The organism is Sphingomonas telluris, from assembly GCF_022568775.1.
In the GTDB taxonomy this organism is placed as follows: Bacteria; Pseudomonadota; Alphaproteobacteria; order Sphingomonadales; family Sphingomonadaceae; genus Sphingomicrobium; species Sphingomicrobium telluris.
In genome coordinates this window covers 1,570,348-1,685,690 of sequence record NZ_JAKZHW010000001.1, presented here as the reverse complement: position 1 = coordinate 1,685,690, position 115,343 = coordinate 1,570,348, and the positions used below count along the sequence as shown (strand labels likewise).

The 115,343-nt window shown below is 65.5% G+C and carries 93 protein-coding genes and 1 riboswitch (2 of these 94 only partly in view); of the genes, 47 read left to right on the top strand and 46 right to left on the bottom strand.

The window, feature by feature from the left end; all coding sequences use genetic code 11:
• The 3 genes in view from LZ016_RS08485 to LZ016_RS08475 are tightly spaced (at most 32 nt apart) and all read right to left on the bottom strand, a layout consistent with a single transcriptional unit that may run on beyond the window.
• On the bottom strand, window positions 1-618 hold the 5' portion of the coding sequence (locus LZ016_RS08485; RefSeq protein WP_241446952.1) for a L,D-transpeptidase family protein. 900 nt of this gene lie to the left of the window's left edge; only the first 618 of its 1,518 coding nucleotides appear in the window; the start codon lies at window positions 616-618; its stop codon lies off the left edge, out of view.
• Between the two features lie 31 nt (window positions 619-649).
• Window positions 650-2,077, bottom strand: coding sequence for a succinylglutamate-semialdehyde dehydrogenase (astD, locus tag LZ016_RS08480; RefSeq protein WP_241446951.1), 1,428 nt, complete (start codon window positions 2,075-2,077; stop codon window positions 650-652).
• A 32-nt stretch (window positions 2,078-2,109) separates the two neighbouring features.
• The gene (locus LZ016_RS08475; protein ID WP_366512894.1) at window positions 2,110-3,495 is read right to left on the bottom strand and encodes a protein adenylyltransferase SelO family protein; all 1,386 of its coding nucleotides are present in this window, start codon (window positions 3,493-3,495) and stop codon (window positions 2,110-2,112) included.
• Between the two features lie 47 nt (window positions 3,496-3,542).
• Here LZ016_RS08475 and LZ016_RS08470 point away from each other — a divergent pair, with 47 nt between their 5' ends.
• Together LZ016_RS08470 and LZ016_RS08465 are read left to right on the top strand one after the other, a co-directional pair.
• Entirely contained in the window at window positions 3,543-3,911 is a 369-nt protein-coding gene (locus tag LZ016_RS08470; protein WP_241446950.1) for an MmcQ/YjbR family DNA-binding protein, read from the top strand.
• Window positions 3,898-4,776, top strand: a complete 879-nt coding sequence (locus LZ016_RS08465; RefSeq protein ID WP_241446949.1) for an alpha/beta fold hydrolase — start codon at window positions 3,898-3,900, stop codon at window positions 4,774-4,776. Before LZ016_RS08470 ends, LZ016_RS08465 begins: the two co-directional genes overlap by 14 nt.
• On the opposite strand, the gene LZ016_RS08460 is transcribed toward LZ016_RS08465, so the two are convergent.
• Genes LZ016_RS08460 through LZ016_RS08450 form a run of 3 tightly spaced genes read right to left on the bottom strand, consistent with a single transcriptional unit; the run spans window position 4,766 to window position 6,271 of the window.
• Window positions 4,766-5,353, bottom strand: a complete 588-nt coding sequence (locus LZ016_RS08460) for an SCO family protein (protein WP_241446948.1) — start codon at window positions 5,351-5,353, stop codon at window positions 4,766-4,768. The genes LZ016_RS08465 and LZ016_RS08460 overlap by 11 nt on opposite strands.
• Window positions 5,354-5,364: 11 nt before the next feature.
• Window positions 5,365-5,844, bottom strand: coding sequence for a copper chaperone PCu(A)C (locus LZ016_RS08455; RefSeq protein ID WP_241446947.1), 480 nt, complete (start codon window positions 5,842-5,844; stop codon window positions 5,365-5,367).
• 49 nt (window positions 5,845-5,893) lie between these two features.
• Complete coding sequence (locus LZ016_RS08450) at window positions 5,894-6,271, bottom strand: hypothetical protein (protein ID WP_241446946.1); 378 nt, start codon at window positions 6,269-6,271, stop codon at window positions 5,894-5,896.
• A gap of 78 nt (window positions 6,272-6,349) precedes the next feature.
• Between LZ016_RS08450 and LZ016_RS08445 the strand changes: the two genes are divergently transcribed.
• The 4 genes from LZ016_RS08445 to LZ016_RS08430 all read left to right on the top strand — a co-directional run bounded on the left by LZ016_RS08445 (window position 6,350) and on the right by LZ016_RS08430 (window position 13,855).
• The gene (locus tag LZ016_RS08445; protein ID WP_241446945.1) at window positions 6,350-7,927 is read left to right on the top strand and encodes a tryptophan halogenase family protein; all 1,578 of its coding nucleotides are present in this window, start codon (window positions 6,350-6,352) and stop codon (window positions 7,925-7,927) included.
• A gap of 238 nt (window positions 7,928-8,165) precedes the next feature.
• Window positions 8,166-11,258 carry a TonB-dependent receptor gene (locus LZ016_RS08440; protein ID WP_241446944.1) on the top strand — a complete coding sequence of 1,031 codons (3,093 nt, stop codon included), beginning with the start codon at window positions 8,166-8,168 and terminating at the stop codon, window positions 11,256-11,258.
• Window positions 11,259-11,324: 66 nt separating this feature from the next.
• On the top strand, window positions 11,325-12,011 hold the full coding sequence (locus LZ016_RS08435) for a DUF6445 family protein (protein WP_241446943.1): 687 nt from the start codon (window positions 11,325-11,327) through the stop codon (window positions 12,009-12,011).
• An 11-nt stretch (window positions 12,012-12,022) separates the two neighbouring features.
• The gene (locus LZ016_RS08430) at window positions 12,023-13,855 is read left to right on the top strand and encodes a family 43 glycosylhydrolase (RefSeq protein ID WP_241446942.1); all 1,833 of its coding nucleotides are present in this window, start codon (window positions 12,023-12,025) and stop codon (window positions 13,853-13,855) included.
• On the opposite strand, the gene LZ016_RS08425 is transcribed toward LZ016_RS08430, so the two are convergent.
• Window positions 13,856-15,289: a glucoamylase family protein gene (locus LZ016_RS08425; protein ID WP_241446941.1), complete on the bottom strand. Its 1,434-nt coding sequence runs from the start codon at window positions 15,287-15,289 to the stop codon at window positions 13,856-13,858.
• Between the two features lie 8 nt (window positions 15,290-15,297).
• Entirely contained in the window at window positions 15,298-16,278 is a 981-nt protein-coding gene (locus LZ016_RS08420; RefSeq protein WP_241446940.1) for a LacI family DNA-binding transcriptional regulator, read from the bottom strand.
• A 155-nt stretch (window positions 16,279-16,433) separates the two neighbouring features.
• Between LZ016_RS08420 and LZ016_RS08415 the strand changes: the two genes are divergently transcribed.
• Window positions 16,434-18,719: a glycoside hydrolase family 3 N-terminal domain-containing protein gene (locus tag LZ016_RS08415; RefSeq protein WP_241446939.1), complete on the top strand. Its 2,286-nt coding sequence runs from the start codon at window positions 16,434-16,436 to the stop codon at window positions 18,717-18,719.
• Here the strand turns inward: LZ016_RS08415 and LZ016_RS08410 are convergent.
• Window positions 18,716-20,041: an MFS transporter gene (locus LZ016_RS08410; protein WP_241446938.1), complete on the bottom strand. Its 1,326-nt coding sequence runs from the start codon at window positions 20,039-20,041 to the stop codon at window positions 18,716-18,718. The genes LZ016_RS08415 and LZ016_RS08410 overlap by 4 nt on opposite strands.
• Complete coding sequence (locus tag LZ016_RS08405) at window positions 20,041-22,476, bottom strand: glycoside hydrolase family 31 protein (protein WP_241446937.1); 2,436 nt, start codon at window positions 22,474-22,476, stop codon at window positions 20,041-20,043. The genes LZ016_RS08410 and LZ016_RS08405 overlap by 1 nt, the downstream gene beginning before the upstream one ends.
• A gap of 199 nt (window positions 22,477-22,675) precedes the next feature.
• On the opposite strand from LZ016_RS08405, the gene cyoA reads away from it, so the two are divergent.
• From cyoA to cyoD, 4 genes are read left to right on the top strand one after another with little or no spacing between them, the layout of a single operon-like run.
• Window positions 22,676-23,569, top strand: a complete 894-nt coding sequence (gene cyoA / locus LZ016_RS08400) for a ubiquinol oxidase subunit II (RefSeq protein WP_241446936.1) — start codon at window positions 22,676-22,678, stop codon at window positions 23,567-23,569.
• On the top strand, window positions 23,566-25,581 hold the full coding sequence (locus LZ016_RS08395) for a cbb3-type cytochrome c oxidase subunit I (RefSeq protein ID WP_241446935.1): 2,016 nt from the start codon (window positions 23,566-23,568) through the stop codon (window positions 25,579-25,581). Before cyoA ends, LZ016_RS08395 begins: the two co-directional genes overlap by 4 nt.
• The gene (gene cyoC / locus LZ016_RS08390) at window positions 25,578-26,216 is read left to right on the top strand and encodes a cytochrome o ubiquinol oxidase subunit III (protein ID WP_241446934.1); all 639 of its coding nucleotides are present in this window, start codon (window positions 25,578-25,580) and stop codon (window positions 26,214-26,216) included. The genes LZ016_RS08395 and cyoC overlap by 4 nt, the downstream gene beginning before the upstream one ends.
• Window positions 26,213-26,602, top strand: a complete 390-nt coding sequence (gene cyoD, locus LZ016_RS08385; RefSeq protein ID WP_241446933.1) for a cytochrome o ubiquinol oxidase subunit IV — start codon at window positions 26,213-26,215, stop codon at window positions 26,600-26,602. The genes cyoC and cyoD overlap by 4 nt, the downstream gene beginning before the upstream one ends.
• Window positions 26,603-26,604: 2 nt before the next feature.
• Here the strand turns inward: cyoD and LZ016_RS08380 are convergent, their stop codons facing one another.
• From LZ016_RS08380 to lysA, 4 genes are all read right to left on the bottom strand, one after another.
• A complete protein-coding gene (locus LZ016_RS08380; protein ID WP_241446932.1) occupies window positions 26,605-28,035 on the bottom strand; it encodes an efflux transporter outer membrane subunit in 1,431 nt (476 codons plus the stop codon).
• A complete protein-coding gene (locus LZ016_RS08375; protein ID WP_241446931.1) occupies window positions 28,032-31,220 on the bottom strand; it encodes a multidrug efflux RND transporter permease subunit in 3,189 nt (1,062 codons plus the stop codon). The genes LZ016_RS08380 and LZ016_RS08375 overlap by 4 nt, the downstream gene beginning before the upstream one ends.
• A 6-nt stretch (window positions 31,221-31,226) precedes the next feature.
• Complete coding sequence (locus LZ016_RS08370) at window positions 31,227-32,381, bottom strand: efflux RND transporter periplasmic adaptor subunit (RefSeq protein WP_241447493.1); 1,155 nt, start codon at window positions 32,379-32,381, stop codon at window positions 31,227-31,229.
• Between the two features lie 275 nt (window positions 32,382-32,656).
• The gene (gene lysA, locus LZ016_RS08365; protein ID WP_241446930.1) at window positions 32,657-33,928 is read right to left on the bottom strand and encodes a diaminopimelate decarboxylase; all 1,272 of its coding nucleotides are present in this window, start codon (window positions 33,926-33,928) and stop codon (window positions 32,657-32,659) included.
• Window positions 33,929-34,053: 125 nt separating this feature from the next.
• Between lysA and LZ016_RS08360 the strand changes: the two genes are divergently transcribed.
• The 9 genes from LZ016_RS08360 to hisIE all read left to right on the top strand — a co-directional run bounded on the left by LZ016_RS08360 (window position 34,054) and on the right by hisIE (window position 41,427).
• The gene (locus LZ016_RS08360) at window positions 34,054-34,503 is read left to right on the top strand and encodes a type II 3-dehydroquinate dehydratase (protein WP_241446929.1); all 450 of its coding nucleotides are present in this window, start codon (window positions 34,054-34,056) and stop codon (window positions 34,501-34,503) included.
• Between the two features lie 93 nt (window positions 34,504-34,596).
• Entirely contained in the window at window positions 34,597-34,926 is a 330-nt protein-coding gene (locus tag LZ016_RS08355) for a YerC/YecD family TrpR-related protein (protein WP_241446928.1), read from the top strand.
• Window positions 34,916-35,806, top strand: a complete 891-nt coding sequence (hisG, locus tag LZ016_RS08350; RefSeq protein WP_241446927.1) for an ATP phosphoribosyltransferase — start codon at window positions 34,916-34,918, stop codon at window positions 35,804-35,806. The genes LZ016_RS08355 and hisG overlap by 11 nt, the downstream gene beginning before the upstream one ends.
• Window positions 35,803-37,098 carry a histidinol dehydrogenase gene (gene hisD / locus LZ016_RS08345; protein WP_241446926.1) on the top strand — a complete coding sequence of 432 codons (1,296 nt, stop codon included), beginning with the start codon at window positions 35,803-35,805 and terminating at the stop codon, window positions 37,096-37,098. Before hisG ends, hisD begins: the two co-directional genes overlap by 4 nt.
• Entirely contained in the window at window positions 37,095-38,750 is a 1,656-nt protein-coding gene (gene hisC / locus LZ016_RS08340; RefSeq protein WP_241446925.1) for a histidinol-phosphate transaminase, read from the top strand. The genes hisD and hisC overlap by 4 nt, the downstream gene beginning before the upstream one ends.
• The gene (gene hisH, locus LZ016_RS08335) at window positions 38,747-39,325 is read left to right on the top strand and encodes an imidazole glycerol phosphate synthase subunit HisH (protein ID WP_241446924.1); all 579 of its coding nucleotides are present in this window, start codon (window positions 38,747-38,749) and stop codon (window positions 39,323-39,325) included. The genes hisC and hisH overlap by 4 nt, the downstream gene beginning before the upstream one ends.
• Window positions 39,322-40,041 (top strand): 1-(5-phosphoribosyl)-5-[(5-phosphoribosylamino)methylideneamino]imidazole-4-carboxamide isomerase, encoded by a 720-nt coding sequence (locus LZ016_RS08330; RefSeq protein WP_241446923.1) that lies wholly within the window; start codon window positions 39,322-39,324, stop codon window positions 40,039-40,041. The genes hisH and LZ016_RS08330 overlap by 4 nt, the downstream gene beginning before the upstream one ends.
• Entirely contained in the window at window positions 40,028-40,792 is a 765-nt protein-coding gene (gene hisF / locus LZ016_RS08325; protein WP_241446922.1) for an imidazole glycerol phosphate synthase subunit HisF, read from the top strand. The genes LZ016_RS08330 and hisF overlap by 14 nt, the downstream gene beginning before the upstream one ends.
• Window positions 40,768-41,427, top strand: coding sequence for a bifunctional phosphoribosyl-AMP cyclohydrolase/phosphoribosyl-ATP diphosphatase HisIE (gene hisIE / locus LZ016_RS08320; RefSeq protein ID WP_241446921.1), 660 nt, complete (start codon window positions 40,768-40,770; stop codon window positions 41,425-41,427). Before hisF ends, hisIE begins: the two co-directional genes overlap by 25 nt.
• Here hisIE and LZ016_RS08315 read toward each other — a convergent pair.
• Window positions 41,388-42,236 (bottom strand): inositol monophosphatase family protein, encoded by an 849-nt coding sequence (locus tag LZ016_RS08315; protein WP_241446920.1) that lies wholly within the window; start codon window positions 42,234-42,236, stop codon window positions 41,388-41,390. The two genes, hisIE and LZ016_RS08315, sit on opposite strands and share 40 nt — an antisense overlap.
• Before the next feature lie 205 nt (window positions 42,237-42,441).
• On the opposite strand from LZ016_RS08315, the gene trpD reads away from it, so the two are divergent.
• From trpD to trpA, 4 genes are read left to right on the top strand one after another with little or no spacing between them, the layout of a single operon-like run.
• Window positions 42,442-43,506, top strand: a complete 1,065-nt coding sequence (gene trpD / locus LZ016_RS08310) for an anthranilate phosphoribosyltransferase (RefSeq protein ID WP_241446919.1) — start codon at window positions 42,442-42,444, stop codon at window positions 43,504-43,506.
• The gene (gene trpCF, locus LZ016_RS08305) at window positions 43,499-44,863 is read left to right on the top strand and encodes a bifunctional indole-3-glycerol-phosphate synthase TrpC/phosphoribosylanthranilate isomerase TrpF (RefSeq protein ID WP_241446918.1); all 1,365 of its coding nucleotides are present in this window, start codon (window positions 43,499-43,501) and stop codon (window positions 44,861-44,863) included. The genes trpD and trpCF overlap by 8 nt, the downstream gene beginning before the upstream one ends.
• The gene (gene trpB / locus LZ016_RS08300) at window positions 44,863-46,032 is read left to right on the top strand and encodes a tryptophan synthase subunit beta (protein ID WP_241446917.1); all 1,170 of its coding nucleotides are present in this window, start codon (window positions 44,863-44,865) and stop codon (window positions 46,030-46,032) included. The genes trpCF and trpB overlap by 1 nt, the downstream gene beginning before the upstream one ends.
• Window positions 46,029-46,829, top strand: coding sequence for a tryptophan synthase subunit alpha (trpA, locus tag LZ016_RS08295; protein WP_241446916.1), 801 nt, complete (start codon window positions 46,029-46,031; stop codon window positions 46,827-46,829). The genes trpB and trpA overlap by 4 nt, the downstream gene beginning before the upstream one ends.
• Here the strand turns inward: trpA and LZ016_RS08290 are convergent.
• The 9 genes from LZ016_RS08290 to LZ016_RS08250 all read right to left on the bottom strand — a co-directional run bounded on the left by LZ016_RS08290 (window position 46,826) and on the right by LZ016_RS08250 (window position 58,365).
• A complete protein-coding gene (locus tag LZ016_RS08290) occupies window positions 46,826-47,401 on the bottom strand; it encodes an anthranilate synthase component II (protein WP_241446915.1) in 576 nt (191 codons plus the stop codon). The genes trpA and LZ016_RS08290 overlap by 4 nt on opposite strands.
• Window positions 47,398-48,930 carry an anthranilate synthase component 1 gene (locus LZ016_RS08285; protein ID WP_241446914.1) on the bottom strand — a complete coding sequence of 511 codons (1,533 nt, stop codon included), beginning with the start codon at window positions 48,928-48,930 and terminating at the stop codon, window positions 47,398-47,400. The genes LZ016_RS08290 and LZ016_RS08285 overlap by 4 nt, the downstream gene beginning before the upstream one ends.
• On the bottom strand, window positions 48,927-49,943 hold the full coding sequence (gene aroF, locus LZ016_RS08280; protein WP_241446913.1) for a 3-deoxy-7-phosphoheptulonate synthase: 1,017 nt from the start codon (window positions 49,941-49,943) through the stop codon (window positions 48,927-48,929). Before aroF ends, LZ016_RS08285 begins: the two co-directional genes overlap by 4 nt.
• A 181-nt stretch (window positions 49,944-50,124) precedes the next feature.
• A complete protein-coding gene (gene cysI / locus LZ016_RS08275; protein WP_241446912.1) occupies window positions 50,125-51,831 on the bottom strand; it encodes an assimilatory sulfite reductase (NADPH) hemoprotein subunit in 1,707 nt (568 codons plus the stop codon).
• Window positions 51,832-51,839: 8 nt separating this feature from the next.
• Window positions 51,840-53,711, bottom strand: coding sequence for an assimilatory sulfite reductase (NADPH) flavoprotein subunit (locus tag LZ016_RS08270; protein ID WP_241446911.1), 1,872 nt, complete (start codon window positions 53,709-53,711; stop codon window positions 51,840-51,842).
• A complete protein-coding gene (gene cysN / locus LZ016_RS08265; protein ID WP_241446910.1) occupies window positions 53,677-55,323 on the bottom strand; it encodes a sulfate adenylyltransferase subunit CysN in 1,647 nt (548 codons plus the stop codon). The genes LZ016_RS08270 and cysN overlap by 35 nt, the downstream gene beginning before the upstream one ends.
• Window positions 55,323-56,249 (bottom strand): sulfate adenylyltransferase subunit CysD, encoded by a 927-nt coding sequence (gene cysD / locus LZ016_RS08260; protein ID WP_241446909.1) that lies wholly within the window; start codon window positions 56,247-56,249, stop codon window positions 55,323-55,325. The genes cysN and cysD overlap by 1 nt, the downstream gene beginning before the upstream one ends.
• Window positions 56,246-57,604, bottom strand: a complete 1,359-nt coding sequence (gene cysG / locus LZ016_RS08255) for a siroheme synthase CysG (RefSeq protein WP_241446908.1) — start codon at window positions 57,602-57,604, stop codon at window positions 56,246-56,248. Before cysG ends, cysD begins: the two co-directional genes overlap by 4 nt.
• Window positions 57,601-58,365: a phosphoadenylyl-sulfate reductase gene (locus tag LZ016_RS08250; RefSeq protein WP_241446907.1), complete on the bottom strand. Its 765-nt coding sequence runs from the start codon at window positions 58,363-58,365 to the stop codon at window positions 57,601-57,603. The genes cysG and LZ016_RS08250 overlap by 4 nt, the downstream gene beginning before the upstream one ends.
• A gap of 190 nt (window positions 58,366-58,555) precedes the next feature.
• Here LZ016_RS08250 and LZ016_RS08245 point away from each other — a divergent pair, with 190 nt between their 5' ends.
• Window positions 58,556-59,014, top strand: coding sequence for an Lrp/AsnC family transcriptional regulator (locus LZ016_RS08245; RefSeq protein ID WP_241446906.1), 459 nt, complete (start codon window positions 58,556-58,558; stop codon window positions 59,012-59,014).
• Here the strand turns inward: LZ016_RS08245 and LZ016_RS08240 are convergent.
• The 9 genes from LZ016_RS08240 to ilvC are packed head-to-tail and all read right to left on the bottom strand — an operon-like array spanning window position 59,011 to window position 72,757.
• A complete protein-coding gene (locus tag LZ016_RS08240) occupies window positions 59,011-60,480 on the bottom strand; it encodes a glutamate synthase subunit beta (protein WP_241446905.1) in 1,470 nt (489 codons plus the stop codon). The genes LZ016_RS08245 and LZ016_RS08240 overlap by 4 nt on opposite strands.
• Window positions 60,481-60,486: 6 nt before the next feature.
• Window positions 60,487-65,085 carry a glutamate synthase large subunit gene (gene gltB / locus LZ016_RS08235; RefSeq protein ID WP_241447492.1) on the bottom strand — a complete coding sequence of 1,533 codons (4,599 nt, stop codon included), beginning with the start codon at window positions 65,083-65,085 and terminating at the stop codon, window positions 60,487-60,489.
• A 4-nt stretch (window positions 65,086-65,089) separates the two neighbouring features.
• Window positions 65,090-65,653 (bottom strand): 3-isopropylmalate dehydratase small subunit, encoded by a 564-nt coding sequence (gene leuD, locus LZ016_RS08230; RefSeq protein ID WP_241446904.1) that lies wholly within the window; start codon window positions 65,651-65,653, stop codon window positions 65,090-65,092.
• Entirely contained in the window at window positions 65,650-67,104 is a 1,455-nt protein-coding gene (gene leuC, locus LZ016_RS08225; protein ID WP_241446903.1) for a 3-isopropylmalate dehydratase large subunit, read from the bottom strand. Before leuC ends, leuD begins: the two co-directional genes overlap by 4 nt.
• Complete coding sequence (leuB, locus tag LZ016_RS08220; protein ID WP_241446902.1) at window positions 67,101-68,198, bottom strand: 3-isopropylmalate dehydrogenase; 1,098 nt, start codon at window positions 68,196-68,198, stop codon at window positions 67,101-67,103. The genes leuC and leuB overlap by 4 nt, the downstream gene beginning before the upstream one ends.
• Window positions 68,195-69,775, bottom strand: a complete 1,581-nt coding sequence (locus LZ016_RS08215; protein ID WP_241446901.1) for a 2-isopropylmalate synthase — start codon at window positions 69,773-69,775, stop codon at window positions 68,195-68,197. The genes leuB and LZ016_RS08215 overlap by 4 nt, the downstream gene beginning before the upstream one ends.
• On the bottom strand, window positions 69,772-70,026 hold the full coding sequence (locus tag LZ016_RS08210; RefSeq protein ID WP_241446900.1) for an ACT domain-containing protein: 255 nt from the start codon (window positions 70,024-70,026) through the stop codon (window positions 69,772-69,774). Before LZ016_RS08210 ends, LZ016_RS08215 begins: the two co-directional genes overlap by 4 nt.
• A complete protein-coding gene (gene ilvG, locus LZ016_RS08205) occupies window positions 70,023-71,714 on the bottom strand; it encodes an acetolactate synthase 2 catalytic subunit (RefSeq protein ID WP_241446899.1) in 1,692 nt (563 codons plus the stop codon). The genes LZ016_RS08210 and ilvG overlap by 4 nt, the downstream gene beginning before the upstream one ends.
• Before the next feature lie 2 nt (window positions 71,715-71,716).
• A complete protein-coding gene (gene ilvC, locus LZ016_RS08200) occupies window positions 71,717-72,757 on the bottom strand; it encodes a ketol-acid reductoisomerase (protein ID WP_241446898.1) in 1,041 nt (346 codons plus the stop codon).
• Between the two features lie 379 nt (window positions 72,758-73,136).
• Here ilvC and ilvD point away from each other — a divergent pair, with 379 nt between their 5' ends.
• Complete coding sequence (gene ilvD / locus LZ016_RS08195; RefSeq protein ID WP_241446897.1) at window positions 73,137-74,807, top strand: dihydroxy-acid dehydratase; 1,671 nt, start codon at window positions 73,137-73,139, stop codon at window positions 74,805-74,807.
• Here the strand turns inward: ilvD and thrC are convergent.
• The 5 genes from thrC to proB all read right to left on the bottom strand — a co-directional run bounded on the left by thrC (window position 74,804) and on the right by proB (window position 81,571).
• Entirely contained in the window at window positions 74,804-76,102 is a 1,299-nt protein-coding gene (gene thrC, locus LZ016_RS08190; RefSeq protein ID WP_241446896.1) for a threonine synthase, read from the bottom strand. The two genes, ilvD and thrC, sit on opposite strands and share 4 nt — an antisense overlap.
• Window positions 76,099-77,055, bottom strand: coding sequence for a homoserine kinase (locus LZ016_RS08185; RefSeq protein ID WP_241446895.1), 957 nt, complete (start codon window positions 77,053-77,055; stop codon window positions 76,099-76,101). Before LZ016_RS08185 ends, thrC begins: the two co-directional genes overlap by 4 nt.
• Before the next feature lie 5 nt (window positions 77,056-77,060).
• Window positions 77,061-78,827, bottom strand: a complete 1,767-nt coding sequence (locus LZ016_RS08180; protein WP_241446894.1) for a homoserine dehydrogenase — start codon at window positions 78,825-78,827, stop codon at window positions 77,061-77,063.
• Between the two features lie 369 nt (window positions 78,828-79,196).
• Window positions 79,197-80,411, bottom strand: coding sequence for a glutamate-5-semialdehyde dehydrogenase (locus tag LZ016_RS08175; protein WP_277622718.1), 1,215 nt, complete (start codon window positions 80,409-80,411; stop codon window positions 79,197-79,199).
• 14 nt (window positions 80,412-80,425) lie between these two features.
• Window positions 80,426-81,571, bottom strand: a complete 1,146-nt coding sequence (gene proB / locus LZ016_RS08170; protein WP_241446893.1) for a glutamate 5-kinase — start codon at window positions 81,569-81,571, stop codon at window positions 80,426-80,428.
• A 259-nt stretch (window positions 81,572-81,830) separates the two neighbouring features.
• Here proB and LZ016_RS08160 point away from each other — a divergent pair, with 259 nt between their 5' ends.
• The 14 genes from LZ016_RS08160 to ppc all read left to right on the top strand — a co-directional run bounded on the left by LZ016_RS08160 (window position 81,831) and on the right by ppc (window position 98,285).
• Entirely contained in the window at window positions 81,831-83,672 is a 1,842-nt protein-coding gene (locus LZ016_RS08160; protein WP_436286352.1) for a 3-deoxy-7-phosphoheptulonate synthase, read from the top strand.
• The gene (gene aroA, locus LZ016_RS08155; protein WP_241446892.1) at window positions 83,669-84,979 is read left to right on the top strand and encodes a 3-phosphoshikimate 1-carboxyvinyltransferase; all 1,311 of its coding nucleotides are present in this window, start codon (window positions 83,669-83,671) and stop codon (window positions 84,977-84,979) included. Before LZ016_RS08160 ends, aroA begins: the two co-directional genes overlap by 4 nt.
• Window positions 84,976-85,500 (top strand): prephenate dehydratase domain-containing protein, encoded by a 525-nt coding sequence (locus LZ016_RS08150; RefSeq protein WP_241446891.1) that lies wholly within the window; start codon window positions 84,976-84,978, stop codon window positions 85,498-85,500. The genes aroA and LZ016_RS08150 overlap by 4 nt, the downstream gene beginning before the upstream one ends.
• Entirely contained in the window at window positions 85,497-86,555 is a 1,059-nt protein-coding gene (gene aroC / locus LZ016_RS08145) for a chorismate synthase (RefSeq protein ID WP_241446890.1), read from the top strand. Before LZ016_RS08150 ends, aroC begins: the two co-directional genes overlap by 4 nt.
• Window positions 86,556-86,559: 4 nt before the next feature.
• A complete protein-coding gene (gene aroB / locus LZ016_RS08140) occupies window positions 86,560-87,654 on the top strand; it encodes a 3-dehydroquinate synthase (RefSeq protein ID WP_241446889.1) in 1,095 nt (364 codons plus the stop codon).
• Entirely contained in the window at window positions 87,651-88,487 is an 837-nt protein-coding gene (locus tag LZ016_RS08135; RefSeq protein WP_241446888.1) for a shikimate dehydrogenase family protein, read from the top strand. Before aroB ends, LZ016_RS08135 begins: the two co-directional genes overlap by 4 nt.
• 259 nt (window positions 88,488-88,746) lie before the next feature.
• A complete protein-coding gene (phhA, locus tag LZ016_RS08130) occupies window positions 88,747-89,613 on the top strand; it encodes a phenylalanine 4-monooxygenase (RefSeq protein WP_366512893.1) in 867 nt (288 codons plus the stop codon).
• 77 nt (window positions 89,614-89,690) lie between these two features.
• Window positions 89,691-90,362: a GntR family transcriptional regulator gene (locus tag LZ016_RS08125; protein WP_241446887.1), complete on the top strand. Its 672-nt coding sequence runs from the start codon at window positions 89,691-89,693 to the stop codon at window positions 90,360-90,362.
• Window positions 90,363-90,423: 61 nt separating this feature from the next.
• Window positions 90,424-90,544: riboswitch (SAM-I-IV-variant riboswitch) on the top strand.
• Window positions 90,545-90,591: 47 nt separating this feature from the next.
• Window positions 90,592-91,602, top strand: coding sequence for an alpha/beta fold hydrolase (locus LZ016_RS08120; RefSeq protein ID WP_241446886.1), 1,011 nt, complete (start codon window positions 90,592-90,594; stop codon window positions 91,600-91,602).
• The gene (locus tag LZ016_RS08115) at window positions 91,599-92,759 is read left to right on the top strand and encodes a trans-sulfuration enzyme family protein (protein ID WP_241446885.1); all 1,161 of its coding nucleotides are present in this window, start codon (window positions 91,599-91,601) and stop codon (window positions 92,757-92,759) included. Before LZ016_RS08120 ends, LZ016_RS08115 begins: the two co-directional genes overlap by 4 nt.
• A 179-nt stretch (window positions 92,760-92,938) precedes the next feature.
• On the top strand, window positions 92,939-93,685 hold the full coding sequence (locus LZ016_RS08110; RefSeq protein WP_241446884.1) for a TorF family putative porin: 747 nt from the start codon (window positions 92,939-92,941) through the stop codon (window positions 93,683-93,685).
• A gap of 16 nt (window positions 93,686-93,701) precedes the next feature.
• Window positions 93,702-94,040 carry a P-II family nitrogen regulator gene (locus LZ016_RS08105; protein WP_241446883.1) on the top strand — a complete coding sequence of 113 codons (339 nt, stop codon included), beginning with the start codon at window positions 93,702-93,704 and terminating at the stop codon, window positions 94,038-94,040.
• Window positions 94,041-94,053: 13 nt separating this feature from the next.
• Entirely contained in the window at window positions 94,054-95,478 is a 1,425-nt protein-coding gene (locus tag LZ016_RS08100) for an ammonium transporter (protein WP_241446882.1), read from the top strand.
• A gap of 92 nt (window positions 95,479-95,570) precedes the next feature.
• Complete coding sequence (gene ppc, locus LZ016_RS08095) at window positions 95,571-98,285, top strand: phosphoenolpyruvate carboxylase (RefSeq protein ID WP_241446881.1); 2,715 nt, start codon at window positions 95,571-95,573, stop codon at window positions 98,283-98,285.
• On the opposite strand, the gene LZ016_RS08090 is transcribed toward ppc, so the two are convergent.
• The 6 genes from LZ016_RS08090 to LZ016_RS08065 all read right to left on the bottom strand — a co-directional run bounded on the left by LZ016_RS08090 (window position 98,282) and on the right by LZ016_RS08065 (window position 103,851).
• On the bottom strand, window positions 98,282-98,998 hold the full coding sequence (locus LZ016_RS08090) for a sulfate/molybdate ABC transporter ATP-binding protein (protein ID WP_241446880.1): 717 nt from the start codon (window positions 98,996-98,998) through the stop codon (window positions 98,282-98,284). The two genes, ppc and LZ016_RS08090, sit on opposite strands and share 4 nt — an antisense overlap.
• A gap of 1 nt (window position 98,999) precedes the next feature.
• On the bottom strand, window positions 99,000-99,839 hold the full coding sequence (cysW, locus tag LZ016_RS08085; RefSeq protein WP_241446879.1) for a sulfate ABC transporter permease subunit CysW: 840 nt from the start codon (window positions 99,837-99,839) through the stop codon (window positions 99,000-99,002).
• Entirely contained in the window at window positions 99,836-100,693 is an 858-nt protein-coding gene (gene cysT, locus LZ016_RS08080) for a sulfate ABC transporter permease subunit CysT (RefSeq protein WP_241446878.1), read from the bottom strand. Before cysT ends, cysW begins: the two co-directional genes overlap by 4 nt.
• Entirely contained in the window at window positions 100,693-102,156 is a 1,464-nt protein-coding gene (locus LZ016_RS08075) for an OprO/OprP family phosphate-selective porin (RefSeq protein WP_241446877.1), read from the bottom strand. Before LZ016_RS08075 ends, cysT begins: the two co-directional genes overlap by 1 nt.
• Before the next feature lie 36 nt (window positions 102,157-102,192).
• The gene (locus LZ016_RS08070) at window positions 102,193-103,209 is read right to left on the bottom strand and encodes a sulfate ABC transporter substrate-binding protein (protein ID WP_277622525.1); all 1,017 of its coding nucleotides are present in this window, start codon (window positions 103,207-103,209) and stop codon (window positions 102,193-102,195) included.
• 192 nt (window positions 103,210-103,401) lie between these two features.
• A complete protein-coding gene (locus LZ016_RS08065; RefSeq protein WP_241446876.1) occupies window positions 103,402-103,851 on the bottom strand; it encodes an RrF2 family transcriptional regulator in 450 nt (149 codons plus the stop codon).
• Between the two features lie 283 nt (window positions 103,852-104,134).
• Between LZ016_RS08065 and LZ016_RS08060 the strand changes: the two genes are divergently transcribed.
• Complete coding sequence (locus tag LZ016_RS08060; protein WP_241446875.1) at window positions 104,135-105,016, top strand: LysR substrate-binding domain-containing protein; 882 nt, start codon at window positions 104,135-104,137, stop codon at window positions 105,014-105,016.
• Window positions 105,017-105,302: 286 nt separating this feature from the next.
• Window positions 105,303-105,545, top strand: a complete 243-nt coding sequence (locus LZ016_RS08055) for a hypothetical protein (protein ID WP_241446874.1) — start codon at window positions 105,303-105,305, stop codon at window positions 105,543-105,545.
• Here LZ016_RS08055 and LZ016_RS08050 read toward each other — a convergent pair whose 3' ends face one another.
• A complete protein-coding gene (locus LZ016_RS08050) occupies window positions 105,546-105,839 on the bottom strand; it encodes a chorismate mutase (protein WP_436286351.1) in 294 nt (97 codons plus the stop codon).
• A gap of 157 nt (window positions 105,840-105,996) precedes the next feature.
• Here LZ016_RS08050 and LZ016_RS08045 point away from each other — a divergent pair, with 157 nt between their 5' ends.
• From LZ016_RS08045 to LZ016_RS08025, 5 genes are all read left to right on the top strand, one after another.
• Complete coding sequence (locus tag LZ016_RS08045; protein WP_241446872.1) at window positions 105,997-106,236, top strand: acyl carrier protein; 240 nt, start codon at window positions 105,997-105,999, stop codon at window positions 106,234-106,236.
• 308 nt (window positions 106,237-106,544) lie between these two features.
• A complete protein-coding gene (locus LZ016_RS08040) occupies window positions 106,545-109,961 on the top strand; it encodes a TonB-dependent receptor (RefSeq protein WP_241446871.1) in 3,417 nt (1,138 codons plus the stop codon).
• Window positions 109,962-110,055: 94 nt separating this feature from the next.
• A complete protein-coding gene (locus LZ016_RS08035; protein WP_366512911.1) occupies window positions 110,056-110,763 on the top strand; it encodes a SapC family protein in 708 nt (235 codons plus the stop codon).
• A gap of 10 nt (window positions 110,764-110,773) precedes the next feature.
• Window positions 110,774-111,793 carry a cupin-like domain-containing protein gene (locus LZ016_RS08030; protein ID WP_241446870.1) on the top strand — a complete coding sequence of 340 codons (1,020 nt, stop codon included), beginning with the start codon at window positions 110,774-110,776 and terminating at the stop codon, window positions 111,791-111,793.
• A gap of 17 nt (window positions 111,794-111,810) precedes the next feature.
• Entirely contained in the window at window positions 111,811-113,292 is a 1,482-nt protein-coding gene (locus LZ016_RS08025; RefSeq protein ID WP_241446869.1) for a tryptophan halogenase family protein, read from the top strand.
• Here the strand turns inward: LZ016_RS08025 and hrpB are convergent.
• Window positions 113,289-115,343 carry the 3' portion of an ATP-dependent helicase HrpB gene (hrpB, locus tag LZ016_RS08020; RefSeq protein ID WP_241446868.1) on the bottom strand. Its footprint extends 387 nt past the window's final position, so only the last 2,055 of its 2,442 coding nucleotides appear in the window; the start codon falls outside the window, past its right edge — the gene reads right to left on this strand; the stop codon is at window positions 113,289-113,291. The genes LZ016_RS08025 and hrpB overlap by 4 nt on opposite strands.

The following is a 115,343-nucleotide window of genomic DNA, read 5'->3' as shown; positions in this document are numbered from 1 at the left end:
CGCGATCGAAGGCAAGCGCGCATCGCGCTGCCCCGGCTTGATCGCCTTGCCCGTCGCGACTGCCGCACCGTTACCGGCCTCGTTGGCGAGCTTGAGGTAGCGCACGAACTCGTCGGACAGCGCCCGATATTCCTCGGTCTGCGGCGCCAGCGTGCCGAACCAGTCGGCGAGATTGCCGTCCTTGAGCGCCTTCGAGAGGCCGGCGGCCACGTCCACCTTCGGACCCGGAACAGTGTAGATCCCGTCGATCTTCTTCGGGTTCGAATAGCCTTGGGCCAGCGCGGACGCGTAGCGCAGCGCCATGCGCGTGAGCGCAAGCTCACGCTCCTCGCCGTCCTTGGGAAGGTCGTCCTTCAGCAAGAGGTCGCGCCGCAGGCCGTGGATGGGCGCGCCATCCACGATCTCGATCAGCTGCTTCTCTGCCTTGCGGTCCCATGCCCGCTCGTTGTTTCGAGCTGCGTAAAAGGCGCGAACCTGCGCGTCGGCTTTGCCGCCGAGGGCCTCCGCATCGATTGTCTTGGGATCGGAGCTGAGTGGACCGGCATTACCGCAACCCGCAACCGACAGACTGAACAGGGCAAGTGCGACGGCCTTGCCGATACCATTTTGAACTTTCACAGCCGCTCAACCAACGGCTGTTCGAAAAAGTTCAGTCTTCCTGAAGGTTGGGGTCGCGCAGTCCCTCGCCGATCGTCCCGCGGAGCTTGTCGCTTTCGCTGCTGGTGACCGGATACGCGCAATAATCCGCGGCGTAGAATGCACTCGGCCGATGGTTGCCCGACATGCCGACGCCGCCGAACGGAGCGGTCGACGGCGCGCCGTTGGTCGGCTTGTTCCAGTTGATGACGCCGGCGCGGATGTTTGCCCAGAACTTGTCGTACTGCTCCGGGCTTCCGCCGAGCAGGCTGGCGGCCAGGCCGAAGCGCGTGTTGTTCGCCTCGTCGATGGCCTGGTCGAAGTCTTTCACGCGAATGATCTGCAGGACCGGGCCGAACATCTCCTCGTCTGGAAGGTCCTTGGCGTCGGTGACGTCGATGAGCGCGGGCGTGAGGAAGGGCTTGCCGTCGTCCGGGCGTTCGAGCCGGATGATCGGGCGTCCGCCCTTCATCATCAACGCGACCCACTGCTCCTGCAGGTGATCGGCCGAGGCGTTGTCGATGACGCATCCCATGAACGGCTGCGGGTCGGCGAAAGGCTCGCCGACGATCATGCGGTCCACCAGCTTCACGATCTTCTCGATCAGCGGCTCATGCTTGCCGTCTTCTACGATCAGCCGGCGCACGGCCGTGCAGCGCTGACCTGCCGACAGGAAAGCGGACTGGGCGATGATCGCGGCGGCCGCGTCCAGGTCTTTCACATTCCACGCGACGATCGGATTGTTGCCGCCGAGCTCGAGCGCCAGGATCTTGCCGGGGGTGTCCGCGAATTGCTTGTGAAGCGCCGACCCGGCTCGCGCCGAACCGGTGAACAGCAAGCCGTCGATACCCGGCTGGGAGGCGAGGGCCTTGCCCTGCTCCGGACCGCCGATGAGCAGGCGGACCGCGCCCTTGGGAACGCCGGCATCGTGGTAGCAATCCACGAGGAACGCACCGCTCGCAGGCGTCTTTTCGGACGGTTTGAAGACGACCGCGTTGCCGGCAATCAATGCCGGGACGATGTGGCCGTTCGGCAGATGCGCGGGGAAGTTGAACGGTCCGAGGACTGCCAGGACGCCATGCGGCTTGTGGCGCACGGCTACCTTGTTGCCGAGGTTTGCCTCCAGCTTCTTCTGCGGAGTGCGGTCCGCGTAAGCGTTGACCGAAATCTCGACCTTGTTGATGACCGCTCCGACCTCGGTCTTGGTCTCCCACAGCGGTTTTCCCGTCTCGCGAGATATGAGCGCCGCGAAATCGTCGGTGCGCGCGCGGACGATATTGGCGAAGCGTCGAAGCGTCTCGATGCGATAGGCGACCGAGTGCGCCGCCCATTCCGGCCAGGCCGCACGCGCGGCCGCGACCTCGGCGGCAGCATCGCCTACCGCGCCCGACCACAATTCGGCGCCGGTCGCCGGCTCCGTCGACACCAGTTTTTCGGCCATTAACTGTGCCTCACCAAATTGCGATGAAACGGTCAAGCGCCTGACCTTTGGTCCGAATGCGCTTCACCCATGCGGTGGATGGCCGCGACCTTGGTTTCGAAGGGTTTCCAGTCGTCTCGCTCGGCGATGGCCGACCAGATTTCCTCAACCTCGTCGATATGCATCGAACAGGGCTCCGCGTCGGACCAATAGGGGTGCGATGGCGCGCTTCCCCGGCCCTGAAGCTGCGCGGCCAAGGCGCGGAAGTGCTCTGAAGGATAGCGTTCGGCGCCCGGATCGCGCCCGCCTCGCCAGTCGAAGAAGAGGCGGTCGATCGTCGCCTCGCGCGACTGGAGAGCTCGCAGGAGAGACGCAGCCAGTTCGCGGTCTGCCGCACGTTCGCCCGGTTGGACGCCGAGGCGCTTGAGAAGGGCCGAGACCAGTTCGTCCTCGAACCGATCCGACCAGCGGGCGAGCCCTTCCGACAAGGGCGGCGCATCCGTCACAAGCGAAAGGCTGCCGGCGAATTGAGCGAGGTCCCACTGGATCGCCTCCGGCTGCCGACCGAAGGAATAGAGTCCGTAATGGTCGAAATAGGCCGCCGTGAAGCCCGGGTCCCATTCCGGCGTAAAGCGCCAGGGGCCGTAATCGAAGCTCTCGCCTGTGACGTTGATGTTGTCGCTGTTGAGGACGCCGTGAACGAACCCGGCGGCCAGATAGCTTGCCGCGAGCCTAGCCGTGGCGCCTGAGACGAGGTCGAACAGGCGCAGCGCATTCTCATTTGCGTCCTCGCCCGGCTGCTCGCCGTAGAGGTTCGACAAACAATAGCGGACCAGCGCGTTGATGTTCTCGACCTCGCCGTAAAAGGCGAGCCGTTGGAAGCTGCCGATGCGGATGTGGCCGTGGCTGACGCGGGTCAGGACCGACGAGCGAGTAGGTGAGGGCTCGTCGCCCCGCACCAGTTCCTCGCCGGTCTCGAACAGAGCGAACGTCTTGGACGTGTTCACCCCGAGCGCTTCGAGCATCTCGGTTGCCAGCGCCTCGCGGACTCCGCCCTTCAGCGTCAGTCGTCCGTCCGCCGTCCGGCTGTACGGCGTCAGGCCGGAGCCCTTCGTGCCGAAGTCGAGCAATCGCCCGCGGTCGTCGCGTAGCTGCGCGAAGGTGAAGCCGCGCCCGTCGCCGATGTCCGGGTTGTACACTCGGAACTGGTGGCCGTGATACCGCAGTGCCAACGGCTGTTGCAGGTTGTCGGCCAGCGGCTCGAACCGGCAGAAGTGCGCAGCCCACTGCTCGTCAGAAAGCTCGCCCAATCCGACCCGCTCGGCCGAGCGGCGATTCAGGAAACGCGGCGTGCACTGCGGGAAGTCGGCCGGTTCGACCGCGTCGTAGAAGGCGTCGCCCAGCTCGAGGATGCGGGGATCGGGTGTGTAGGAAGTCACGTCCACCCAATCTGGCGATGGACCGGCGGTTCCGCTAGGCCTTGCCGATGGGAAGCAAAGGCGACGCGATCGTCTCGGAACTGCGTGCTTGGGGCCTGACTGTCCCCGGCGCCCACAGCAAGGCGCCCTGGCCCGAGCACGACGATCTGGCGGTGAAGGACAAGACCTTCGCCTACCTGCCGGCGAAGGGCCGGGAGTTCAGCCTCTCCTGCAAGCTTCCCTACACCGGATACGAAGCTCTTCAGTTGCCCTTTGCGGAGCCGACCGGCTACGGTCTGGGAAAGAGCGGCTGGGTCAGCTTCAACCCCGGGGAGGGTCAAATTCCGGATATCGAGCAATTGAAGGCGTGGGTCGAGGAAAGTTACCGTGCTCAGGCGCCGCGTAAGTTGGTGAAAGAGCTCGATGCGAGGAACTGAGGCGGCTGTCCGCTGGCAGGACCGGTATTTCACGAGCCGCGACGGGCTGAAGCTCTATTATCGCGACTATGAGGGCTCGGCGGATCGCCCGCCGCTGCTGATGCTGCACGGACTCACCCGCAACTCGCGCGATTTCGAGGATGTCGCCGCGCGATACGCCGGCGAGTGGCGCGTGATCGTTCCGGATTTCCGCGGCCGGGGGAACAGCGGATACGATCCCACCTGGGCCAACTATTCGCCGCCGACCTACGCGATGGACGTCATCCAGCTCCTCGATGAGCTGGGCGTCAGCGAAGCGGTGTTCCTGGGGACCTCGCTGGGCGGCCTGGTGACGATGATCATCGCGACCATCGCGCCGCAGCGCATCGCGGGAGTCCTTCTCAACGACGTCGGCCCGCAGCTGGACATGACCGGCATCGAACGCATCAAGTCGTACGTCGGGATACCCGCGCTCTTCCGCGACTGGGATGACGCAGCGGAGCAGCTTCACGGTCGCCTGGGCGATGCGAACCCTGGCTACGACCGCGACGATTGGGTCCGGTTCGCGAAACGTTGCTGCAAGGAAACCGACCGCGGCGTGGAGTTCGACTACGACATGGCAATCGCGGAGCCGTTTCGGGCGGGGAACACGGGTGAGGTTCGCGATCCATGGCCCTTCTACCAGGCGCTGGCCGGACGGCCGGTACTCGTGCTCCGCGGCGCGCTCAGCGACTTGCTGAGCGACACTGCATTCGCGCGGATGGCGACCGAAATTCCGGACGTGGAAACCGTTACCATCCCGAACGTCGGCCATGCGCCGGATCTGTCAGAGCCTGAGGCCGTTGCAGCCATCGACCGGCTGCTAGAGCGCGTGCTTAAGCGCTGATCCGCTTCAGCTTTGCGAGTGCCGGTTCATCGGTTTCGTCGGTGGCGATCGTCCCGGAAAAGTGACCGGTCTTGTCGAACAGAAGCACGGTCGACGTGTGGTTCACACTATATTCGCCGCCGGGCTGAGCGACTTTCTGCGAGAAGATGCCGAACTGCTTCTTCACCTGCTCGACCTGCGCAGGTGAGCCGGTGAGTCCAATGACCGGGCTGTTGAACAGAGCGGTGTAGGCGCCGACGTCCGCGGGCTTGTCGCGCTCAGGGTCCACGCTGACGAAGACGATTTCGAATGGACGGTCGCCTTGGCCGAGTTGCTGCCGAAGCTTGACCAGTCGCGCGAGCGTCGTGGGGCAGACGTCCGGGCAATGCGTAAAGCCGAAGAAGAGCGCGTACGCTTTTCCGTTGAGCTTCGTGCTGGAGAAGAGCTGTCCGTCGGCCCCGACCAAATTGAAGGGCCCGCCGAAGCTGGCGAGCGTGATCTGCTGATCCTTGGGTTGAGGCTCATTCTCCCGGCTGAACATCAGCACCGCGAAAGCCGCGATCGCAATTCCCACTAACGCCCAGAGAAATACACGCACTCGCTTCATTTCTATTTCGGGCCGTCCGCCGCAGCATCGAGGACAGGAACGTCGATCTTGCGGGCTCCCGATCGCTTGAAGTGAAGCGTCAGCGGGAGCGAGCTTCCCTCCTTGAGCGGAGCAGCCAGCCCGCTGATCATGATGTGCGTGCCCTGCGGTTTGAGCTGCACGGCGCCGCCCGCGGGGATTTCAAGCGACGGCACAGCCTTCATGCTCGTCACGCCATTCGCCGTGGCCGTGTCATGCACCGCCGCTGTCGCCGGAGCGTCAACAGTCACGCCTTGAAGCCAGTCCGTATCCCAGCTGGGGTTCCGGATTGTCATGTAGGCGGCGCCCATGGTCTGTCCCGGGGCGGTCTCGCGCGCCCAGGGGTTCATGACCCGGACGTTCACGGGACCCTTCTTCGCCTCTTCCTTGGCCGGCTTTTCCGGCGGCTGTTCTTTGGAGCAGGAGACTGCGAGCAGGGCAGCCAGGAGGACGATCCGTTTCACGCTCTGGTCCCTACGAGCCGTGCAATGCGACTGCAATGCGGCGCCGTCGTCACTTCGGCTTGGTATAGGGTACGAATTCGCCCATCCGGCAGGTCGGTCCCGGGATATGGCTTGTGGGATCGAACGAGCGGACGAGGTCGCCCATGCAATATTGCGTGCCGAGCGGCTCCGTGACGAGCACGTCCCACTGTCCGAACGATCCGCAGTCGCCCTGGACGTGATTGATCCATGTCGTGCTTCCACTGCGGTACAGAAGCGTGCTGCGGTTGGCGGGGCGGAGGCTATTGGACTGTTCGATCGTGACGCAGCGCTGGGGCGTGCCTGCCACCCGGCCTTCGATTTCCGCGATAGGCGGGTTCCACGCGGCGGGCGGGGGAGAAGAGCAGCCGGCCAGGACCGCTGCGAGGCAGATTACGGGAGGCCTCATCGGAAGTTCCTTCTAAGCCAGATTGCGACCTACCAAAACGCCGATTAACGCTGCCTGTCGACTAGCAAGAGAGTGGATATGGCAGGCGGCGACCAACCGGTACGCAAGGTAACGATCGTCGGTGGCGGGACCGCCGGGTGGATGACGGCCGCGGTGCTGTCGCAATGGCTGAGCCAGGTCGAGATCAAGTTGGTCGAATCCGAAGAGATTGGGACCGTCGGCGTGGGCGAGGCGACCATCCCACACATCCGCAATTACCTGCCGCTTGCGGGCGTCGATCCGCTGAAGATGATTCACGCGACCAAGGCGACGTTCAAGCTCGGCATCCAGTTCGTCGACTGGGGCGCCCCCGGTGAGAGCTACTTCCACGGCTTCGGAAACATCGGCCGCGACATGCTCTGGCTGCACGCGCATCAACTCTGGCTCGCCGCCAACGAGCGTGCGCCCGGTTCGGTGAAGCATTTCGACAATTACTCGATCGCGGCCGCAGCTGCGCTTCGAAACCGCTTTGATTACCCCGACAAGCGCAATCCCAACTCGCCGCTCGCCGATTTCGAATATGCTTATAATTTCGACGCCTCGCTGTTCGCGCGCTTCCTCCGGGCCGAAAGCGAAGCGCGCGGGGTCCAGCGCATTGAAGGGCGCGTCGTCGAAGTGCTCAAGGATGGCCAGAGCGGTTTCGTGAGCGGCGTTCGGCTTCAAGATGGCCGCGAGCTGGCGGGGGACCTGTTCGTCGATTGCTCAGGCATGCGGGCGCTGCTGATCGGGGACACGCTCGGCGTGGGGTACGAGCACTGGAACAAGTGGCTCATCTGTGACCGTGCGCTTGCCGTGCCATGCGAAAGTGTATCGCCGGTCACGCCTTACGTCCGCTGCACGACGCGGTCGGCCGGTTGGCAGTGGCGTATTCCGCTGCAGCACCGCATCGGCAACGGTTATGTCTATTCGTCCAACCTTCTCAGCGACGACGAGGCTGCCGAGACGCTCTTGGGCAATCTCGATGGAACTCCCCTGGCGGATGCCCGGCCCGTGCGGTTCGCGCCGGGACGAAGGCTCAAGGCCTGGGACAAGAACGTTGTTTCCATCGGCCTCTCCTCAGGCTTCCTGGAGCCACTGGAATCCACGAGCATCCACCTAATCCAGACGGGGATTCAGAAGTTGCTCGCCCTGTTCCCGGCGACGGGATTCTCGCAGCCCGACATCGACGAATACAACCGTCAGGCCCGTTTCGAGTTCGAGGACGTGCGCGACTTCATCATCGCGCATTACAATGTCACCCGAAGGTCAGGCGAGCCATTCTGGGATTACGTGCGCATGATGGACGTGCCCGACAGCCTCAAGGAACGGTATGAGCTGTTTGCGTCTTCGGGGCGCTTCTTCAAGCGCGCCGCCGCCGAGCTGTTCGCCGAAAACAGCTGGGTCCAGGTCCTGCTCGGACAGGGTTTTCAGGCGCGCCCCGATCCCGTCGCGCAATTCGTGCCAACCGAGGAGATCGTCAGCTTTCTGGAGGATGTCGCAGACACCATCGCCGACGTTGCGGAGGAGCTGCCGGATCATGCCGACTTTGTGTCTCGGCTACCGACTAGCACGCCCGGGGCGCAACAAGGACCGAGTGCGGCCCTCATGCACAACCTCGCTGAGGTGCATCGCGAGTAGAGTTCGCCGGACGTTCGTGTCCAGAAAACCACAGATGCCGCATACAGTTGCGCTTGGGTCGCGCTCGTGATTGACAACGGCCCGACCCATGGTCTTTGCTCTGAAGACGAAGAAGTTGAACAAACGATTTTGTAACCGGTTACAAATCGGCACCTGGGGAGAGGGCCTAGTGATCACGCTCAACAGCAAGCGTAAGCTTGCAAACGGAATTTCCGCATTTGCATTCGCAGCAGGGCTCATGGTCGCCGCCCCGGCCCATGCGCAGGTTGCCTCGTCGACCCTTGAGGGGCATGTCGACGGCGCCAAAGCTGGAACGCAGGTCGTCGCGACCGACAACAACACGGGCCAGCGCCTCACCGGTACGGTCGATGCTGCGGGCAATTATTCCATCCTCGGCGTGAACCCGTCGACCTACACGGTAACCGTCGACGGACGTGAGCCGCAGCAGACGCAAGTTCTCGTCGGTCAATCGGCGATCGTCGACTTTGTCGAAGCTTCTGCTTCGAGTGGTGCGGGCGGAGGCATCGTCGTCACGGGTCGCCGCAGCCGGCAGCCGGTCACCGCCCAGGCGGTTGCCACGAACATCACGCCAGCGCAGATCGAAAACCTGCCGCAGAACCGGCGCAACTTCCTGAGCTTCGCAGCGCTCGCGCCGGGCCTCCAGGTCACTCCGGGCGGCAACGCCCAGATTCAGGCGGGCGCGCTCGCCTCGTCGAACGTCAACGTTCTTTTGGACGGTTTGAGCTTCAAGAACCCGATCAACCATGGCGGCGTGGTCGGCCAGAACTTCGGTTTGGGTAACCCATTCCCGCAGATCGCCGTCCAGGAATATCAGGTTCAGACGCAGAACTTCGGTGCCGAAACGGGGCAGGCCGGTTCCGCCGTCCTCAGTGCGATCACAAAGACCGGCGGTAACGAGTTCCACGGCTCAGCCTTCATCGAGTTTCAGCCGAAAGCCTTCATTACTCGCCCCTACTTTGAGCATCCCGGCCGCCGCCTCAATCCTGGCTTTCCGTGCCCGGATGACGCGACACAGACCTGCTACAATGAAAAGGGCGACTACAACCGCAAGCAGTTCGGCGGCGAGATCGGTGGGCCGATCATCAAGGACAAGCTCACCTTCTACCTTGCGGCGGAGGCGACGAACCAGAGCCTCCCGGGGTCTTCAGGCGTTCTCCGCCAGCCCTTCCCGCAGAACGTGCAGAGCCAGATCCTCGTCCCGCGTTCGTTCGACTTCAAGCAGCGGCTGTATTTCGGCAAGCTGACGTTCTTTGCGACCGACAACGACACGCTCAACGCGTCCTACTATCGCCGTCGTGAAGACAATCTCAGCGACGTGGACGATGTCGCCGCGCCGGAGCACGGCCGCCGGATCCTCACAGAGCAGGATCGCTACCAGCTCAACTGGCGGCACAGCGCCGGAGATTTCCTCAATCAGCTGAACATGGCCTACGACAAGGGGACGCAGGCCACTCCGCGGGTAAGCGAGGGGCCGCAGTTCACCGTCACCTCCACGCAATGTCCTGACCCGAGCTGCGAAACCTGGTCGTACACCGGCCCGGGCTCGCTTTCGCCGCAGTACTCGACGGGGATCGACGGCCAGTTCGCCTATCTCGGCGCGCACTTCTTCGTCCAGGGCGACAAGCAGAAGGGCATCTTCATTCGTGATGACATGACCCTTCGCCGGGGTGAACACACGATCAAGTGGGGTGGCGAGGTCAACTTCCTGAAGCTGGCGCGCCGGGTCGAGAACTTCACGCAGCCGGGCTTCTTCTACTTCAACCCGGGCCCGACGGGCACCTTCGACCAGTTCACGCAGCAGCCTGACGTCGGCGTGATTGCGACCGGACCCAATCCGGAATTGAGCCTCAAGGACACCCAGATCGGTGTCTACATCCAAGACGAATGGAAGCCGGACCAGCACTGGACCATCAACGCCGGCATCAGGTGGGACTTCGAGAGCAACGCCAACAACAACGATTATGTGACGCCGCAGCGCATTGCCGATGCTCTGCGCGCATATCCTGGGTGGGCTGCCCGCGGCATCGATCCGGAAGATTACATCTCCACGGGCAACAACCGCGATCCGTTCTACGGAGCGTTCGCGCCGCGCCTGGGCGTGTCTTACGACGTACACGGCGACCGCGACATCGTGATCTTTGGCGGACTTGGCCGCTACTATGACCGCAACCTGTTCATCCAAGGCGCGATCGAGACGATCACGAACGAGAACTACATTACGCCGGTGGTTTTCTGCCCGCCGGGGACTGCTGCTCCCGCGGGCGGCAACGGTTCGTCGACAGCGAACTGCGCGGCGTTCGACCCGGCGATGCTGAGCAATCCGGAACTGCTTCGCGCGGTTGCGGCGAGTCAGGGAATTGGAAACTCCGTCTTCCTCTTGGACAACAAGATGAAGACTCCGTTCTCGGACCAGTTCGACATCGGCGTCCGGAAGCGCTTCGGCCAGATCCAGACCTCGCTAACATTCTCGCACATCAGTTCGCACAACATCTCGATGTTCGCTCGCGCGAACTTCTTCGAGAACGGTTGGTACACCCGCTTCGTCACTCGTGACGCAAACGGGAACGTGACGGGCTGCACCAATGGCGGCGATGCTTGGATCCAGGACTCGATTCCGGGCGGCCTGACGAACCAGGACGGCTCGCCGGTTCCGACCAGCATTTGCGCTGCTCAGAACGGACAACTCGCCGGCTTCAACGGCAAGCTCAACCGCATGCTGAACAACGGCAAGGCGCGGTACAACGCGATCTACGTCACGGCCGAAAAGCCGTTCACGGACGCGTCGACCTGGGGCTTCACAACGGCGCTTACGCTGCAGCGCGCCCGCAGCAACGTCGCGCAGGAGCTGAACAGCGACGAGTTCTACAACGGCGTGGCGCTGGATGATTACGGGTGGAACAACGTCAACGGCGTTCCGAAATGGAACTGGGTGACCTCGGGTACCTGGCGCGCGCCGTACGACATCATTTTGTCGGGCATCCTGACGCTGAACTCGGGTCCGGCCTTTGGCAACATCATCTTCGGCAACAATCCCGACGGATCGTGCTGCTACGCCAACCTTGGCGGACCGCTGTGGCCGAAGAAAGACATTGCCTACAAGCGTCTCGACCTGCGCGTTGCGAAGACCTTCAAGCTGCCCTGGGGTCACGAGTTCACGGCCGAGTTCGAGGCGTTCAACGTCTTCAACTGGCTAAACCGCAACTATCCGTCGTGGGACGCCGGTGGCGGCGCCAATCCGCCGAGGACTTTCGACGACCAAGTGAGCAACGACGCCCGCGCCTTCCAGGCGGGTCTGCGCTACAAGTTCTGAGCAAGTACGGCGGGGTCTTCGGGCCCCGCCGATTTTCGTCTATCGACGGGGGCTGGAGACGGGTTGGTGAGACCTGAACTGCGCCGCGTCGGAGTGCTGCAGAGCCCCGTCGTCGTCATCGATGACTTTACGGGCGACGCGGAAGCGGTCGCCCGCCTCGCGGACGCGCTCGCGCCTTACCCCTTCATCCGCGACAGTTACTATCCCGGCGTCCGCCAGCTTATTCGCAGGGGAGACCGCGAAGCGGACGCTTACGTCGAGCGGCTTTGCAACGACGCCGCGCAGTTCATCGCCGGCGCGTTCGAGTACGACAGCTTTGATCTGGCCGAGGCGAGCTTCTCGATCGTCACCACCGATCCGCCGCGCCTGTCAGAACCGCAACGAATGCCCCATTTCGATTCCACCGACCCGAAATACCTCGCGCTGCTGCACTATCTGCGCGTTCCGGAAGGCACGGGCACCGCGTTTTACCGTCAGCGATCGACGAACATCGAAATGGTGACGGATGACAACCGGGCCGACTTCATCCGCGCTGCCCAGTCGGAGGTGAAGCAGATGCCGCTCAACTCCGGATACATTCGCAGCTCTAACGACTTCTTCGAGCAGATCGGCGCGGTGGAAGCCGTTCCCGACCGGCTCGTCATCTACCAGGGCAGCCTGCTCCATTCGGGCATCATTCCGCCCGGCATGAATTTCAGCACAGACCCGCGTGTGGGCCGCCTGACGGCCAACATCTTCGTGCGCGGGCATTGAGAGAGGATCGAATGCGCAAGATCGGCTTGTTGTTGGCGTGCGGTGCGGCTCTGCTGGCGGGTACGCCGGCGCATGCCCAGAAGAGGACTTACATCAACCCGATCGACTTGGATTACCGCTACAATTGGGAGCAGACGAACAACGGCGTCAGCTACCGCACCGGCGCCGATCCCGCGATCGTGCGGCACAAGGGCGCATACTACCTCTTCCAGACTCTGGCCGACGGTTACTGGCGCTCGACCAACCTCATCGACTGGAACTTCATCACGCCGTCGCGCTGGCCGTTCGGCGGTATCGTCGCTCCTGCGGTCGCTTCCGATGGCGACCGCCTGATCATCTGGCCGTCGATGTCCTTCACGCGTCCGGGCTCGATCCTCGTCACCACCGCTCCAGAGACCGGCAAGCTCGACTTCCTCGTCCGCACCATGCCGGACCTGCCGCACGCGGTCGACGACCGGTATCTTGAGAAGATGAAGCCCGGCGACATTCCGCCGGGGCCGTGGGACCCGGGTTTGCTGAAGGACGATGACGGCCGCTGGTACCTCTATTGGAACAGCAGCAACGTCTTCCCGATCTACGGCATCGAGATCGAGTTCAAGGACGGGACCGTCGTGTACAAGGGCGAGGCGAAGCCGCTCTTTACCCTGCACCCCGAGCAGCATGGCTGGGAGCGTTTCGGCCAGGATCACAGTGGCCTGCTCGCCAACGGCCAGCCCACGAAGCCCTATGTCGAGGGCGCGTGGGTCACCAAGCACGACGGCAAATACTATCTCCAGTACGGAGCGCCCGGGACCGAGTTCAACGCCTACGCGAACGGCACCTACGTGTCCGACAAGCCGCTGGGGCCGTTCAAATATGCCGAGTACAACCCGATTGCGTACAAGCCCGGCGGCTTCGTGCAGGGCGCCGGCCACGGGTCCACGTTCGAGGACGCCTACGGCAATTACTGGAACACCGGTACGCCGTGGATCGGCTACAACTGGACGTTCGAGCGGCGGATCAACATGTTCCCGGCGAAGTTCGAAGCGGATGGACAATTTCACGCCTCGTCGCGCTTCCAGGATTTCCCCCAATACATGCCGAAGAAGAAGGTCGACGACATCGACAGCCTGTTCACCGGCTGGATGCTGCTGTCCTACCGCAAGGCCGCAAGCGCATCTTCGACGATGGGCGAGTTTGCCGCTGATCGCGTCACGGACGAGAATCCGCGGACCTTTTGGGTCGCGGCCGCGAACAAGCCCGGCGAGACTCTGACCCTGGACCTGGGCGCGGTGAAGGCCGTCCACGCCGTCCAGGTGAACTATGCGGATTACAAGTCCGGCCGCTTCGCCGACGCGCCCGACATCTATACGGAGTTCGAGCTGCAGCACTCGGTGGACGGCAAGACCTGGCAGCCGCTCGCCAAGCCCGACGGGTCACGGCGCGACCGCGCGAACGCCTATCTCGAACTGCCGCAGCCTGTGCGCACGCGCTACGTCCGCTACGTTCACGGCCATGTCGGCGGCGCGAACCTAGCGATCAGCGACCTGCGCGTGTTTGGCAATGCGGAGGGACGGGTGCCGGTGCAGCCGTCGGGCGTGGTCGGCCAGCGCCATCAGGATCAGCGCGACGCGACGATCCGCTGGGCCAAGGTGCCAAGCGCGGTCGGCTACAACATCCGCTTCGGCATCCGGCCGGATCGCCTGACACTCACGCATCAGCTGTTTTCAGACGAACTCGGCAATGGGGCGACGCTCACGAAGGAGCTGCGCTCCCTGAACGTCGGCGTGCCCTATTATGTCGCGATTGAGGCGTTCAACGAGACCGGCGTATCGAAGCTCAGCCGCGTCGTGAAGATGCGCTGATCAGCCAAGCCAGCCGCCGGTGAATCCGGCTCGCTTCAGGCCGAGCCGGATCGCGGGCGAGCGCCGCATGTATTTCCACACGAAGTCGTCGCGATAATTCGCCGCCTGAAGGAGGATCGGCCCCTGATCGATGCCGAGATAGTCGCGCGCTACCCAGCCGTGCGTCGCATCGACGGTACCCGTTTCCAAGCGCTGGTCGGTGAATCTGAAGCTTGGATTGAAGCTGTCCAGGAAGCCGTACTTCATGAAGATGCGTGAGCCGTGTTCGGCAATCATCGCCTCTGCCGCCGGAATGACGATCTCCGGCGCGAAAGGCAGGGAGCCGAGCGCCGCCGTCGGCGCTAGTGTTCCGTCGTCGCGCTCGTCAGGCTCGCCCAGAGGCCCACGCGCGGCATAGCCGTAGAACTGCCTTTCCTCACCTTTGAACGGGAGCCGGAAATTGCCTGGTCCGTCACAGGCGGTCAGGCCCCAGACGCGATCCGAATAGCCGATCCACCCCGTCGGGTTCGCCGAGCAGTAGGCGCGGTTGGCATAGGTCGCGCGGCGGCTGTTCTCGAAATAGTCGAAGCCAGCGACGCGCATCGGCGCGTCGAAGATGCCACGGAAATCGATGAACATGTGGCTGTATTGGTGACCGAACAGCGGCGCGAAGGCGAGGCGCCGCGTCGGACCTTCGCCACGCCAGAACCGATCGTAGTTCGCGGTCCACTGTTCCCACAAGTTGGACGGCGCCGAATGCACGGGCGCACCAAGCGCCAGCACATTGACCATCATTCCTTCGTTGTAGCCGACCCAATTGGCGTCGATCAGGCCTTTCTGGGGATGCTGGCCCATGGAGATCGCCGCGCGTCCGTCGGAGCGAAAGAAATTCCAGTCGGCGCGGGCGTAGAGCTTCTGCGCGAGGTCGCGGATCTCCCGCTCGCTGGCGTCGGAGCCGCTGTAATACTCGCCTGCAAACAACACGCCGAGCAGCAGGATCGTCGTATCGACGCTCGACAGCTCGACGTCCCGGTACCGCTCACCCGTTTCCATATCGAGGAAGTGGTAGAAGAAGCCCTTGTTGCCGGCCGTTCCGCTAGTCTCCGGGCCCTGCGGCGCGTTCCAGAAAAAGCGCAGGGTCGTCAGGGTCAGGTCGCGCGCTTCCGCCCGCGTGCACCAGCCACGCTCCGCTCCGATCGCATAGGCTGGGAGGGCGAATCCCACCGCTGCGATGCTCGAGAATGATGGCGTCGGCCAACGGTCGGGGACGAGACCGTTCTTCCGGTTCACCGTGTCCCAGAACCAGCGGAACGTGCGCTGCTCGATGTCCTCGTAGAATGCGGGAAGTGCGGGCGATCCTGAAGTCAGCGGAGCGGTAACGCAGCCGGGGAGGGCGCTTCCCGCTGCAAGCAAAGTGGATCTCTTGAGAAGCGAACGGCGATCGAGAGAAATCAAGGTCAGTCCTATTCGGAGGCGGTGGTGTCGCGCACGACAAGCTCGGGTGCGTGAAGCTCCCGCCCGGCGGAATCCGTGTTGGAATCGAGCATGTCGAAGAGACGATCGAGCGCTCGTTCGCCGAGCTCCGCAATGCGCACGCGCACCGTCGTCAGGCCTAGATGACTGGCCAGTGGGATGTCGTCGAACCCCGCAACCGCGACTTCCTCCGGAACGCGCAGACCGGCTTTCCGGAGGGCCTGGAGCACCCCGCTGGCCATCATGTCATTTGCGGCGAACACGGCATCGAACGTTGCGCCCTTCGCCAGCAGGGTTTCGATCGCGACCACCCCGGACTCTTCACTGAAGTCGCCCTGCAGGGTTTGCAGCCGGGCAGACGTGCCCTCGATCGCCTTCGAGAAGGCCTCGGCACGTTCCTCCGCATCGATGTTGCCCACGTGGCCGGCGATATGCACGATCCGCTTCCTGCCTGTCGCGAGAAAGTGTTGCGCAACGGCCTTGGCGCCCGCTGCATTGTCCAGGCGGATACCTGCATGAGCGTCGCTATGCGTGTTGACGAGGACGGCAGGCATTCCGGCAGGAAGCGCTTCGGCTACCTCGGCGTCGCTCAGGTGCGGCGCCATCATGATCAGCCCGTCGACACGGCCTCGCATGGCGCGAACGGCGCTTTCCGATTGTGGATGACCGGCGTGCATGTTCGACAGCAGAAGGAGGTATCCGCGGCGGCTCGCCTCACGATCCATGCCGCGCACGATTTCGGAGAAGAACTCGCCGTAAAGGTCCGGAAGGACGACGCCGATGGCATTGGTCCGCGCGAGGCTGAGGCTGCGGGCGCCCGCGTGCGGGACGTAGCCAAGTTCCTTCACGGCGTCGGCGACGCGCGCCCGCGTCTTCTCGCTGACGTTATCGAGATTATTGAGCGCGCGGGAGACGGACGCGACCGAAACTTGTGCCCGGCGGGCCACATCTCGGATCGTTGCGTCTCGCATGCATCTCCTATGAACGGCCATTGTCTCGAATGCATCCGTCAGGCGATTGCATTCGGTTCCCACCTCGTTCATGTAACCGGTTACAGTTTGCGTCAAGCACTCTGATCGGGTGACGAGCTCGGGTCGCCGAAGTGGTGCAGGGAGAGGGAGAGAAAATGCTCGATACGCGCATTTCGCGCAGGGCCGCGCTCATGGGTGCGGGCGCTGTGGCGGCCTGGCTTGCGAGTCCTGCTCGCGCCTTGTTGCAGACGGCAGGCAAGCTGGAAGTCCCGGGCTTCGTGGACACGCTGATTTCGCGCATGACGCTGGAGGAGAAGGCGGGCCAGCTGAGCCTGATGGCGTCGGCCTGGGGAGGCGGAAAGGCCGCGGCTCTCAATCCCCCGAGCAACAGCAACTTCCCGCAGCAGGTCGAGGAGGCGCGCCGCGGTCAGCTGACCGGCGTGTTCAACGGCAACGGCGCTCGCATGGCACGCATCATGCAGAATGCGGCCGTCAAGGAATCACGGCTGAAGATCCCGCTGATCTTCGCGGCGGACATCATCCACGGCCACCGCACCATCTTCCCGGTGCCGCTCGCCGAAGTGGCGAGCTTCGAGCCCGACCTTGCCCGCCGCACGGCCGAAGTCGCGGCGTTCGAAGCCGCCGGTGCCGGCATCGACTGGAACTTCGCACCGATGGTCGACGTCGCGCGCGACCAGCGCTGGGGCCGCGGCGTCGAAGGCGGCGGCGAAGACCCGCTGCTCGGCGGCCTGTTCGCGGCTGCGCGGGTGAAGGGCTTCCAGGGCCCGAACCTCCGATCGAACGAGCATTTCCTCGCCTGCGTGAAGCATTTCGCGGCTTACGGCGCAGCGGAATCCGGCCTCGACTACAACACCGTCGACATGTCGGAACGCACGCTGCGCGAGGTCTACCTCAAGACGTACAAGGACGCGTTCGACGCGGGCGCTCTATCGGCGATGGCCTCGTTCAATGAGATTTCCGGCGTTCCAGCGACCGGCAATCACTGGTTGCTGACCGACGTGCTGCGGGGCGAGTGGGGCTTCGAAGGCTTCGTCGTGTCCGACTACACGGGCGACGAAGAGATGATCAAACATGGCTACGCCAAGGATGGTCGCGACGCCGCAAGGCTCGCCTTCCTCGCCGGCGTCGACATGAGCATGCAGAGCGGCCTCTACCGCCAATACCTCCCGGATCTCGTCCGCAGCGGCGAAGTGCCGGAGGAAACCCTCAACACGTCCGTTCGCCGCGTGTTGGCGATGAAGGCCATGCTCGGCCTGTTCGACAATCCCTTTGGCCGCATTGACGAGAAGCGTGAGCAGGCGCGTTCACTTCTGCCACGCAACCGTGCGATCGCGCGCGAATCCGGTCGCAAGTCGATCGTCCTCCTCAAGAACGACGGCGATCTCCTGCCGCTGCCGAAGTCGGGCAAGAAGATCGCGCTGATCGGTCCGTTCGCGTCCGGACAGCACGACCTCGTCGGTCCCTGGGTCGTCTACGGTTCCGACGACAATTCCGTCGATCTCGCCACTGGCGTTCGCGCCGCTGTGTCCGACAAGAACAGCATCATCATCGCAGAGGGTTCGGGCGTCGAAACGGTGATCCCGGGCGGCATCGAGCAGGCCGTTGCGGCTGCGCAGCAAGCGGACATTGTCGTGCTTGCGATCGGCGAAGCGCAGAACATGTCGGGCGAGGCGCAGTCGCGCGCCGACATCACGGTGCCGAAGCCGCAGCAGGAGCTTGCGGAGGCCATCGCGAAGACCGGCAAGCCGATCGTCGTGGTTCTCAAGAACGGCCGCGGACTCGCGCTCGACGGCGCTGTCGCGAATGCGCCGGCGATCCTCGTCACCTGGTTCCTGGGAACGGAAACGGGCAACTCGATCGCGGACGTCCTGTTCGGAGCGTACAGCCCGTCTGGCCGCCTGCCGCTCAGTTTCCCGCGTCTCGCTGGTCAACAGCCTTACTATTACGCGCACAAGCCGACGGGCCGTCCCAACCCGGACCCCAAGCTCGACGAGTACAAGGCGCACTTCCGCGGCATCACGAACACCGCGCTCTATCCGTTCGGCCACGGCCTCACCTACGGCAAGATCGAGTACAGCGAGTTCGCGCTGAGCGCGCCGACGCTCTCCGGCAGCGGCGAGATCGCCGTCAGTGCGCGCATCACCAATCGCGGTACGCGCGCCGCGGAAGAGGTGGTTCAGCTCTACACGCATGATCGCGTCGCGAGCGTCACGCGCCCCGTTCGCGAGATGAAGGCATTCCGCAAGATCAAGCTCGAGCCGGGCCAGTCGGAAGTCGTCCGCTTCGTGCTTCGTCCCTCGGATCTCAGCTTCTACGGCCTGCAGAACAAGCCGATCGTCGAGCCGGGCAGGTTCGACGTGTGGATCGCGCCGTCGGCGGAAGCTCCCGGCGTGGGCGGATCGTTCGACCTGGCGGCTTAAGCGGGCTCCGGATCGGCTCGGCCGTGCGGTGCGCGGCCGAGCGGATTGGCGAGCATCGCCACGCAGGACAGTGCGAGGAAGATTAGCGGAACGATAACGATCGTCGCGCGCATGCCGCTCAGCGTCCCCGCGCTCTGCTGCACGTTCGCGACATAGCCTGCCCCGGCGAAACCCCAGCCGAGGATTGCGGTCGCAATCCCGATGGCAATCCGCTGCAGCAGCGCTGCGACGCCGAACACCGTGCCTTCAACGTGGAGGCCGGTTTCACGCTCGCCATATTCGACCGTGTTCGGAAGCATCGCCCAGAAAACGAAGTTCAGCCCGACGATCATGACCTGCATCATGATCAGGAAGATCTGCATCAGGCCGGACTCGTGCACGTCGATCGCCGCGAAGACGAGCAGCGTAGCCATGCCCAGTCCGGCGGCGATCAGCCACAGGGCGCGCAGCCCGATGACCCGCCCGAACACCATCCAAAGCGGGATCGCAATGCCGCTGACGATGCCCATGGACGCCAGCGCAAGCTGCCCGGCCTCGGGATCGTTCAGCAGATATTTGAAGTAATAGAGGACCGACTTGTTGAGCACGGTGATGGCCACGATCATCGCCATCATCGCAGCGCTCAGCGTCACAAACGCGCGGTTGCGGGCGAGGCTGACGAGCGCCGCGCGAACGCTCCCCGGCAGCGGACGCTCGATGGTCGTGGCTTCGCGGTAGGTCGCTCCGACGAACATCAGGATGATCGTGCCGACGACGGCAAAGAGTACGGCCGCGCCGAAATAGGCCTCCGACGCGGTAGAGCCTGTCAGCCAACGTCCGACCGGGACGGTCGCCAGCGCCACCGTCACCGCCGCGGCAGTTCCGAAGAGCATGCGCGTTCCCGCAACAAAGGCCCGGTCGTCCGTGTCGGCGCTGATCCGCGCGGTCATGGCCAGATAGGGGACGTTCACGGCGGCGTAGGCGGTGCGGAACAGCAGATGCGCGCCGAGGATGCTCGCGATCGCCCAGCTGCCGGTCGTCAGAGGCGGCATGTAGGTGAGCATGAAGCAGAGGCCGAGCGGGATGGCGCCGGCGATCAGGATCGCGCCATAGCGCAACGTGGCATGCCGCCGGTCGACCAGGATTCCGACGACGAAGCTCGCGATCCCGTCCCAAACGGACGCAATCAGGTAGGTCGTCGACGCGACTCCGATCGGCAGCTCCAGCGCGTCCGTGTAGTAGAACAGCAGGAAGAGCATGATGCTCTGCCAGTAGAGATTGAATGCGAAGTCCCCGAAGGCGAACAGCAACAGGCGCGGCCGGGACGGACGGCGGGCCTCCATCAGAAGCGGCTGAGCACGTAGTCGGCCGGACGCTTCTGGTCGGGGAGAACGAAGCGAACGGTGCGCGCCTGGGCGTCCGTCTGGACGTCACTCAGCCCGCGAACGCGAGCAGGGCCGCTCCAGCCGTGAACCGTGACCGCGATTTGCTTCCACCACGGCTTGTACGTGCCTTCGCGCTTGTCGAAGTGCAGCATGATCCCGTCCTTGCCCAAGGTGCAGCGAACGGTCTGACGAAGGCTCGGCCCGCGAACGCTGACGCCGTCGTCCCAGTAGATCGTGCCCTGGCAATCCTGGCCCGGATAGACGTGCAGATCAAGCGGTCCGTTCGGCGTCTCCGCCGTGCTCTGGACCAGCGGCTGGCGCGGCACGATGGCGCCGGCGCGGACGAAGACGGGCAGGCGATCGAGGCGCGGCGTTTCCGTGACGACTTCGAAGGAGGGGCCTTCCTTCTGCGCCGCATTCACTGGAAGCCCGGACCAGTAATCGAACCAGGCTGCGCCCGGCATGCAGACGTCGTAGGGATGCGTGGATTCCGGCTTGGGCGATGGAGCGACGAGAAGGTCACGGCCAACCGTGAAGGCCATGGCCGGATCGCACGGCGCCTTCGCCAGCGCCGGATAATCGTAGAAGACCGGCCGCATCACGGGATCGCCGGTGCGCGAGGACTGCTCGGCGAGAGCGTAGAAATAGGGGAGCAGCCGGTAGCGCTCCTCGATGAAGCGCTTACGGATCGCGAGATGCTCAGGGCCGTCGACCCATGGCTCACCGCGTGGCGTGTTCTTGGCGGCGTGGCTGCGATAGACCGGCGTGAACGCCGCGATCTCATACCAGCGGGTGGCGAGCTCCGGGCTCGCTCCGCCAGTGAACCCGGGGATGTCCGCACCCGACCAGGCGAAGCCCGACAGGCCGAGGTTCAGCATCTGCTGCACCGCCAGCTTCAAATGGTCCCAGGTCGAGTTGTTGTCGCCAGTCCAGGTCACTGCGAAACGTTGTCCGCCGGCAAAGCTTGCGCGCGTCATAACGAAGGGCCGGACGTTTGGGCGGAGCTTCAGGAGACCCTCGTAAGTCGCCCGGCCGTTCTCCATTCCATACACGTTGTGGATCTCGGCATGGGTCGCGGTGCGTGAGGCGAATCCGTCGCCCTCGATCCGGTGGACGGTGTCGAGCGGCATCGTCTTGGTCGGCGTTTCGAAGATCGCCGGCTCGTTCATGTCGTTCCAGAAGCCTGCGATGCCGTCGTCGACGAATGTTTTGTAGAGCGAGCCCCACCAATCGCGGCTGGTCTTGCGGGTGAAGTCGGGGAAGACCGACGGCCCGGGCCATACCGGCGCGACGTAGGTGCTTCCGTCCGCGTTCTTGAGGAACTGGTCGCTCGCGACGCCGCTGTCGTAGGGCGCGTAGCCCTGGTTGGGGGCATGGGCGATGTGCAGGTCGGTGATCGTGACCAGCTTGAAGCCCTGCTGTCCGACTTCCTTGGCCAGCCCCTTCAGGTCCGGGAAGGTCTGCGGATTGGTCGTGAACGGCCGGTTGCGGTCCTGGAAGTCGATGTCCAGCCAGATGACGTCCGCTGGAATCCGATCGGAGCGGAGGCGACCGGCGATTTCGCGCACCTCCGTCTCGCTCATGTAGCTGTAGCGCGACTGTTGAAAACCCATGGCCCAGCGCGGCGGCAGAGGGGCCTTCCCAGTCAGGTCCGTGTAGCGCCGAACGACGTCCGCCACGCTTGGGCCGGCAATGATGTAATAGTCGATCGGCCCCGCGTCGGCGCCAACCATGAGCGTTCCCTCGACCCGATGGCCGAAGTCGAACCCGCTGCGCCATGTGTTGTCGAGGAAGAGTCCGTACGCTCCCGCGGGACCGCCGGTCGCGATGTAGAAGGGAATCGACTTGTAGATCGGGTCGGTGCCGCGATCGAAGCCGTACGCATCGGTATTCCAGTTGATGTAGCTGGCGCCGCGACGGTCGAACGGGCCGGTCTTGTCGCCGAGGCCGTAATAATGCTCGCTGGCCGGCATCAGCTTCCGGATCGCAAACCTCGTGCCCGCGACGATGACGGGCTCTTCCGTGTCGGCGACAATGACCTGACCCTGGCGGTCCTTGACGGTCACCTGCAGCGTCAGCGGGTTGACGGTCACCGACAAGGCCGCGGTTTCGAAGCCGCCGTCCATGGGCTTGACCGCGGCCTTGCTGCTCGAGCGAAGCGCCTGCGGGACGACCCAGCTCGCGTCTTCCGGAAACTTGCCATCCGGCGCCACGCGGACGCGCAGGATCGAGTCCGTAACGGCCGTGACCCGCAGGCTCATCGGGCAGTTGCGGACTTCGACTCCGGTCCGGAGAAATTCGGTAACCGTGTCACACTCCGCTCGCGCCTGTGCCTGTGCGGGTGAAGCGAGCGCGGCGAGGCCAGCGGCGAGGAGAAGGATGGTCTTTTTCATAGGGCGATTTCGACCCTAGCCGACCTCCGCGCGGCTGCAATGGCTAGGGGGAAATCACGATACACCCGGGACAGCTTTGCCTTATTGCCCGCAGGAATGCCGAGTCCTATGGGAACTCGTCCTTTGTGCGTTCGTCTGGGCTTTGACCCAATCATGTCGGCGGGGGCTCGTGAACTCACCCGAGTGTCATGACGAAGGTATGCGCAGCCGGTTGCGGCCGGTGAATCCGGTTCGTGCGACGCTTCTTGTCGGACTGCTTCCGCTCCTCGCCGGGTGCGATCGCGGCATCCTCGACCCCGTCGGTCCGGTCGGCGCCGCCGAGAAGACCATCCTCATCAATTCCACTGCGATTATGTTGGCGATCATCATCCCCACGATGATCGCGACCGTCGCCTTCGCCTGGTGGTTCCGGCGCGGCAACCCCAAGGCCGAATATCGCCCGGACTGGGAATATTCGGGTGCGGTGGAGCTTGTCGTCTGGTCGATCCCCGCGCTGACGATCATGCTGCTCGGCGGCATCACCTGGATCGGGAGTCACGACCTCGAGCCCAGCAAGCCGCTCGTATCGCAGAAGCCGCCGGTCAACGTCGAGGTGGTCTCGCTCGACTGGAAATGGCTGTTCATTTACCCCGACCAGGGCATTGCGACCGTCAACCAGCTCGTCGTTCCGCAGGGTACGCCGGTCAATTACCGGCTGACGTCCGCGACGGTGTGGAACGTCTTCTTCGTCCCGCAATTCGGAACGATGATCTACACCATGCCGCGGATGACGACCCGCCTGAACCTGCAGGCGGATCGGCCCGGCGCTTATGTTGGCCAGTCCGCGCATTTCAGCGGCGACGGCTTCCCCGGGATGCGGTTCAAGGCGGAGGTGCTGCCGCCTGACCAGTTCGCAATGTGGGCCCAAGGCGCTCGCGGCCAGGGTGCCGCCCTCGACGGCAAGACCTATGCCGAACTCTCAAAGCCAAGCAGCTACGTAAAGCCGACAACCTACGGCGCCGTCGCGCCGGGCCTGTTCGACGCGATCGTGGCCGGGAAGGCGCCGACCCAGCAGCTGCCGCACAACCCACAAGCTGAAAGTCCCGCGGGATGAGTGTCATTTTCGGCAAGCTGACCTGGGACGCGATCCCGTTCCACGAGCCGATTCCGCTCATTACGTCGGCGGTGGTACTCGCAGCGGTTGCGGCAATTGCCGTCTGGGTATGGCGCAACGGCTGGTGGCCGTACCTGCGCGACGAATACATCACCTCCACCGACCACAAGCGCATCGGCATCATGTACATCGTGCTCGCGCTTCTGATGCTGGTTCGCGGTTTCGCCGACGCCATCATGATGCGCCTCCAGCAGTCGATGGCGATCGGAGCGTCGCAGGGCTATCTGACGCCGGAGCACTACAACCAGATCTTCTCCGCCCACGGCACGATCATGATCTTCTTCGTGGCGATGCCGTTCGTGATCGGATTCATGAACTTCGTCGTCCCGCTTCAGCTCGGCGTCCGTGACGTCGCGTTTCCGACGATGAACAACGTCAGTTTTTGGCTGACCGCCTCGGGCGCGCTGCTCATCAATCTCAGCCTTTTCATCGGCGAGTTCGCCCGGACGGGCTGGCTGGCGTTCCCACCCCTCAGCGAGAAGGAATTCTCTCCTGGTGTCGGGGTCGACTACTATCTTGTGGCGCTTCAGATATCCGGCGTCGGGACGGTCTTAACATCCGTGAATTTCGTCACCACGATCCTCAAGATCCGTGCACCCGGAATGAGCTATTTCCGGATGCCCGTATTCTGCTGGACGTCGCTTGCGTCCAATCTGCTGATCCTCGCTGCCTTCCCGGTGCTGACCGTCACCCTCGGCCTGCTGATGCTCGACCGCTACCTCGACTTCCACTTCTTCACGAACGACGGCGGCGGCAACTCGATGCTCTACATGAACCTGATCTGGGTCTGGGGGCATCCGGAGGTCTACATCCTTGCCCTGCCGGCATTCGGGATTTACTCGGAAGTCGCAGCGACCTTCTCGGGCAAGCCGCTCTTCGGCTATCGGTCGATGGTCTTCGCTACGCTCGCGATCTGCATCATCTCGTTCATGGTCTGGCTGCACCACTTCTTCACGATGGGGGCGGGCGCGAACATCAACGCGATCTTCGGCATCGCCAGCATGGTCATCGGCATTCCGACCGGCGTGAAGATCTATAACTGGCTGTTCACGATGTACGGCGGCCGCGTGCGTTTCACCGTGCCGATGCATTACCTGATCGGCTTCATGCTGACCTTTGTCGTCGGCGGATTGACGGGCGTCCTGCTGGCGATCCCGCCCGTCGATTTCGTCGTGCACAACAGCCTGTTCCTGGTTGCCCACTTCCATCAGGTCATCATTGGCGGCGTCGTTTTCGCGTTGATGGCGGGCTACACATACTGGTTCCCGAAGGCCTTTGGTTTCACGCTCGACGAGCGGCTCGGGAAGGCCGTCTTCTGGTGCTGGTTCATCGGCTTCCACCTGGCTTTCATGCCCAGCTACCTGCTCGGCTTCTACGGCGCAACGCGGCGCATGCAGCACATCCCGGACCCCAGCTGGGCGCCCTGGCTCCACCTCGAGCTCTTCGGAGCGGTGATCATCGGCGCGGGCATCGTCCTGACCGTCGTGCAGCTGCTCTATTCGATCAAGACGCGCGAGCAGCGCTTGGATGTCACCGGCGATCCGTGGGACGGACGCACGCTCGAGTGGCTGACCCTATCGCCGCCGCCGCACTACAATTTTGCGGTGCTGCCCGACGTCCATGGCGAGGAGGCCTATTGGACGCGCAAGCAGACGGCCATCAAGATGGACCAGCTCATTAAGGAGCCGGACTATCAGCCGATCGAAATGCCCGTGAGCACGCCCGTCGGAGTGATCTGCGCCTTCTTCGCGTCCGTCTGCGGGTTCGCGGTCATCTGGCACATCTGGTGGCTGGCCATCCTCGGACTCATTGGGGCCTTCGCGGTCTTCGTCTGGTACGCCTGGCAGGACGAGCATGAGCATATCGTCCCGGTCGACGAAGTCCGGACGAACGCTCGCGAGCGCCGCCGCATCCGCATGGAACATCTTCACAGTCTGAGCCAGTCCACATGACAACCGAAGCAGCAACAATCGGACTGACGCACAGCGGATCGGAAGACACGGGTCTCGGCCATCGTGGTCCGGAATCGAAGAGCATCGTCGTCCCGTACGGCTTCTGGCTTTTCGTCCTTTCGGACATGGTCCTCTTCTCGGCCCTGTTCGCCACCTACGCTTCGCTGGTGAATGCGACCGACGGCGGACCGACGACCAACCAGCTGTTCGACCGCACTCTGGTTGCCATCGAGACCCTGGCGCTGCTCCTGTCGAGCTTCACCTGTGGTCTCGCGATGATCGCGGCGAAGCGCAAGAACATGAACTTGACGCAGATCTGGCTGCTCGTGACCGGCCTGCTCGGCGCCGTCTTCCTGTTCATCGAGTTCTACGAGTTCGCTCACATGATTGGCGAAGGGGCGCCGCCGCAGCGCAGCGCGTTCCTGTCGTCCTTCTTCACCCTCGTCGGATGCCACGGCGCGCACGTCACGGCCGGCCTGCTGTGGATCGGCACGATGATGGCTCAGATCTGGGCCAAGGGCTTCAAGGAGCACATCGTCCGCCGGCTGCTCTGCCTCAGCATCTTCTGGCACGCGCTCGACATCATCTGGGTCGCCATTTTCACGATCGTCTACCTGATCGGGACGCTTCCATGACCGAACCGCAAGAAGACCATCTGCTCGACGTCGCCCCGGGGCAGCCGCACAGCAACATTCTCAGCGAGACGCTCGCCTACGTCATCGGCCTTGCGCTGGCGCTGATCCTGACCGGCGTGTCCTTTTGGGTCGCTTCGACGGGCGTGTTGTGGGGTCCGGGCGTCGCGGTCGGGCTCGTCGTGCTGGCCATCGCGCAGATGGGCGTGCACCTCGTCTTCTTCCTTCACATCACCAGCGGCCCGGACAACACGAACAACGTGCTGGCGCTCGCCTTCGGCGTGCTCATCGTCTTCCTGGTGATGGTCGGGACCATCTGGATCATGTCGCATATGAACGCGAACATGATGCCGGGTCCGGAGATGACGAACCTGCAGATGCAGCACTGATCCTAGCGCTGAGGCGTCGGCGCTCCGGTCGTCGGCGTCTCCACGGGGTAAAGTGAATCTCCGCCGAGCGTTTGATACAAATCTACGAGGTTCGACGCGGCTGTCCGCTGGGCGAGTACGTGCAACTGCTGCGCCGCGTAGTAGGACCGCTGGGAATCGAGCACGCTGAGGAAGGTGTCGACGCCGTTTCGATAGCGCGCTTCCGACAGCATGTAGTTGTCGCCTGAGGCCGCCTGCTGCCGCTGCCGTGCGGCGATCTCGTCCATCATGGTGCCGCGGCGGGCGAGCGCGTCGGCGACTTCCCGAAAGGCCGTTTGAACCGTGCGCTGATAAGTGGCGACCGCGGCCTCGCGCTGAGCCTCCGTCTGGCGAACCGTCGCTCGGCGAGCGCCGGCATCAAAGATCGTCTGTGTCGCGTCGGCGCCTGCGCTGAAGCCGAAAGCTCCGCCGCTGAACAGGCTGCCGAGCGCGGTGCTCGCAAGGCCGAGCAATCCCGTTAGCGTGATGCGCGGGAAGAGCGCCGCACGCGCGGCGCCGATCTGCGCATTGGCGGCGCGCAGCTGGTACTCCGCTTCGACCACGTCGGGCCGCCGCAACAGTACGTAGGAATCGATGCCGGCCGGAAGCTCGGCAATGGTCGGCGCGGCCTGGTCGATCGAGGCCGGTAGAAGCTTCGGATCGAACGGCGCGCCGACGAGCAGCTGCAGCAGGTTCACGTCCTGCGCGAGCGCCGTTCGCTGTTGTGCGACGTCGGCTTGGGCGGCGCTGAGAATCTGCTCGGCTTGGCGCAGGTCGGTCCGCGGCGCGACGCCGCCTTCCAGCCGCGCACGCGTCAGCCGCACGCTCTTCTGAGCGCTCGCGACCGTCTGCTGCGAGATAAGCAGCAGGCTGGCGTCCGCAGCATAGTTGAGCCACGCATCCGCGACGTTCGCGACGAGCGTCAGGCGCGTCGCGCGGGCACCGGCTTCGGTCGCGAGATAGCGGCTGAACTCGACGCTGGTCAGCGAACGGAGCCGTCCGAACAAGTCGACTTCCCAGCGCGGGACTGACAGGCCCAGATTATAGTTGGCGTTGATGTTCGAGCCGCCGCCCTCCGACCGCGATCCGGTAACGGTCGCGCCCGCGCCGCCGTCGACCTGCGGGAATTGCTGCGCCCGCTGAATACGGACCTGCTCTTGCGCCGCGGCGATGTTCGCAGCGGCGATGCGCAGGTCGCGATTGTTCGCCAGAGCCTGCTCGATCAGCGATTGCAGCCGGGCGTCGCGGAATATCTGCTGGTAGGTGACGGCGGGGAGCGTCGCTTCGGATTGCCGCAAATACGGGTCGCCCGCCGGCCAGCTTGCCGGGATCGACGGATTCGGACGAACATATGCCGGCTCCATCGACGCACAGGACGTCGCGAGCAGTGCGACGAGAGCAGTCACGTGCTTCATGCCTGGGCCCCCCGCCGCTTCCGCATCCGCTCGCGCACGGTGATCAGGCCGTCTCGAACGCTCCGGCGAACCAGTACGAAGAAGAAGGGAATGTAAAAGACGGCGAGGATAGTCGCGGTCAGCATGCCGCCGACAACTGCGGTGCCGATAGCTGCGCGGCTGTTCGCGCCGGCGCCGGTCGCCAGCGCCAGCGGAAGCACGCCGAAGATGAAGGCGAAGCTGGTCATCAGGATCGGCCGCAGCCGGATACGCGCCGCTTCGATCGCCGCGTCGATGACGCGCTTGCCCTCGCGCTCGGCACGCTCGGCGAACTCGACCATCAGGATGGCGTTCTTCGCGGACAGGCCCATGGTCGTGATGAGTCCCACCTGCAGGTAGACGTCATTCTCCATGCCCCGCAGCGTGACTGCGAAGATGGACCCGACGAGGCCGAGCGGAATGACGAGCAGCACGGCGACCGGAATCGACCAGCTCTCGTACAGAGCGGCGAGGCAGAGGAAGACGACGAGCAGCGCGACGCCGTAGAGGATCGGCGCCTGACCCGACGAGAGCCGCTCCTGGTACGACTGGCCGGCCCAGGCGACGTCGATTCCGGGGATCTTCGCTGCGATTTCCTCGATCCGCTCCATCGCCTGTCCCGAGCTCACGCCCGGAGCGCCCTGGCCCTGGATCTCGTACGACGGGTAGCCAAGGAAGCGCGACGCGCTGGTGGGTGTCGTCATCCACGAGGTCTGCGAGAAGGCCGAGAACGGCACCATTCCGCCCGTGTTGTTCCGCACGAACCATTGGTCGATGTCGCCGGGAGCCGCGCGATAAGCCGCGTCGCCCTGCACATAGACTCGCTTCACGCGCCCGCGATCGATGAAGTCGTTGACGTACCTACCGCCCCACGCCGTCGACAGCGTGCTGTTCACGTCCGCGGAATTGAGGCCGAGCGCGGACAGCCTCTCCTGGTCGAAGTCCACCTTCAGGCTCGCGACGTCCGGCAATTCGCTCTGGCGAACCGAGGTCAGCGTGTTGTCCGTCGCGGCCTGCGCGAGAAGCTGGTCTCGTGCCGCCTGGAACTCTTCCTCGCCCATGCCGCCGGTGTTCAGCAGCTCCATGGTGAAGCCGGTCGACTGGCCGAGGCCGCGGATCGCGCCGGGCACGAGCGCGAAGACCTGCGCGTCGCGGAGGTTGCGGAAGGCTCCCGACGCCCGCTGCACGATGCCGTCGGCCGAATTTTCCTTGCCCGAACGCTCGTCCCAATCGGCGAGATTGATGAAGGCTTGGCCGCTGTTCTGCCCCGCCGCGCCCTGGCCGCCGCCGGCTACAGTGAAGTAGGTCTTCACATTCTTCCTTTCGGGCCCGCGCAGAAAGTAATCCTCGACGGCCAGCTGCACCTCGCGGGTGCGTGTCATGGTCGCGCCTGCCGGAAGACGAAACTGGACGAGCGCCGCGCCTTGGTCTTCTGTCGGCAGGAAGCCCGTCGGAAGCCTCACGAACAGCAAAGCGAGGATGATGCAGACGAGGCCGTAGACGCCGAGGACAATCCACTTGCGGTCGACAAGCCGTTGAACGGTCCCGACGTACCAGTGGACTAGTCGGTCGAACCCCTCGTTGAACTTCACGCGTCCGCGCTCGACCGTATGCGCTACGCGCGGCGCGGACCGTCCAAGCCATGTCTCTTCCACCGTGGCGTGATTGCGCTTCAGAAGGTTCGCCGCGATCGCCGGGCTAAGCGTGAGCGCGATGAAGACGGACAGCGCCATCGCGGACACGATGGTCGCCGAGAACTGGCGGTAGATGACGCCCGTTGATCCGCCGAAGAAGACCATTGGCAGGAACACTGCGGACAGCACCAGCGCGATGGCGACCAGCGCCATCTGAATCTGGTTCATGGACTCGATCGTCGCTTCACGCGGCGACATGTCCGGATTCTCGTGCATGAGCCGCTCGACATTCTCGACGACTACGATGGCGTCGTCGACGAGAAGGCCGGTCGCCAGAACCAGCCCGAACAGTGTCATCGTGTTGATCGAGAATCCGAGCACGTAGAGGATCGCGAACGTGCCGAGCAGGACCACCGGCACCGCGATGAACGGGATCAGGGTTGCCCGCCAGCTCTGCAGGAAGACGAACATCACGATCACCACCAGGATGATCGCCTCGAACAAGGTCTTCACCACTTCCTTCACCGACAGCTTGATGAAGTTGGTCGTGTCGTTCGCGTACGCGTAGTGGAAGCCTTCGGGCATGCGCGGCGCGAGCTGCTCGACCTTGGCCTTCACCAGCTCCGCGGTGCGCAGCGCATTGGCTCCGGGCTCCAGGCTGATGCCGATACCGGCGCCCGGGTGGCCGTTCGCGCGGATCAGCGCGGAATAGTTCTCCGCGCCAAGCTCGACCCGCCCGATATCGGCAAGTCGAACGCGCGCGCCGGAGGGGTCCGACTTCACGATGATTTCGCGGAATTGCTCGGGCGTCTGCAAGCGCGACTGCGCCGTCACCGTCGCATTGATCATCTGGCCCTCGGGCTGCGGCAATCCGCCGATCTCGCCCGCCGCGACTTCCGTGTTCTGGTTCTGAATGGCCGTGATTACGTCGCCGGGCATCAAGTGGAAACTCGCCAGCTTCTGCGGGTCGAGCCAGATGCGCATCGCGTAGGACGATCCGAACACGTTGACGTCGCCGACGCCGGGGACGCGCGACAGCTCGTCCTGCATGTTCGTCGTCAGCCAGTCGGAAACGTCGAAGTTCGTGCTCTTGTCGGTCTCGTCATAGATGCCGACGATCAGCAGCAGGTCGGGCGCACCCTTGGTGACCGTGACGCCCTGCTGCTGCACCTGCTGCGGCAGCCGCGAGATAGCCTGCTGGATCTTATTCTGGACCTGAACCTGCGCGATGTCCGGGTCGATGCCCTTCTGGAACGTCGCGGAGATGTTCACCTGTCCGCGCGCGGTCGATGACGACTGGAAGTAGAGCAGGCCGTCGATGCCCGTCAGCTGCCGCTCGAGCACCTGCGTGACGCTGGATTCGAGGGTCGCGGCCGATGCGCCGGGGTAGGTGGCTCGGACGTTGATCTGGGTCGGTGCGACATCCGGATATTGAGCGACGGGCAGGGCCGTGATCGCCCCAATCCCCATCAGCATGATGATGATCGCGATCACCCAAGCGAAGATTGGGCGCTCGATGAAGATGCGCGACATAAAGGGTTACGGCCGCCGCGCTGCCGGATTGCTGTTCGCGCCGGCCGGCGGAGCCTGCAGCTTCTGTGGTGCGGTGGCGGGCACGGGCTTGATCGGCGCACCGTCCTTGAGGTTCGCGATGCCCTGCGTGATGACCTTTTCGCCCGCCGCCAGCCCCTGGGTGACGACCCAATATTCTCCGGTCGTGCGCTCGGCGACCACGGTGCGCTGCACGGCGCGATTGCCCGGACCAACGACCCATACCGTGGCATTGCCCTTCGGATCGCGGGACACGGCGGACTGCGGTACTAGGAAAGCCGAAACGTCCACCGCCTGCGCGAACTCGGCGGTCACGAACATGCCGGGGAGAAGGATCGACTGCGGGTTGGGAAAGCGCGCGCGAATGGTGACGCTTCCGGTGCCCTGGTCGACGATCACCTGGCTGAATTCGACTGATCCGGTGTAGCCGTAATCGGATCCGCCGGGCAGCTTGAGACGGACCTGTGCGGTGCGCGGCTCGACGCCGGCGCGAGCCAGCGCTTCGCGTAGCGCGATGAGGTCTGCGGCGGACTCCTGGATGTCGACGAAGACCGGATCGAGCCGGGTAATGGTCGTCAGCGGCTCGGCCTGGTTGGCGGTGACGAGCGCGCCTTCCGTGAAGTTCGACAGGCCGATGCGGCCCGAGATCGGCGCCGGAACCCGGGTGTACTTGAGGTTGATCTCAGCGGTGCGCTGCGCCGCGCGATTCTGGGCGACGGTGGCCTCGGCCTGGCGCGCCTGCGCAAGCGCGTCGGTGTAATCCTGCTTCGACACCGCTTCCATCTCGGCGAGGGGCTTGTAGCGGGAAGCGCGGGTTCGGGCTGCTTCGGCGGTAGCGCGCGCGGCCTGGACGTTCGCAGCGGCCTGAGCCGCCGAAGCCTGATAGAGGCTCGGGTCGATCTGATAGAGCGTCTGCCCTTGCTTCACGACCGAACCTTCGCGGAACAGCCTGCGAAGGATGACGCCGGAAACCTGAGGGCGGACTTCCGAGACCTGGAAGGCGGATACGCGCGCGGGGAGCGTCTGCTGAAGCGGAGCGCTGCCCGGCTGAATGACGACATAGCCGACCTTGATCGGTCCCTGGGGACCCCGGCCCCCTGCGCCGCCTGCCTTTTCGTCACTGCTGCCGCAGCTCGCCAGCATGAGTGCGGCGGCGATTGCGACGATGCTTCCGGCCTTCGGCGGCACGAAAGAATTCCCCTGGCGTGCGCGGCTGCGCGCCTGATTGTCTTTTCGAGTCATGCGGACGCGGGGCTCTGGGCAGATTTAACCTGAGTTGCAAGCAGGGTTAGGTCCCTTCGTTCGACGGATGGCCTATCAGTTTCGACAAACAACTAATCGAAACGCGGACCTGGAAAAATCCAACGCAAATCTAACGCCGATTGTTACAAGGCGATGATCTTCGTCTGGGTTCCTCTCTACGCTGTGGCTTTCAACCAGTCGGGAATGCGGTCCGCAGCGATGAGGGATTCAATGCCGACCCGCGGGCGGATGATCGCCCAGCTTGACCCGTCGACGAGCACCTCTGGCGTCAGCGGCCGGGAGTTGTAGGTGCTCGACATGGCCGCGGCGTAGGCGCCTGCCGTCTTGAAGGCGACGAGATCGCCGGCTGATGTGCGGTCCATCTTCCGGGCGGTGGCGAACGTATCGCCGGTCTCGCAGACGGGCCCGACCACGTTCGCGGTCCATTGTTCGCCGGTCGGGCGCACGGCGTCGATCTTGTGCCACGCGTCGTAAAGCGCCGGCCGCATGAGATCGTTCATGGCCGCGTCCACGATGACGAACGGATGCGCGGCGCCGGGCTTCACGCGGACCACCCGCGACAGGAGGACGCCGGCATTGCCCACGATGAGCCGGCCGGGCTCGAACAGCAGCCGTACGTCCCAATCGCGCGTGATGCGGCGGACCATCTCTCCATAGTCTTCCGGCGACGGCGGGTGCGGCAGATCGGGATTATACGGAACGCCCAGACCGCCGCCGAGATCGGCCACGCGGATGTCGCGGCCTTCGGAACGCAGCTTGGCGATCAGCTCGCCGACCTTGGTGAACGCCTGTTCGAGCGGCGCAAGGTTTGTGAGCTGGCTGCCGATGTGCACCGCGACGCCCTGGATCGACAGGCCGGGCAGGGCCGAGGCGTGAGCGTAGGCGGCCGGCGCATCGTCGATGGCGATTCCGAACTTGCTCTCCGCAACGCCGGTCGTGATCTTCGCGTGCGTGTCGGCGGCGACGTCCGGGTTCACGCGGAACGCGACGGGTGCACGGACGCCCGTCGACGTCGCGACGCTCGAGAGCGTGTCTGCCTCGTCGAGCGATTCTAGATTGAACTGGAAGACGCCGACCTCGAGCGCGTACCGCATCTCCGCTTCCGTCTTGCCGACGCCGGAAAACACGATCTTCTCGGCAGGGATACCCGCCGCGAGCGACCGCTGTATCTCTCCTCCGGAGACGACATCCGCGCCCAGCCCGAGCTGCGCGAGAGTCGCCAGCACTGCTGCGTTGGGATTGGCCTTCACCGCATAGGCGATCAGCGGATTCGGTATCCCATGGAGCGCCGATTGGAGCACTTCCACGTGGCGGACGAGCGTGGCCGTGGAATAGATATAGGCCGGCGTTTCGACGGCTTCCGCGATCTCTGCGAGCGGCACGTCTTCGCAGTAGAGCTCGCCGTTTCGCAGCTGGAAATGGTCCATCCGAACGCCAAACGCATGCTTGCGTTTGGGATGCAAGCGAATCGCTGCACCGCAGCATGGATTGCCAAGTGGAATCGGATACCCGACACTGTTCGGGATCCAATTCGACGGAAACGAGGGCGAGAGTGGCGGAGAACAAAGGCGGGCAAGCGATTCACGTTCTGAACGGCCCGAACCTGAACCTGCTCGGCGAGCGGGAGCCGGAGATCTACGGCACGGCGACGCTCGCCGACGTCGAGGCCCTCTGCCGCGAAGCCGCCGAAGGCGCGGGCATCGGGCTGACCTTCAGCCAGACCAACAGCGAGGCGGAACTGATCGGGCAGATCCAGGCTGCCCGCAAATCCGCAGGCATCGTCATCAATCCGGCGGGCTGCTCCTACTCTGTGCCCGTCCTCGATGCTCTGAAAGCCTGCACCGCACCGGTCGTCGAGGTGCACATCAGCAATATTCACGCGCGTGCCGAATCCTGGCGGGCGGAGACGCTGACCACCTCTGCGGCCGTGGGCGTCATCTCCGGGCTCGGGGTCGAAGGATACCGGTACGCGGTCCGTTTCCTCTGCGACCGCAACAGCTAGCCGCGCCACCCATCGCTGACGCAGCGGGGTCGTGGTTGACTCCTCCGTTTCGTGCGCTATCAGCGTTCCACTATATTAACACGTTGGAACAAAATGGCCGTAACGACGACAGCATTGGCGCCCACCAAGGACGTGGAGAAGCTGACGGATCAGCTGTGCGATGCGCTGCTGACGCCGCGGACTCGCGAAGAGATGGGACGGCTGCTGCGGGACCTGTGCACGCCGTCGGAGCTTCGCGCGCTGGCGGAACGCTGGCACGTCGCGCGCCTGCTCGACGGCACCGACCTTTCCTATCGGGATATCCACGATGGGACCGGCGTCAGCACGACGACGATCGTGCGGGTCGGGCGTTTCCTGCGGCAGGAGCCGCATCAGGGCTATCGCAGCGCCATCGATGCTTTGGGCAAGTCCAATGCTCGTTGATCGCAGCCGTCTCCACATCGCGCTCCAGAGATCGGGCCGCCTGTCCGACCTCAGCCGCGACCTGCTCCGGGAGTCGGGCCTGCGCATCGAAGCCGGGAAGAACAGCCTCAGCGCGAGGGCGGCGAACTTCCCCGCGGACCTGATGTTCGTGCGCGACGACGACATCCCGACCTTCGTCAGCGACGGCGCCTGCGAGCTCGGCATCGTCGGCCAGAACGTGCTCGAGGAATTCGCCCTTGGCTCCAACGAGCGGGGGTTCGACGTGCTGGCGGAACTCGGGTTCGGGCAGTGCAGCCTGCGCATCGCCGCGCCGGAGCGCCTTCCGTACGAGGGCGTCCAATCGCTCTCGGGCCAGCGCATCGCGACCTCCTATCCGCGCCTCCTTCGCCGCTTCCTCGACGAGCGGAAGGTCGACGCCGAGGTGGTGCAGATGAAAGGCGCCGTGGAGCTGGCTCCCCGCCTAGAGATCGCGCCTTATATTTGCGACCTCGTGTCGACCGGCGCGACCCTGGAGGCCAATGGCCTCCGCCCGGTCGAGACTGTCCTGAACAGCCAGGCGGTGCTGATCCGCACGCGCAAGCCGCTCGACGAGGAGCGCGAGGCGATTGCCGGTCAGCTCCTGAGCCGCATCGACGGCGTGCTGGCGACCAAGGAATCCAAATACATCATGCTCAACGCGAGCGAGGAGGCGCTGGAGCGCATCACCTCGCTTCTGCCCGGGGCGGAGGCGCCGACGATCCTGCCGCTGCATGGCCGGCCCGGTCACTTTGCGGTGCACGCGGTGTGCCAGGAATCGGTCTTCTGGGAGACGCTCCAGAAGCTGAAGGGCGCAGGGGCCTCAGCCATTCTCGTCGTGCCGATCGAAAAGATGATGCTGTGAAGCGGCTCGTCTGGAAGGACCTGGACGCGGACGGGCGTAGCGAAGCGCTTGCGCGGCCGTTGCAGCGCGTTGACGAGCAGCTGCAGGCGAAGGTCCGCTCAATCGTGGAGGAAGTGCGCACGCGCAGCTGGGCGGGCCTCGCCGAGATTGCCTTCGAGCTGGACGGCGAGGAGCCCCGCGAAGTCGAAGTCGCTCCGCTCGCGGAAGCCGCCCGCCAGCGTCTCTCCCCCGAACAAGTCGAGGCCATGGAATTCGCGGCCGAGCGCATCCGCGGTTTCCACGAGGCAAGCCTCCCGAAAGATTTCTCACTGGAGACGGTTCCCGGATTGACGGTGACGAAGACCTGGCGGGCGATCGATCGCGTCGGTCTCTATATTCCGGGCGGAAGGACTCCGCTCTTCTCATCGCTCCTGATGCTCGCAATTCCTGCGCGCGCCGCCGGCGTTCGCGAGATCGTGGCGGTCACCCCGCCACGACCGGAGGGCGGGCTCGATGACCTAATCGCCCTCGCGGCGGATTTGTCGGGCATTCGGCGGATCTGGACGGTCGGCGGCGCGCAGGCGATTGCTGCGCTGGCCTACGGTGCGGGCGGTATCAAGAAGATCGACAAGATCTGCGGTCCCGGCAACGCCTGGGTCGCCGAGGCCAAGCGCCTCGTCTCGGGTGAGGTCGGCGGCCCGGCAATCGACATGCCTGCCGGACCAAGTGAACTATTGGTGATCGCGGACGACAGCTCGGACGCCCAACTCGTAGCCGCCGATCTGCTGAGTCAGGCCGAGCATGATGCCAGCGCTCAGGTCTTGCTGGTCAGCTGCTCGTCGGCGCTGGCCGACACGGTTTCAACGATCGTCGAGGACCGAGCGCGTTCGTTGCCTCGCCGTGACATCACCGAGGCTTCGCTCAAGCGATCCCGGATCATCGAAGTGGCTGACCTCGACCAAGCCGTGGAAGTCGCCAACGCCTACGCGCCCGAACACCTGTCGCTCGCCGTCGAGCCTAGCGCAGCCCTCATCGCCGGCATTCGCAATGCCGGAGCAGTCTTCGCAGGTCCCTTCGCCGCCGAGACCTTCGGCGACTATCTCGCCGGCTCGAGCCACGTCCTTCCGACAGACGGCGCGGCGCGCGCTTGGGGAGGCGTCTCCGTCTACACGTTCCTCAAGGCGATGAGCGTCCAGACCGTGACTGCGGACGCCGCGAGCAAGATTGCGCGCCCTGCCGCCGTGCTGGCGCGCATGGAAGCGCTGGAAGCCCATGCACGGGCCGCCGACGCGCGGCTGCAGGTGGCGGCATGACTTCGCTCGCCGAACGCCTCGCCCGTCCCGAAGTGCTCGCTCTCGAGCCGTTCGACATCGCGGCCAACAATGCGCTGGCGAATCCGAACGCCATCCGTCTCGACGCGAACGAGAACCCCTTTCCGCCGCTCGTCGAGGGACCGCTCGCGGCCAGCGTCAACCGCTATCCCGAGCCGCAGCCGTCGAAGCTGAAGGCAGCGCTGGCTGCGCTCTACGGCGTCCAACCCGCAAATCTCGTCATCACGCGCGGTGCCGACGACGCGATCGACATACTCATCCGCTCCTACTGCCGGCCGGGCACGGACGCCGTCGCCATCTGCACGCCGAGTTTCTCTGCCTATGCGCACTTCGTCCGGCTTCAGGGCGCGCGCCTGGTCGAGGCGAAGCTGACGAACGGCTTCGACTTCGATGCCGATGCCTTTCTGGCCGCGGTGGGAGAGGAGCAGAACCTCAGGCTCGCCTTCATCTGCACGCCGAACAACCCGACCGGGAACGAGGTCGATCCCGCCGCGATCCTGAAAATCGCCGACGCGCTTCCAAACACGATCATCGTCGCGGACGAGGCCTATCTCGACTTCTCGACCACGCCGAGTCTCGCGACAGAGGCCACTCGTCGGCCCAATCTCGTCGTCCTGAAGACCCTGTCGAAGGCCTTTGGCCTGGCGGGTGCGCGCGTGGGCTGCGCAATCGGCGAGCCCGGCCTCATCGAAATCGCAGCCCGCGCCCTGCCGCCCTATCCGATGCCCAGCCTCTCCGTGGACGCCGCCATGGCGGCGCTCTCACCCTCGCGTCGTTCGGTTCATGAGGAGCGCATCGAGCGGCTGAAAGCCGATCGCGACCGGCTTGCGGAGGCGCTCCAAAGCTCGCCCATCGTGCGCCGGGTGCATGGCAGTGGCGGCAACTTCCTCTTCCTGGAAGTCGACGACGCCCCGGCGCTGGCGGCGAGGCTTCGCGCGCTCGGTATCCGCGTCCGCTTTCGCCCTAATGCTGCGCCAGGCGGCGTTCGCATCACCATCGGTGCGGATGCGGAGAATGATGCGCTCCTCAGCGCATTCGGCGTGAACCTGGAGGCCTCCGCATCGCGCCGTGCGGAAGTCGTTCGCGACACCAAGGAAACGGAAATCGCCGTCGCGGTGGACCTCGACCGCGCCGCTCCGCGCAAGATCGACACGGGCGTTCCGTTCTACGATCACATGCTGGACCAGGTCGCCGCCCATGGCGGATTCAGCCTCGTCCTCGATTGCGACGGCGACACGGAAATCGATGCCCACCACAGCATCGAGGATTGCGCCATCGCCCTCGGAACGGCGCTCTCCCAAGCGCTCGGGGACAAGCGCGGCATCCGTCGCTTCGGCTTCACTTTGCCGATGGACGAAGCGGAGGCCCAGGTCCTCATCGACCTGTCAGGACGCCCTTATTGCCGCTTCGAGGGCGAGTTCGCCCAGCCAAGCATCGGCGATTATCCGACGCAGATGACGCGCCACGTCTTCCGCTCGCTTGCGGACAGCATGGGCGCCGCGATCCACGTCAAGGTCGACGGCGAGAACGACCACCACAAGACCGAAGCCTGCTTCAAGGCGTTCGGCCGTGCGCTGCGCGACGCCATTCGCCGTGAGGGCGATGCGCTGCCCAGCACCAAGGGCGTGTTGTGAAACTGGCCATCGTCGATCTGGCGTACGGAAACATCGGTTCGATCCAGCTGGCCTTCGAGAGGCTCGGCGTGTCGCCGATGGTCACCGCTGACGCCGGGGAGATCGCGGGCGCCGACCGCGTGGTTCTTCCCGGCGTAGGTGCGGCGGGTCATGCGATGGAGCGGCTTGCGGAACGCGGCCTTCGCGATTGCTTGCGCTCGCTGGAACAGCCTGCGCTCGGGATATGCCTCGGCATGCAATTGCTGTTCGACCGCAGCGCGGAAGCCGAGACCGAATGCCTCGGCATCATCCCCGGCAGGGTCCGGCAGCTTCGGCCCGCACCGGGCATGCCCGTGCCGCACATGGGTTGGAGCAAGGTCAAGGTGACCGATCCGGACTTGGGAGTCGACAGCGGGGACTACGTCTATTTCGCTCATGGCTATGCGTGCGAGGACGGTCCGGCGACAGTCGCCACCGCTGATTACGGGACCAGGATTCCGGCCGTGGTCCGGCAGGGCAATTGGCTCGGCGCGCAGTTTCACCCCGAGCGCTCCGGGGTCGTCGGATCGCGGTTTCTTCAGGCGTTCGTCGCATGATCATCTATCCCGCGATGGACCTGATCGGTGGCCGCGCAGTGCGCCTTCAGCAGGGGCGCTTCGACGAGGTCACCGCGTATCCGACCGAGCCGCTAGAGGCGTTGCGGAGCTTTGCCGCCGCCGGTGCCGAGTGGGCGCACGTCGTCGATCTTGATGGAGCGAAGGCCGGGCAGCCGGTGCAACACGACGTCATTGCGGAGCTCGCGCGCTCCGCGCCGCTGAGGCTGCAGGTTGCCGGTGGCTACCGCGAGCGCGACCAGCTTGCGCGCATGTTCGACGCTGGTGTCTCCCGGATCGTGGTCGGGAGCCTTGCGGTGAAGCGTCCGGACGTGGTTCGTGCCTGGATCGACGACTTTAGCGCCAATCGCATCGTGCTTTCGCTTGACGTACGCCTTGTCAAAGGAACGCCGCTTGTGGCCGTCGCAGGCTGGACCGAGGACACCGGTCAGAGCCTCTGGGACGTCGCCGCACTCTACCCGGATGTGCGGCACCTCCTCGTGACCGACATCGGCCGGGACGGCATGCTCCAGGGCCCGAACGTCGACCTGTACGAAGAGATTGGACGGCGTTTGCCGCAGCTGGCGGTGCAAGCGTCAGGCGGGGTTTCGTCGCTGAGCGACCTGGAGCGGCTCAACACCGACGGCGCGATCATCGGCAAGGCGCTGTGGGAAGGCCGCATCGCGCTCGAGGAGGCTCTCGGCCTTGCCCGCGCGTAGGATCATCCCCTGCCTCGACGTGAAGGACGGCCGCGTAGTCAAAGGCGTAAAGTTCCGCGACCACCGCGACGCCGGCGACATTGTCGAGCAGGCGCTGCGCTACCGTGAGGAAGGCGCGGACGAGCTCGTCTTCTACGACATCAGCGCGAGTGCGGAGGGCCGCTCGCTGTCGAGCGAGTGGGTTCACCGCATCGCGGCGGTGATCGACATTCCCTTCGCCGTCGCGGGCGGTTTGCGCAGCCGTGACGAGGCTTCCGCGTGGCTCGCCGCGGGCGCGGACAAGGTGTCAATCAATTCGCCCGCGCTGGAGCGGCCCGAGCTAATCGACGAACTCGCCAGCGCCTTCGGGAGCCAGTGTGTCGTGATCGGCGTCGACACCTACTCGCGCGATGGCGATTACTTCGTCCAGCAATATACTGGCCGCCCGGACCGCAGCCGCGACACCGGGCGTCGCACGCTCGACTGGCTGCGCGAGGCGGTCGACCGCGGCGCTGGCGAGATCGTGCTCAACTGCATGCGCAACGACGGCGTCCGGACTGGCTACGACATCGCGCACACGAAAGAGGTAGTCGACGCCGTCACCGTGCCGGTGATCGCATCGGGCGGCGCGGGTGCGCCCGAACATTTCCGTGAGGCATTCGATGCTGGCGCCAGCGGCGCGCTCGCCGCGACCGTCTTCCACGACCGGCTGATCGCCATCCCCGAGCTGAAGGAGTTCCTCGCGACATGCGGGATCGAAGTGCGCCGCTGACCGAGGCCGACGTCGCCTCCCTCGACTGGGAGAAGATGGACGGGCTGCTGCCTGCACTGGTCCAGGACCGCCGGACCGGCCAAGTGCTGATGCTCGGCTATATGAACTCCGAAGCGCTGGCGGGTACGCTCGGAACGGGCCTTGCGACCTTCTACAGCCGCTCCAAAGAGAGGCTGTGGCAAAAGGGGGAGACGAGCGGCAACCGTCTCAAGGTGCACGGGGTCTTCGCCGATTGCGACGACGATTCTTTGCTGGTGCTGGCCGATCCGGAGGGACCGACTTGCCATCTCGGCACGCAAAGCTGTTTCGGCGCCGAACCGACGGGGCCAGGCTGGCTGTCGGAACTGTCCGACATCATCAGCGAGCGGGCAGCTTTGGGCGACGCAAGCAGCTACACGCGGAAGCTCCTCGACGAGGGGCCGGAGCGCATCGGCAAGAAGATCGGCGAGGAAGGCGTGGAAGTGGCCCTCGCCGGCGTCGGGCGCGACGCTAAGGGCTGCGTCGAGGAGGTCGCCGACCTGCTCTACCACGTCGCCGTCCTGATGGAGGCGCGCGGCTTCAGTTGGGACGACGTTGTCGCCTTATTGAGGGCGCGTCACGCGAAGGCTTCGAAGGACCGGACGGCGACTTCGTAGAGCTCACGGCTTGCCGCCGCGATGACCTTGCCGCGCGCGAAATCGCCGCCGCCGCGCCAGTCACCGATGACCCCGCCGGCGCCGCGAACGACCGGGATCAGCGCGTTGTAATCGTGCGGCTTGAGGTCGCTCTCGACAACGAGATCGATCGAGCCGGCCGCAAGCCGTGCGTAGGCGTAGCCGTCGTGCCCGTATCGCGTGACGCGGACGGCCCGGCGAACCGTGTCGAAGGCTTCCGCCGACCCGCCGTCGAAGAGGAAGGGGTCCGTCGTCGACAGTCGCGCGTCGGTGAGGTCTATGCAGCCGCTCGTGCGGATAGGCGTTCGCCCTCCGCCGGAGATCAGCCATGCCTCTGCGCCGTGACCGACGACGAGTTCGTCCAGGCACGGTGCGTCGATCAGTCCAAGAACAGGCCGCCCGTCGTGCAATAGCCCCGCGAGGGTCACCCAATTTGGAAGGCGGCAGATGAAGGACCGAGTCCCATCCACGGGATCCAGCGACCAGCCGAAGGGACCGTTCGCTGGCTGATCTGGCCATTCCTCCCCGGTCACGCCATGGTCGGGATAGCGGCTCCGGATGAGGTCGCGCATGACCCGCTCCGCCTCGCGGTCGGCGTCGGTCACCGGATCGTAGGCGTCGTTGCCCTTGTCGTCGGCCGCGACCGTCGCGGTCCAGCGATGGAGCGTTTCCCCACGCGCTGCGGCCGCGAGCTCTTCGGCAAAGGCCATCAGGTCGGCGGGGACGTCCATCGGCCCGCGATGGGCAACGCCGCCCAAAGGGTCAAGCTGGGCGGTGGATTGCCTTGACATAAGGGATCCCAAACGCGAGGAATAGCGCGTGACCTTCGTACGCGCCCTCACTGAAAATCAGCAGCAGGCTGGGACCTGGTGGCGCGACACGATTCTTGCGGCGCGATGGCGCGGCTGGTGAGCTGACACCGGGAAACCGACCAACTTCCAACCGACCATCGACCCGCCACCGGCGGGTTTTTTATTGCCATTCGCGAGGATCACCATGCTTCAGCCTCAAGACGTCACACCGGTACGCCACCCCGTTGCCGACACCGGGCCCGTGCCCAATCCGCTTCCGCGCCTGCTCGACGGCGAAGACCTCCTGCTCGAACAGGCGGAGCATCTTTTCGAACGCCTCGTGCTCGGCAAGCTGGAGCCGGCGGAAATCGCCGCGACGCTCGTCGCACTCCGGATGAAGGGCGAGACCGCCGAGGAAATGATCGGCGCCGCGCGCGGCCTGTTCGCGGCGGCGCAGCCGTTCGAGCGGCCCGACTATCTGTTCGCCGACTGTTGCGGGACGGGAGGCGACTCGTCCGGATCGATCAACATTTCGACGGCCGTCGCGTTCGTCGCGGCCGCAGCCGGGCTGCCTGTCGCCAAGCACGGCAATCGAAGCGTCAGCTCGCGCTGCGGATCGGCGGATGTGCTGGAAGCCCTCGGCGCGCGCATCGACGTCGGTCCGGCAAAGGCGCGGGAGCTGCTCGACAAGACCGGCTTCTGCTTCCTGTTCGCGCCCGCCTATCACCCAGGGATGAAGCATGCGGCGCTCGTCCGCCGGCAGCTTTCGGTGCGGACGGTGATGAATTTGCTCGGGCCCTGCATCAATCCCGCGCGGCCGCCGGTTCAGCTGTTGGGCGTGGCCGACCCGCGCATGCTGCGGAGGATTGCGCAGACGCTCGATGCGATGGGCGTGGAGGAGGCGCTCGTGGTTCACGGATCGGGTCTGGACGAAGTGGCGCTTCATGGCGAAACGCGCGCGGTGCGCCTCTCCAACCACGAGCTGACGGAAGAAACCATCACGCCCGAAGATGCGGGTCTGGAGCGTGCGCCGCTGCAGGTCGTGACCGGCGGGGACGTTGCGGAGAACGCTGCCCGCTTTCGAGCGCTCATGGACGGCGCTGGCGCGGAGTCGGAGCAGGACATGGTGATCCTCAACGCCGCCGCCTTGCTGCAAACGGCCCGAAAGGCCGCGAGCCTTCGCGAAGGAGCTGAGCAGGCTCGTCAAGCTCTCGCCTCTGGCAAGGCCGGCAAGCTTCTCGATGCCTACGTCGAGGCGAGCAATGGCTGAAGGCGTTCTTGCCGAAATCGCCGAGCGCAAGCGACGCGATGTTGCCGATCGCCTGGCGGGCACGAGCTTCGACCCGGAGCCGACCCGGCGCAGCCTGCGCGAGGCGCTGGCGAAGCCCGGCGCACGTTTCATCATGGAGGTGAAGAAGGCGTCTCCCTCGGGCCATCGTAGCAGCTTCAGCGTCGAGCAGGCGGTCGCCGCCTACGCGCCGGTCGCCGATGCGATCAGCGTCCTCACCGACACACCCTATTTCAGCGGCTCCCTGGACGACTTGCGGACAGTGCGCGGACGGTTCGACGGACCGATCCTCGCGAAGGACTTCATCGTCGATCCGCGGCAGGTCGCCGAAGCGCGCCTGCACGGCGCAGACGCGGCGCTGGTGATCATGGCCATGCTCGATGACGCGGCAGCAGCGGCGGTCATGGCCGAAGCTCACCGCCTCGCCATGGACGTCATCGTCGAAGTGCACGACGAGCTTGAGTTGCACCGGGCGCTGGCCCTCGGCGCGCAAATCATCGGCATCAACAACCGCGACCTGCGCACGCTGAAGACCGACCTCGCGGTGACGGAGCGGCTAGTGACCGGAGTGCCCGACGACAGGCTGGTGATCAGCGAGTCCGGCGTCCGCGACCGGCGCGACGTCGAGCGGCTCGCCAAGAACGTCGACGCGTTCCTCGTCGGCTCCTCGCTCATGGCCTCGTCGGACGTGGCGCACGCCGCCCGTGCGCTGGTCTACGGCAACATCAAGATTTGCGGCCTGACGAGCGAGGACGATGCGTCGATGGCGGCGGGCAAGGCGACGCATGCCGGCCTCATCTTCGCCGACGCCAGCCCTCGTGAGGTCACCGATCGAGCGGACGTGATCGCAAATGCGGCGCGAAGCGCAGGGGCCAAGCCGATCGGCGTCTTTCAGGATCAGGACTTCGACTTCGTCGCTGGAATGGCCAACGAGATCGGCCTCGCCGCAGTGCAACTTCACGGCGAAGAGTCCGACCTGCACCAATTGCGCGAAAAGCTTCCTGAGGATTGCGAGATTTGGGCTGTGAGCGCGGTGACGAACGAGGTTTCGCCCGAACGGCCGGGCGCGGACCGAATCCTCTACGACACGAAGGCGAATGGGCGCACCGGAGGTACGGGACAGATGTTCGATTGGAGTCTTCTCGCCGGTCGCCCCGAACTGCCGGACGCGTTCATCGCTGGCGGCATTGGCCCAGCTAACGCGCGGGATGCGCAGGCTGTCGGCGCCTATGGGATCGACGTCTGTTCCGGTGTCGAGGCTTCCCCTGGGCGTAAGGATCCAGAGAAAGTCGCGGCGCTCTTCGAGGCCGCGCGCCCGGCCTGCCGGAGGACTGCCTGATGCGCCAGGATGGCCGCTTTGGCCGCTTCGGCGGCTGCTTCGTTCCTGAAATTCTCGTACCCGCGCTCGAACAGCTCGAGGCAGCGTTCCTCGATGCGGAAGGCGACGCGGCGTTTCGCGCCGAGCTCGACGAGCTTCTCGCCAATTATGCCGGGCGGCCAACGCCCCTGACGCTGTGCCGCAACCTCGGCGGCAAGGCGCGCATCTATCTCAAGCGCGAGGATCTGCTCCACGGCGGCGCCCACAAGACCAACCAGGTGCTCGGGCAGGCACTGCTTGCACGCCGCATGGGCAAGCGCCGCCTGATCGCGGAGACCGGTGCCGGCCAGCATGGCGTGGCGACTGCGATCGTCGGTGCGCTCTTCGGCTTCGAGACGGTCGTCTACATGGGCGCCGAGGACGTCGAGCGGCAGAGGCTCAATGTCTTCCGGATGGAGCTGATGGGGGCGAAGGTCGTACCCGTCGAAAGCGGCGGCCGGACGCTCAAGGACGCCATCAACGAAGCGCTGCGCGACTGGAGCGCGAGCTTCGAGAACACGCACTATCTGCTCGGCACCGCCGCCGGGCCGCACCCGTTCCCCACCATGGTTCGCGAGTTTCAGCGCGTGATCGGCAAGGAAGCGCGGGCGCAGTTTCTCGATGCCGAAGGGCGCCTGCCGGATGCCGTGCTCGCCTGCGTGGGGGGCGGATCCAACGCGATCGGGATGTTCGCTGACTTCGTTCCGGACGAGGGCGTGAAGCTCATCGGCGTCGAGGCGGCGGGGAAGGGGCTCAACGGCCAAGAGCATGGCGCCACCATACAGCGCGGGACGCACGGTATCCTGCACGGCGCCGAGACTCTGGTGCTCCAGAACGAGGACGGCCAGGTGAACGACACCTGGTCGGTCTCCGCGGGCCTCGATTACCCCGCGGTGGGACCCGAGCACGCGCACCTCAGCGACATCGGCCGTGCCGATTATGTTGGGAGCACCGACGAGGAAGCGCTCGACGCTTTCGTGAAGTTGGCGCGGGGCGAGGGGATCATCGCCGCGTTCGAATCCTGCCACGCACTCGCGCGGGCGCTGAAGATGGCCGAGGCGGGCGAAGCCGAGGTGCTGGTGGTCAACCTGTCGGGCCGCGGCGACAAGGATGTGGCCCAGGCCCAAGCCCTGCTCGGAGCGGTGGCATGAGCCGCTACGCCACGATGTTCGAACGGTTGGGAGCGCGCGGCGAGGCGGCGTTCGGTGGCTTCCTGATGCTCGGTGATCCCGATCTCGAAACGTGCGCGAAGCTGCTCGACGCGCTGGTCGAGGGCGGAGCGGATATGGTCGAGGTCGGCATTCCCTTCTCCGATCCCGTAGCCGACGGACCCGTCATCCAGGCCGCGGCCGTTCGCGCGCTCGAAGCAGGAACGCGCGTCGACGACTGCTTTCGCCTGCTGACCGAGTTCCGTTCACGCCATGCGGACGTGCCGGTCGGCATCCTAACGTACGCGAACCTTGTCGCTGCGCGCGGACGCGAGCGCTTCTTTGCGGACGCCGCGGCCGCGGGCGTCGACAGCCTGCTCATCGCCGACGTGCCCTCGCTCGAGGCGCAGCCCTATGCCGACACGGCGCGCGAAGTCGGTATCAACCTGGTGATGATCGCGGCGCCGAACACCCCCGGGCAAACGCTGACCCGCATCGCGCGTCTTTGCTCCGGTTACACTTATTGCGTGGCTCGGGCGGGCGTCACCGGCGAGCGGCAGGAGCTGGCGCTGGACCACGATCAGCTGTTTTCCACGCTCCGCAGCATCGGCGCTCCACCGGCCGTGCTCGGCTTCGGCATCTCGACCCCCGAACATGTGCGCAGCGCAGTCGCAAGTGGCGCGGCGGGCGTTATCAGCGGTTCGGCCATCGTCCGCCTCGGCCTTGAGCAAGGGCCGGGGGCGGTGCGCCAATTCGTCGCCGAGATGAAGGCGGCAACGCGCCCGACCGTCTCCGCCTAAACTAGGCTCTTTAGTACGTTCGCTAGGATCCGCTGCCCCGCCGGAGTCAGCACGGACTCCGGATGGAACTGCACGCCGACCTGCTTCGCTTCCGCGTCGCTGATCGCCATCGCCATGTCGCCTATCGACGCGTGCACCTTGAAGCGCGCGGGTGGGTTGGGAGTGCACAGCGAATGGTAGCGACCGATCTTGAGCGGGTTGGGCACGCCTTCGAACGGCCCGCTTCCGTCATGCTCCAGCACGGACGCCTTGCCGTGGACCGCGTTCGGCGCGCGAACGACCTCGCCCCCTGCCTCGAGCACGATCGCCTGCTGCCCCAGGCATACGCCGAACAGCGGCGCCTTGCTCTTCGCGAGCGCGATCAGCTGCATGCAGCAACCGGCATCTTCCGGACGTCCTGGACCGGGTGAAATCAGGATCAGCGCGTTCGATTGAAGCGCCATGTCGAGTGCATCCGCGGCAGCGATCTCGTTGCGCACCGTGCGCACCGTCGCGCCGAGCCGTTCGAGCGCTTCGACGATGTTGAACGTGAAGCTGTCGTGATTGTCGACCATCAGGACGTTGCGGCTCATCGGCCCTGCTCCCCGGCGATGGCGGACAGGACCGCCGACGCCTTCCTTCTCGTTTCGTCCGCTTCGGCCATGGGATCGGAATCGTGGACGACGCCCGCACCCGCGCGAACGTAGGCGGTGCCGTCCTTCACCAGCGCCGATCGGATCACGATCCCGGTGTCCATCGATCCTTCGCCATTCAGCCAGCCGATCGTTCCGCCATACGGCCCGCGCCGAGTGCGTTCGTAGCGGCGGAGCAGCTGCGTCGCGCGCAGCTTCGGAGCACCGGACAGCGTTCCCGGATTGAGGCACGCCTGCAGCGCGTGAACCGCGTCATAAGCCTCCGCGAGGACGCCCTTCACGGAGCTGACGAGGTGCATGACCCGAGCGTATTTCTCGAGCGTCATCAGCTGCGCGACATGGCGCGTGCCCGGCTCGCTGATCCGTGCGACGTCGTTGCGTGCCAGGTCGACGAGCATCATGTGCTCGGCCGCTTCCTTCTCGTCGAGGCGCAGGTCCGCCTCCATCCGGTCGTCCTGGTCGCCGTCGCTTCCGCGCGGCCGCGTCCCGGCGATCGGCTTCACTTCGAGGATCGGCTTGCCCCCATCGCGCGTGACGCGGACGGAGGTTTCGGGCGATGCGCCGAAGAGGGCGAAGTCACCGCCCGAGACGAAGAACATGTACGGGCTGCGGTCGATTGCACGCACCCGAGCAAACGCCGACAGCGGGTCCGGGCACGCTGCGCTGAACGTGCGGGACGCGACGATCTGATACACGTCACCCGCCAGGATATGCTCCTTGAGCTGCGACACTGCCGACGCGAAGGCTCCGTCGTCGAGGTCGACTGCGACATCGACGGGCTTGCCGGGCTCCGCATGCAATGCGTGCACGTCGGATGCGCGGAACGACAGGTCGCCGAGGCGCTCGATGGCGCTGTTCTGCGCGCGCTTCTGCTGTTCCGCATCGCCGAGGCCGAAGGACGTGCAGACCAGGCGCGGCGTGAGGCGCGGATCGCTGACCACGGCCGATTCCGCCAGCCAGAAGACGAAATCGGGGAAGCGGGTCCGGTCCTCGGCATAAGGAGGAAGCTCTTCGAAAAGCTCGACATGATCGAAGGCGATCACCCCGACGAGGCAGACGGTCATCGCTTCTTCGGGCGTCTCGTTCACGAAACCGGTGCTGATCGCGCGAAGGACATCGAAGGGCGAGGGCGCGACTAGCCGCTTCTCCGCATCCACTTCCTCGGAACGCGGGTAGTAGAGCGTAAGGCGATCGTCGGCGCTCGAGGTGACGCGGTCGGCCAGGTTGGACCGCACGAATTCGAGCACGGGCTGTCCGCCGACGCCGAGCGCTTCGAGAACGACTTCACCGCTCCGGCATTCGATCCGCACCGCGGCGCGGTCTAGAATGATGCTCTTTCCCGCAGTCGTTTCGAGCATCATGGTGTCACGCCGCCGGCCCTGATCGCTCAGCTGCGCGTACAGCGCGAGCAGGTCGACCGGGCTCGACAGGCGACGAGTGATCGCCCGCGCAGTGCCGTTGACGTTCACGCCAGCTCCCGGCCCACGGCGGCGAGCACCGGCTGGAGACCGGCCATCAGCGCTTCGAATTGATGCGGATAAAGCGACTGTGCGCCATCGGACCATGCCTCGACGGGATTCTCGTGAACCTCGACCAGCAGGCCGTCCGCACCGCACGCCGCAGCTGCCAGCGACATCGGAACGACGAGGTCGCGCACGCCAGTGCCGTGCGACGGATCGACGACGACGGGCAGGTGCGTCTTCTGTTTCATGTAGGCGACCGCGTTGAGGTCGAGCGTGTTGCGCGTGACGGTTTCGAACGTTCGGATGCCGCGCTCGCACAAGATGACCTGCTCATTGCCAGCCGCGAGGAGATATTCGGCGGCGAGCAGCAGGTCCTCGACCTTCGCCGCCAGCCCGCGCTTGAGAAGCACCGGCTTGCGCACCTTCCCGAGGGCTTTCAGCAGCGAGAAGTTCTGCATGTTGCGCGCGCCGACCTGCAGCATGTCGGCACTTTCGGCGACCGCATCGACGTCCGCCGTGTCCATCACTTCGGTGACGACCGGAAGGCCGAGCTCATCGCCAATCTTGCGCAGGGTCGCGAGGCCTTCGGGACCGTGGCCCTGGAACGAGTAGGGGCTGCTGCGCGGCTTGTAGGCGCCGGCGCGGATGGCGATCGCTCCGGCGGACGCGACCGCCTTCGCGCTGTCGCGCAGGCGCTCCTCCGTCTCCACGGCGCAGGGCCCGGCGATGACGGCAAAACCGCCCCCCCCGATGTTGGCCTTGCCGAAGCGCACGACCGTGTCGTGCGGATGCATCTCACGGCTGACCAGCTTGTAGGGCGACAGGATGGGCTTCAGCGATTCCACCATCGGGTGGCCGTCGAGACCGAGTTCCGAGAGCACGCGCTCGTCGCCGAGGGCGCCGAGGACAACGCGCTCGCTGCCGGGCATGTAGAGCGGCTTGAGGCCCTTCTCCTCGATGCGCGCGAGGATCTCCTGGGCGATTTCCTCGGTGGCTTCACGCTTGAGAACGATGATCATTTTCGAATTCCATGTGCTGAGGGCAAAGAAAAACCCGCCGGGTTGCGGCGGGTCCTTGGAGACTTCTGGCGGGAAGAGGCTGTCTTCCGGCTATCCGTTCACTGGGCGCGCCGCATCGATGGCTGGGGACCAGCGCCACCAAGTCGTTGCGGTGCGAACCTGAATCATTTCGTGCAGCATGCTACGCCGCTTGCGGCCGGTCAATCGTGCGCGTGACGAAATCGCCGAAGCGTTCGCCCGGCGCCCGATCGCGGGCATAGGCCGACAGCTTTTCGGACAGGATTTCGAGGATGCGCTCCTCGCCGAGATTCTCCGCATAGAGAGCGTTCAGCCGCTCCCCGTGGAAGCCCCCGCCGAGATAGAGATTGTACTTGCCCGGGGCGCGGCCGGTCAGCGCGATCTCCGCTACGTAGGGGCGCGAGCAGCCGTTGGGGCAGCCGCTCATGCGGATGGTGATCGGCTCCTCGGCCAGTCCGTTCCGGTCGAGAATGCCCTCGATCTTCGTGATGAGGTCCGGGAGGTAGCGCTCGGCCTCCGCCATCGCGAGCGGGCAGGTGGGAAGAGCAACGCAGGCGATCGAGTTGAGGCGAAGTGCGCTCGTCCGCGCGTTCGCGGACAGTCCATGCGCGTCGAGCAGAGCCTCGATCTGCGCTTTGTCCTCCGGCGCAACGCCGGCGATGATGAGGTTCTGGTTCGGGGTCAGCCGGAAGTGGCCCTTGAGCACCTTCGCGATCTCGCGCAGGCCGCTCATGATGTCGCGCCCGGGCAGGTCGGACACGCGCCCGTTTGCGATGAACAGGCCGTAGTTCCAGGTACCGCGGTCGGTCTGGCGCCAGCCGAAGCCGTCGCCGTTGGTGGTCAGCTCGAACGGCCGCGCAGGTTCGAACGGCGCACCCATCCGCTGCTCGATCTCGGCCTTGATGAAGTCCAGGCCCTTGTCGTCGATGGTATATTTGAAGCGCGCGCGGGCGCGGATCAGCCGGTTGCCGTAATCGCGCTGAACGCTCATCACCGCATCGGCGCAGGCGAGCAGTCGATCCTCCGGAATGAAGCCCACGACGTCGGCAAGTCGCGGATAGGTCGTCGGTTCGTTGTCGGTGCGCCCCATGCCGCCGCCGATGGTGACGTTGAAGCCCTCGATGCCGTTCGGACCCGTTATGGCGATGAACCCGAGGTCCTGCGTGTAGACGTCGATGTCGTTCGACGGCGGGACGACGAAGCCGATCTTGAACTTACGGGGCAGGTACTGCTTCCCGTAGAACGGCTCTTCGTTCTCGCTCGTGGCGACGCGTTCCTCACCGTACCAGATCTCGTGGTAGGCGCGCGTCTTCGGGATGACGTGATCGCTGAGCTGCTTCGAAAGCGCCGCGACCTCCGCGTGCACGTCCGAATCCGCCGGATCGGCCGTCGCCATCACGCCGCGTGAATCGTCTCCGCACGCCGCGATCGTGTCGAGCAGCACATCGTGCAGGCCTTCGATCGTCGGCTTGATGTCCTCCTTGACAATCCAGTGGAACTGGAAGGTCTGACGCGTGGTCAGGCGGATCGTGTTTCCGCCGTGGGCCTGTGCGAGTTCGTCGATCTTCAGCCATTGCTCGGGCGTGCAGACGCCGCCGGGAAGGCGCACACGGACCATGAAGGTCAGCGCGGGTTCCAGCTTCTGGCGCCGCCGCTCGTCACGGATGTCGCGGTCGTCTTGCTGGTAAATGCCGTGGAACTTCATGAGCTTGTTGCTCTCGAAGGTCACTCCGCCAGTGATGCGGTCGAGCAGGTCGCTGGCGATATGTCCGCGCAGGTAATCGCTATTGTGCTTCAGCGTCTCGTCGGGCCCGAGCTTGTCGAGCGACTGCGAGAGGTCGGTGCTTCTATCGATGGTGCGGGTGGTCATTGAAACTCTCAGTAGACGTCGCGCTGGTAGCGATGCTCGGCGGCCAGGTTGCGGACATAGTCTTCGGCCGCTTCACGGGAGCGCCCGCTTTCGCGCTCGACGACTTGGATGAGCGCTTCGTGAACGTCGCGCGCCATCGCCTTCTCGTCTCCGCAGACGTAGAAATGAGCGCCTTCTTCCAGCCATGCGAAGAGGTCGCGTGACTGTTCCTGCATGCGGTGCTGCACGTAGGTCTTGGCGCCGGCGTCCCGTGAGAAGGCGACGTCGAGGCGGCTGAGGACGCCTTCCTCCAGCCACTTCTGCCATTCGACCTGGTACAGGAAGTCGCTGCGGAAATTCCGCTCGCCGAAGAAGAGCCAGGATCGGCCAGCGGCAGCCCGTGCCTCGCGCTCCTGAAGGAAGGCGCGGAACGGCGCGACGCCTGTGCCCGGACCGACCATGACGATGGGAACGTCGTCGCCGGGCAGGCGGAAGTGCGGGTTCTCCTGCACGTAGACGGGAATGGCCGAGCCCATGTCGAGCCGATCGGCGATTTGTGTCGTGGCTACTCCTCCGCGGGCCGTGCCGTGAAGCTCGTAGCGCACAGGAGCGACGGTCAGGTGGGCTTCGTCGCCGACGAGCGCCTGGCTGGATGCGAGCGAGTAAAGCCGCGGCTGCAGCGGCCGGAGCCCGGCAAGCAGGCTCGCCGCCTCGACGCCCTTTACGGGGAAGCGGCGGATGATGTCGACGATGTGGTGTTCGTACAGGAACTTCACACGCTCCGCGGCCACCTCCGGACCCGTCAGCGCCTCAAGCTCGCGCGCACCCGTCAGGTTCGCCCACTGCTCGATAAAGCGCGGGCTGCCGATGGTGATTTCGAACCGCTCGGCGAGCGCATCGGCAAGCGGCAGTTCGGCGTCCTTCACCGTCACCTGCGCGTCGGCCGCGAGGCCCGTCGCTTCGAGAAGCTCTTCGACGACCCGTGGATCGTTCGATGCCGTGAAGCCGAGCGAATCCCCAGGCTGATAGGTCAGGCCCGAGTCGCTGAGGTCGAGCTCGACGTGCCGCGTTTCCTTGGTCGAATGGCGGCCGACGATCTGGATGTTCTCCAGCACCCTCGCGCTGAACGGATTGCGCTTGTCGTGCTTGGCGGGGGTGGCCGTCGAGACCCGGGCGCTCGCGGCAACAGTCGGCGCAGCAACGGTCACGAGATCCGCGGCGAGCAGTTCGACGATGGACTGGCTCCACCCCGCCGCTGACTCGTCATAATCGATATCGCAATCGACGCGCGGACTGAGGCGCGTCGCGCCCAGTTCCTCGAAACGCTGGTCGATACGCTTCCCGGCCTCGCAATATTTCTCGTAGGTCGAATCTCCGAGCGCGAGCACGGAGAAGCGGACGCCATCGAGCTTCGGCGCGCGCGGACCTTCGAGGAATTCGAAGAAGGCGACGGACGGCTGCGGCGGATCGCCCTCGCCATAGGTGCTGATGATGAAGAGAACGTCCTCCTCGTCCTTCAGCTGCCGCACCTTGTAGTCGGAGAGGTCCGACACCTTTGGAGCAAGGCCGCGCTCGGTCGCGCTCGCCGCCAAGGCCTTAGCGAGGTCGCGGCTGTTGCCGGTCTCGGTCCCGTAGAGGATCGTCAGCGTCCGGCCCTGCGGCGCCTGCAGCGGCGCGATCGCGGTGCCGCCCGCACGCATCAGGCCGGCGTCGAGACCAGCGAAATAACCGCTGATCCAGCGCGCCTGTTCGGGCGTCAGCGTCTGTGCGAGCCCTTCGACAAGCCGCCACTGCTCAAGGCTCAGCGCGCCTTCGTGGAGGGGAAGCTGGACGGTCATTGCTTTGCTCCAGTCGCTGCCGAGGCGGTCAGATGACCCATTCGCCGCCTCCGTCTTCTTCATGCGATGCCTCGACGATCCGGCCGGGACGGGCCTCGTCGCGTATCGCTTCGATCGTCACCAGAACCTGCACTCCGGCTGCGGAGAGCAGCTTCGCGGCTTCGCGCGCGGTGGTGACCGGGTCGCCCTTCGGGAAAGCCGCGATCGCGGCCTCGTCGATGATCGAGACGTGGCGCCCTTGACCCTTCAGCTGCGCCGCCGCGTTCGAAGCCCACTGGTTTCGCGCGGCACCTGTCACCCAGGTGATCGTGCTCGATGCAGCGCCGCCCCGCGAGGCCTTCACCGCGTTGGCCGGGAAGCTCTCGATGAGGCCGGCAGCCACGGTCGCGTGGCTCATCTTGTCGATCAGGATGAAGCCACCGAGCTTGCGGTTGTCGGCGTAACGCACGCCCGGAATGGCGCGGTCGAGATCGATGCTGACTTTGCCGATGTCGTTGAGGTCCAGCCGATCGCCGCCGCGTGTCTCCAGCGTGTTCACGTCGATGATGGAGTCGACGACATCGACGCTCGCCGAGACCGTCTGCGTGCCCACCTTCAGCCAGTAGGAACGGTGCGGAACGAGCTTCTCGTCCGACATCCAGACGAGGCTCGCACCGATGCGGCCGACTGGCTCCGACGGATCGTCCGCCGCGGCGATGAGGTCGCCGCGCGAGCAGTCGATTTCGTCGGTCAAAGTCAGCGTCACCGACTGTCCGGCCACCGCCTGGTCCAAGTCGCCCTCGAAGGTTACGATGCGCTCGACGAAGGACGTGCGGCCCGCCGGAAGGACTGCGACCGCGTCACCGATGCGCACGCGCCCGCTGGCGATCCGGCCGGTGTAGCCGCGGAAGTTCTGGCTCGGGCGGCTAACCCATTGCATGGCCAGCCGGAAGGGCTCGTCCACGGCTTCGCGCTGTGCCGCCGGTACCGTCTCGAGGTGCTCGAGCAGGGCAGGGCCGGCGTACCACTCCATTGCGTCCGAGCGAGCCGTGATGTTGTCGCCGTTGAGGCCCGACACGGGAATCGCGGTGAACGCCGCGATGCCTGCTTCCCCGGCGAAGGCGGCATAGTCGTCGACGATGCGGTCGAAGACGGATTGGTCGTAGCCGACCAGGTCCATCTTGTTCACGGCCAGAACGACGTTTCGGATACCGAGCAGGTGGACGAGGAAGCTGTGTCGCTTGGTCTGCGTCAGCACGCCCTTGCGAGCATCGATCAGGATGACGGCGAGGTCGGCGGTCGACGCGCCAGTCACCATGTTGCGCGTGTACTGCTCATGGCCGGGCGTATCGGCGACGATGAACTTGCGCTTCTCGGTCGCGAAGAAGCGGTAGGCGACGTCGATGGTGATGCCCTGCTCGCGCTCGGCGGCGAGGCCATCGACGAGCAGCGCGAAGTCCAGAGCTTCGCCCTGCGTTCCCTGCTTCTTGCTGTCGCTCGCCAGCGTCGAAAGCTGGTCCTCGAACAGCATCTTGGAATCGTACAGCAGCCGGCCGATCAGCGTGGACTTGCCGTCGTCGACCGAGCCGCAGGTGATGAAGCGCAGAAGCGACTTCTTCTGCGTCGCGTCGATCCAGCGTTCCAGCTCTTCGCGCGCGGCCTCGGCGGCGTCGACGGGCTTCAGCAGGGTGGCCATCAGAAATAGCCCTCCTGCTTCTTCTTCTCCATGCTTGCGGCGCCGCCGTCCTTGTCGATGACGCGGCCCTGCCGCTCCGACGTGGTGGCGACGAGCATTTCCTGGATGACTTCGGCGAGCGTGGTCGCTTCGCTTTCGACTGCGCCGGTCAGCGGGTAGCAGCCGAGGGTCCGGAAGCGCACCGAACGATCGACCGGCACTTCACCAGGCTGGAGCGGGAAGCGGCCGTCATCGACCATCAGCAGCAGGCCGTCGCGCTCGACCGTGGGGCGGGGCGCGGACAGGTACAGCGGGACGATCTCGATCCCTTCCGCATAGATGTACTGCCAGATGTCGAGCTCGGTCCAATTGGACAGCGGGAAGACGCGGATCGACTCCTTCGCGCCCTTCTTCGCATTGTAGAGCGACCACAGCTCCGGCCGCTGGTTCTTCGGGTCCCAGCGGTGGTTCCTGTCGCGGAAGCTGAACACGCGCTCCTTCGCGCGGCTCTTCTCCTCGTCGCGCCGCGCGCCGCCGAACGCTGCGTCGAACCCATACTTGTCGAGCGCCTGCTTCAGCCCCTCCGTCTTCCACATGTCGGTGTGAAGCGGACCGTGGTCGAACGGATTGATGCTCAGCCGCTCGGCCTCCGGGTTCTTGTGGATGAGCAAGTCGATGCCTGGCTCCGCGCCGACCTTGTCGCGGAGCGCGTACATGTCCTGGAACTTCCAGCCGGTGTCGACGTGCAGCAGCGGAAAGGGGAGCGGACCCGGGAAGAAGGCCTTCTTCGCTAGGTGCAGCATGACGGCGCTGTCCTTGCCGATCGAATAGAGCAGCACCGGCCGCTCGGTTTCTGCGACCACCTCGCGGAAGATTTCGATGCTCTCCGCCTCGAGTTGTTCGAGGTGATTGAGGCTGCGCGTGGTGAACTCAACGGGCGCGTTCATGATGCGATGGCTTTCGGGAAGGGTAGGGGCTCGGAGGCGGCGCGGACGTGGCGGCGGCCGACCCAGCCGATGACGATGGTGACGGGCGCGCCCGGCGGCAGCTCCGCCGCGAGCGCATCGATTTCGGCGACCGTGGCCGCGACGTGGGTTTCACCCGGGAGCGTGGCGGAGGCGATGGCGATCGCCGGCGTCGCAGGATCCAGCCCCTTGCCGAGCGCCTTGCGGACGAACTCGCCCAGCGTCTTGCGCGGCATGTAGAGCACGGTCGTGACGTTGCGGTCGGCGACGCTGATCCAGTCGATGTCCGAGGGCAGCTTTCCGTCCGCGCCGTGTCCGGTGACGAACTGGACGCGGCGGGCGTGCCTGCGTTCGGTGAGCGAGGTAAGGAGCGAGGCGCTTGCACCCTGAGCGGCCGAGATGCCCGGGATGACGGAGACTTCGACGCCGGCGGCGCGGCAGGCGTCGATCTCTTCCGTGGCGCGGCCGAAGATCATCGGGTCCCCGCCCTTCAGCCGAACCACGTTCTCGCCGGCACGCGCCAGCTGGACGATCATTTCGTTGATGTCGGATTGCTTGCACGACGGGCCATGGCCGCTCTTCCCGACCGGGATGCGCCGGGCCTCGCGGCGTGCAAGCTCCAGCACCTCCGGGCCGATGAGATGATCGTGGAGGATGACCGTCGCCGACTGCAGCGCGCGAACGGCCTTGAGCGTCAGCAGCTCGGGATCGCCGGGACCAGCCCCGACGAGCGTGACGCGGCCAGTCGTTGCAGGCGCAGTGCTCAGCAGCGTCTCGAAATCGTCGCGGGTCAGAGCGCGATCGGGCTCCGCCCATGCGGCACCGGCGAAGCGCTGCCAGAAGGCGCGCCGTGCGGAAAAGTCGCCTACCCGCTGCTTCAGCTGGCTCCGCCATTGCTTCGCTGCTTTGGCCCACGCGGACAGACCCAGCGGCAGCACGCTTTCGATGCGCGCGCGGATCGACTGGCCGAGCACCGGCGCGGCACCGTCGGTTGAGATGCCGACGACGATCGGCGAACGATTGACGATCGTTCCGAAGGTGACGTCGCACAGGTCCGTCTGGTCGATGATATTGACGATCGCGCCCGCCTGATGGGCCGCCGCCACGAAGCGCAATGCTTCTTCCCGGTCGGATAGATCGGCGATGGCGACCGCGGCGCCCTGAAGCTCGTCCGCCGTCCAGCGGTCGCTGCGAACAACGTTCGCGCCGGCTGCTTCCAGAAGCTCGGCCTTCCACCGTGCGCCTTCGGACGAGCCGACGACCACGGCCTTGCGGCCCGCCAGCTTGTGGAACAGCGGCAGGTTCGGGAGCGGAGCTATGCGTGCAGTCCCGCTCATGCCGCCACACTCCGGACCAGCTTGCCGTCGGCGCCGACGTGCAAGCCGCACTCGCGAGCGTTGTCGGTTTCCCACCACCAGCGGCCGGCGCGCTCGGGCTCGCCCGGCTGGAGCGCGCGCGTGCACGGCTCGCAACCAATGGACAGATAGCCCTTCGCGTGAAGCTCGTTGATCGGCACACCGAGCTCGGCGCACTCCGCCGCGACGTCGTCGCGGCTGCGGTCGAACAAGGGGGCGATTTTCACCAGCCCGCGCTCCGCATCCAAATCGGCGAAGCTCACTGCGGAGCGCTGCTGCGACTGGTCCGCGCGAAGGCCGGTGATCCAGCCCGAAGCGCCCGCGAGCGCGCGGTTCAGCGGCTCGACCTTGCGGACGTGGCAGCAGGAAAGGCGGGCGTCCTTGGAGTAGTAGAAGCCGTTGATGCCCTGGTCGGCGACCATTGCCGCCACCGCGTGCGCGTCGGGATAAAAGGCGCGGATGCGGACGCCGTAGCGCTCCTCGGTTTCCTGCCAGAGGTTGTAGGTCGACGGGAACAGGCGACCGGTGTCGAGCGTGACGACGTCGATAGGCAGCCGTTCCGAGGAGATGTGGTGCGCAATCAGCTGGTCTTCGATGCCGAAGCTGGTCGTGAAGACGATACGGCCGGAGATCAGGTCCGCGGCGGCGCGGAGGCGCCCCGGAATGTCGGTCGCGCTAGCGGACTCGAGCGCCGGGAGAACCGCGTTCGCCGGTCTGATCTTGGGGAAATCCGCGTCGGCCACTGCGCACCTTAGAAAAATCTTCCATTAGCGACGCTGACCATATGCGGCGGCACATGTCTCCCCGACAGCATCCGGGCGCGAGATATAGAGGGGAGTCTTAAGCTTCAACGGACACGCACAAGAAAAAACCGATGTTGCACAGCAGCATTGGAAATGTAGAATAATCTTCCACGACACGCGGGAACGACAGATGGATTCAACCGACCGAAAAATCCTCGCCATCCTTCAGGACGACGCTTCCATGTCGGTCGCCGACATCGCCAAGCGAGTGAACCTGTCGCAAACGCCCTGCTGGCGCCGGATCCAGAAGCTTCAGGACGCCGGCATCATCACCAAACGCGTCGTTCTGGTCGACCCGGACGCGCTTGGCCTGGGCCTGACGGTGTTCGTGGAGATCGAGACCGGCGATCATTCGAAGGATTGGCTGGACGGCTTCGCGGCTGCCGTCACCCAGATGCCGGAGGTCATGGAAATCTATCGCATGGCCGGCGACGTCGACTATATGCTTCGGATCACCGTGCCGAACATGGCCGCGGTCGACGCCTTCTATCAGCGCCTGATCGCGATGGTGCCGCTCAAGAATGTGACTTCGCGCTTCGCCATGGAGCGCGTGAAGTACACGACTGCCTATCCGGTGACGGCGGGCTAGGCCGAGCGGGCCAGCGCGGGTTCGGATTTCTGCTCGGCTTCGAGGAAGGCGTTCACGGCTGCAGCGCAGTCGCGGCCCTCGCGGATCGCCCAGACGACCAGCGATTGTCCGCGCCTCATGTCACCGCAGGCGAAGATGCGCTCGCCGCTGGTGCGGTAGTCGGTCATCGCCGCCCTCACGTTCCCGGCGGGCGTAAGTGCCACTTGCGATCCGTCGACGACACCCGCCCTGCGCGGGCCGACGAAGCCCATCGCCAGCAGGACGAGGTCGGCCTTGATTTCGAACTCCGTACCCGGGATCGGCTGGATCACCATCCGTCCGTCAGGGCCGGCGACCATTTCCGAGCGGGAGCAGCGCAGCGCCGTCACTTGGCCGTTCTCGCCCTCGAACGCGGTCGTCAGGACCGAGAACTCGCGCTCCGCGCCCTCTTCCTGCGACGAGGAGGTGCGCATCTTCATCGGCCAGTTCGGCCACGTCAGCGCCTTGTTCTCGTGCAGCGGCGGCTGCGGCAGGATTTCAAGCTGCGTCACCGAAGCGGCGCCTTGGCGGAACGAGGTGCCGATGCAGTCGGAGCCGGTGTCGCCGCCGCCGATGACGACGACATGCTTGCCGTGCGCGGTGATGGCTCCGGTGGGAGCCGCCTTTTCCTCGGCGTCGCCGGCATTGCGCTTGTTCTGCTGCGTGAGGAAATCCATCGCATAGTGAACGCCGTTGAGGTCGCGGCCCGGCACGGGCAGGTCGCGCGGCTGCTCGGCACCTCCGGCGAGCACCAGGATGTGATAGTCGTCGAGCAGGCGCTCGACCGACACGGTCGCGCCGACTTCCATATTCGTGCGGAAAATGACCCCCTCGACCTCCATCTGCTCCATTCGGCGATCCAGGATGGATTTATCGAGCTTGAAGTCCGGAATGCCGTAGCGGAGCAGGCCGCCGATCCGGTCAGACTTTTCGAACACGGTCGGCGCATGGCCCATGCGCGCTAGCTGTTGCGCGCAGGCGAGCCCCGCAGGGCCGGAGCCGACGATGGCGATGCGCTTGCCGGTTCCTCGCGGCGCGGAGTGCGGCTTCACCCAGCCTTCGCGGAAGGCGCGGTCGGCAATCTCCGCCTCGATTGATTTGATGGTCACAGGAGCATCGTCGATGTTGAGCGTGCAGGCCGCTTCGCACGGGGCTGGGCAAATGCGGCCGGTCACTTCCGGGAAGTTGTTGGTCTGGTGCAGGCGGTCGATCGCTGCCTGCCAGTCATCCTGATAGACGAGGTCGTTCCAGTCCGGGATGAGGTTGTTCACCGGGCATCCCGAATGGCAGAAGGGAATGCCGCAATCCATGCAGCGCGACGCCTGCTTGGCGACCGCCTCCGGCCCCGGCTCTTCGACGAACTCTTTGAAGTGCTGCACGCGATCCGCGACCGGCGCATATCTCCGGTCGCGCCGCTCGACTTCCAGGAACCCAGTCGGCTTACCCATCGGACTTTACTCCGCGGCGACGGCGACGGATTCGAGGTCCGCCAGCGCGCGCCGGTATTCGGTTGGAACAATCTTGACGAAGTGCTGCAGCGCGTTCGGCAGGTCCGCGAGAAGCCCTGCAGCCTTCGGGCTTCCGGTTGCCTGCTGGTGGCGTTCGAGGAGGACGCGCACGCGCTCGGCGTCGTAGCGCATCGGGTGCCCCATGCCGTAGTCGCTAACGCTCTCGGCCTTGGGCGAGGGAGCGCCTTCGCCCCATGACGTTCCGGCGGGCGCGACGCTCTCCAGCTCGACGCTGTCGAGGTTGCACTGGTTCTTGAGCTGGCCCTCGGGGTCGTAGACGTAGGCGATGCCGCCCGACATGCCCGCCGCGAAGTTGCGCCCCACGGGCCCCAGCACGCAGACGACGCCGCCGGTCATATATTCGCAGCAATGGTCGCCCGCGCCTTCGACGACCGCGACGGCGCCGGAATTGCGGACCGCGAACCGCTCGCCCGCGACGCCCTCGAAATAGGCCTCGCCGGCGATCGCGCCGTAAAGAACCGTGTTGCCGACGATGATGTTGTTCGCGGGATTGCGGTCCACCTGCTCGGGCTGGCGGACGATCACGCGGCCGCCCGAGAGGCCCTTGGCGACATAATCGTTGCCGTCGCCGGTGAGTTCGACGGTGACGCCGTGCGCGACGAAGGCGCCGAAGCTCTGGCCCGCGGTGCCCTTCAGCCGGACGAAGATGCTGTCCGGCGCCAGGCCTTCATGTCCGAAGCGCCGCGCGACTTCGCCCGACAGCATGGTGCCGACGCTGCGGTGCACGTTACGGACTTCGCGTTCGATGACGAACGGTTTGCGGCTGTCGAGCGCGGGCTTGGCCGCCGCGATCAGGTCGCGGTCGAACAGCTTCTCCAAGCCGTGGTTCTGCCGTTCCGAGTTCCGGCGCGCCGACTCTTCGGCGACCTCCGGGGCGTACAGCAGCTTGCTGAGGTCGATGCCGCGCGCCTTCCAGTGATCGACGGCCTGCCGAGCATCGAGCAAATCGGTGCGGCCGACCATCTCCTCAAGCTTCCGCACGCCGAGCGACGCCATGATCTCGCGCAGCTCTTCGGCGACGAAGAAGAAGTAGTTGATGACGTGCTCGGGCGTGCCGGTGAAGCGCGCACGCAGCACCGGGTCCTGCGTGGCGACGCCGACAGGGCAGGTGTTCAGGTGGCACTTGCGCATCATGATGCAGCCGGCGGCAATCAGCGGCGCGGTGGCGAAGCCAAACTCGTCGGCACCTAGCAAAGCAGCGACAGCCACGTCGCGCCCGGTGCGGAGACCGCCGTCCGCCTGCACAGCAATGCGGCCGCGCAACTGGTTCAACACCAGCGTCTGCTGCGTCTCGGCGAGGCCGATTTCCCATGGCAGACCGGCGTGGGTCAGAGAGGTGAGGGGTGAAGCGCCCGTGCCGCCTTCGTAGCCGGAGATGGTGACGTGGTCGGCTTTGCACTTGGCCACGCCTGCCGCGATCGTTCCGACCCCGACTTCCGACACCAGCTTCACCGACACGCGCGCGCGCTCGTTGGCGTTCTTCAGGTCGAAGATCAGCTGCGCCAAATCCTCGATCGAATAGATGTCGTGGTGCGGCGGCGGCGAGATCAGGCCAACCCCCGGCGTCGAGTGGCGAACCGCGGCGATGTGCCGGTCGACCTTGTGACCGGGCAGCTGGCCGCCTTCGCCGGGCTTGGCGCCCTGCGCGATCTTGATCTGCAGCTCGTCCGCGTTGACCAGATATTCGGTCGTCACGCCGAAGCGTCCCGATGCGACCTGCTTGATCGCCGAGCGCATGGAATCGCCGTTCGGAAGCGGCGTGAAGCGGTCGCGCTCCTCTCCGCCTTCGCCCGTGTTCGACTTCCCGCCGATCCGGTTCATGGCGATCGCCAGCGTCGTGTGCGCCTCGCGGCTGATCGAGCCGAAGCTCATCGCGCCGGTCGCGAAACGCTTCACGATCTCGCTCGCGGGTTCGACTTCCTCCAGCGGGACCGCAGGACCCGCCGGCTTGAACTGAAGGAGCCCGCGAATGGTCAGCAGCCGTCGGCTCTGGTCGTTAACGCCCTCCGCGAAGTCGCGGTACTTGTCGGGCAGGTTGCCGCGCACTGCGTGCTGCAGATTGGCGACCGTGTCCGGGCTCCACGCATGCGCTTCGCCGTTGACGCGCCAGGCATAATTCCCGCCGACGTCGAGGGCGCCATGATCGCCGAATGCGCGCAGGTGGCGGGCAGTCGTCTCCGCGGCGATCTCGTCGAGGCCGACGCCTTCGATCATCGTCGCCGTGCCCGTAAAATACTGGTCGACCAGCTTGCTCGACATGCCGACGGCGTCGAAGATCTGCGCGCCGCAATAGGACTGGAAGGTCGAGATGCCCATCTTGGACATCACCTTCAGCATGCCCTTGCCGATGGACTTGATATAGTTGGCGCGAACCTTTTCGGCCGAGAGTTCGATACTGCGCTCCTGCCGCAGCTCCTCGAGCGTCGCGAAAGCCACGTAAGGATTGATGGCTTCTGCCCCGTAGCCCGCGAGCACGCAGAAATGGTGAACCTCGCGCGCTTCGCCCGTCTCGACGACGAGGCCGGTCTGCATGCGCAGGCCCTGCCGGATCAGGTGATGATGAACCGCTGCCGTCGCCAGCGCCGCCGGGATCGGCACGCGGTCCCTGCCGCCCGTGCGGTCGGTGATGACCAGTACGTTGATGTCGGCGAGTACGGCCTCGGTCGCTTCCCAGCACAGCCGCTTCAGCGCGGCCTCAAGCGCCTGGCCGCTGCCGCCCGCCCAGGTGGCATCGAGCGTCTGGGTGCGGAACGCGCCATCCAGCACGTCGTGGATGCCGCGAATCTTGTGCAGGTCCTCGTCGGTCAGGATCGGCTGCGTGACTTCCAGGCGCTTGTGCGTGCCGGCGTGATGGCCGAGCAGGTTCGGCCGGGGGCCAATCATCGACACGAGGCTCATCACCATCGCCTCGCGGATCGGGTCGATCGGCGGGTTCGTGACCTGCGCGAAATTCTGCTTGAAATAATCGTACACAAGACGCGGCCGGTCCGACAAAACCGCGAGAGGCGTGTCGGTGCCCATCGACCCCACCGGATCGTCCGCGGCCTTCGCCATCGGCTCCAGGAAGAACTTCAGGTCCTCCTCGGTGTAGCCGAATGCCTTTCGCGCGCTATCCATGTCCTCTTTGGACGTAGGCGCGGGCTCGAAATTCGCCGGCAGGTCCTCGAGCTTGAACTGGGTCTCGCGGAGCCATTCGCCATAGGGCTGCTCGGCGGCGAGGCGGGACTTGATCTCCTCGTCCTCGACGATGCGGCCTTCCTCGAGGTCGATCAGCAACATGCGGCCCGGCTGCAGCCGCCACTTGCGGACGATGCTCTCCTCCAGGATCGGGAGGACGCCGCTTTCCGAGGCCATGATCACGCGATCGTCGTCGGTGACGCAGAAGCGCGCGGGGCGAAGGCCGTTGCGGTCGAGCGTCGCGCCGATTTGCCGCCCGTCGGTGAAGGCGATGGCCGCCGGGCCGTCCCACGGCTCCATCAGCGCGGCATAATATTCGTAGAACGCGCGTCGCTTGGGCTCCATCTGCGCATTGCCTGCCCACGCTTCGGGGATGAGCATCATCATCGCGTGCGAGAGCGAATACCCGCCGGCGATCAGCAGCTCGAGCGCATTGTCGAGGCAGGCCGTGTCCGACTGGCCGTGCGGGATCAGTGGCCACATCTTGTCGAGGTCCGCGCCCAGCAGCGGCGATTCCAACGTGCGGCGGCGCGCATTCATCCAGTTCACGTTGCCGCGAACCGTGTTGATCTCGCCGTTGTGGGCAATGAACCGGTACGGGTGCGCCAGCTTCCAGCTCGGGAAGGTGTTGGTCGAGAAGCGCTGGTGGACCAGCGCAAGCGCCGACTTGCAGCGCGGATCCGTCAGGTCCTTGTAGAAGCTGCCGACCTGCGTCGCGAGGAGCAGTCCCTTGTAGACGATCGTCCGGGTCGAGAAGGACGGGATGTAGAAGTCCGCGAGGCCGGGAAGGTCGCGCTTCTCCGCCAGCTCCATCAGCGGGTTCTGGGTCTGCTTGCGGATGGTCAGGATCTTGCGCTCGAACGCGTCCTGGTCGCCGCTTCGCGGCCCGCGGGCGACGACTGCCTGCCGGATGACGGGCATGGATTCGAGCACGGCGAGGCCGAGGCCGGTTGTGTCGGTCGGTACCTCGCGCCAGCCGAGCAGGATCTGCCCTTCGATCTCGATGAACCGCTCCAGCCGCGCAATGGCAGCGTCGCGCGCCTCCTCGTCCTGGGGCAGGAAGCACATGGCGACGGCGTAATCGCCGGGTGGCGGCAGGTTGACCGACCGCTCAGCCGCCCAGTCGCGGAACAGCTCGTCGGGGATCTGGATCAGGCAGCCCGCCCCGTCTCCGACCAGTGGATCCGCGCCCTTCGCGCCGCGATGGTCGAGGTTGGCGAGGATCTGGAGTCCGTCGCGCACGATGTCGTTCGACTTCTCGCCCTTGATGTTGACGATGAAGCCGACGCCGCATGCATCATGCTCGTTCGCGGGGTCGTACAGTCCTTGCTTACCTGGCGCTCTCAACACGTCAGATCCCCACTCTCTGTTCATAGGCCCGGATCGCCGGCTCGTGCGTGAGCGTCAGGGCAATTTCGTCGAGTCCGGCGAGCAGGCATTCACGCCGGAATCGATCCATGGAAAAGGTGAAATGATCGCCTGCCGAGGAAGTCACCGTCATGGCCTCCAGGTCCACGGCGATGCTGTGCTTGCGGGCGGCATGGAGCAAGGTCTCCACGGCGGAATGGTCCAGTTCCACGGCGGCGATGCCGTTCTTGAACGCATTCCCGGCGAAGATGTCCGAAAAGCTCGGTGCGATGACTGCGCGGACGCCGAGATCGGCAAGCGCCCAGGCGGCATGCTCGCGGCTCGATCCGCAGCCGAAATTGTCGAGCGCCACGATGATGGGTGCGTCTGCGTTCACTGGATCGTCGAACGTGTTGCCCGGAACGCTGCGGAGCGCCTCGAACGCATGCGAGCCGAGTCCCGACCGGCGGATCGTCTTGAGATGCTCGGCCGGAATGATGAGGTCGGTGTCGACGTTGCTGAGCGGCAGCACATAAGCGCGGCCTTCGACGCGGGTGAACGGGGTCATGCCGCCAGTTCCCCGACATTGCCAACGAGATCGCGCACGTCCGTGAGCTTGCCGGTTACGGCAGCCGCGGCAGCCATCGCGGGCGACATCAGGTGCGTCCGCGAGCCCGGACCCTGCCGCCCGACGAAATTGCGGTTGGAGGTCGAGGCGCAGCGCTCGCGCGGTGGGACCTTGTCCGGGTTCATGGCCAGGCACATCGAACAACCCGGCTCGCGCCAGTCGAAGCCAGCGTCGATGAAGATTCGGTCGAGTCCTTCGGCTTCGGCCTGGCGCTTCACGAGGCCCGAGCCGGGGACGATCAGCGCCTGCTTGATGCGGTCGTGGACCTTGCGGCCGTCGATCACGGCAGCTGCCGCCCGCAGATCCTCGATGCGGCTGTTGGTGCAGCTGCCGATGAAGATGTGCTCGACCTGGATGTCCTGCAGCCGCTGACCGGCTTCGAGGCCCATATAGTCGAGCGCCCGCCGCGCGGATTCGCGCTTCGAAGCGCTTTCGAAGCCGTCGGGATCGGGCACGGTCGCCGTAATCGGCAGCGCGTCCTCCGGCGTCGTGCCCCAGGTCACCGTTGGTGCGACCTCGCTCGCATCGAAGCGAACGGAGCGGTCGAAGCGAGCGCCCTCGTCGGTGGCCAGAGCGCGCCAGGCTGTGACGGAACGGTCCCACGCGGCACCCTTTGGCGCCATCGGGCGATCCTTCAGATAGGCAAAGGTCTTCTCGTCGGGCGCGAACAGGCCTGAGCGCGCGCCGGCTTCGATCGACATGTTGGCGACCGTCAGGCGACCCTCGATGCTCATCGCCGAGAAGGTGCTGCCGCGATATTCGATGACATGTCCGGCACCGCCCCCGACGCCGATCTTGGCGATGATGGCGAGAATCAAGTCCTTGGGCGTGACCGCGAAGCCGAGCTCTCCGTCCACCCGGATTTCCAGCGTCTTCGACGGCTTCATCAGCAGGGTCTGCGTGGCGAGCACATGCTCGACTTCGCTCGTGCCGATGCCGAAGGCGAGGGCGCCGAGCGCCCCGTGCGCCGCCGTGTGGCTGTCGCCGCAAACCACGGTCGTTCCGGGCAAGGTGAAGCCCTGTTCGGGGCCGACGACGTGGACGATGCCCTGCTCGGCGGCGAGGGCGTCGATGTAGGGCACGCTAAATTCGGCGACATTCTGCTCAAGCGCCGCAAGCTGCGCCGCACTTGCCGGATCCTCGATCAGGATCGGGCCGCCATTGCCCTTCAGGCGCGGCGTCGTCGGAAGGTTATGATCCGCAAGCGCCAGGGTCAGGTCGGGGCGGCGGACCTCGCGGCCGGCGAGGCGGAGCCCCTCGAACGCCTGAGGCGAGGTCACTTCGTGGACGAGATGCCGATCGATGTAGATCAGGCACGTTCCATCTTCGCGCCGCTCGACGACGTGCGCGTCCCAGATCTTCTCGTAGAGGGTGCGCGGCCTCTCGCTCATCCGCAGCAACCGCGGTTCATTGCGATCAGCTCGCGATAGGCGTCGACGCGGGTGAGGCCGGAGCGCAGGTTCTCACGGACGCGCGCGCCGAACTCGGTGCACGTTGCGCTTCCGCCGAGATCGCCCGTCCGACATCCCTCGAGCAATGTGACGTCGAGCGCTGAGGAGAGCAGGCGTCCGCTGTCGCTGAGCCCCAGCTCGTCGAGCATCATCACCGCGCTGGCGATCGCGCCTGCGGGATTGGCGACGTTGAGCCCTGCTATCTGCGGCGCGGAACCGTGGATCGGCTCGAACAGCCCCGGTCCGCCTGAGCCGACGCTCGCCGAGCCGAGCAGACCGATCGATCCGCCGATCACTGAAAGCTCGTCGGACAGGATGTCGCCGAACAAATTCTCGGTCAGGATGACGTCGAAACGCCGCGGATGGGTCATCACGGCCATCGCGCAGGCGTCCACGTACATGTGCTCCAGCTCGATGCCCGGATAGGACTTCGCGACTTCGGTCACCGTCTCGCGCCACAGCTTCGAAGTTGCGAGGACGTTGGCTTTGTCGACGGATGTCACCTTCTGCCGGCGGTGGGTCGCCGCCCGGAAAGCAACGTGCGCGATCCGCTCGATCTCGTCGCGGCTGTAGGTGCACAGGTCGGAGGCCGAGTGGTCCCCGCGCGTGCGCTCGCCGAAATAGATGCCGCCGATCAGCTCGCGAACGACGAGGATGTCTGCGTCCCGCGAAATGTCGGGGCGCAGGGGGGATATGTCCTGCATGCCTTCGAGCACTTTCGCGGGACGCAGATTCGCGAAGAGGCCGAGCTCTTCCCGAATTCTGAGGAGCCCGGCTTCGGGCCTGACCGCAGCGTCGTTCCACTTGTCGCCGCCGACTGCGCCGAGCAGCACGGCATCGGCGTTGCGGCAGGCCTCGAGCGTCGCCTCGGGCAGCGGATGCCCGTGCTTGTCGATCGCCACGCCGCCGAAATCATGCTCCGTGAAGCGCAGCCCGAGGTCGCGCTCTGTCGACAGCTGTCGAAGGCAGGCGACCGCTTCGGCGGTGACTTCCGGCCCGATGCCATCGCCCGGCAGTACGACGATGTTGATCACGCGGCCTGATCCTTCCTTGCATTGCTTTCCCGAAGGTCGCGGACCGCTTGCGCGTTGCTCGCGGCGTCGATGTAGGCCGACACGCAGCAGGGCAGGATATCGCGGGAACGGGCACGGCCGGCGAAGATCTCGCCGTCCACTTCGATGGTCATTTCGACGAGCACGCTGGCGCCCTGGCCATCCGGAGCAGGCTGGTCGCGGTCGGCGGCGATGTACTGCATCTCCAGGCTGTCGACGCGCGCAGGCACGCCCATCATCTGGCTTACTGCCGCGAAAGCTCCGTCGAGAGCGCCGGGCGCGCTGGCTATGTCGGTGACACGGCCGCGCTCGCCATGCTCCAGCTCGACGCGAACGACTGGCCAGGCGCTGACGGACAGGGGCGCGCGGATGTCGAGCTTCGACAGCTTCCACAGGTCCTGCGGCCGGTGCGTCTGCGCTTCCGACAACAGCGCCACGAGGCGGGCCGTATCGACCGTTCCAACCTCGTCGGCGACGATCTTGAAGGCGGTGAAGGTCTGGTCGAGCTGCTCGCCCTCGAGGACGAAGCCGAGCGCCTTGGCACGCGCGGCCAAGGCATGCCGTCCGCTGTGCTTGCCGAGCACGATGCCCTCGGTCGTGAGGCCGATGTCCTCCGGCTTCATGATCTCGTAGGTCTCGCGGTTCTGCAGCATGCCGTGCTGGTGGATGCCGCTTTCGTGCGCGAACGCGTTGGCGCCGACGATCGACTTGTTGCGCGGGGGCGGGGTGTTCGTGACCTGAGACAGGGTCCGGCTCGCGGCCATGATCTTGGTCGTGTCGACGCCCGTCGTCGCATTGTAGACGTTGCCGCGCGTCCGCAGCGCCATGACGACGTCCTCCAGCGCGCAATTGCCGGCGCGCTCGCCGATGCCGTTGACCGCGCACTCGACCTGACGCGCGCCCGCGCGGACTGCGGCCAGCGAGTTGGCAACGGCCATGCCGAGGTCGTCGTGGCAGTGCGTGGAGAAGATCACGTCTTCCGGCCGGTCGACGGCTTCGTCGAGGAAACGGAAGAGGTCGTAGATCTCTTCCGGCGTCGTGTAGCCCACCGTGTCGGGAACGTTCAGTGTGGAGGCGCCCTCGGCGGCCGCCAGCGACAGCGCTTCGGCTAGGAAGTCGCGCTCCGTGCGGATTGCGTCCTCCGCCGAAAATTCCACGTCGTCGAAATAGTCGCGGCCGAAGGCGATCGACGAGCGGATCGCTTCGAGCACCTGCTCGCGGGTCATGTGAAGCTTGGCTTCGCGATGGATCGGGCTAGTGCCGAGGAAGACGTGCAGACGCTTGCGCGTCGCTGGCGCCAGTGCGCTTGCCGAGGCGACGATGTCGCTGCGGACTGCGCGCGCGAGCGAGCAGATGACGGGGCCATCGATCGTTCCCGCAATCTCCATGATCGACTGGGCGTCGCCGGGCGATGCGGCGGCGAAACCTGCTTCGATGACGTCGACGCGAAGTGCGGCGAGGGCTTTCGCCATGCGCAGCTTGGCGTTGGGCGTCATCGAGAAGCCGGGGGCCTGCTCGCCGTCGCGCAGCGTGGTGTCGAAGATCCGGACCTGGGTCATGCGAGCGATCCTGCATCGCGGGTTGCAAGGGAAACGGCGCGGACGTCGATCAGACGGGCGAGCTGTTGGGCGAGGACGGGCGTCCGGCGGCTGCCGTCGCGCGGCTCGACGTCGATGACGAGCGAAGCGCTGTCTGCTTTCTCCTTCATCGACAGGCCGCGCAGGACGTAGCCGCGCCGTTCAACGAGCCCGAGGACCCGGACGATGGCGCCTTCGGCCGGCGCGAGAGTGACGGTCAGGCGCTCGGTCACCAGCCCTTCTCCATCATCTGGACGTTGGAGCTGTTGGGCGGGACGAGCGGCCAGACGTTCTCGCGCGGATCGATCCGCACGTGCATCAGGATCGGCCCGTTGGTGCTCAGCAGCCGCCGGATTGCGGGGCCAACCTGCGCCCGATGGTCGATCGTGAACGCCTCGATGCCGAACGAATGCGCGACTTCCGAGAAGTCCGGATTGTCGCTGAGGTCGATCTCCGAGAAATTCTCCTCGAAGAAGAGCTCCTGCCACTGGCGGACCATGCCGAGCTGCGAATTGTCTATGAGGACGATCTTCAGCGGCAGGCGATAGCGGCGCAGGGTCGCCAGCTCCTGCACGTTCATCATGAACGAGCCGTCGCCGGAGATGGTGATCACGGTCGCTTCCGGCTCGGCGAGCACCGCGCCCATTCCGGCCGGAACGCCATAGCCCATCGTGCCGAGGCCGCCGCTGGTCAGATGCGCCTGCGGGCGGCTGAAGCGGCAGTGCTGGGCGACCCACATCTGGTGCTGGCCGACGTCGCAGGTGAAGATAGCGCCGTCGCCGGCGGCTTCCGAAAGCTCCTTCAGCAGAGCGGGCGCATAAATGCCCTGGCCCGGAGCGTCGTAACGCGCTGCCCAGATTTCCTTCTGCGCGCGGCACTGCTCGGCCCATTCGGCAATATTCGGCTTCGCCGTCATGCGATCGACGATGGTCGACATGTCGCCGATCAGCGCGACCTGCGGGACGCGCAGCTTGCCGACCTCCGCAGCGTCGGCGTCGATGTGGATGACCTTCGCGCCCGGGGCGAAGCTGTCGAGCTTGCCGGTCGCCCGGTCGTCGAAGCGCGCGCCGACGCAGATCAGCAGGTCGCAATTGTCGACGGCCATGTTGGCCGCGCGCGTTCCGTGCATGCCGAGCATGCCCAGGAAGTTCGCCTCGTCCGTCGGAATTCCGCCGAGGCCCTTCAGCGTCGCGACTGCCGGAATGCCGCTGCGCTTGGCGAACTCGCGCACGGCCCGTTCGGCGCGGGCAATCGCCACACCCCCGCCGAAATAGAGGACCGGAGACTTCGCCTCCGCGATCAGGGCATTGGCGACCGCAAGCGCTGCTTCGTCGATCTCGACCTCGGGCTCTTCCGGGAGATCGACCTCATGCGGGACCGCGGCGATGACGCCGACGTCCTTCGGCAGGTCGATCAGGACCGGGCCGGGTCGTCCCGACGTCGCGATGCGGAACGCCTCCGCGAAGACGCGCGGGATGTCGGCTGTGCTGCGGATCAGGAAGCTGTGCTTCACGATCGGCAGCGTGATCCCGAAGATGTCGACTTCCTGGAACGCGTCGGTGCCCATCAGCGGGGAGGCGACCTGGCCAGTGATGGCGACCATCGGAACGCTGTCGAGGAAAGCGTTCGCGATGCCGGTGACGAGGTTCGTCGCGCCCGGGCCGGAGGTTGCGATGCATACGCCTGGCTTGCCCGTCACCCGCCCGTAGGCGTCGGCCGCAAGCGCAGCCGCCTGCTCGTGACGGACGAGAATGTGCTTGAGGGATGAGCCGGTCAGCGCATCGTAAACCGGCATAATGGCGCCGCCCGGGTAGCCGAAGACGTGCTTGACGCCTTCACGTTCCAGGGCCTCGACCACCAGCCGCGCGCCCGAAACGGGCTGCGGCTGAGGCCGGGAAGAAGCTTGGGCGGCGCTGCTCATGGCTACGCCGCCTGTGACTGGGGTTGAGCCGCAGGCTGCTCGGCGGGCTGTTCCGACTGCAGCCAGGCCATGTGCTGGCGGAGCTCGGCACCGACCTTCTCGATCGGCTGCGCGAGATCCTCGTCCCACAGGCGCTTGTACTCAGGCTTGCCGGCGGCATTCTCGGCGATCCATTGGCGTGCGAACGACCCGTCCTGAATGTCCTTCAGAACCTCTTGCATCCGGGCGCGCGTCTCATCGTTGATGACCCGCGGACCAGAAACGAAGTCGCCGTACTTTGCGGTCTCCGACACGAAGTGCAGCATCTTCTTGAAGCCGCCCTCGTACATCAGGTCGACGATCAGCTTGAGCTCGTGAAGGCACTCGAAATAGGCGACTTCCGGCTTGTATCCGGCGTCGACGAGCGTCTTGAATCCGGAAGCCACGAGCTCCGTCGCGCCGCCGCACAGGACGGCCTGCTCGCCGAACAGGTCGGTCTCGGTCTCTTCCTTGAACGTCGTCTCGATCGCACCGGCGCGGGTGCCGCCGTTGCCGCGCGTGTACGCCAACGCCTTGTCGCGGGCCGACCCCGTCGCATCCTGGTAGACCGCGAAAAGGCTGGGGACGCCGCGGCCGATCTCATATTCGCGCCGCACGAGGTCGCCGGGGCCCTTCGGGGCGACGAGGACCACGTCGATGTCGTGACGCGGCTTCACTTCGCCGTAGAGAACCGAGAAGCCGTGCGCGACGAGCAAGGTGTCGCCTGCCGACAGGTTAGGCTCGATGTCGCGGGCGTAGACCTCGCGGTGGCTCATGTCGGGCGTGAGGAGAGCAACGAGCTGCGCTTCACGCGCGGCATCCGCCGGCGAGACTACGCGGAAGCCGTCCGCCTCCGCCTTCTTCCCGGCAGCGCCGCCGGACCGGGCGCCTACGATGACGTTGAAGCCGCTGTCGCGAAGGTTGCGGGAGTGCGCCCGGCCCTGGCTGCCATAGCCGACCACGGCAATGGTCGCTCCCTTCAGGGCTTCGGGCTTGGCGTCTTCGTCGGTGTAGATCCGTTCCACTCGAGGTTTCCTTTCGCGCAAAAGAAAACCCCCGCTCCGGTTGGGGAGCGGGGGTTCTGGTTCCTTGGTCCTTCCGGACTTTTCGGAACTTTAGGCCGCTCCCCTATGTCGGGTAATAAGTACGATAGTAAGCAAGGCGATGCGCACGTCGTTCGACGTGTTCATAATGTCCGTCGTATTGAGCTTCGAATTGAGAAGCATCGATCGAACCGCCTGCGCAGGAGCCCACTTTGGGATCCCATCTGAGGATGGTTATGCTGCATCGCGATAAGTCAGGCAAGCGTAAAACGGCAACACAGAGCAGAATTCGCCTCTTTTCTTGCTCTCCCCGCCGTGCTTCAGAGAACTGATTGTATCCAAAACTGTACAGGTGCACCGAATGACGTCGAAGCCGCTGCCGTCCCGCGAAATGGTCGAAGGGCCCGCCCGAGCGCCCGCAAGGGCGATGCTCCACGCGGCAGGATTCGATGCGTCCGACCTTGCGAAGCCGCTCGTTGCGATCGTCCACAGCTTCTCGACCGTCACGCCCTGCAACATGCATCTTCGCGACCTCGCCCAGCACGCCGCGCGCGGGGTCGAAGAGGCGGGCGGAACGCCGATCGAGTTCAACACGATCGTCGTCACCGACGGCATCGCCATGGGCACGCGAGGAATGCGCGCCTCGCTGATGAGCAGGGACCTGATCGCGGATTCGGCTGAGCTCGCGGTGCGGGGCCATTCGCTCGACGCGGTGGTGTTCATCGTCGGATGCGACAAGACGATTCCCGCCGCCGCCATGGCCGCGGCGCGCCTCGATCTGCCGAGCGTCATCCTCTACGGCGGCTCGATCATGCCGGGCCATATCGGGGCCAAGGCGATCACCATCCAGGACGTGTTCGAGGCGGTGGGCGCGCATAGCGCCGGGGCGATCGGTGACGAAGACCTTCAGACGGTCGAGCAGGCGGCCTGCCCTGGCGCGGGGGCGTGCGGCGGCCAGTTCACGGCCAACACGATGGCGCTCGCGATGAGCTTCCTCGGCCTCTCGCCGGTCGGCCTCAACGACATTCCGGCGGTCCATCCCGACAAGAAGCAGGCGGCGTTCGAAGCAGGGCGGCTGGCGCTCGACGCGCTGCGTGCCGGCCGCAACGCGCGCAGCTTCATCACCGCGCAGAGCCTTCGAAACGCCGCGGTCGCGGGTACGGCGACGGCCGGTTCGACCAACCTCATCCTCCACCTGCTCGCCATCGCCCGCGAAGCCGGCATTCCCGAGAGCGAGTTCGGCATCGACTTCTTCGACGAGGTGTCGCGCTCGACGCCGGTCATCGCCGACCTCAAGCCCGGCGGACGCTTCATGGCACCGGACATGAGCGCGGCGGGCGGAACGCCCTTGCTGGGACGGCGGCTGATGGAAGCCGGCCTGATCGACGACGCGCCGACCGTCACCGGCAAGTCACTGTTCGACCACTTCCGCGATGCGGGCGAGACGCCGGGGCAGCAGGTCATCGTCACCGCGGATGCGCCGATCAAGGAACGCGGCGGCTTCGGCATTTGCTACGGCAACATCGCGCCCGAGGGCTGCGTCGTGAAGCTCGCAGGGCACGGCAAGCTTCGCTTTGAAGGGCCGGCTAAGGTCTACGACGGCGAGGAAGCCGCGTTCGACGCGGTGACGCACGGCGCGATCGAGGACGGCGACGTCGTCGTCATCCGCGGAGAGGGACCCGTCGGTGGGCCCGGCATGCGCGAGATGCTTGGGGTCACGGCCGCCATCCAGGGGCGAGGGCTTGGCGATAGCGTCGCGCTGATCACCGACGGCCGATTCTCAGGAGCGACCTATGGTTTCATGGTCGGGCACATCTCGCCCGAAGCGGCGCGCGGCGGGCCGATCGGCTTGCTGGAAGCCGGCGACACCATCGTCATCGACGTCGAGAAGCGCGTGATCGAGACGTCCGCGGACCTGGCATCACGTCCGGCGCGCCAATGGCCAGTTTCGGCCGAGTCCACCGGAGCCTTCGCGAAATATGCAGCCCTGGTCGGCTCCGCGTCGCACGGCGCCGTGACGCTTCCGCGCTAGGCGGCGGCTTCCTGCTCGCTCAGGGCCTCGGCGAGCGCATTAAGGTCCGCGCCGATGCGGATCTTGCGGGTCGGGCGGTCGAGGATGGCGGCGAGCGCGGGTGTCGGCGCGACCTCGCGGCCGATCAGCGGCTCGACGATCTCGGCGAACTTGTAGGGATGCGCAGTCGCCGCGGCGATCCACGGCCGCTCGTTGCGCTCGGCCTCGCTCAGGCGGCACCAGGCCTCCACGGTCGTCGCCGAATGCGGGCACCAGACGTAGCCGGACGCCTCGTAATCGGCCTTGATGCGCCGTTCGATCTCAGCGTCCGTGACAAGCTCGACGCGGACGTCGCCGGGCTGCACGCCGAGTTGCGACAGCCGCTCGAAGTTGCTCGGATTGCCGACGTCCATCGCATTGGCGAGCGTGGCGACCGACGCGCGCGCCTCGTACCGGCCGCTGTCGTGCCAGTCCTTCAACGTGCGGTTGGCATTCGTCGCAAGCACGATCGGCCCAATGGGGAGCCCAAGCGCACGCGCGAGCAGCAAGGCGAAACCCTGTCCGAGGTTGCCGCTCGGAATGACGAAGCCGGGCGTCTCGCCCGTTGCCGCACGGACCTGCAGCGCCGCCCGTGCACTGTATGCGAGCTGGGGCAGAAGGCGGCCGAAGTTGATCGAGTTCGCCGACGTCAGCCGGTGCTCCGCCGAGAGCGGCGCGTTCGCAAACGCGGACTTCACGAGGCGCTGGCAATCGTCGAAGTCGCCGTCGACTTCCACCGCCAGGACATTGTCGCCCCAGCAGGTGAGCTGGCGCTCCTGGAACGGTGACACGCGACCCTTCGGGAAAAGGATGACGGCACGAACTGCGGATCGCCCCTCCGCCGCGCAGCCAACGGCGCCGCCGGTGTCACCGGATGTCGCGACGAGCACCGTCAGCGGTTGGTCCACGCCGAGCCGATCGAAGCAGCCCATCAGGAAGCGCGCGCCGAAATCCTTGAATGCGCCGGTGGGCCCGTGGAACAGTTCCAGAGCCTGCAAGCGGGGCTCGCCCGGGTGCGGGGTGACGAGCGGGACGGGAAAATCGAAAGCCTCGGCGCAGATCGCCGGCAGTTCCGCTTCCAGCGCGTCACCTGCGAAGAATGGCTGGAGCAGTTGTGCAGCGAACTCGCCTAGCGGCGCTTGCGGATCGACATCGGCGAAGTCCGCAGACGGCAGGACATCCGGCATGTACAGGCCGCCGTCGGGCGCAGCGCCGTTGCGCAGGGCTTCGGAGAGGCTCGCCGCAGGCGCCTGTCCGCGAGTGCTGATGAGCTTCATGCCGCGACGAGCGCCTCATCCGCCGCGACGACCTTGACGCCTTCCGACGCCACGGGCGCACGGTAGGCGCGGGCAGAAACGCCGGCGGTTGCGAACGCGGCAGACATCGCCTTTTCGACACCGTCCGCGTCTTTCTCGACCGCCCAGGCGAACACCGAGGGGCCGGAGCCGGAGAAGGAACAGCCAAGGGCCCCGGCAGCGAGGGCGGCCGCCTTCACCTGCGGAAGGCAGGGCAGAAGATGTTCACGCTGCGGCTCGACCAGCAGGTCGGTTAGTCCCGCGCGGATCAGGCCGAGGTCGTTCGTCGTGCATCCGGCGACGAAGGCGGCGACGCGGCGGCTGTGCTCGACCGCGAGCGTCATCGGCACCTCGGCCCTGAGGATCGACCGCGCCATGCGCGTCTCGATCGCCGCCGCCGGGTGCAGGACGATCGCCACCACGCCTTTGGGAGCAGGCAGTCGTTGCACGAGCGCAGGCTCCTCGCTCGCCGCGAGCACCAGGCCGCCGAGGAGGCTGGCCATGACATTGTCCCAGTGCGGCGGGTCGGACGCGACGCGCTCACCCTCGAGCGCAAACGGCAACAGTTCGGAGACGGAATAGGGCTCACCAAGAAGAGCGTTGGCGGCCGCTGCGCCCGCGACAGCGGAAGCTGCTGATCCGCCCATTCCGGCTGCCAGCGGGACGCCTTTGGCGATCGACAGGCGCATCCCGCACGGCGATCCGGCGGCCTTCAACACGGCATCGGCGGCGGCGAGTGCAGTATTCGACTTGGGATCGTCCGGCAGGGAGCTGACCAGCCCGCTCACCTGCATGAGGCGGACGCCTGGCTTGTCGTCGCGCATGGCAGTGACGACATCGCGGGCGGCGTCGAACGCCTGCCCCAATATGTCGAAGCCGACACCGACATTGCCGATGCTTGCCGGGGCGCTCGCGGCTGCCGATTGGCGCATCATGGGGTCTAGGCTCTCAGCTTTACGGCCTTGTCGCGCGCGACCGGCTGGCGCCCGAGCAGAGCCCGTTGCGCGTCCATCACGTCCGCGAATACCGCCGTCGCCGTTGGCCATCTTCCTGCGCCCTTGCCGAAGACCTCGTGCACATTGCCTTCTGCATCGGTCACAAGGAAGCGGTTTTCCTCGTCGCGGGCACCGGCCAGCGGATGCGATGCGGGCAGCGCCACCACCTGAACCTCCGCTTCGACGCTACCGTCGGGCAGCAGGCGGCAAACGCCGACCTGCTTCAGGACTTCGCCGAACTGCAGCGCTTCGAGCGCCGCTTCCGGAACGAGATCGCGCAGCGAATGCTTGGCGATCAGGCGCGGCTGAAGCGGAACACCGAAGGCCTCACGAGCAAGCACCGCAAGCTTGTCGGCAGCATCGTGACCGTCGACGTCCGCCGTTGGATCGGCCTCCGCGAAGCCGAGCTCCTGCGCCTTCGCAAGCGCGTCATCGAAGTTCCAGCCCTCCGCCAGGCGGCTGAGCAGATAGTTGCACGTGCCGTTCATCACACCTTCGACCGAGACTACGTTGCCGTCGAGCCGCCGCAGCGTCTCGATGATCGGCGCACCGCCGCCGACCGCTGCCGAGAAGCGCAGCGAGCCGCCGTGACGGGAGGCAGCGGCGTGGAGCGAGTCCCAATGCTTCGCGAGCGCCGCCTTGTTGGCCGTGACGACCTGAGCGCCATGCGAAAGTGCCGAGTGGATGGCTTCCGCGGCAAGCTCGGTGCCGCCGACCAGCTCGACGAGAATATCCGGATCGCCCGCGAGCGCTTCGTCGAGGCTCTGCGTGAAGACGACATTGTCGTTGTGCTTCGGCGGCTTGCGGACGAGCACGGGGCCGACGTGAAAGAGTTCGGGTTGCGAGAGCAGCAGCTGGAGGACGCCGCCCCCGACCGATCCGCATCCGAGCAGCGCGACCTTCAGCCGCTCCGGCTTGGGCGGACGCGACTTGGCGGCCGGAACGCGAGCGATGGTGGTCGCTTCGAGCGATCCGAGCGCCGCGACCTCGATCAGCACGTCCTTGTCGTCGGCCGCGTGGATCGCCTTCGCCTGGATGAGGCCGCTGCTGGCTTCCTGCGCCTCCGCATAGCTCATCTGCGAGAAGCGCTCGGCGCTGGCGTTGCGGGCGGGATCTTCGTCATAGACGCCGTCTACGTCCTTGATCAGCCGCACGCGGTGAGCGGACAGTTGCTCGGCGAAGAATACTGCGCTGAGATCGGTGCCACCCCGGCCGAGCGTCACCACGCCATGGTCGGCGTGATCGGCGATGAAACCGGGAACGACAACGACGTCGTTCGCATGGATCCTCGCCCAGACCGCTTCGGCGTCGACTCCGGCCAGATTGGAATCGAGCGGCGATCCCTCGGCCACCAGCGCCATTTCATGCGGGTCGAGCGTCCAGGCTCGCAGACCCGCCTTGCTGAGCGCCAGCGCCATGAGCGCCGCCGATTGAAGCTCACCGACGCGCGCGAGCCGGGCGACCAAAGCATCCGGAGCGACGTCGCCGCCCACACGGTTGGCCTGCGCCAGCAGCGCATCCGTTTCGCCGGCCAGCGCGGAGACGACTGCAACGACCTTCTCGCCGTCACGGACGTGCCGGTAAATCTCCTGCACCACCTTCGGATAATCCTCCTCGCGTTCGAGGACGGAGCTCCCGAACTTGAGGACGCACAGCCGTTTGGCCGGGCATTCGCCCGGAACGTCTCCTGCTTCTTGATCTGGCCTGGACATTGGATGCTCGCTTTCGGTGTGCTGGAAATCTGGCAATAAAAAACCCGCTCGCCTGGTCGGGGAGCGGGTCGGGTGAAACCTTGTTTTGGATGGTTATCAGCCGCTCACTCCCCGCATGCGCGTGGTCGTAATCGTCATCATAATCACCGTCATGCCTTGAACGCGCAGTGTCGCGGCACTGGTGAGCGCATCGGCGGCAGTCGAGTTTACGCGATTCTTCATGGGATCCCAAAAATGCACGGACGCGGGGCCTAGGTCAACCCGCAGAGGGAGATTTGCGAAGATTTCGCCGCGCGCGTAATAAATGGGATACAATTTTGTCTGGTGGCTAAGGAGGCTGGGTCGTCCGGAACGCAGGCGGGATCCCGATCAGGGCCGAATCTGGCCGTTCCCGCGAACCTGATACTTGAACGTCGTAAGCTGCTCCGGACCCACCGGACCGCGCGCGTGGAGCTTGCCGGTGGCGATGCCGATTTCTGCGCCGAAGCCGAACTCGCCGCCGTCCGCGAACTGGGTCGACGCGTTCCAAAGGACGATGGCGCTGTCGACGCGATCGAGGAACCGCTCGGCGGCCGCGCCGTCCTCGGCGACGATCGCTTCGGTATGTCCGGTCCCGTAGCGGCGGATGTGCGCGACGGCGTCGTCCACGTCGGCGACCGTCTTCACCGCTAGGATCGGTTCGAGATACTCGGCGTGCCAGTCGTCTTCGCTTGCCTCGGCCATCGGCACGATGGCGCGGGCGGCCTCGTCTCCGCGAAGCTCGCAGCCGTCGAGTGCATCCGCGATCTGCGGCAGTAGTTTCGGCGCGGCATCGCGATCGACGAGCAGGGTCTCGGTCGATCCGCAGACGCTGACCCGGCGCATCTTCGCATTCCGGACGACCTCCGCGGCCATGTCCGGGTCGGCCGACGCGTGGACATAGGTGTGGCAGACGCCTTCGAGGTGCCCGAGCACGGGGACGCGCGCTTCCCGCTGCACGCGCTCGACCAGCGCTTTCCCGCCGCGCGGAATGATGAGGTCGATCGCGCCCGACAATCCTTCGAGCATCAGACCGACGGCATCCCGGTCGGCGGTGGACACGACCTGCACGCTTCCTTCCGGCAGCCCGGCTTCCGCGAGCGCGTCCGAGATCGCGGTGCCGATGGCGAGCGAGCTGCGCAGCGCATCCGATCCCGAGCGAAGGATGACGGCATTTCCGGATCGCAGGCAGATCGCCGCCGCGTCCGCCGTTACGTTCGGGCGGCTTTCGTAGATCATGCCGATGACGCCGATCGGCGTACGGATGCGCGAGATCTCGAGTCCATTAGGCCGGGTCCACTGCTCGATGACCTTGCCGACCGGATCAGGGAGATCGGCAATCTCCTCGACGGCCCGAGCCATGGCTTCGAGCCGCTCTTCGTTCAGGAGCAGGCGGTCGACCAGGTTGGTGGCACCGGCCACGTCCTGCGCGTTCGCCGCGAGGATTTCGATGGCGCGATGGCGGATGTGCCTCGCGATGGCGCGGATCGCACCGCTGCGCTTTTCAGGCGGAGCGGTGCGCATCGCATCGGCCGCTTCGCGCGCAGCCCTTCCCATCGCATCCATCTGCTCGCGCACGCTCACATCAGCACCAAATCGTCGCGATGGATGAGCTCGTCGGGGCCGCTGTAGCCGAGCCGCGCCTCGATCTCGCTGCTCGCGCAGCCGAGGATCGCCTGCGTCTCGCCGGACGTGTAGGCGGTGATCCCGCGTGCGACTTCGCTGCCGTCAGGTCCGAGCACGCGCAGGCAGACGCCGCGTTCGAAACTGCCGTCGACCGCACGGACGCCGGCGGGGAGCAGGCTCTTGCCGGATCCCAGCGCCGCTAACGCTCCCGCGTCGACCTGTATGCTTCCCGCGGGGACCAAAGTCCCGGCGATCCACTGCTTGTAGGCGCGCGCCGGCGATCCCTTGGCATCGATGACCGTCGCCCGTCCGCCGCTCTGCAGCGCCGATAGCGGACGGTCCTCGCGGCCCGAGGCGATGATCGTCGCGCAGCCGAAGCTCTGGGCCACGCGAGCGGCCGCGATTTTCGTGCGCATCCCGCCGGAGCCAATGCCAGTGGCCGAGGAGCTTCCCGCCCAGCCTTCGATTTCCGGGGTGATTGCGCCGATATGCGGCACGTGCCGCGCTTCGGGATCGCGGCCGGGGTCGCCGGTGTACACGCCATCGACGTCGGAAAGCAGGATGAGCAGGTCGGCCTGGATCATCTGGGCGACCCGCGCCGAGAGCCGGTCGTTGTCGCCGTAGCGAAGCTCCTCGGTCGCCACCGTGTCGTTCTCGTTGACGATGGGCATCGCGCCATTGCCGAGCAGCACTTCGACGGTCGCGCGCGCGTTGAGCCACCGCCGGCGCGATTCCGTGTCGTCGATGGTCAGCAGCAGCTGCGCGGTCGGGATCCCAAATGGCGCGAACGCTTCCTCCCAGGCGCGCATCAACAGCGGCTGACCCGCGGCGGCGGCAGCCTGCTTTTGCGGCAATCTGGGGGAGCGCTTCAGCGACAGCCGCTGGCGTCCTAAGGCCACCGCGCCCGAAGAGACCAACGCGATGTGCTTGCCTTGCGCCCGCAGTGCGGCGACGTCCTCGCCGAGCCCTGACAGCCACGCGCCGCGGATGCCGTTCCCGCTCGAATCCACGAGCAGGGACGACCCCACCTTGACGGTGATCCGGCGCGCAGCGCTGATCAGCGCGGCATGCCGCGCAGAGAGCTCAGCAACTTCGGGCATGGCGGCGGTCATATCAGCTTCACGCCGTTCGACAACGATGAAAGGGATCCCATATTGACATGGCCAGAGCCTTCCGTCAGCCTTTGGCCAATGACCAGCACGGCCAACAGTCTCGGTTCTTTCCGCACGACTTCGCTTCGTGGCTGGCGCTATTTTATCTCGTTTACGGGCCGGTACGCCTACGGGCGGCCGGAGCTTTTGCAAACGCACTAAACCCGTAACCCGCCGCACCGGAACAGCGGCAAAGAACGAGAACAATGTGACCCAGGAACAATCGCAAGGGCTCGCGGAACTGCGAGCCGAGCTGGACCGGATCGACGACCAGATCCTCGAACTGATCGACCGCCGACTTGCCGCGTCCGCCGACATCGCCGCGCGCAAGGACGCCGAGGACGATCGCCACCTGAAGGTCCGGCCGAAGCGGCAGAGCCAGATCCTCGACCGCCTCAAGGCCCGGGCGAAGCGGGCCGCGCCGGGCCTCGTCGAGCATGTCTGGCGGGAGATCATGGGCTATGGCCTGCAGGCGCAGGCGCGCACCGAGCTGGTGCTCGCGCCCACCGATCAGCCCGAATTGCTCGAGGCGCGCGTCAAAGCCTATTTCGGCTCGGCCGTGCCCATTCGCTGGGCGGCAAGCACCGCCCATGCCATCCGCTCGGCCATGGTCGGCGAGGCGATCGCGATCATCCCCGAGCCTTTGCTGGAGAGCGAGGGCCAGCTTCGCATGTTCGACATTCTCCACGCGACCGACGGACGTCCAGTGGCGTACGCGGTAGGCCGGGTTGCGGCCGAAGACATCGCTCTCGAAGCGTCAGCGCCTGTCGAGAAGAAGCCCGCCGAGCCGCGCGAATGGTCGCCCGCCAGCTGGCGCGATCGGCCCGCCGAGCAGATCGTCGACTATCCCGATCCCGACGCGCTCGCCCGCGTCGAGCGGCGGCTAAGCGGATCGGAATCGCTCGTCGACATCGCCGACATCATCCACTTGCGCGCGTCGCTTGCCCGCGTCGCGAACGGTGACGCGGTGATGGTCCAGGGCGGCGACTGCGCGGAAAGCTTCGCCGAGTTCAACGCCGACAAGGTGCGTGTCACCTACAATCTGCTGCTGCGGATGGGCGCGCTGCTCCGCGCTGCGAGCGGCGGCGAGGTCGTCCATCTCGCGCGAATTGCGGGTCAGTTCGCCAAGCCGCGTTCGTCATCGAACGAGACCATCGGCGACGTGACGCTGCCGAGCTATCGCGGGGATGCCGTCAACGGCCCCGCGTTCACCGTGGCGGCGCGAACGCCGGATCCGAAACGGCTACTCGACGCTCATCGCCAGGCAAAGGTCACGATCGAGCTGCTGCAGGCCTACGCCTCGGCCTCCTACGCCGACCTGCCGCAGGTTTACCGCGAAGTCGGCCTCAGCGAACTGCCGCGCCCCGTCGCGATGTTCACCAGCCACGAGGCCTTGCTGCTCAATTACGAGCAGGCGCTGGCCCGTTATGACGATGCAAGCGAGCAATGGTGGGCGACGTCCGGCCACATGCTGTGGATCGGTGACCGCACCCGGCAGCTCGATGGTGCGCATGTCGAATTCGCCCGCGGGGTCAGCAATCCGGTCGGCCTCAAGTGCGGACCGAGCCTGAAGACGGACGACTTCCTCCGCCTGATCGACCGCCTGGATCCCGACAACACGGCCGGGCGGCTGGTCCTGATTGGCCGCTTCGGCGCGTCGAACATCGCCGAGCATCTTCCGGAGCTCATGCGGGCGACGCGGCGCGAAGGCCGCAAGGCGATCTGGAGCGTGGATCCGATGCACGGCAACACGCGGACCGTCGAGGGACTGAAGACGCGGATGGTGGGCGATATCGTGGCGGAAGTGCGAACCTTCTTCGAGATCGCGGCCGCCGAAGGTGTGCACCCAGGCGGCGTCCACCTGGAGATGACGGGATCGGACGTGACGGAGTGCATCGGCGGCAGCGTGAAGCTCGCGCGCGAGGACCTCGGCCGGCGCTACCTGACGCACTGCGATCCGCGGCTCAACGAGGGACAGGCACTCGACGTCGCACAGGCCGTCGCGGAGCTTCTTGCGCAGCGCGCAGCCAACCGGGCGAACGCCGCATGAGCACTGTGCTCGAAGCAACGTTCGGCCCTCGGCTCACGGGTTCGCGGTCAGGACCGTTCAGCGGGTTTATCGGCGTGCCTGGCGACAAGTCCATGTCGCACCGCGCTCTCATCTTCGGCGGGCTGGCCAATGGCCTCACGCGCATCCGCGGACTGCTGGAAGGCGACGACGTTTTGCGAACGGCCGATGCGGTGCGCGCGCTCGGAGCTCAGGTGGAGCGCGCGGACAGCGGCGAATGGACCGTTCGCGGGGCAGAGTGGCAGGCGCCCGCCGAGCCGATCGACTGCGCCAACAGCGGCACCGGTGCGCGCCTGCTGATGGGCGCCGTCGCCGGCTTTCCCATCGACGTGACCTTCACCGGGGATGCGTCGCTCAGCGGCCGTCCGATGGAGCGCGTCCTTGGACCGTTGAGGTCGATGGGCGCACGAACGGAAGGCAGCACGCTTCCCGTCACGATCCGCGGCGGCAGGCTGCACGGCATGCACTTCGTCAACGAGAAAGCATCGGCGCAGGTGAAGTCGGCGATCCTTCTCGCAGGCCTGCGCGCAGAGGGTGACGTCGTGGTGATCGAGCCACGGCTGAGCCGGGATCACACGGAAAACATGCTCCGCGCGTTCGGCTGCGACGTGACGAGCGAAGACGGCGTAATCAGCCTCGGCGAGCGCCGGTCCCTGACGGCTACTGACGTGGCGATTCCCGGCGATCCGTCGTCCGCGGCCTTTCCGATAGTCGCTTCGCTGATCGTGCCCGGATCGCAGGTCACCGTGCGGAACGTGATGGTCAACCCGCTCCGGGCCGGCCTGTTCACTACGCTACAAGAGATGGGTGCGGACCTGCGGTTCGTGGACGAGCGGCGGGAAGGCGGCGAACCTGTCGCCGACATCGTCGCGACTGCCAGCGCGCTCCGCGGCGTCGAGGTGCCGGCGAGCCGCGCGCCCTCGATGATCGATGAATATCCGATCCTCGCGGTCGCTGCCGCGTTCGCGCAGGGCCGCACGGTCATGCGCGGGCTGTCCGAGCTTCGAGTCAAGGAAAGCGACCGGCTCGCTGCGGTCATCGCCGGGCTTCAGGCATGCGGCGTCGACGCTTGGGACGAGGGCGACGACTTGATTGTCGAAGGCCTCGGCGGTCCGCCGCGGGGTGGCGCTGACGTTCAGGCGCACCACGATCATCGCATTGCCATGAGCTTCCTCGTCATGGGGCTGGCCGCGCAGAAGGCCGTGACCGTCGACAGCGCGGACATGATCGCGACCAGCTTCCCGGATTTCACGCCGTTGATGCGCTCGATCGGGGGAAGCATCCAGTGAGCGTTGCCTATCACGGCGTGCCGGGCGCCTTCAGCCATGAGGCCTGCCTGCGCTTCCTTCCCCGCGAGGAGCCGGTCGGCTTGCCTTCGTTCGCGGACGTCATTCGCTCGGTTGAAATGGGTGAGGCCGACTACGGAATCCTGCCGCTGCAGAACAACAATGTCGGCGGCGTCGACGAGGTGCAGGAGCTGCTCAAGCAGACCTCGCTCAAGGTGCTTTCGGAGCATCCGCTGCCGATCCGCATCCACCTGCTGGGCTTGCCGGGATCGGCGCTCGATCAGGTGCGCACGGCGGTCAGCCATCCGATGGCGATCAAGCAGTGCGTGGAGACGCTGAGCGCGCTCGGGATTGCGCCGGAAGAGGCGTCGAGCACGTCTGCCGCCGCCCAAAATCTCAGTGATCCCGCGAAGGCCGCACTCGCGTCAGAAGCCGCGGCGGAAGCCTACGGCCTTGTCGTGCTGAAGCCGAATGTGCACGACCGCGAAGTGAACGAAACCACTTTCATCGTTGTGAGCCGATGAGCGTCAACTCGTTCGGACGCGTGCTGCGCTTCACGACGTGGGGCGAAAGTCACGGGCCGGCGATCGGGGCCGTCGTCGACGGCTGTCCTCCAGGCATCGCCTTATCCGAAGCGGACATCCGGCCGTGGCTCGACAAGAGGCGGCCGGGCGCAAGCCGGTTCACCACGCAGCGGCGCGAAAGCGACCAAGTCCGCATCCTCTCGGGCACGTTCGAGGGCCGCACGACCGGCACGCCCATCGGCCTGCTCATCGAAAATGAGGACCAGCGTTCGAAGGATTATTCGGACGTCGCGAAGGCTTATCGGCCGGGCCACGCCGACTACACTTACGACGCGAAATACGGCTTTCGCGACTGGCGCGGCGGAGGGCGCAGCTCAGCGCGCGAGACGGCCATGCGGGTCGCGGCCGGCGCGGTTGCGCGACTGATCATCCCCGAGGTCCGGATCCTGGCTTATCTCGTCGAGCTCGGCGGCGATTCCATCGACCGCGACAATTTCGATGCCGCTGCGATCGGGCAGAATGCGCTGAACTGTCCGGAAGCGGCAGCCGCACAGCGCTGGGAGCAGAAGGTCGATGAGGCGCGCAAGGCGGGCTCGTCCCTCGGTGCGGTCGTCGAATGCGTCGCCGAGGGCGTTCCGGCGGGCTGGGGTGCGCCCGTCTATGCGAAGCTCGACGCCGAACTCGCTTCGGCGATGATGTCAATCAACGCCGCCAAGGGCGTGGAGATCGGCGACGGGTTCGCGGCGGCCCGGCTGCGCGGCGAGGACAATGCGGACGCGATGCGGGCGGGCCCGACGTTCCTGTCAAACCATGCCGGCGGAATCCTCGGCGGAATCTCCAGCGGGCAGCCGGTCGTGGTGCGAACCGCGTTCAAGCCGACCTCGTCGATCCTCACGCCGATGCCGACCATCGACCGTGAGGGGAACGAGACGGAGATCTCCACGAAGGGACGCCACGATCCCTGCGTCGGCATCCGCGCAGTCCCCGTCGTCGAGGCGATGATGGCGCTCGTTCTCGCCGACCAGAAGCTGCTGCATCGCGCACAGTGCGGCTGATGCAATGAACAAGGTTGAGGTCGCGCTTGGAGCGCGGAGCTACGAGATCCTGATCGATCAGGGGCTGCTCGATCGCGCTGCGGAGCAGGTCGCGCCACTCGCGCGCGATGGCCGGTTGCTGGTGATCAGCGATGAGACTGTGTGGGACAGGATTGGCGGAAGATTGCAGGCCGGCCTCGGCGCCATCCGCGCCATCCCGATCCTCGTTCCGGCGGGCGAGGAAAGCAAAAGCTGGTCGGGACTGTCGTCGGTGGTCGACCGCCTGCTGGGGCATGGGGTCGAACGGAAGGATCACCTCGTCGCGTTCGGCGGGGGCGTAGTCGGCGATCTTGCCGGTTTCGCAGCGGCGATCGTCAATCGCGGCTGCAACTTCGTCCAGGTACCGACGACCTTGCTCGCGCAGGTCGACAGCAGCGTTGGCGGCAAGACCGCCATCAATGTCGCTGCGGGGAAGAACCTAGTCGGCGCCTTCCACCAGCCGTCGCTGGTGCTCATCGATCCTTCGCTGCTCGACAGCCTCGACGCCCGGCAGGTGCGCGCGGGCTACGCCGAGATCGTCAAATACGCGCTGATAGAGGATCGCGACTTCTTCGAATGGCTGGAGCAGAACGGTGCCAGAGTGCTTGGCGGTGACGCCGAGGGGCGCACTTATGCGATCGCCAAGGCCGTCGCGGGCAAGGCGCGGATCGTCGAGGAAGACGAACGCGAGACGAGCGGGCGGCGCGCCTTGCTCAATCTTGGGCATACGTTTGGACACGCGCTGGAAGCTGAGACGGGCTATTCCCATCGCCTCCTTCATGGCGAGGCCGTTGCGCTCGGATGCGTGCTGGCGTTCGACTTTTCCGCTGCGCGCGGTCTTTGCGAACAATTCGATGCGGACCGTGTGCGGGCGCATTTCGCCGCCGCCGGGCTTCCGACGAAGCTGGGCGATCTGGGCTTGGGCGGAATGGGTGAACGGCTCGCCGGTCACATCAGTCACGACAAGAAGCGCGAGGGCGGGCGCACAGCCTTCATCCTCGCTCGCGGAATCGGGCAGGCGTTCGTCGACAAGCAGGTCGAGCTGACCGACGTCGCTTCATTCCTCGACTGCGCGCCGTGATCTACGCCGAGGTCATCGGCGATCCAATCGCGCAATCGAAATCGCCGCTCATCCACAAGCATTGGCTGGAACGCTCCGGCATCGAAGCCGACTATCGCGCCACGCGCGTTTCCAGCGCGAACCTTGCCGACTTCGTCCGTCAGCGGCGGATCGACCCGCGGTGGCGCGGCTGCAACGTCACGCTTCCGCACAAGGAGGCCATTGCCCGGCTCGTCGATCGCGTGGACGAAAGCGCAGCGGCGGTCGGCGCGGTGAACTGCGTGGTGCGCGCGGAAGGCCAACTGGTCGGCTTCAACACGGACGTGGACGGCATCGGCGCAGCGCTGGACGGCGTCGAGCTTTCTGGACGCAAGGCCGCGATCATCGGCGGGGGAGGGGCCGCCCGAGCCGCGCTCGCTTATTTCGCAAAGCGAGGTCCGTCGCAGATCGTTCTCCTTGTACGGGATCCCAAAAAGGCCGAACCCCTGCGAACACTCGCGGAGGTCGACATCCTTCCCATGGCGTCAGCCGACGAGGCGCTGACCGGCTCCGACGTCATCATCAATGCCAGTCCGCTGGGCATGACGGGCTCCGCGCCCATGCGCCCTGAACTCCTCGACTGGGTGTCGCGCAGCGCGGCCGGAGCGACTCTGTTCGACATGGTCTATCACCCGATAGACACGGCATTTCTTCAGGCTGGACGCACTGCGGGCGCGCGCACCGTGGGCGGGCTGACGATGCTCGTCGGGCAGGCGGCGAAAGCATTCGAACTGTTCTTCCGCCATCCCGCTCCCGAGGCCGATTCGGCCCTGCGTGACCTCCTCACAACAGACAGGCGGGATTCAGGCGGCTGAGGATACAAATCCTCGCCTAAGCATTGACAGGATCCCAAATCTAAGGCTTTTGGCGACAAATGACCGTGAACGGCACTCTCGACACGACCTTCCGCGACGCTTCGCGCCGCGCGGCCGTGCTTGCGCCGTTTAGCTATTATTACGGCTATTCCGCCCGGGCGGAGACGGTCTGACGCGCTAATTACAGTTTAGCTGAACAGTCCGAACCCCGCCCGGTCCTCCTGGCGGGGTTTCTTTTTGTGTCGAAAGGAACCCGACGGTGAACGAAGCAACTGAAGTGAAGGCCAATGCGGAGCGCCACGGCGCCTTGGCATCGCCCGTGCCGCCGCCGGGCGCCGCGGCCGACTGGACCGTGCCGCAGCACTGGGACGACCTGACCGATGAGGATCATTGGGTGTGGGACACGTTGTTCGCTCGGCAGAAGACCATGCTGCACGACCGCGCCGTCCGCGAATTCGAGGAGTCGGTCGAGGTGCTGCACCTCTCGCGCCCCGGCATCCCGAACTTCGAGGAGCTGAACCAGAAGCTCGGTGCGCGCACCGGCTGGAAGGTCGTCGCCGTGCCCGGCCTCGTCCCGGACGACGTCTTCTTCGAGCATCTGCGCAACCGTCGTTTCCCCGCGGGCAATTTCATTCGCAAGGCCAGCCAGCTCGATTACCTGGAAGAACCCGACGTCTTCCACGACGTCTTCGGCCACGTTCCGCTTCTGGCGCAGCCAGCGGTCGCCGATTTCATGGAGGAGCTCGGCCATCTTGGCGAGCAGGCGATGGCGATCGGCCAGCTTCACCGGGTCGCCCGGTTGTACTGGTACACGGTTGAATTCGGCCTCGCCCTCGAGAGCGGGAAGCCGCGCATCTACGGCGCCGGAATCCTGTCGAGCTTCGGTGAATCGCACTACTCGCTGGAGAGCGCGAAGCCGCATCGCCTGGCCTTCGACCTCAAGCGCGTCCTCCGCACGCGCTACCGGACCGATGCCTTTCAGCAGAGCTACTTCGTTATCGACCGCTTCGACGACGCGCTGCGCCTCGTCCGCGAGAACGACTTCGCGTCGCTCTGCAAGGAGCTCGACGGCGTTCCCGACATCGATCCATGGGTGGCGGATACGGACGAACTGCTCGCGGCCTGATGGACGGACGTTCCCCTCTGCGGCTATGAGGCTGCAAGAGAGGGGAATGACCCGATGAATCCGACCAAGGGCGGCGCGTGGACAGCCGAGTAGCCCAACGAATCCGAGAGCTGATTGTCGAGGGAATCCTGCCGCCGGGGACGCGTGTTGCCGAGGCGGCGATTGCCGAGCGCCTGGGAGTGTCGCGCACCCCCGTCCGCAACGCCTTGCCGGCGCTCGCGAGCGAAGGCCTGCTCGAGCCCGCGGGGAAGCGCGGCTATGCCGTGCGCAACTTCACCGTCGAGGACAGCTATCGCGCGACCGAAATCCGCTGCGTTCTCGAAGGCTACGCGGCGCGCGAACTGGCGTCGCGTTCCGACCGCGGGCCGATCATCGAAGAGCTTCGCGATACGCTGGCTCAGGGCGACAGTATTTTCGCCAAGGGCCACGTCGTGAAGGACGATGAGAATGCCTATGCGGAAATGAACCGCCGCTTCCACGACCTGATCGTCGGCGGAGCGGAGGATCCGTTGCTGAGCGACCTCATCCAGCGCGTCTACTCCGTGCCCTTCGTCGCGCCCGAAGTGGTCGCGTTCAATAGGATCCCGTTAGAAGAAATTTATCCGATCCTCATTTCGGGCCATCACCAGCACCACGCCATCGTCGACGCGATCGAGGAGGGCGAGCCGCACGTTGCGGAAACGCTTATGCGCGGACATTCCAGTCCGGCACGCCGGAGCCTCGGCCTCGAAGGCAGCGGACCCCAGTAATAACTTGACGTTAAGCTGCGTCGCAGCATAGTTGGGATCCAACGCGTCCTTTCGGTGGCGCGGGAAGCATCAAGAGTGGGCTGGCGGCCAAAAGCCAACGACCCACGCCAACCTGCCCGCCCGGGCAAGGTGGCAGTCCCGAGCAGGGGCGATGCGGCCGAAGGGCAACGAAGCGGGCTCATGAGGCAGTATCGACCCGGCTCCAGAAGGAAGGGTTATGGAGCTGTCCGTGTTGCCGCGCCTCGAAATCGACAGTGCGCAAGAGATCTTCTCCGAAGGGCGATGTCCTGAAGCGACTCCGCGCGCCGAGCTCGCGCTGTTCGACGTTCCCGTGCCTGTGGCGCTTCGCCAATTCGGCGAGAACGTCCGCGCGTCGGCGCTCGGCGATCCGGTCAATCCACCCGTCGTCGTCCTTGGCGGCATTTCCGCGAACTGCTTCCCGGCACTGAAGCCCGACGGAACGCCGGGCTGGTGGTCGAACCTCGTCGGCGAGGGCCGTTCCATCGATCCAAGCCGCTTCTACATCATCGGCGTGGACTTCGCGGCCGACGACAGCGGCGCGGCGGCACCGTCGACCGCCCACCAGGCACAGGTTCTCGCCGCGGCCCTCGACGTCATCAAAGTGGATCGCCCCGTCGTGATTGTCGGCGCCTCGTACGGCGCAATGGTCGGCCTCGCGCTGGCGGAAGCGAAGCCGGAACTCGTCGAGCGCCTCGTCATTGTCTCCGCCGCGGACGAACCGCATCCGGCGAGCACCGCCGCGCGCGAACTCCAGCGCCGTATCGTCGCCTTGGGGCAGCTCGCAGGCTGCGGCGATGAAGCTTTGTCGATTGCCCGCGGTCTCGCGATGCTCACCTATCGCACGCCCGAGGAATTCGGGGAGCGGTTCGAGGGCGGCATCGAGGACGACAGCACGCTCTGCTGCTCCGAGCCGGGCGCCTATTTGCGCTCGCGCGGGCAAGCATTCCGGTCTGTCATGTCGCCCGGTCGGTTCCTTAGCCTGTCAGCCTCGATCGACCGGCACGGCGTCGATTCCTCGAAGGTCGATGCGCCCTGCCTGATCATCGGCGCCGAGAGCGATCAGCTGGTTTTCGCGGCGCAATTGCGCCTTCTTGCGGACCGTCTGGGTGATAAGGCCGAGCTGCACTTGCTCGACTCGCTTTACGGCCATGACATGTTCCTGAAGGAAGCCGAGCGCGTCGGGCGGCTGATCGAGCCGTTCCTGGCCGCCCGCGGATGAGCAAGCCGAAGAAACCGGCGACGATCGTCGCTGCGGCTCACCCGGAACTCGATCCTGCCTATGGCAGCGTCGGGCCGGCGATCTGGCCAACGGACACGTTCGAATGGGCCAGTCCCGACGACAAACCGGCCTTCGATTATTCGCGTACGGTCAATCCGAACCGCGCGATGCTCGTCCGCACGCTCGCCGAGCTCGAAGGCGCGGTAGGCGGCGTGGTTACGAACAGCGGGCAGGCCGCGGCGCTTCTCGCGTTGCTGCGGCTGCCCACCGGTGCGCGGGTCGTTGCGCCGCATGATTGCTACGGCGGGACTTACCGGCTGCTCGAGGCCATCGAGCGGCAGGGGAAGATCCGCTGCAGCTTCGTCGATCTGACGAACGACGAGGCGTTCGATGCGGCTCTTCAGGACCAGCTCGCGCTGCTGTGGATCGAGACCCCCAGCAATCCGCTGATGCGCATCACCGACATCCGCAGGCGAGCATCCGCCGGCAAAGGCCGCGGCGCACTGACGATTGCCGACAACACGCTGGCCTCACCGCTTCGGCAGAGGCCGCTCGACCTCGGCTGCGACCTTGTCCTCCATTCGACCACGAAGATCCTCAACGGTCATGCCGACCTGTTCGGCGGCGCGTTGCTCGCCTCCGACCCGGCGCTAGTCGAGGAGCTGGAATGGTGGTCGAACGCGGCGGGCCTTAACGGCTCGGCCTTCGATTCGTCCCAGATCGTTCGTGGTCTTCGGACGCTTCCTCTGCGTCTCGACCGGCAGGAAGCCAGCGCCGCCCGCATTGCCGAATGGCTGAGCCAGAAGCCGGAGGTGCAGGCCGTCTATTTCCCCGGCCTAAGCTCTTCGAAAGCCGCTGAAATTGTTGCACTGCAGCAGTCCGGGCCCGGCTTCATGCTGAGCTTCGAACTGCGGGGCGGGAAGCCGAGTGCGGACCGATTCGTCGCCGCCCTCGATCTCATCACGCTTGCGTCGTCTTTGGGCGGGTTTTCGACTCTGATCTGCACGCCGTCGACGATGACTCATCGCGGCATGTCACCCGACGCGCAGAGGGAGGCGGGCATTGCTCCGGACCTGTTGCGCATGTCCGTGGGCCTCGAAGACGCCGACGACCTGATCGCGGATTTGGCCCGCGGATTCAGCACTTTGGGATCCTGAACGGGTCCGATTTTCGATCCTGTCAATCGGTGCACTGCACCATTGCCATGTTAGCGTGAACATTTCGCATTGTGCGCTGCAGCAAGAATGTGTCCATTTTGTTGCAGCTGATGCGGCGCCGGAAGCGTGGCTGAGGCTGGGAGAGAGGATGCCGGCCAACTTCCTGCGGAGGTACCTCAATGTCACGTTTCGCTCGGGTTTCTTGTTACGCGATTTCATTACTCACAGTACTGGTCGCGGCCCCCGCGGCCGCTGAAGATCTGGGTGCGGGATTTGCAGTCAACGGCGGGGCTACCGTCGTTTCCGACTATCGGTTCCGCGGCATTTCACAGACCAATCGGCGCTTCGCCATCCAGGGCACCATCAGCGTCAGCCACGCGTCCGGTTTCTACGGGACGGTGTGGGGATCTTCGATCGACGATTACGTCGCCAACGGCAGCGATGCCGAGCTCGACCTGATCGTCGGCTACAAGAAGACGTTCGGATCGACGACCGTCGATGGCGGCGTCCTCTACTACTACTATCCTGGCTCGCACGGCGCGAACACGGACTTCGCCGAGCCCTACATCTCGGTCAGCCAGGCGATAGGTCCGGCGACTCTCAAGGGCACGGTGAACTGGGCGCCCAAGCAAAAGGCGCTGACCCTCGACGGCGTCCACAAGGAGTCGGGGCTGTACCTCGCGGGCGACGCCAGCTTCGCCATTCCGAAGACGCCCGTCTCGCTGACCGGACACCTCGGGCACAGCTTCGAGAAGAACTACATCACGTTCGGTGAGGAATATACCGACTGGAGCCTCGGCGCGTCGGTCACTCACAAGAACGTGACGTTGGGCATTGCATACGTCGACACCGATACGACCCTGTACGGCGATAACCGCAACGTCTCGAAGGCGGGCGTCGTGGCGTCCCTCGGCGTGGCTTTCTGACGAGGAGAGGGGCTGCATGAAACTGGTTCTAGCAATCATCAAGCCGCACAAGCTCGACGAGGTCCGCGAGGCCCTCGGCGGCATCGACGTGCAAGGCCTCACGGTGACCGAGGCACGCGGATACGGCCGCCAGAAAGGCCACACCGAAATCTACCGCGGCGCCGAATATGAGACGAACCTCGTGCCGAAGCTGCGGCTCGAGATCGTCGTCACCGCCGACTACGCCGACCGCGTCGTGGAGACGATCCACCAAGCCGCGCAAACCGGCTCGATCGGCGACGGCAAGATCTTCGTCATCGACGTCGACCGGGCGGTTCGCATCCGGACCGGCGAGCAGAACAATGACGCTCTGTGAGGGGGTGCAATCGATGCTGAGTAAAACTTCGAAGCTGGCCTGGGGAGCGGGCATGGTCGCTCTGTTCGCGGCTGCCCCCGCCTTGGCCCAGGACGCTGCGCCGGCTGCGGCCGCCGCAGCTCCGTTCACTCCAACACCGGACATGGTCGATAAAGGCGACACGGCCTGGATGCTGACCAGCTCGGCACTAGTGCTGCTGATGTCGGTTCCCGCGCTGGCCCTGTTCTACGGCGGCCTCGTCCGCGCGAAGAACATGCTGTCGGTGCTGATGCAGGTCCTCGCGATCGTCTGCATCGCGACGCTGATGTGGGTCGGCTGGGGCTACACGATGTCCTTCACGAGCGGGAGCCCGTTCGTCGGCGGCTTCAGCAAGGCCTTCCTGAAGGGCGTGGACGCAACCACGCTGGCCGCGACCTTCTCCAACCACGTCTACATCCCGGAATATGCGTACGTCATCTTCCAGATGACCTTTGCCTGTATCACGCCGGCGCTGATCGTGGGTGGTTTCGCCGAGCGAGTCAGGTTCTGGCCGCTGATGCTTTTCGTCGTCCTGTGGCTGACCATCGTCTATTACCCGATCGCGCACATGGTGTGGTTCTGGGCCGGCCCGGACTTCCTGCCGGCTACCCCGACCGACACAGGATTCCTCTTCGGCAAGGGCGCTCTCGACTTCGCCGGCGGAACGGTTGTGCACATCAACTCCGGCATTGCCGGCCTGATGGGCTGCCTCGTGATCGGCAAGCGCATCGGCTACAAGTCGGAGCTGATCGCCCCGCACTCGCTGCCGATGACCTACATCGGCGCCTGCCTGCTGTGGGTCGGCTGGTTCGGCTTCAACGCGGGCTCCAACCTGGAAGCCAACGGCATAACCGCCGTGGCGTTCATCAACACCTATGTCGCAACTGCGGCTGCGGCATTGGCGTGGGCTCTGCTCGAGCAAATCGTGCACAAGAAGCCATCACTTCTGGGTGCGGCAACCGGTGCGGTGGTCGGCCTCGTCGCCATCACTCCGGCTTCGGGCTTCGCAGCTCCGGTCACATCGATCATCCTCGGCGCGATAGCATCGGTCGTGTGCTTCATCTTCGTCGTGAAGGTGAAGAACGCGCTCGGCTACGATGACTCGCTGGACGTGTTCGGCGTGCACTGCATCGGCGGTATCGTCGGCGCCCTCGGCACGGCCTTCGTCGCCAATCCCGCGTGGGGTGGCCAGGGCTGGATCGACTACACCGTCGCTCCCGCCGTTCCCGGCAAGTTCGACCTCAGCGCGCAGATCATCTCGCAGCTGTGGGCGATCGGAACGACGCTCGTATGGTCGGGTGGCGTGTCGTTCATCCTGTTCCTCGTCATCGACAAGACGATCGGGCTGCGTCCGACCGCCGAGGCCGAGCGTGAGGGCCTGGACATCAACGAACACGGCGAACGTGCCTACAACTTCTGAGGCGTAACCTCACAGTGCGTGCGGCGGGTCGGTACGAAAGTGCCGGCCCGTCTGTTTTCCTTCCGTTTCCTAAGGGAGTAGTTCGCGTCGTGATGGAAAAGGTCGCGGACAAGACAGTGAGGACCACGGGCACGAACGGCTCGCGCTCGGTCGAGCAGAACCCGGATATCCGGTTTCTCGGGCGGATTCTCGGCGACGTCATTCGCCGCTTCGGCGGCGACACCCTGTTCAGGCGCATAGAATATATCCGCTCGACTTCGGTCGATCGCTATCGCGGGCTGATTTCCGGCGATGCGGTCGATCCCGGCCTTGCGGCGCTCAGCCAGGACGAGGCGCTCGATTTCGTGCGCGGCTTCATGCTCTTCTCGATGCTGGCGAACCTTGCGGAGGACCGTCAGTCAGAGTCTGCCGAACCCGATGCGACGCTGGCCGAAGCGCTGGAGATCCTGAAAGGGGAGGGCGTCGGCGAAGACCAAGTCGCGGCGCTGCTCGACGACGGCCTGATCATGCCGGTGCTGACGGCGCACCCGACCGAAGTGCGCCGCAAGAGCATGATCGATCACAAGAACCGCATCGCCGATCTCATGCGCGTTCGGGACCAAGGCCATTCGGAGACTCCGGATGGAGAGCGCGTCGAGGAAGCGCTCGCCCGGCAGGTCGCTTTCCTGTGGCTGACGCGGCCGCTGCGCCGCGAGCGCCTGTTCGTCGCGGACGAGGTCGAAACCGCGCTCTCCTACATGCGCGACATCTTCCTGCCCGTTCTGCCCCGGCTCTACGGCAGGTGGGAGGGCGTGCTCGGCCGGCGGCCGAAGAGCTTCCTCCGCCTGGGATCGTGGATCGGCGGCGACCGCGACGGCAATCCGAACGTGACGGTCGACAGCCTGCGCCTGGCCCTAGGCCGGTCGTCGGACACGGTGCTGCTCTACTATCTCGACGAGGTTCATGCGCTGGGCGCCGAGCTTTCGATTTCCGCCGAGCTGGCCAACGTAACGCCCCAGCTTCGGGCGCTTGCCGACCGTTCGCACGACGCCTCGCCCGCGCGGGCCGACGAGCCTTACCGCCGCGCAATCAGCGGCATCTATGCCCGCCTCGCCGCGACCTACGAAGCAAAGAAGGGCAAAGAGCCGCCCCGGCCGTCGCGTCTGCAGGCCGAGCCGTACGCTTCGCCCGCGGAGTTCAGCGCCGAGCTTCAGGCGATCGTCGAAGCGTTGGCCTGTGAGGGGAACGGACTGCTGTCCGCGCACGCGCCTCTGCGCAGGCTCATCCGGACGGTCGAGACGTTCGGCTTCCATCTCGCCACGCTCGACCTTCGCCAGAATTCGAACGTGCACGAAAAGGTGGTCGCCGAACTGCTCGCCACGGCGGGCGTACAACCGGACTATCTCGCGCTGTCCGAGGACGAGAGGGTCGCGCTGCTTCGCAAGGAGCTTGGGTCGGAGCGGCTGCTGTCGAGCCCCTTCCTCACCTATTCCGAGCAGACGCAAACCGAGTTGGCCATCATGCACGGCGCGGCCGAGGCGCATGCGCTCTACGGGCCTGCCGCGATTCAGTATCACGTCATTTCAAAGACGGAGCAGCTGTCCGACCTTCTCGAGGTCCACCTCCTGCTGAAAGAGGCGGGACTCTGGAGTCCGACCAAGGCTCCACATGCGGGCATCATGGCCGTGCCGCTGTTCGAGACGATCGCCGACCTCGAGCGCGCTCCGGAGGTGGTTCGCAAATGGCTCCAGCTGCCGGAGATCATGACGGCCGTCACAGAGCGCGGGCACGCCGAGGTGATGATCGGCTATTCGGACTCCAACAAGGACGGTGGATATCTCACGTCGGTGTGGAGCCTCTACAAGGGGAGCGAGGCGCTCGCGGCCGTGTTCGCTGAAGCGGGCGTGCACATGCAGCTCTTCCACGGGCGCGGCGGCGCGGTGGGCCGCGGCGGTGGTTCGAGCTTCGCCGCCATCCGCGCGCAGTCGAAAGTCACGGTGCAGGGCCGCATCCGCATCACGGAGCAGGGCGAGGTGATCGCGGCGAAGTATGCGACGCCCGATATTGCCGCGACTAACCTCGAAGCCATGACGGCGGCGACGGTGCTCGCATCGCTGGAACAGGACGAGCTTTCCGAAGCGGATCACGGCCGGTTCGCGGCGATGATGGACCGCCTCTCACAGGCCTCCTTCTCCGAATATCGCAGCCTCGTTTACGACGAGCCGGGCTTCCCGACCTTCTTCCGCCAGATGACGCCGCTGTCGGAGATCGCGACGCTCAACATCGGCTCGCGTCCAGCAAGCCGTACGAAGTCGGACCGGATCGAGGATCTGCGCGCCATCCCCTGGGTCTTCAGCTGGGCGCAGGCCCGGGTAATGCTGCCCGGTTGGTACGGCGTCGGCTCAGCCGTCTCGTCCACGCAGGACCTCGGCCTGTTGCGCGAGATGATTGCCGCCTGGCCGTTCTTCCGGACGTCGCTCGACAATATCGCGATGGTGCTCGCCAAGTCGGACATTGCGATCAGCGCGCGCTACGCCGAGCTGGTCGAGGACGAAAAGATGCGCGACCATCTGTTCGGCCGCATCCGGGACGAATGGCACCGCACCCATGACGCGCTGCTGGAGATCACCGGGGAGACGAGCCTGCTCGAACGCAACCGGCGGCTCCGCAACTCGATCCAGCTGCGGCTGCCCTACATCGAGCCGCTCAATCACCTGCAGATCGAGCTGATGCGCCGCTTCCGCTCAGGCGAAACGGATCAGAAGGTGCAGGACGGCATCCACCTGACGATCAACGCGATCGCCACGGCGCTCCGCAACTCGGGTTAGGACAGGAAGGCGCGGACGAAGTCGGTCGCAGGGCGGGCTTCGACTTCCTGCGGGGTGTCGAACTGCTCGACCTTGCCGCGATTGAGGAGCGCGACGCGGTCCGCCAGCGTAAACGCTTCCTCATGATCGTGGGTCACGAAGATAGAGGTGAGGCCGAGATCGTCGTGAATTGCGCGAAGGGCGGCACGCAGTTCCCGGCGGACTTTCGCATCCAGCGCGCCGAACGGCTCGTCCAGCAGCAGGATCTTCGGCTTGCGCGCCAGGGCACGAGCGAGCGCGACCCGCTGCCGCTGGCCGCCGGACAGCTCGCTCGGAAAGCGGGAGCCGAGGCCGGGCAGCTGGACTAGCTCTAGAAGCTCCTCGACGCGGGCGCGGATGTCGGACTTGGACGGCCGCTCCGAGCGCTTCATGACGGACAGTCCGAAGGCGATGTTCTGAGCGACCGTCATGTGACCGAACAGAGCGTAATGCTGGAAGACGAAGCCGATGCCGCGCGACGCGGCGGCCGTGTCGGTGACGTCGCGCTTGCCGAACCAGACGCGCCCGCCCTCCGGATCCTCGAGCCCGGCAATCACCCGCAGAAGCGTCGTCTTGCCGGAGCCCGATGGGCCAAGCAGCGCGACGAACTCGCCGTCGTTGATCTCCAGCGAGACGTCGTCCAGCGCCGGATAGGCGGAGAAGCTCTTCGCCACATGCTCGATACGAATGGACATGTCAGAACCTGGCCGCGAGCTCGTCCCGATGTCGCCACTCGAGGAGGCTCTTGAGAGCAAGAGTGATGAGGGCGAGGAGCGCGAGGAGGGAGGCGACTGCGAAGGCGGCGACAAAGTTGTACTCATTGTAGAGAACCTCGACGTGGAGCGGCATGGTGTTCGTCTCGCCGCGTATATGTCCGGACACCACGCTCACTGCGCCAAACTCGCCCATCGCGCGTGCGTTGCATAGCAGGACGCCATAGAGCAGCGCAAAGCGGATGTTCGGAAGGGTGACGCGCCAGAAGGTTTGCCAACCGGACGCGCCGAGGGTCAGAGCGGCTTCTTCGTTCGCCCGGCCCTGGAAGGTCATCAGCGGAATCAGCTGGCGGGCGACGAAGGGAAAGGTGACGAAGACGGTCGCGAGCACCAGCCCCGGCAGAGCGAAGATGATCTGGATGTCGCGGTCCTGAAGCCAGCTCCCGAACCAACCCTGAGCGCCGAACAGCAGCACGAAGACGAGGCCCGAAACGACAGGCGACACGGAGAACGGAAGGTCGATCAGGGTGATCAGCATCGGCTTGCCGCGGAAATTGTATTTCGAGATGAGCCAGGCCGCGGCGATCCCGAAGACGGTGTTGAGCGGCACCGAAATGGCTGCGACCAGCAGGGTCAGCTTGATCGCGGAGCGGGCGTCCGGCTCGCTCACCGCGGCCAGCCATGCTTCCCAGCCCTTCTTCAGCCCTTCGGTCAGCACTGCGCCCAGCGGCAGCAGGAGCATGATCGCGAAATAGGCGAAGGCCGCCGCGATCAGCAGGATCTTCACGGCGGCCGGCTCGCGGAGTTGGTTACGCCTGCTCATGAGCCGCGCCTCCGCTGTTGCCAATGCTGGAGCAGGTTTAGGATCAGCAGCATGGCGAAGGACACGAACAGCATGACCGTCGCGATCGCGGCCGCGCCGACGTAATTGTACTGCTCGAGCTGGGTGATGATCAGCAGCGCCGAGATTTCCGAACGGAACGGCATGTTCCCGGCAATGAAAATGACGGACCCATACTCGCCAGCGCCCCGCGCGAAGGCGAGGGTGAAGCCTGTCGCTAGCGCGGGAAAGAGCGTCGGCAGGATCACCCGCGTGAAGGTCTGCAGACGAGACGCGCCCAGCGTCAGCGCCGCTTCCTCCGCCTCTCGCGAGACTTCAGCGAGCACGGGCTCGACGGTCCGGACAATGAACGGCAGGCCGATGAAGGTCAGCGCGACGACGATCCCGGCTGGGTGATAGGCAATCGGCAGGCCCATGGGCTCCAAATGGCGGCCGATGAGCCCCGTGTCGGCATAGAGCGCGGTGAGGGCGATTCCGGCCACGGCTGTCGGCAAGGCGAACGGCAGGTCGACGAGCGCTCCGAATAGCCGCTTGAATGGAAAGTCGTAGCGGACCAGCACCCAGGCCACGAGCAGTCCGAAGAAAGCGTTGATGCCGGCCGCGAGCAAAGCTGCGCCGAACGTCACGCGGTACGACGCAAGCGCGCGCGCTGAGAAGGCGGCATCCGCGAACTCTCCCCAGCCGCCGCTGGCGCTCCTGGCGAACACTGCGGCCAGCGGGATGAGGACGATGAACGACAGCCAGAAGGCGGTGATGCCCAGGGAGAGGCTTAGCCCCGGCAGGGAAGAGGATCTGCTGAGTTTGGGGAAAGCGGGCACCACCGCCGACTGCGGCATTAGAAGTCCAAGTGCAACCGCGTAGCGAATGCATCACCCTTGGTCTTGTCGCCGATCGGGTCCAGCGGAGTGTTGTCCCCGCTGAACCGGATCCAGTTGAACATCAGCTTTGCGAACGGATTGAAGTACCAGTTCACGCCAAGCGTGACGCTTTGCGCCTCGTTGCCGGGCTTGATCGGCGATTCCGACAGATCGATCTTGTCGTAGCGCAGCGCGACTTCCCACGCGCCCAGCCCGTCTTTGCCGACCTCCGTGAAAGGCCGCACGCGATCGAAATTGCCGCCCTTGAACGGCCGCGTCTCGCCGGTGATGAACCAGCTCGCATAGGCGTAGTAGCCGTGGAAGCTGACGTTCTCGAGGCCGGGACGGTCCGCCCACAGCTTGCCGTACTCGCCAGCAATCGTGACCGGGCCGAACACGCTTGCCGCTTCAGCGCCGGCGTAGAGAAGGGACTCCACGCCCGGGATCACGCCGCTGTCGGCGATATTGCCGTTGTCGACACGAACGTTCGGGCGATCGTTAAGCCGGATGGCGTCTTCCACGTCCCCGCTCTTGAGCGCAGTACGATAGTAGCCGGACAGGCCCAGGTGGACGATCTTGCCCGTGTCGAACACCGGTTCCCAGGTGGCCCGGCCGTTGAAGCCCCAGCTTTCGTCCGGCGTGTCGGTGACTGGCGTATTCGTGGAGCGGCTGATGCTTTCGTTATCGCCGAAAGCGCCGATCGCCAGGTTGACGGTCTCCGTGGGCGCATAGGCGAACGACAGGCCGATGCGGCGCTCGGCGCCGGCATTGCCGAACGCGTTGGTGAACATGCCGCGTTCCAGGAAGGTGTTGTAATTGTCGCTGTTGTTGGACTCGAGCCCGAACGGTGCCTTGTGCTGGCCGAGCGTCACCAACGTCTTCGGGATCTTCGTGTACTGAAGATAGGCATCCGTGATGTTGACGGCGTTGCCGGCGAAATCGACCTCGATGCGGTAGTTCCACCACTTTAGCGCGGTGCCTTCCAGCCCGATGCGGGCGCGACGGAACGCGGTGCCGTTGTTGTAGTCGTAGCCGCCCTTACGCTCGATAAAGGCGGCGCCGTCAGCCTCGACCACGCCGCGCGGCTTGAAGGTGAACTGACCGGTCGGCTCGGAAAGCGTCGGACCCCAGGTGAACTGGACAGCCTTCGCAGCCCGCGTCTCGACCGACTGCAGCCGCGTCTGGTTGAGCTCGGCCTGCTGCTCGAGCTCCGCATTGCGGGACTCGAGCTGCTTGATGCGGGTCTCCAGGGCATTCAGCCGGTCGAGCACCGCGTCACCCGTCGGGGCGGGGGCCATTACGGCCGGAGCCGCGTCGGCCGGCTCCAGCGAATCGATGGGCGTTTCGCTCGACTGGGTGGCCGAAACATCCTCGCCCTGCCGGGCAAAGGCGGGCGTGGAGAGGGCGAGCGCCGAGGCGCCCGCAAGAAGCAGGATTCGCATGATTTCCCCCCTTTTCGGGTTAGCTAGAAGTGCGCCTCAGCGCTTGGCGTCTTCGAAGATCTGGTCGAACAAGGCGCCGTCGTTGAAGTGATTGCCCTGCGCCTGCCTCCAGCCGCCGAAGTTGCGGTCGATGGTGAACAGCCGGACGTTCGGGAAGCGGCTCTTGTACTTGGCCGCCACCTGCGCGTTCCGTGGGCGATAGTAATTCTTCGCGATGATTTCCTGCGCTTCGGGCGTGTACAGGTACTTGAGGTACGCCTCCGCGACCTGTCGCGTCCCGCGCTTGTCGACGACCTTGTCGACCACGGCGACGGGCGGCTCCGCGAGGATCGAGACCGACGGAACGACGATCTCGAACTTGCCCTTGCCGAGCTCGTTCACCGCGAGGAACGCTTCGTTCTCCCAAGCCAGCAGGACGTCGCCTTGGCCGCGCTCGACGAAGGTCGTGGTCGCGCCCCGGGCTCCGGAATCGAGGACCGGAACGTTGCGGAAGAGGCGCGTCATATATTCGCGCGCCTTGGCGACGCTGCCATACTTCTGACGAGCGTAGCCCCAGGCTGCGAGATAGTTCCAGCGTGCACCGCCGCTGGTCTTGGGGTTCGGAGTGATGATCTTCACGCCCGGCTTCACCAGGTCGTCCCAATCCTTGATGCCCTTCGGGTTCCCCTTGCGGACCAGGAAGACGATCGTTGAATAGTAGGGCGTGCTATTGTTCGGCAGCCGTGTCTGCCAGTTAGGAGCGATCAGCTTCTTATCGGCGATCGAATCGATGTCGTAGGCGAGCGCCAGCGTGACGACGTCGGCCGGAAGGCCGTCGATCACTGCGCGGGCCTGCTTGCCCGAACCGCCGTGGCTCTGGCGGATGGTCACCTGCTGCTTGGTCTGGGCGTGCCAGCGCTGGGCGAATGCGGCGTCGATGTCCTTATAGAGCTCCCGAGTGGGATCGTAGGACACGTTGAGCAGCTGGATCGGCGCGGCCTGTGCAGGCACGGCACCGGTCGCCGCAGTGGCGGCTATGAGGACGGAAACGACGAAATTGCGAAAGTGAGACATGGGTACCCCCGATTTGATTGGGATCCTTTAAATCCTAGTTCTCTACTAGACAATAGGGGTACAGCACTCAATCCGTCGATCTTGGCCAACCGTTGGGCGCACACATACTCCTGTCATCCACGCCGAATTGGGATCCAAATCGTGCAAACTCCGAAACTGCCGCGACGGGTCCACGGCCGCTGTAACTCGCGATCAGATGAGCGGGTTGCCCGCTTCGCCCAGGTTCTTTTCCCACTTCGCCGCCTGGTCGAGCGAGATACCTTCTAGCAATTGCGCGCTCTGGTCGCGGAGGATGGAAAAGGCCCTTCGGATCGCGCAGGTCGCTTCGTCGTGGCAGTCGCCGCAGGGCGCGTAGAAGTTGACGCTCGCGCACGAAATCAGGGCGATCGGCCCCTCCAGCGCGCGCACGATTTCTCCGAACGAGATGCCGGAGGCCTCGCGCGCGAGCAGATAGCCGCCGCGCGGTCCCCGCGTGCTGACGACCAGGCCGGCCTTCTTGAGGTCGAGCATGATCAGCTCAAGATATTTGGGAGGCACTCGCTGGGTCTCGGCAATCCGAGCCAACTGCACGGGACCACCGCCGGATTCCTCTGCCAGGTAGAGAAGGGAACGCAGCGCATAGCGGGTCTTTTGAGCGAGCATGGCTATCCTCTAGCGTGTTGCTAGGGATTTGACATGCCTGCCGTTCGAAAGCGGCCGCCGAGGGAATTCGTGAGATATTCACCGGCGCGTGCGGATTGTGCACTTGCGAATGCGGCCTTCGCATTTGCAGCAAGACCCTGAACCGGCGAGAAAGTGCGTGCCGTTAACGCGGCTCTCTCTCCAAATGTGGGGCGCTCCACCTCTCTCCCGGGGCGCCCCTTTTTTCTTGCCCGCTGCAGATTGGCGGCATTATGCTGCGCCGCACAAAGATCGGAGTTGTGCAGTGCGGAGACTACCGCCGCTAGGATCGATCCAGGCCTTCGTCCACGCCGCGCGGCTGGGCTCCATCAAGGCTGCGGCCGACTCCCTCGCTTTATCCTCGCCTGCACTTACGCGGCGAATCCAGTCGCTCGAGCAGTTCATCGGGACGACCCTGTTCGAGCGGAACAACAACTCGGTCCAGCTGAACGAGCGCGGGCGGGCGTTCCTTACCGACGTCGAGCCGCAGATCGAGGCTTTGGCTTCGGCGGTCGAGCGGGTCGGGGAGAGCGCCCGGATGCGCATCCGCATTGCGGTGCCGTCGCTGTTCGCGTCGCAGCGGCTGATGCCGGCGCTTCCCCATCTGCGCGCCCGCCATCCCGACCTTCTTATCGACGTCGACACCGGCGCGAACCGGCTCGCCCGCCTCAACGAGGGGGTCGATATCGCGATCGCCATTGCCGGTAAGGTCGACGACAAGCTCTATTCCCGGATGCTCGAAAGGGGCCGGGTCATGGCGATCGGCTCGCGTGAGTTGCTCGACAAGGTCCGCACGCCCGAAGATCTCCGCCGTGTGCAGATCCTGCTCCACCGCGACATGCCTCTGGCGTTTCACGCGTGGCGCAGCGCGAACGGGCTTCCGGACCTGGAGCCGGCCGAGTGCACTTACTTCGACGCGGGCCAGCTGATCCTGGACGCGGCGGCCGGCGGGCTGGGCATCGCCTTCATGCTCGACAGCCACCTCGAAGCGTCGCGGGATTCCCGGCTGGTCCAGTTCTTCGGCAAGACCGCCGAGAGTCCTTACGCTTATTGGGTGGCCTGCAATCCGCAGTCGCTGGAGCGCAAGCCCATCCGCATTTTCCACAACTGGCTGTTCGAGCAGTTGGCGGTCGACGCGGCCGCCTAGAGGCCGGTTGCACATCGCGCACTCGACAATCTGTCCGGTTCAAGACAGATTGGTCGGGAAAGGAGCCGGACTCGCGTGACCATTGGCAGCACATCGCTGATCCTCAAGGCATGCGTCTCTGCGCCCAAAGCAGCAGCGGCACTCGTAATCGTACGTCTCCATTCCGGAGCGGGAGTGACCTCTGACTAGCTGAACCAAGCAAGCTTCAAGAGATCCAAGACCCCGCTCCGGGACCCGGAGCGGGGTTTTTTATTGCCGTCGATTTTTGAGCAAGGAGAGTGAAACCATGTGTCACATGTCCATCGAGATCGATCAATCGATCCACCCGGTCGCGCCGGTTCTCAGCGCGGTCGAAGAAAGCGGTTTCTACCTGCGATCGATCCGCGTCGTTCCCTGTGCCCATTCGCGCAGGGCTTCCGTCTATCTGAGCCTCGGCGGCGGATCGAAGTTCGACCTCGAGACCCTGGTCGCCAGTGTCGGGCAGCTTCCGGGCGTTCTGGCGACCGAGAACACGATCCCGCCGGTCTGATCAGCGAGCGTCGAACTTCTCGAATTCGTAGGCGATCGAGCCTTCGATCAGCATATCGTAGAGGTTCGCAGCGAGCTCGGTCGGCACGCCGGCCGCTGCGGCAGCGCGGCGGACATGGTCGATGACGGCCGCCTTGCGCACCTCGTCGCGCACGTCCTCGCGCCTCGGCTTGATGCGCGCGGCCGCCTCCATGAAACGGAAGCGCGTGCCGAGCAGCGCCACGATCTTCTCGTCGATTTCGTCAACCCCGGCGCGGACTTCCGTCATCGACCGGCACTCTTCGGGTGCAATCATAGGCATCCCCTAGCGGAGGCCATCCGCGCTGCAAGCTGATTGCACGCGCGCGCAAAACGGCCGCGAGGTGAATATTTCGCACAGCAACATCCCAGTTCGCACTTGCAACAAAACTGCTCGCAGGCATGTTTACATCTTGCCATTTGCCGGAGGCACGATGCGCGTCGAAACAGCCAGGGCCCTGATTGCGGACCACCTCGCGGTGGGGCTGCATCTGGTCCAGGACGACGCCCACTTCGCCGCCGATCTGGGCGCCGACTCGCTCGACATGGTCGAACTCGCGATGCGGTTCGAGGACGAGCTCAACATCCTCATCGAAGAGGACGAGAGCGAGGCCTGCGTTACGGTCGCCGATGCGCTTTCGCTGCTGGCGCGAAAGACCGCGCGAGCCGCCTGAGTAGTCCCAACGGACGTTGCAAGTTTGTTGCGCTTGGTTGCACCTTTCGAGCAACTTCATCTAATTTGCGCTCGCTAACTTAGATTAAAGTCCCTTGGTGTGTGCTCCGCGCATCACTACGCGATTTAGCTGTTACATAGCTTGTTACATGTCTTGAACCCGACATTCGAACGTGCCACAAAACGACGTTGTTAGCGCTACCAGCTGCGATTCTGTTAGCGTTAACATCGTCTCGCGCGCTGTGCTGCGCGGTGCGTGGCAGAGAGTTACCGGGCTGCGGAGAGGTAGCTCAACAGGGGGAGAGTTATATGTCGAAACAAGGGGCCAGGAGTCTGTCCCGAGCCGGTGCGCGCGACAGCGTCCGGTGGTCGTTGCTCGTCGGAGCATCCATCATTGCCTCGTGCAGCCTGTCGGCAACGGCATTCGCGCAGGCCACCACGCCAACCACGCCGCCTGAGAGCGGTCCGGAGGCTACTGCCGACGACGTAGGCGGCACGACCGCGCAGGCGGACAATGCTTCGGCAACCCCGGCGGGCGATGAAATCGTCATTACCGGCGTCCGCGCTTCGCTTACGCGCGCCCGCGATATCAAGCGCAACTCGTCTGGCGTCGTCGACGCGGTCTCGGCCGAAGAAATCGGCAAGTTCCCCGACACGAACCTTGCGGAATCGCTGCAGCGTATTCCGGGCGTCTCGATCGAGCGCCGCGCAGGCGAAGGCTCGACTGTCACGGTTCGCGGCTTCGGTCCGCAGTTCAACCTGGTTACGGTCAACGGACGCCAGATGGCGACGTCCGACCTGAACCTGGTGGGCACCGACGGCGGCGACTTCACTCGTGCAACGAGCCGCTCGTTCGACTTCTCCAACCTCGCCTCGGAAGGCGTCTCCCGCCTCGAGGTCTACAAGACCGGACGGGCGGCGATCCCGTCGGGCGGTATCGGTGCGACGATTAACATCGTCACCCAGCGTCCGCTGGACGGCAGCGACACCGGCTTGCGCGGAAGCATCGGCGCCAAGGCGCTGTGGGACACCAGTCTCGACGACTTCAAGGTCACTCCGGAAGTCTCCGGCGTGGTCGGCTGGTCGAACGAGGCTGACACCGTCGGCTTCAGCTTCTTCGGTGCCTATCAGAAGCACAAGGGCGCAGCGGCGGCGGCGATTTCCAACGACTGGAACATCGCGCCGTTCAGCTCGATGCCGGGCCGCGGTCCGAACACCGTCATCACGAATGCGCCTTCGGATCCGAACCAGCTCGTCGCGATCCCGAACGACAGTCGCTACGACTATTCCGAATTCGATCGTGAGCGCATCAACCTGAGCGGCACCGCACAGTTCAGGCCCGTAGAGACGCTGACCATCACGGCAGACGTCCTCTTCGCGCAGAACAAGCAGAAGGAAGAGCGCGCCGAGCAGACCAACTGGTTCAACCGGCCATTCGACCATGTGACCTTCGACGACGACGACACGGTCGCGACCGCGATCTTCCTCGACGAGGGCAGCGGCTACGGCGTGAAGGATATCGGCTTCGAGCAGGTCTATCGCGCGGTGAAGACGAAGCTCACCAGTTATGGCCTGAACGCCAACTGGGAAATCGTGCCGGGCCTCACCCTTAACCTCGACGGCAATACGTCGAGATCGAAGACCACTCCGGACGCTCCGAACGGCACCAGCTCGACCTTGCTGGGCATGGGCGCTCCGGTCGTCGACGCGCACTCGGTCGACTACAGCGGCAAGATTCCGCTGCAGGACTGGACGCTTGACGACGTCAGCCGCGGAAACGGCAACGGGGTCCTCGACATCGGCGACCTCGGAACGCAGGTTGCTCGTACCGCGACCAACTTCCAGGAGCAGAAGGTCAACCAGTTCCGGGCCGACCTCGGCTGGGATTTCGGTGGCGGCGCCCGCTTCGACATCGGTGCCGCGCACATCAAGTCGAAGATGACCAGCACGCGTATCCAGACCCAGCAGCAGCTGGGCGACTGGGGCATCACGCAGGTGGGCGACATCCAGCAGTTCGCGGGCGACCTGGTCGACCAGTTCTGCCTAGGCTGCCAGTTCGATCACTTCCACCCGACGGATGCCGACATCGCTTTCCGCGGCAATGCGGTCGACATGTACAGCATCCTGTCGCCGCTTTACGCCGCGGACCGGTTCCCGCTCACTCCGGGGCCGGACGATTGCGACGCCACGACGCCTGGCCTCCAGCCTTGCGCCCCGAACGCCGTCGGCATCACGTCGAACGACTTTGATGAGGTCGAAGAGAAGATCACGTCCATCTACGCTCAGCTGAGCTGGAAGGGCGAGCTCGCAAGTCGGCCGGTCAGCGTCGTTGGCGGCATTCGCTGGGAGACCACCAAGGTGGACTCCTTCGCGCTGCAGGCCATTCCCGCCTACATCAAGTGGGACAGCGACAACGACTTCAGCCGCGTCATCAGCGCCACGGTGGGCAGCATCACGTCAGACGGTGAGTACACCAACTTCCTGCCGTCGGTGGACTTCCGGATCGAGCCGATGGACAACCTCGTTGCCCGCGTTTCGCTCAGCAAGACGCTCGCACGGCCGGACTACGGCAACCTGTTCGCGTCGGTTTCGGCCAACGCTCCGAACCGTCCGACCTTCCTCGGTGGTGTGGCAACCGGTGCGGGCGGCGATCCGAACCTGAAGCCGCTGGTTTCGAGCAACCTCGATATCAGCCTCGAGTGGTACTACGCCCCGTCGAGCTACGTCTCGGCCGGCTTCTTCGCCAAGAGCGTGAAGAACTTCGTCGGCCAAGGCACGTTCGACGAGGAGCTGTTCGACCTTCGTGACCCGAGCTCCGGCGCTGCCGGAAGCCGCTCGGGCACCGCGGTCAGTCAGCTCAACGGCCTCGGCGTTCCGATCAGTGACGTCAGCATGTTCACGTACACGGCGCTGCTCATCCAGAACGGCGGCAACGTCGCGGCGGCGGACTCGCAGTTCCTCGCGAACTACAATCCGACGACGCAGCAGCTGAACCAGGCTTTCGTCGATCAGGTTCTGGCGGCCGTGGACGTGATCCCGGATGGCACGGATCCGTTCTTCGTCTTCGCGGTTACCCGCCCGATCAACAACCGGACGGGCAAGATCTACGGCTTCGAGCTTCAGGGTCAGCACTTCTTCGGAGACAGCGGCTTCGGTGTCGCGGCCTCGTTCACGAAGGTGTTCGGCGACGTCGACTTCGACCGTGGTTCGCCCCCGGGGACGAACGTCTTCGCGCTGACGGGTCTCAGCGACAGCGCCAACATCACCGGCATCTTCGAGAAGTGGGGCTTCTCCGCCCGCGTTGCGTACAACTGGCGTGGCAAGTTCCTGTCGTCCGTGAACAACGGCGGTAGCCGCAACCCGCGGTACTACGAGCCGTACGGAACGCTCGACTTCTCGCTGGGCTATGACATCAACGACAACTTCGAGGTGACGTTCGAAGGCATCAACCTGCTCGGCGAAGACCTGCGGACCTACGGCCGCAGCACGAGGCAAATGTTCTTCGCTCAGGAAGGCCATCCGCGGTTCTACCTCGGTGCCCGGTACCGGTTCGGCGGGGAGAAGGCCGTTGCGCCGCCTCCGCCGCCTCCGCCTCCGCCGCCGCCTGCTCCGCCGCCTCCGGCGACGCAGACCTGCTCGGACGGATCGGTCATCCTGGCATCGGATACATGCCCGGCACCGCCTCCGCCGCCGCCTCCGCCGCCTCCGGCGCCCGAACGCGGCTGAGAAGCTTCGCTCTGGCAAAACCGAAGTAGTGCGTAATAAGTGTGATGCCGCTGCCCCCCAGCAGCGGCATCATGCATTTTGAAGGGCGAGGAAGCTGTCGAACCGGGTACCACTGGACAACGTCGAGCACGGCTCGCTGCGCGTCGCGGCGAGCGCCTCATCGGCCGACGATGTCAATCAGGCGCTGGTCGTTCCCGCAGAGTTCGAAGAGGTCCAGAGGGAGTTTCCGATCTTCATCCGCAAGGATCAGGACGGAAAGTTCGTGTCCGTCGCCTTGCTCGGCCTGGACAAGGGCGAGAACCTGTTCGTCGATAGCGGCCGGTGGACGTCGCGTTACGTCCCGGCGACGCTCGCTCGCGGTCCGTTCTTCCTCGGCCTGCGTGACAGCGGAGGACAGGAGTTAGCGGTCCACGTCGATCTCGACGACCCGCGGGTCGGAAACGATGAGGGCGAGCCCCTCTTTCGCGAGCATGGCGGGAACAGCGCCTATCTCGACCATGTCACTAGCCGGCTGCACATGATCCACGAAGGGCTGGCCTCAGCGCCCGGCATGTTCGCAACACTCGACGAGCTCGGCCTCGTCCAGCCGATCGAGATCGACGTGCAGCTCGACGAGGGCACGTGCTATCAACTGCGCTCGATGTTCACGATCGGAATGGAGCAGTTTCAGGCGCTGCCGAGCGACGGGATCGAGCGCCTGCATCGCAGCGGCTTTCTCGCTCCGGCGATCTTCATCCGCTCGTCGCTGCCCAATCTGAACCGGCTGGTTGAGCTCAAGAAGCGCAAGCTGGGGATCGGCTGAGACGCAAGGCATGAAGACCACGCGCGTCATCACCGGGCTTTCGGCGGATTCGCTCCCGATCCAGCGGCTGATAGACGAGGGCGAGCCGGCGATCCTGAAAGGCGTGGCGGCGGATTGGCCGCTCGTTCGCAAGGGTCTCGAAGGCGCGCGCGCCGCTATCGACTATCTGGCGAGCTTCGACGCGGGCCAGCCCGTCGTCGGCTACACGGGTGCGCCGGAGATCGGCGGCCGCTTCTTCTACAACGACGATCTGACCCGCCTCAACTTCGAGGCGAAGCGTGTTTCTTTCCGCGAGTTCCTGAACCGCATCGCCGAGCATCTCGACGATCGCGATGCCCCCTCGTTCTACATCGGCTCGACGGATCTTAGCCTGTTCTTACCGGGGCTGGGCGGCGACAACGGCCTCCCCGCGGATCTTGCGCCCCTTGCGAACCACAAGCCGATGGCGGGCATCTGGATCGGCAACCGCACCGTCGCCAGCACCCACTACGACTTCTCGAACAACATCGCGTGCAGCCTGGTCGGCCGCCGCCGCTTCACTTTGTTCCCGCCGGACCAGATCGCGAATCTCTATCCCGGGCCGCTGGAACCGACGCCCGGCGGGCAGGTGGTCAGCATGGTCGACTTGCGCGCCCCCGACTTCGATCGCTTCCCGGCCTTCCGCGAAGCCCTGGAGCATGCCCAGGTGGCCGAGCTCGAGCCCGGGGACCTGCTCATCTACCCGGCGATGTGGTGGCACAACGTCGAGGCGCTCGACGCCTTCAACGTGATGATCAATTATTGGTGGAACGCGGTGCCGCGCTTCGTGGATACGCCGATGATCACGCTGAAACATGCGCTGCTGAGCCTTCGCGATCGCCCGGAGCATGAGAAAGCCGCGTGGCGCGAGCTGTTCGATTATTACGTCTTCGGCGACGCGCAGCAGGCGACGTCGCATCTTCCGGAACATGTGCAGGGCCCGCTCGGCCGGATGGACGATATCCGCGCGCGGCGATTGCGTGCCGACATTCTCGCCCGGTTGAACCGGTAGGCGATCAAGGGGGGTAAGTGGACGAGCCAAAGGTGAAGCGCGTTGTCGTCGCTGGCGGGGGTACCGCGGGCTGGATCGCGGCCTATGCGCTCGTCAAGCAGCTCGCACCGCTTATCGAGGTGACGCTGGTCGAGTCCGACGAGATCGGCACCGTCGGCGTGGGGGAATCGACCATCCCGACCTGCCGCACCTTCCACCAGTATATGGGGATCGACGAGCGCGAGTTCATGCGCGCCACCAACTCGACCTTCAAGCTGGGCATCAGCTTCGAAAATTGGGCGGCGGAGCAGGACCGCTACATCCACTCGTTCGGAACCTTGGGGCACGGAACCTGGCTGGCCGACTTCCACCATTACTGGCTGGAGGCGCGGCGGCAGGGCTGGGCCGGCGAGATCGGCGACTATTGTTTCGAGCATCAGGCGGCTGCGGCGGAGAAGTTCGCAACCTCTAAGGACGCGACGATCAATTACGCCTACCACTTGGATGCGACATCCTACGGCCAGTACCTCCGCGGTCTCGCCGAGCCGCTCGGTGTCAGGCGCGTCGAAGGCAAGATCCGCGAGGTGCGGCAGAATGCCGAGAGCGGCGACATCGAGGCGCTGCTGCTCCAATCCGGTGAGACCGTGGAAGGCGACCTCTTCATCGACTGCACCGGATTTCGCGGGCTGCTGATCGAGCAGACGCTGAAAGCCGGGTTCGAGGACTGGGCGGAATGGCTTCCGACCGACAGCGCGCTGCCGGTGCAGACGGAAAGCGTCGGCGCGCCGAAGCCCTTCACGCGGGCAATCGCCCATCGCGCTGGGTGGCGCTGGCAGATCCCGCTGCAGCACCGCGTCGGCAACGGCCTGGTCTTCGCAAGCGCCTTTATGAGCGAGGACGAGGCGCGCGCGCTGTTGGCGCAGGAGCTTGAGGGCGAGCCGCTGTTCGAGCCACGCCTGATCCGCTTCAAGGCGGGCCGGCGGCGCAAGTCGTGGGTCAACAATTGCGTCGCGATCGGCCTGTCGAGCGGCTTCATCGAGCCTCTGGAATCGACCAGCATCCACCTCATCATGATCGCGGTGACCCGACTGCTTCAGGCGTTCCCGTTCCGCGGAGCGACCCCGGCCGCGCGCGACCGTTTCAACGAACAGGCGGATCGCGAGATCATCGGCATCCGCGACTTCATTGTCCTTCACTACCATGCGACCGAGCGGGACGATTCCGATTTCTGGCGCCACTGCCGCAACATGACCATTCCTGACACGCTGAGGGAGCGCATCGAGCTCTTCCGCGCGCATGCGCATGCCTATCAGGACAGCCACGACCTGTTCCGCGTCGACAGCTGGGTGCAGGTGATGCTGGGGCAGCGCCAGACCCCGGCATCCTACCATCATGTCGCGCGGCTGATGCCGGAAGCGCGGCTGCGGGAGGCCCTATCGAGCCTGCAGGCCAACATCTCGCGCGCCGTCGCGGGCATGCCCACCCACGGCGAGTTCCTGCAACGCTACATGGCAGGCTAGCTCGCGCGCTTGGTCCGCAGCGTTGGCGGCGCCGACGCCGGATCGTCGGGCCACGGATGCTTCGGATAGCGCCCGCGCATGTCCTTCGCGACGTCGCGCCAGCTTCCGCTCCAGAAGCCCGGCAGGTCGCGCGTCGTCTGGATTGGGCGACCTGCGGGCGACGTGATGGCGAGGACCAACGGGACGTGCCCTTCGGCCACGGCCGGGTGCTTCGAGAGACCGAACAAGGCCTGTGCACGGACTTCTACAGTGGGTCCGGCCGTCGCCGAATAGTCGATCGCATGATGACTTCCGGCCGGGGTGGCGAACTGGGCGGGGGCGATCCGATCCAACCGTCGCATCGCATCGTAGCCGAGCAGCCGTTCCAGGCTGCTCGCGAGGGCCGCGGCGGGAATGTCGCCAAGCCTGCGCTTCCCGGCGAGCAACGGTGCCAGCCATTCGTCCGCGCGTTCCAGCAGCAGCTCATCGTCGAGCGCGGCAATCGAGGAATCGAAGCGGTGCGCGAACGCCGCACGCTGGCGAAGCTGAAGCGCTCGCTCGTCCCACGGCAGCAGGTCCAGACCATGCTCGCGCACGCCTTCGAGCAGCGCCTGCTCGATCGCTTCGCGGTCCGGCGAGGGATCGGGTCCGCTCGAGAGGCGGATGGAGCCGAGGCGGCGGCTCCGTGTCGGCGTGACGGAGCCGGTGGCCGGATCGAACTCGCCGTCGTGCCGAACCTCTACGCGATCCGCGAAGAGTTCCAGCACGACTTGCTCGTCGATGGCGGCAGCCGAGAGAATGCGCGCGCCAGATGCGTGACCGGCCACTTCGCCCACCGCGAGCCATTGATTTCCGGCGAGCGGCGAGGATGGGTCGAGCCTGAAGCCGCGTCCGCCGACAGAACCCCAGCTCTCGCCAGCAGCGTCGCGCCTCCGCGAGATGCGATCGGGGAATGCGAGGGCCAACGCCTTCCCAAGGTCATGCTCGTCGACCCCTGCATCCTCGACGCCGAGCCTTCGTCGCCAGCCCGCGGCGAGCGAGCGCGCGGCATTTGCGCGCGGCGACTTGTCCGCACGCCATCGGCGCCAGCGAAGCTCCAGGTCGGCGTCATTTCCGCCAAGTCCGCGCTCTGTCAGCAGCACCGCGACGTTCGCCGCCGCAGCCCCGAAGCCGCGCTCGCGCGCGTTGAGCACCATGTGAGCCAGCCGGGGTTCGAGGGGCAAGGCCGCGACCGCGCGTCCATGGGCGGTGAGGTGCCCCTCGTCGTCGATGGCGTCGAGGCTGTGCAGCCGCTTGCGCGCTTCCTCGATCGCGGCAACGGGCGGCGCGTCGAGAAACGGCAGCCGACCCGGGTCCGGCTCGCCCCACAGCAGGCAGGTCAGCAGCAGGCTCGATAGGTCAGCCTCGAGAATTTCCGGTGGATCATGCGCGGGCAGGGACGCCGTCGCCGCCTCTTCCCACAGGCGGATCGCGACGCCCGGCGCCTGCCGCGCGGCTCGCCCTGCACGCTGGGTCACCGCCGCCCGGCTCGCCCGCTCGGTCACCAGCCGCGTCAGGCCCGCTCCGCGGTCGTAGCGTGGGCGCCGCGCGAGGCCGCTGTCGACGACGATGCGGACGTCCTGCAGCGTCACGCTGGTCTCGGCGATGCTGGTAGCAAGGACGAGCTTGCGCTTGCCCGCGGGCGGAGCGGCCAGCGCTTTTCGCTGCGTTGCCGGCTCGATCCCACCATGCAGCTTGTGCAGCTCCACGTTGCCGGGAAGCTGCCCGAGAGCGTCGGCGGTCCGCTCGATCTCGGCGACGCCGGGAAGGAAGGCCAGCAGCGATCCTTCGTCGGCACCCAAAGCCGCCCGGATTGCGGACGCCATCTGCGGCTCGATCCGCGCCGTCGGGTCGCGGCCGACGTGGCGTACGTCGAGCGGGAAGCTCTTGCCTTCGCTGACGATTGTCGGTGCATCGCCGAGCAACCGCTGGAAACGCTCGACGTCGAGCGTCGCGGACATTGCGAGGAGGCGCATGTCCTCGCGAAGCGCGCCCGCCGCATCCAAGGCGAGCGCGAGCGCCAGGTCATTGTC

Coding starts and splice junctions, on each gene's coding strand:
- astD (WP_241446951.1), bottom strand. CDS start 2,077: ATGGCCGAAAAACTGGTGTCGACGGAGCCGGCGACCGGCGCCGAATTG.
- LZ016_RS08470 (WP_241446950.1), top strand. CDS start 3,543: ATGGGAAGCAAAGGCGACGCGATCGTCTCGGAACTGCGTGCTTGGGGC.
- LZ016_RS08465 (WP_241446949.1), top strand. CDS start 3,898: ATGCGAGGAACTGAGGCGGCTGTCCGCTGGCAGGACCGGTATTTCACG.
- LZ016_RS08450 (WP_241446946.1), bottom strand. CDS start 6,271: ATGAGGCCTCCCGTAATCTGCCTCGCAGCGGTCCTGGCCGGCTGCTCT.
- LZ016_RS08445 (WP_241446945.1), top strand. CDS start 6,350: ATGGCAGGCGGCGACCAACCGGTACGCAAGGTAACGATCGTCGGTGGC.
- LZ016_RS08440 (WP_241446944.1), top strand. CDS start 8,166: ATGGTCGCCGCCCCGGCCCATGCGCAGGTTGCCTCGTCGACCCTTGAG.
- LZ016_RS08430 (WP_241446942.1), top strand. CDS start 12,023: ATGCGCAAGATCGGCTTGTTGTTGGCGTGCGGTGCGGCTCTGCTGGCG.
- LZ016_RS08420 (WP_241446940.1), bottom strand. CDS start 16,278: ATGCGAGACGCAACGATCCGAGATGTGGCCCGCCGGGCACAAGTTTCG.
- LZ016_RS08415 (WP_241446939.1), top strand. CDS start 16,434: ATGCTCGATACGCGCATTTCGCGCAGGGCCGCGCTCATGGGTGCGGGC.
- LZ016_RS08410 (WP_241446938.1), bottom strand. CDS start 20,041: ATGGAGGCCCGCCGTCCGTCCCGGCCGCGCCTGTTGCTGTTCGCCTTC.
- LZ016_RS08405 (WP_241446937.1), bottom strand. CDS start 22,476: ATGAAAAAGACCATCCTTCTCCTCGCCGCTGGCCTCGCCGCGCTCGCT.
- cyoA (WP_241446936.1), top strand. CDS start 22,676: ATGCGCAGCCGGTTGCGGCCGGTGAATCCGGTTCGTGCGACGCTTCTT.
- LZ016_RS08395 (WP_241446935.1), top strand. CDS start 23,566: ATGAGTGTCATTTTCGGCAAGCTGACCTGGGACGCGATCCCGTTCCAC.
- cyoC (WP_241446934.1), top strand. CDS start 25,578: ATGACAACCGAAGCAGCAACAATCGGACTGACGCACAGCGGATCGGAA.
- cyoD (WP_241446933.1), top strand. CDS start 26,213: ATGACCGAACCGCAAGAAGACCATCTGCTCGACGTCGCCCCGGGGCAG.
- LZ016_RS08380 (WP_241446932.1), bottom strand. CDS start 28,035: ATGAAGCACGTGACTGCTCTCGTCGCACTGCTCGCGACGTCCTGTGCG.
- LZ016_RS08375 (WP_241446931.1), bottom strand. CDS start 31,220: ATGTCGCGCATCTTCATCGAGCGCCCAATCTTCGCTTGGGTGATCGCG.
- LZ016_RS08370 (WP_241447493.1), bottom strand. CDS start 32,381: ATGCTGGCGAGCTGCGGCAGCAGTGACGAAAAGGCAGGCGGCGCAGGG.
- lysA (WP_241446930.1), bottom strand. CDS start 33,928: ATGGACCATTTCCAGCTGCGAAACGGCGAGCTCTACTGCGAAGACGTG.
- LZ016_RS08355 (WP_241446928.1), top strand. CDS start 34,597: ATGGCCGTAACGACGACAGCATTGGCGCCCACCAAGGACGTGGAGAAG.
- hisG (WP_241446927.1), top strand. CDS start 34,916: ATGCTCGTTGATCGCAGCCGTCTCCACATCGCGCTCCAGAGATCGGGC.
- hisC (WP_241446925.1), top strand. CDS start 37,095: ATGACTTCGCTCGCCGAACGCCTCGCCCGTCCCGAAGTGCTCGCTCTC.
- LZ016_RS08330 (WP_241446923.1), top strand. CDS start 39,322: ATGATCATCTATCCCGCGATGGACCTGATCGGTGGCCGCGCAGTGCGC.
- hisIE (WP_241446921.1), top strand. CDS start 40,768: ATGCGGGATCGAAGTGCGCCGCTGACCGAGGCCGACGTCGCCTCCCTC.
- LZ016_RS08315 (WP_241446920.1), bottom strand. CDS start 42,236: ATGTCAAGGCAATCCACCGCCCAGCTTGACCCTTTGGGCGGCGTTGCC.
- trpD (WP_241446919.1), top strand. CDS start 42,442: ATGCTTCAGCCTCAAGACGTCACACCGGTACGCCACCCCGTTGCCGAC.
- trpCF (WP_241446918.1), top strand. CDS start 43,499: ATGGCTGAAGGCGTTCTTGCCGAAATCGCCGAGCGCAAGCGACGCGAT.
- trpB (WP_241446917.1), top strand. CDS start 44,863: ATGCGCCAGGATGGCCGCTTTGGCCGCTTCGGCGGCTGCTTCGTTCCT.
- trpA (WP_241446916.1), top strand. CDS start 46,029: ATGAGCCGCTACGCCACGATGTTCGAACGGTTGGGAGCGCGCGGCGAG.
- LZ016_RS08290 (WP_241446915.1), bottom strand. CDS start 47,401: ATGAGCCGCAACGTCCTGATGGTCGACAATCACGACAGCTTCACGTTC.
- aroF (WP_241446913.1), bottom strand. CDS start 49,943: ATGATCATCGTTCTCAAGCGTGAAGCCACCGAGGAAATCGCCCAGGAG.
- cysI (WP_241446912.1), bottom strand. CDS start 51,831: ATGACCACCCGCACCATCGATAGAAGCACCGACCTCTCGCAGTCGCTC.
- LZ016_RS08270 (WP_241446911.1), bottom strand. CDS start 53,711: ATGAAGAAGACGGAGGCGGCGAATGGGTCATCTGACCGCCTCGGCAGC.
- cysN (WP_241446910.1), bottom strand. CDS start 55,323: ATGGCCACCCTGCTGAAGCCCGTCGACGCCGCCGAGGCCGCGCGCGAA.
- cysD (WP_241446909.1), bottom strand. CDS start 56,249: ATGAACGCGCCCGTTGAGTTCACCACGCGCAGCCTCAATCACCTCGAA.
- cysG (WP_241446908.1), bottom strand. CDS start 57,604: ATGAGCGGGACTGCACGCATAGCTCCGCTCCCGAACCTGCCGCTGTTC.
- LZ016_RS08245 (WP_241446906.1), top strand. CDS start 58,556: ATGGATTCAACCGACCGAAAAATCCTCGCCATCCTTCAGGACGACGCT.
- LZ016_RS08240 (WP_241446905.1), bottom strand. CDS start 60,480: ATGGGTAAGCCGACTGGGTTCCTGGAAGTCGAGCGGCGCGACCGGAGA.
- leuD (WP_241446904.1), bottom strand. CDS start 65,653: ATGACCCCGTTCACCCGCGTCGAAGGCCGCGCTTATGTGCTGCCGCTC.
- leuC (WP_241446903.1), bottom strand. CDS start 67,104: ATGAGCGAGAGGCCGCGCACCCTCTACGAGAAGATCTGGGACGCGCAC.
- LZ016_RS08215 (WP_241446901.1), bottom strand. CDS start 69,775: ATGACCCAGGTCCGGATCTTCGACACCACGCTGCGCGACGGCGAGCAG.
- ilvG (WP_241446899.1), bottom strand. CDS start 71,714: ATGAGCAGCGCCGCCCAAGCTTCTTCCCGGCCTCAGCCGCAGCCCGTT.
- ilvD (WP_241446897.1), top strand. CDS start 73,137: ATGACGTCGAAGCCGCTGCCGTCCCGCGAAATGGTCGAAGGGCCCGCC.
- thrC (WP_241446896.1), bottom strand. CDS start 76,102: ATGAAGCTCATCAGCACTCGCGGACAGGCGCCTGCGGCGAGCCTCTCC.
- LZ016_RS08185 (WP_241446895.1), bottom strand. CDS start 77,055: ATGATGCGCCAATCGGCAGCCGCGAGCGCCCCGGCAAGCATCGGCAAT.
- LZ016_RS08180 (WP_241446894.1), bottom strand. CDS start 78,827: ATGTCCAGGCCAGATCAAGAAGCAGGAGACGTTCCGGGCGAATGCCCG.
- LZ016_RS08175 (WP_277622718.1), bottom strand. CDS start 80,411: ATGGATGCGATGGGAAGGGCTGCGCGCGAAGCGGCCGATGCGATGCGC.
- proB (WP_241446893.1), bottom strand. CDS start 81,571: ATGCCCGAAGTTGCTGAGCTCTCTGCGCGGCATGCCGCGCTGATCAGC.
- aroA (WP_241446892.1), top strand. CDS start 83,669: ATGAGCACTGTGCTCGAAGCAACGTTCGGCCCTCGGCTCACGGGTTCG.
- aroC (WP_241446890.1), top strand. CDS start 85,497: ATGAGCGTCAACTCGTTCGGACGCGTGCTGCGCTTCACGACGTGGGGC.
- aroB (WP_241446889.1), top strand. CDS start 86,560: ATGAACAAGGTTGAGGTCGCGCTTGGAGCGCGGAGCTACGAGATCCTG.
- LZ016_RS08115 (WP_241446885.1), top strand. CDS start 91,599: ATGAGCAAGCCGAAGAAACCGGCGACGATCGTCGCTGCGGCTCACCCG.
- LZ016_RS08110 (WP_241446884.1), top strand. CDS start 92,939: ATGTCACGTTTCGCTCGGGTTTCTTGTTACGCGATTTCATTACTCACA.
- LZ016_RS08105 (WP_241446883.1), top strand. CDS start 93,702: ATGAAACTGGTTCTAGCAATCATCAAGCCGCACAAGCTCGACGAGGTC.
- LZ016_RS08100 (WP_241446882.1), top strand. CDS start 94,054: ATGCTGAGTAAAACTTCGAAGCTGGCCTGGGGAGCGGGCATGGTCGCT.
- ppc (WP_241446881.1), top strand. CDS start 95,571: ATGGAAAAGGTCGCGGACAAGACAGTGAGGACCACGGGCACGAACGGC.
- LZ016_RS08090 (WP_241446880.1), bottom strand. CDS start 98,998: ATGTCCATTCGTATCGAGCATGTGGCGAAGAGCTTCTCCGCCTATCCG.
- cysW (WP_241446879.1), bottom strand. CDS start 99,839: ATGAGCAGGCGTAACCAACTCCGCGAGCCGGCCGCCGTGAAGATCCTG.
- cysT (WP_241446878.1), bottom strand. CDS start 100,693: ATGCCGCAGTCGGCGGTGGTGCCCGCTTTCCCCAAACTCAGCAGATCC.
- LZ016_RS08075 (WP_241446877.1), bottom strand. CDS start 102,156: ATGCGAATCCTGCTTCTTGCGGGCGCCTCGGCGCTCGCCCTCTCCACG.
- LZ016_RS08070 (WP_277622525.1), bottom strand. CDS start 103,209: ATGTCTCACTTTCGCAATTTCGTCGTTTCCGTCCTCATAGCCGCCACT.
- LZ016_RS08065 (WP_241446876.1), bottom strand. CDS start 103,851: ATGCTCGCTCAAAAGACCCGCTATGCGCTGCGTTCCCTTCTCTACCTG.
- LZ016_RS08055 (WP_241446874.1), top strand. CDS start 105,303: ATGTGTCACATGTCCATCGAGATCGATCAATCGATCCACCCGGTCGCG.
- LZ016_RS08050 (WP_436286351.1), bottom strand. CDS start 105,839: ATGATTGCACCCGAAGAGTGCCGGTCGATGACGGAAGTCCGCGCCGGG.
- LZ016_RS08045 (WP_241446872.1), top strand. CDS start 105,997: ATGCGCGTCGAAACAGCCAGGGCCCTGATTGCGGACCACCTCGCGGTG.
- LZ016_RS08040 (WP_241446871.1), top strand. CDS start 106,545: ATGTCGAAACAAGGGGCCAGGAGTCTGTCCCGAGCCGGTGCGCGCGAC.
- LZ016_RS08030 (WP_241446870.1), top strand. CDS start 110,774: ATGAAGACCACGCGCGTCATCACCGGGCTTTCGGCGGATTCGCTCCCG.